The sequence below is a fragment of the Sphingomonas sp. PP-F2F-G114-C0414 genome, assembly GCF_003688595.1.
In the GTDB taxonomy this organism is placed as follows: domain Bacteria; phylum Pseudomonadota; class Alphaproteobacteria; order Sphingomonadales; family Sphingomonadaceae; genus Sphingomonas.
The window spans coordinates 115,344-230,686 of record NZ_RCWT01000010.1 but is presented as its reverse complement, the minus strand read 5'-3'; the positions used below and the strand labels follow the sequence as shown (position 1 = coordinate 230,686).

Genomic DNA, 115,343 nt, shown 5'->3' with positions numbered 1-115,343 from the left:
GCAATCAGTTTTTCGGAGAAACCCGCATGCGATCCCCGCTCCAGATCCTGCTGTCCTCGGCCGTCCTGCTACCCTCGTCCCTGCTTGCCGTGGCACCCGTTTCGGCGCAGGCGAGCGATCCGGCACAAGCGCCGGTCAAGGCGCTCGATGACGGCCTGCTCGGCATCATGAAGAGCGGCAAGCCGGCAGCCGCCCGCGCCGCTGCGATCGGCCCGGTCATCGATCGCAGCTTCGACCTGCCGTTAATGACTCGGCTTTCGGTCGGCGCAGGCTGGACCACGACCAGCGCAGCGGATCAGAGCGCGCTCGTCGCAGCCTTCCGCCGCATGACGGTCGCGCAATATGCCAAGAACTTCGACAGCTGGTCCGGGCAGGCCTTCACGATAGATCCCAAGGTCGACACGCGCGGTGGCGACCGCCTTGTCCGCACGACGCTGTCGAGCAAGTCCGGTAGCCCGACCGCCTTGTCCTATCGCCTGCGCCAGAGCGGCGGCAGCTGGAAGATCATCGACGTCTTCTACCGCAATTCGATCAGCCAGCTTGCGACGCGCCGTGCCGATTTCGCCAGCGTCCTTCAGAGTGGCGGCGCCAAGGCGCTGGTGACCCATCTCGACGAGCTCGCGGCGAAGAGCGCCAGGTGAGCGCAGCGATCGCGGCGCTGCTGCTGGCCGCGGTCTCGCAGGCCGCGCCCCTCCCCCAACCTGTGCCTCCGCCCGCGCAGGTTGGCGAAGCGCCTGCCGCTTCGCCCCCAGCGGCCGCACCACGTGCCCGTCCCCGCCATGCGCGCGGGGATTCGCTCGAACATTTCAATCGTCGCATGTTCGCTACGCAGCAGGGCTTCGATCGGCGGTTCTTTCGTCCCGCGGCGATGGGATACAAGCATGTCGTGCCCAAACCGGTGCGATCGGGTATCCGCAACGTCTTCAGCAACCTGGGCGAGCCGATCGTCTTCCTGAACTATCTGCTCCAGCTGAAGCCCGGCAAGGCCGCCGAGACGTTGGGCCGCTTCATGTTCAATTCGACGCTCGGGATCGGCGGGCTGGTTGATGTCGCTAAGCTGCCGGCGATCAAGCTGCCACACCGGCCCAACGGGTTCGGCAATACGCTGGCACTCTACGGGGTGAAGCCGGGGCCCTATATATTCCTGCCGTTCGTCGGGCCGTCGACATTGCGCGATCTGGTCGGCGGGCAGGCGGACGGACTGGTGCTGCCGCTGGCGGTCGGATCGCCGTTCGACCGGCTCGAATACCAGGCGCCGCGCGCTGTCCTGACCGGACTGGACACGCGGGCGGAGGCGGACGACGATCTGCGTGCGTTGTTCGCCGGTGCGGTCGATCCGTATGCGACGCTGCGATCGGTGTATCTGCAAAACCGGGTAGCCGAGATCCAGCGCTTGCGGGGAACCAGGGCGAAGGCAGCCGGTGGCGAACTGGACGACCCGCCGGCAGATCCGGCGAGTGGCGCTACGGTACCGGCGTCGGATGCTCCCGAACTTTCCGACCCATTGGCCGATCCTGCGGCAATTTCTTTGCCGACGGCGACGCCAGCGCCATCGGAACTTGAATCTGCTCCAGAGCTTGCTGATCCGCTGACCGACCCAGTCGCGTCTCAGGCGAATCCCCGAACACCGAACCTGCCCTCAACGCCATTACCCTGACCTCCGTCAGGATTACGGAGTCTTGGAATCCTCCCCCTTGCGGGGCGGGCCCAGCAACGCGGGTTCAAAGATCAACGCGCAGACGAGCGTCCAGGCGAGCGAGATCATCAGAATCTTGCCCATGCTGGCGGTGCCCGGATGGTGCGACAGCCACAGGCTGCCGAACGCGGTGCCGGTGGCGAGCGCGCTGAACACGATCGCGCGCGCAAGGCTCGATTGCAGCAGATCGGTCGCGCCGCCGCGCCATGCCATCACGAAATAGATGTGAAACGCGACACCGACGCCGAACAGCAACGGGAAGGCGATGATGTTGGCGAAGTTGATCGGCTGGCCGATCACGACGCAGGTGCCGAGCGTCAGGAAGATCGACAGCACCACTGGTGCCAGCGTGAACGCCACCTCCTTCGCATCGCGCAGCACCGCGAACAGCAGCAGGCTGACCAGCACGAGGGCGATCACGCCGGCTTGCACGAACGCGCCGGCGATCGTGAACGCGGCCGCCTGGGTCGCGACCGGCAGCCCCGATGCGTTGGGAGCGATCGCGGTCACCGCCGTGCGAAACCGCTCCATCACGCGGTTGTCGTTGGCATTGCCGGACGGGAACACCGAGACCCGGTACTGGCCGGTCGGGGCCTGCCAGTCGCGGACCAGCGCCGGTGGGAGCGTCGCGCGCGTCACGCCCTGTGCCTGCAACGCCGCACGCGCCTGATCGAGCATGACCGCGAGCGGTTGCGACAGCATGTCGTCCACCCGGTTGCGTGCCGTGGGCTGCGCGGCGGCGAGCCGATCGAACGCATCGGCCAGCCCCGAACGATCGCCAGCCTGGCGCAGCTTGGCGGTCACGGCCCGTAGCGCGGCGGCGCGCGTGGCATCATCGGTGCGGGGGGCGACATCGAACGGGTTGAGCGTGAGGTCGAGCAGGACGTTGGCATCGCCGATCGCCGCCAGCTTCACCGGCTGGTCGGCGGGTACGAAGCTGTCGATCGAGATGACCTGCTTCACTTCGGGAAGGCGGCTCAGCTGCCGGGTCAGTGCGACCACGCGGGAATGATCCGGGGCGAGGATATCGATCGTGTTGGGCGTCCGCGTCGGATCTCGCGTCAGATCGGCGAGCGTGCGCATCGCCGGACCGTTCGGATCGCGCAGATGGAGCGGATTGAAGTCGAAGGTGACGAATGGCACCAGCGCGATGCTGGCCAGCATCGCCACGCCGAACGCCCATAATACCGTCCGCCGCCGCGTTTCGAGCGCGCGGTCGATCGGTGCAGCCCAGGCGAACCCGACCTCGCGGGTCGGCGCTCCCGGCCGCAGGAGCAGCACCAGCGCGGGGAGCAACGTCACGCTGAACGCCAGCGCGATCACCATGCCAAGCCCGGCGATCACGCCCAGCTCGGCGACCCCGATATACGCAGTCGGCAGGAACGCACCGAAACCGAGGAAGACCGCGCCGGCCGCGAGCAGCAATGGCGCGCCGAGCGCGGTCGCCGCGCCGCGCAGAGCGTCCGCAGGGCTGGCACCGTCGACCCGCTCGGCGTTGAACCGCACGCAAAGCTGTATCCCGAAGTCGACGCCGAGACCGACGAACAGCGGGATGAACGCGACCGAGATCAGGTTCAGGCGACCGACCACCGCCATCCCGACCGCGGTGGTGACGACCAGACCGACGACGATCGTCGCGACGATCGCGGCGACCAGCCGAACCGAACGGGTCGCGAGCCAGAGCGTCACCAGCATCGCCGCCAGCATCACCAGCCCGACGACGCCGATATTCTCCTCCAGCGTCGCGAACTCCTCGTCCGCCAGCGGTACCTCGCCGGTCAGGCGGACGTCGACACCGTGCGCTGCATCGAGCCGCAATGCGCCGGAGGCTGCGGCGACGGCACGGGCGGCCTCCTTGCCGGGGGTCAGAGAGCCGTAGTCGAGCACCGGCCTGACCAGGATCAGCCGACGGGTCGGTGCGGCGAGCGCTGAACTGCCGTCCGCGAACAGCGTCTGCCAGGAGAAGAACGCCGGCTTGCCCGCGAGGACGCGATCGGTCGCCTGCGCGAGCGCGCGCATCGGCGGATCGATCTGCGCCAGCGTCGCCGAGCCGGCCGCCACCCCGTCGAGCATCGTCGACAACGCGCCTGCGACACCGTGCAGCGACGGATCTGCAGCAAGCGGCCCAAGCATCGGTTGCGCCGCGATCAGCGCCGCGGTCGCCTTGCGGACATCGTTGGGGGAGCCGAACAAAAGGCCTTCGCGCGCAAAGAAGTCGCCGCCATCGGGTCGGCGCACCAACTGGAAATGTCGCGGGTCCGCCGCCAGCTTCGCCGACAGCCGGGCCGCGCCATCCTCGGCGAGTTCGGGCGTCCGGCCATCGACGACGATCAGCATCGCGTCGCGCAACTGCGGGAACGCGTCCTTCATCGCGCGCTCCTGACGCCGCCAGTCGACATCGGGCGAGATCAGCGCGCCGGTATCCGTCGTCATCGTGAAGTGCGTGGCGGTGAACAGCAGCGCGAGCAACGCGATGAGCAGGCCGAGCGCGGTCGTCAGCCAGGGCCGGCGGATACTGATCGACACGAGGCGCGGGACCAGCATCCGCAGGGTCGAGGATATCGTCACGTCAGAGGAAGTACCGCAGCTTCAGCGCGATCGTCTGCGCGCGGCCATCGAACGCGAAGACGGCAGCGGCCCATTTCGGCGGCGCCATCCGGATCGGCGCATCGTTCGAGAAGCCGACGCCTTCCTTGGGGATGCCGAACAGCGCCCGGTCGACCTTGCCGTTGGCGTTCGCGTCGTGGAACGCCTGCACCGCGTAAGTGCCGGCAGGGAGGCCGCGGACCGTCACGATCGTCATACCCGCCTGCGCCGGTGCCACCCCCGACCACGGGCAATCCTCCTTGAGGAACTTCGCCTGCGGGCAGACGTCGACATGCACGCGCCCCTTGGCGTTGCGGACATTGCTGACGTGCACCGTCAGGACTCCCTCCGGTGGCGGAGCAGCGCCTACCAGCAGGATAAGCAATGCAAACGCAGCGACACGCTTCACGCGGACACGCCCGCAGCAGCGATATCATGCCTGAGGGCTTTCAGCACGGTGTCGACCAACGCTGTCGCGTCGAGCCCGGCCTGTGCATATTGGCGTTCCGGCTTGTCCTGGTCCTGGAAGACATCGGGCAGACGCAGCGTGCGCACGGTCACACCGCCGTCCAGCAACCCCTCGTCAGACGCCATCGTCAGGACGTGCGCGCCGAAACCACCGACCGAATTCTCCTCGATCGTCACCGCGACTTCGTGCGTGGTGAGTAGCTTGCGGATCAGATCGACGTCGAGCGGCTTGGCGAAGCGCAGATCCGCTACCGTCGTGCTTAACCCCTTGGCTTCGAGAACCTCGGCGGCCTTGAGCGCTTCCTCGAGACGCGTGCCGAGCGACAGGATCGCGATCTTCTTGCCCTCCCGCACGACGCGGCCCTTGCCGATCTCCAGCAGCTCGGGAGTCTCCGGCAGCGCGACGCCGGTGCCGTTGCCGCGCGGATAGCGCACAGCGATCGGGCCGGTGTCGTACTGCGCCGCGGTGTGGGTCATGTGGACGAGTTCGGCTTCGTCCGCCGCCGCCATCACGACGAAGTTCGGCAGCGTCGCGAGGTAGGTGACGTCGAACGAGCCTGCGTGAGTCGCGCCATCCGCACCGACGAGACCCGCGCGGTCGATCGCGAAACGCACCGGCAGGTTCTGGATCGCCACATCGTGGACAACCTGATCGTATGCGCGCTGGAGGAACGTCGAGTAGATCGCGCAGAACGGGCGCATCCCCTGCGCGGCGAGACCGGCGGCGAAAGTGACGCCGTGCTGCTCGGCGATGCCGACGTCGAAGAACCGGTCGGGATACGCCTTGGCGAACGCGTCGAGCCCGGTGCCAGACGGCATCGCCGCGGTGATCGCGCAGATCCGCGGGTCCTTCGCGGCCTCGGCGACGAGCTGCGCGCCGAATACGTTCTGGTATTGCGGCGGGCCCGGTGGCGCCTTGGTCTGGACGCCGGAGATCACGTCGAACTTCTGGACGCCGTGGTATTTGTCCGCGGCAGCCTCGGCGGGTGCGTAACCCTTGCCCTTCTTGGTGACGACGTGGACGAGGATCGGGCCCTCCTCCGCATCGCGGACATTCTCGAGCACGGGGATCAGGTGTTCGAGATTATGGCCGTCGATCGGGCCGACATAATAGAAGCCGAGTTCCTCGAACAACGTGCCGCCCATCGTCATGCCGCGGGCGAGTTCATCGGTCTTGCGGATCCCGTCCGCGATCGGCTTTGGCAACCGCTTGGCGAGTTTGCGTGCCAGATCGCGGAACCCCAGGAACTCGCGACTGGACACGATACGGCTGAGATAGGCCGAGAGACCGCCGACCGGTGGCGCGATCGACATGTCGTTGTCATTGAGGATCACGACCAAGCGGTTACCCGCCTGCGCGGCGTTGTTCATCGCCTCGTACGCCATGCCCGCCGACATCGCGCCGTCGCCGATCACGGCGATGCCCTTGCCCGGCGTCCCCGCAATCTTGTTGGCGATAGCAAAGCCCAGCGCCGCCGAGATCGACGTAGACGAATGCGCCGCGCCGAACGGATCGTATTCGCTCTCGCTGCGCTTGGTGAAGCCACTGAGGCCACCGCCCTGGCGCAGCGTGCGGATCCGGTCACGGCGTCCGGTCAGGATCTTGTGCGGGTAGCATTGGTGACCAACATCCCACACCAATCGGTCGCGCGGGGTGTCGAAGACATAGTGGATCGCGGTGGTCAGCTCGACCACACCGAGCCCTGACCCGAGATGCCCGCCGGTGGTGCCGACCGCGGAAATCGTCTCCGTACGCAGTTCGTCGGCGAGCTGGCGGAGCTGGTCCGGATGGAACTTGCGGAGGTCGGTGGGTGTCGAAACGGTATCGAGCAGCGGGGTCGCGGAAGAAGCCATGGTCGGTTCTAATCCACCGGTTTCGCGAATACAAAGCGATGTTTCCGCGATGTCGGCCTTGCATGCGACCGCCGCGCCGTGACATCCGCCTATCTCGCCGATCCGGAGCTGCCGCGTGAGCCACAATACGATCATCCACCGCATCGTTCGGCCTGCAGTCCGGATCGCCGCGCGGACCGCGATCACGCCCAACCAGATCACGACGGTGCGGCTGGTGTCGGGCATCGCCGCCGCCGCGTGTCTTGCGGGCGGGACCTATGGCTGGATGGCGATCGGCGGGGTCGTGTTCGTCGTGTCGATGCTGCTCGATCGCGCCGATGGCGAACTCGCGCGGCAGACCGGACAGATGAGCGTGTGGGGCTATCGCTACGATCTCGCCAGCGACTGCATCGCCAGCGTCGCCACGTTCGTCGGGCTAGGGATAGGGTTGGCCGCCACGCACGGCATGGCCGCGCTCTGGCTCGGTATTCTCGCAGGCGTCGGCATCGGCACGCTGTTCGCCGAACTCAATGTCCTGAACTTCGCCGACGTCCGCGGCTATGAGCTCTCGGCGGGCTTCACCGTCGATCCAGACGACGCGATGATCCTGGTGCCGGTGCTGATCTGGCTCGGCCTAGCTTGGCCGATGACGATCGCCGCGGCGGTCATCACGCCCAGCGCGGCGATCATCCTCGCGCTGCTAGCCCTGCGTCGCCGCGGCTAGCGCGGAGCGCATCGCGGTCACCAACCGATCGAAATCCGCCGGACCGATCGCGCCGATGCAGCCGATCCGGAACGACTCCGCTTTGGTCAGCTTGCCCGGGTAAATCACGAACCCGGCTGCGGCGAGCGCGTCGTAAAAGGTCGTGAAATCGAAGCGATCGGGCGATCGGAACGTGGCGATGATCGGTGCCTGGAACGGTCGATCGAGATAAAGATCGAGGCCCAAGGCATCGGTGCCGCGCAACAGCGTTGCGAGGTTGGCTGTATAGCGCGCAAGCCGGGCGGTGCTGCCACCCTCCGCCTCCAGCCGCCGGAGCGCTTCGACGAGGGCCGCGACGACCTGCACCGGCGGGGTGAAGCGCCACTGGCCATTCGCCTCGAACCCGCGCCACTGTGCGTGAAGATCGAGGCTCATCGACGCACTCTGCCCAGCGCACCCCTCCAACACCGCGCGGTCGATTAGCGCGAAGCCGAGGCCTGGCGTCCCTTCGAGGCACTTGTTGCTGGAAGCGAGGATCGCGGCAACCGGCAGCGTGGACAGGTCGATCGGCAACGCACCGAAGCTCGCCATGGCATCGACGATCAGCAGGCGGCCGGCGTCGGCCACCACCCGAGCGACCTCTTCAAGCGGATTGAGCAGCCCGGTCGTCGTCTCGACATGGACGAGCGCGACGTGCGTGATCGCCGGGTCCGCCGCCAGCCGCGCCGCGACGACCGTCGCGTCGACCGGTTCGTTCTCGTCCCAGCGCAGCGTCTCGACGGCACGCCCCAATCGTGTCGCGATCGCCGCCATACGCTCGCCATACGCGCCGTTGATCAGCACCAGCAGGCGGTCGTCGGCGCCGAGCAACGTGCCGGCCGCCGCCTCCAGCGCATAAGTACCACTGCCCTGGATCGGCACCGCAACATGCGTTTCGCCGCCATTCGCGACGTCGAGCAACCGCCGCCGCAGTTCCGCCGTGAGCGCGATGAACGCCGGATCGCGCGAGCCCCAGTCGTCGAGCATGGCCCGGCGCACGGCGGGATCGGTAGTCAGCGGACCGGGCGTCAACAATAGAGGCGTCACGATAGTCCTTCCTGCGCGCCACCGACCAGCGGTCGCGCTTCCATTCGGTGCCACACGGCCAGCCCCGGCAGGCCCAGGACGAGCTCGCGGATACGGCGGATCAACGATAGCGCGAGTGCCTGCTGCGGAGGGATGCCGAACATCGCGCAGATCAGCAAATATCCCCCCTCCTGCACACCGAGCGCGCCGGGAATGAGGAAGCCGACGCCGCGCACCGCCTGCCCCAGCCCCTCGATCACCAGCGCCTCCCGCAGCGACGCGTGCACCCCGAGGACGTGCAGCCCGGCCCAGGTCTCGATCCCGCCAAGCAGCCACGACAGCAGGTGCCAGCCTGCCGAACGCGACAGTCTGGCGGGGTTCCGGTACAGCGCCAGCACGGCGGCGTTCAGTCCGGTGAGATCGCTTGCCTTGGTCCAGCGGGCAACGCCGCGCTCGATCAGCGCGAACAGGCCGAAGCGCTGCGCAACGACGAACGCCACGGCCATCGCGATGCTCGCCACCGTGACGCCGATCGCCAGCGTCATCGTCTCGCCGCCATGCGGTCCGGCGATCAGCAGCGCGACGCACAGGATCGTGAAGATCGCCTGCGTTGCGCCCTCGACCGACAGATCGACCATCGACGAAGCCAGTGATGGTGCGAGCGGCGGTCCACGTCGCGCCAGCAGCCGTGCGCGTACCAGATCGCCGCCGATCTGCGCCACCGGTAGCAGCGCGTTCACCGACTCGCGGATCCAGCGCAGGACATACAAGCGCGACACGGGCGGGCGCCGGTCGAGCAGTTCCTGCCAGCCGATCGCCGATGCGAACGTCTGTGGCAGGTGGAGCAGCACGACGAGCGCGATCCCCCATCCCGCCTGCCGCAACGCGTCCAGGATTTTCGCGAAATCGTTCGTGGCGATCAACGTGACCGCGAGGATCAGCCCGATGACGACCGCCAGGATCGCGGAGCGCTTCACCGCGCGAGGAACGCCTTGAACCGCCGCGCGACGGCCTCGGGAGTCACGGTCGGGCGGCCGAGCGTCGCCATCGATCCGGGCGCGATGCGGAGGTGGATCATCGACGGACGACCGGCGGTGGCGGCTTCGGCCCATGCCCGTTCGAACCCGTCGAGATCATCGCACGAGGCGGCATAGCCATAGCCGCAGGCGACCGCGACCGCGGCGAAGTCGACCGAGGCCGAAACCGTCGCCTGCCCGCCGGTCGAGTCGTGTACGCCGTTGTCGAGCAGGATGTGGATCAGGTTCGCTGGCGCCTCCGCGCCGATCGTCGCCAGCGTGCCAAGCTTCATCAGCGCCGCACCGTCGCCGTCGATGACGACGACTCGCTTCGCGGTATTAAGCGCGACGCCAAGCGCCATGCCGGCCGCGCCACCCATTGATCCGACCTGATACAGATGCTGCTCGCGGTCCGCGAGCGTGAACAGTTCGCGGCCCGACTTGCCGGTGGTCGCGATCACCGCGGTCGAATCGTCCGTGAGCGCGAGGAACCGTTCGAGCGCCGCGACACGGGTCGGTCGCGCGCCGCGCGTCGCGTAATCCGCAAGTCGTCCTCGCGCAGGCAGATCACGTGGGCGCTGATCGAGCGCGGTATCGGCGACATCGCCTTTTGCCATGACGAACGCGAAAGGCTGAGACGTGGCGTCCATCGCAGTAACCGCCGCGCGCAACGACGGCACGATCGCGGCGTCGACATTCGGGAACGGTCGGTGCTCGATCCCCATCAGGCTCAGCAGGTCGTGCGTGATCTCACCCATCACGACATGCTGCGGTTCGTCGGGTTCACCCGGCCGGCCGCGCCACGTCGTCACCAGCAGGGTCGGAATTCGGAAGGGTGCGTTGAGCGAGGTCAGCGGATTGACCATGTTGCCGAGCCCGGAGTTCTGGCACATCGCCACCGTGCGGCGCCCGGCAAGCCACGCGCCCGCGGCGATCGCGACTGCCTCGCCCTCGCTCGCCGCGCCGACATAGCGAAGCGCGCGATTGGACAGCACGCCGTTGATCAGCGGCGTCAGATAGCTGCACGGTACGCCGGTGTAGAAATCGAACCCGGCGGCCGATGCCTCGGCCATGAAGGCGTCCGCGGTAATCATCAGGTGAAGTTGCGTGCGTCGGCGACGTCGGCGAGCGTGTTGACGTCCATCCAATGGCCCATGAAATACTTGACGCGCACCGGGTGCTTGGCGGCGATCCGGGTAAGCAGCAGCGGCAGGTCGGCGGTTTCGAGCGAGCCCTCGGCGGACAACGCGGCGATCTCCTCGCGCAGCCACGTCGCGCCAGTCGCGCTGAAGCGCGCGAGGCCGACCCATTCGCCACTCGCATCAGCCGCCAGATCGCTGCCCATCCGGATCATGTGCGCGGGCGCATCGTCGAGATAGCCGCCCGAGAAGGGATGATCGGCGAGCACCAGATCGCGTACGCGCGTGTCCTTGCGCTGCGCAGCGTCGACCGCGAGCACCACGTCGGCCTTACTCGAAAGCAGGCTCTCCAGGATGTAGTTGCGGAACAGCACGTCGCCGTACGACACCACCAGCTCGCCGGTCAGCGCCGCGTCCGCCTGCGCCAGCGAATACGCCTCGCCGGTCTCGGCGAAGCGATCGTTGTCGACGGTGCGGATGCCCTTCACCGCCACCGCGTCCTTGGCAAAGCCGCGCACCACCGTCACGTCGCGGATACCACTGTCGGCGAACGTCGCGACCTGGCGAGCGAGCAGCGACTGGCCGCGCACGTCGATCATGCATTTGGGTTTGTCGCGTGTCAGTTCGCCGAGATCGCCGCCCGACGCCGCCAGCACGATCGCGCGCGGACGCGGCGTCTCGGGCAGATAGCGCCGCTCCGCCTCCTCGAGCTCGGCGTTGCCCATCAGGCGGAACACCTCCTTGACCGGGATCACGCGACCCTCGACGTTGCTCAGCGACTGTTCGTCGTGGATCGTCCTCGCGGTCTCGCGCATCGCCGTGATCGACGCGCGCATCAGGTGGTTCGCCCAGATCACCGTCGATATGCCCGCCTCGCGGAACAGGTCGGTCGGCGTCGCATAATAGGTGGTCGGGACGATCACGACCGGCGCGCGGTTACCCCAGCGCCGGCAGAATTCGAAGATCTCGGTCGGCTCGGCCTTCTTCGAATGGATCAGGATCGCATCGGCACCGGCCGCGTGATATGCCTCGGCCCGGCGCAGCGCCTCCTCCATCGGCCGGCTCGATATCAACGCCTCGATCCGCGCGACGATGACGAAATCGTCGCTGGTCTGGCTGTCCTTGCCGGCGGTGATGCGGCCGCAGAATTCCCCGATCTCGGCCAGCGGCTGGTCCTCGCCGATGAACGAATTGGTCTTCGGGAACAGCTTGTCCTCGATGCAGACGCCGGCGATGTTGCGCTCGCCGAGCTTGCGCACCAGCCGCCGGACATTGTTGAAATTGCCGTAGCCGGTGTCGCCGTCGACGAGGATCGGCAGCGTACAGGCGTCCGCCATGTATTCCAGCACGTCGAGCACCTGCGTCCACGACGCCTCATTGCTGTCGCGCAGGCCGAGGCTGGCGGAGATGCTGAGTCCCGACGCCCAGATCCCGCCGAAGCCGGCTTCCTCGGCGATCTTGGCAGACAGGCCGCTATGCGCCTCCATCAGGAAGGCGAGGTCGGGACGTTCGATCACGTCCCGCAACAGCGCGGCGCGCGACGGCGAGGGCGTCTGCGTGATGAGATCGGCGGGGAGGTCGTTCATGAAACGGGACTTTCGATGATCGTTCAGGCAGTGATCGAGCAGGCGTCGCGACCGGCCCGATGTGCTTGGCCGCGGCAAGCCGGCTCGTTATAGACGCCAGGCCATGCAAACAAGCCAACCCCTCGCCGCCGCCGCAGAAACATCGCCGGTCGCCATCCTGCTCGCGGCCGGCGTCGGTCGACGGCTGGGCGAGACGCATGACGGTCCGAAAGTGCTGCTCGATTTCGACGGCCGCTCGCTGCTCGATCGCCATCTGGCGGCGCTGGCGGCGGTGGGCGTCGACGATCTGGTCGTCACGGTCGGCCATGAGGCAGAGACGTTGCGGCACGCGATCGGCGACCGCGCGGGGACGATACTCAACCCCGACTATCGCCAGGGCAGTCTCGTATCGCTCTGGGTGCAGCGCGATCGCTTGCGCGCGGGCCGGCCGGTCCTGCTGATGGACGGCGACGTGCTCTACGACACCCGGATGCTGGCGCGCCTGGTCGCCGCGGCGGGCGAGGCGGTACTGCTTGTCGACCGCGAACTGGAACCGGGCGACGAGCCCGTGAAGGTCTGCTTCCGGGGCGAGACGATGGTCGATTTCCGCAAGCGCCCGGAACATGCGCACGACTGGCACGGCGAATCGGTCGGGTTCTTCAAATTCGGCGCGGCGATGGCGGCAAAGCTTGCCGACGCCTGCGACCGCTATGTCGCGGCCGGTCGCACCGACATTGAGTATGAGGAAGCGATCCGCGACCTGATGCTCGCAGAGCCCGATGCGTTCACTTACGTCGACGTGACCGACCTGCCCTGGACCGAAATCGATTTTCCCGAAGACGTCGCCAAGGCGCGCGACGCGATCCTCCCGCATCTGGCAGGCTGAGATGGCCCTGAACGATCCGCATCCGCTGACGGCAGAAGACTTGGAGCATTTCGCCGAGACCGGCTGGGTTGCCCGTCGCGGGCTGTTCAGCGCCGACGAGGCCGCGGAGATCGCACGCTGGACCGACGAACTCGTCGCCCTGCCCGAAATGCCCGGTCGGCACATGGTCTATTACGAGGACAGCCTGACCACTCCTGGCGAACGGGTGATGCAGCGGATCGAGGACTTTTGTCCCTATCACGCGTCGTTCGATGACCTCGTCCGTCACGGACGGTTGTCCGCCGCGGTCGCGCAGTTGCTCGGCAGCCAAGCGGTCCTGTTCAAGGAAAAGATCAACTTCAAGAAGGCTGGCGGTGCTGGGTTCGAACCGCATCAGGACCAGCAGGCGGGCTGGACGACCTATGCGCCGATGTTCGTCACAGCGCTGGTCGGCATAGACCGCGCGACGCCAGAAAACGGGTGCCTTGAGATGACCAGCGCACCGCGTCTGTCGCAGATGATCGGCGAGGAATGGCAGCCGCTCAGCCCCGAGCAGATGGCTGCGTTCGATCCGATTCCGGTCCCGACCGAGCCCGGCGACGTGCTGTTCTTCGACAGCTACGCTCCGCATGCGTCGAAGCCCAACCTGACCGACGCGCAACGCCGCATCCTGTACCTGACGTACAACGCCGCGTCGGACGGCGATCACCGCCGCCGATATTACGACGACAAGCGCGCCAACTTCCCGCCGGATATCGAACGGTTGCCGGGGTCGAACTACGTTTTTCGCGTGTAGCGATAAAACGACGGTCCGCGTCGATGGCGATCATCGGCGCAGGTAGCGGCGCAGCGCTTCGGGTTCGTCGGTCTGGATTATGCTGATGCCGGCGCGTTGCAGGCGACCCCATACAGCGTCGGGATCGCGCAGGGCGTCGACGTCTCCTCCATAGCCATCGACGAACCCCTCCCAGAGCGTGTTCACCCAGACGCGTTCGTGGGCCGCGCGCGCAGCGGCGACGACGCCGGGCAGAGCGGCAGCGGGCATGCGTGGGAGTTCGATGCCGATCGCACGCCCTCGGCCGGAGGCCTGGCGCGTGACGATCCCGGCAAGATCCGCTCCGGCGGCGTCGCCGCTGGACAGGATCGGCATGAACGGTACGCGGTCGTACGGCGCCATCGCGGCAAGCGGCGCGCTGCCGATACCCGCGGTGGTCTTCACGATCACCCGGTCGGTCGCGCCGGCACGGGCCACCGCCTCGATCACCTCGGCATAGATCGCGTCCTTGATGTCGAGGTTCAGCACGATCCGGTTGCCCGCGTGCGCCAGTATCTCGTCGAGCGTCGGCACCTGCTGATCGGTGAGGCTGGCACGCTTTTCGCCTTCGTCGTCGCGCAAACGGAGCGCCTTGATCTCGGCGAGCGTCAGATGATCGACGGCGCCGGTCCCGTTGGTCGTCCGATCGACCGTCGCATCGTGGATCATCACCAGATAGCCGTCGCGGGTGCGGCGCACGTCGGTCTCCATGATATCGATGCCCATCGCCACGCAGTGATCGAGGCCCTTCAGCGAATTCTCCGGAGCGCTCGGCAAATCGTGCCCGGGTGCCAGATTATGGCACCCGCGATGCGCCGCGATCAGCAGGCGCCCGTTCGGATCGGCCAGCGCGGCATGGATTTCCCGTACGGTGCGCGGCTGCACCGGCGCAGCGGTGGAAACCGCGGGCAGCGCGGCAAGCGTAAGCAGGGCCAGCGCCCCAAGATGCGACCGTGTCATGAAAGACCTTTCCGGGATCAGAATTTGGGCGTGAAACGGAGGCCGAGCCAGAAGGTCGTCGGCACGGAATAGCTGTCCTTGAGCAAATTCTTGTCCGGCCCCGCAAAGCTCGTGAGTCGGCTATGAGTCAGGTTGCTGACCTGCCCGATCACGGCGACGCCGTTCCGCAGCGTATAGTTCGCGGTCAGGTCGACCTGCTCGCGCGGCGCCCAGTACAGGTCCTGCCACGCGATATCGTTGATGATCGTGCGCAGCGCCCTGCCCTGCCGGTTGTAGGCCGCGCGCAGTTCCAGGCCGTGTTTCGCATAGAACACGCTGGCGTTGAGCGTGCTGTCGGGCTGGCCGACGAGCCGGTCGATGCTGCGCGCGACGCCGACGCTGCTCAACACGTCGATCCGGCCGCGGAGCAGCGCCGCGTTCGCGCTGACGCCGAAGCCGCTCAGCAGCGGGTGGATGAACTCGAGCGAATTCAGCACCGCGCTCGCCTCGATCCCCTTGATGCTCGCCTTGCTCGCGTTGGTCGGCCGGGTGACGACCGCGTTGACGTAGTTGACCCCCTCGTAGGTGTAGCCGACCGAGGCGGCGTTGAAGATCTCGTCCTTGATGTCCTTGTAGAACCCCGCGAGCGAGACGATCCCGCCATAGCGGCTCGACAGCGTCCAGTCGGTGGCGAGGTCGAGATTGGTCGACCGCCGCGGCTTGATGTCGGGATTGCCGATCGTGACGTTGACGCCGGTCGCCGCCCCGTTGCCGAGATCGCTCGCATTGACGAAGCCGATCGAACTGCGCGCGGCATAGCTGTCATAGCTGGGTCGGCCGATCGTCTGGCTGGCCGCGGCGCGCAGGTCGATCGCGTGCGTCGCATGCCATGTCGCGATCGCCGAGGGCAGCAGGTAGGTGTAGTTCGACCTGGTCGGCTGATCGACGAAGACGCCGTTGCGTTTGATCCGTCCGACGGTCGACTGGTCCGTGTGATCGAGATGCACGCCCGCCTGCGCGTTGATCGCCGACGAGACGTAGCTGGCGAGCGCATAGCCGCCCGCAATCTTCTCGACGTGGCGGAAATCGTCCTGGTTGTTGTAGTTCGACTGATCCGTGCTGTTGAGGATCGATCCGGGTTGCGCGGTGATGTCGCGAACCGCGGCGGCCGGATCGATCGTCAGCAGGTACAGGCCATTCGAATAGTTCAGCGGCGCGCCGCCGGGGCCGACCGCGGTCGCAAGGCCGATCGGCCGACCGGTCGTGTTGGGCGTCAGATCGATCCGGTCGAGATTGAACTTGGGCCGATCGTCGGTGTAGCTCGCGCCTGCCGCGAACCCGATACCGTCCGCATCGGCGCCCTGATTGAAGCCGTAATCGAGCCTGCCGGTCAGCACCGTGTCGCTGGCGTGCCGTTCGTTGTTCGGCCGGTAATAAAGCAGGCTGTAGTTCGCCAAATTGTTATAGGCGGCCGGATCGACCGCGAACTTCTGATCGAGGCGGCTGGTGTCGTAGGCGAACGCGAAGTTCGACGTCGCGGTCGGCGTGGCCCCGGCGATGCCGGGCGCCGGCCGTGCGACGCCGGTCGCGTATTTGATCATCTGGAACACTTCGTCATAGGTCGCGCGCGACGCGCTGCCCTTGAGCGAGAGCGTCTGGCGATCGCCGGGCTGCCACGTCAGGCCGGTTTGCGCGACGCGCGTCCGCGTGACGATATCGGCATTCTCCCAGCCTACTTCGACGTCGCCGCCGGGATAATTGCCCGAGGTCGCGGTCTGGTTCTGAACGATGCCACGGTTGCGCGGGTCGATCAGGACCTCGTTGCGCTCCATCTTGTCCTTGAAATAATAATAACCGAGCGACGCATAGGCCTGGAGCGTGTCGGTAGGCCGGACCTCGAACTTGCCGGTCAGGCCGTAACGATCGCGCTTGTCCATCACGTACCAGTATTTGTCCTGCTGCGGCACCGCGAAGCCGTTGCCGAGGCCTGCGCCGGTCTGGAGTTGCCCTGCCGCATTGTAGAAGGAATAGTGGATCGTATCTGTCGTCATGTGCGTGTCGGTGTAGCTGCTGAGCGTCTGGTAATTGCCCGACAGGACGACGCCGTACTGGTGGTTCGCGCCAAACGTCGTGCTGACCGTCGCACCGAGCCGCGTGCCGAAATCGGGCTGGTGGCGCGGCAGCCCGATGTCGTTCGCATGGCCGAGCGACGCCTCGGTCGTGACGAACGGCTTGCCGCCGCCTTCGAACGCGCTGCGCGTCACGATGTTGATCGCGCCACCGACCGCGTTCGGATCGAGATCGGCGGTGAAGGTCTTCACGACCTGCAACTGGCTGATCATCGATGCGGGCAGGATGTCGAGACGCACCCCGCGCGAGATCGAGCCAAGCGTTCCGTTGGGCGTGCCGGGCGAGGCGAGCTGCAACCCGTCGATCGTGACGTTGTTGTACGCGGGGCCGAGCCCGCGGATCACCGGCGTCGCGGCCTCGTCGCGCGGATGCTCGTTGTCGGTCGCAGGCAGGACCGACAGACCGGGAATACGCCGCAACGCCTCGACGATGGTCGCGTCCGGCAACGTGCGGACATCGTTCGATCCGATGACGTCGATGATGTTGGTCGCGTTGCGCTTGGCCTCGATCGCGACGTTGTTGGCGCGCCGGATGCCGGTGACGACGATATCCCCGGGCGGCGCGGTCGCGGGTCCGGTCGCCGACGTCCCGGCCGCCGATGTCGTGGTCGCCGATGTCGTGGTAGTCGACTTGGCGTCCGTCTGTTGCGCCGCGACCGGACCGACGATCGCGATCGACGACACGCCGGCGAGTGCCAGCAACCGAAATGAAAACCCAACCATGCGAAGATCCCCGCCCGTCTGGCCGGCATCGACTGCCCGCCCCCAATGACGGCGCGGCTAGGCGGTGGTTGTGGCAGTTTTATTTATTTATCCGGAAATAAATCGCGTCATCGTTCGGCATTCGGGGCGACGAGCTGGTGGATGGGAAGCAGTGCGGCGCCTACCGCCGCCGCCCAACTGCCAAGTCGCGACACATGCATTTTCGGCCGCGGCAAATGGGGGAAGGCGGTCGCCCAGTCGGCGCGTTCCAGCGCTGCACCGAGCGCGTGGAGGATCGGCAACGGCAGCGCGCCCGATACGACGATCGCGCCAGGATCGAGCCACGCGACCCCACTGTCGGCGGCGACCGCAAGCTGCTCTCCAGCCCGCTCGACCCACGCGTCGATCAACGCGGCATGCGTATCCTGATGCATCTCGACCTCGTTCAGCGCGCGGATGTCGGCGCCGGCCGCCTGCAATTCGGCGAGCAGGTCGATCCCCGACGGCCGCTTGGATTTCCCCGGGAACAACCGGCCGATCTCGCCCGCATTGCCGTGCTCGCCGCGCAAGATCGCGCGGTCGACGATGATCCCCCCGCCGACCCCGTGCCCGATGAAGAAGACGATCGCCGAACTGCACGTGCGGATCAGCCCGCTGTCGTAATATTCGGCGAGCGCGGCGAGCGTCCCGTCATTCTCGATCCAGACCGGCAGGCCGAGATAGTCGGCGAACAGCCGTTGCAGGTCGAGGTCGCGCCACCCCTGCAACCAGTCGACCGTCCAGCGCCGCGTCGGATCGCCCGCGAGCGTCGGCCCGGTCGCCGCCACGCCCAGCCCCAGGAAGCGCGACCGCAGCACATTGTGGCTCATGCTCAGCCCGCGCAACCGCCGATCCACCGCCTCGACGAACGCGCGCGGATCGGGGCTGTCGAACGGCTCCAGGTCGCGGACGATCACAGTCCCGGCGAAATCGACCAGCGCGATCTCGAGCCAGCCCGGATGCAGCGTCGCGCCTGCCGCATAGCCGCCGCGGCTCGAGATACCCAGTGGTACGATCGGCCGGCCGCGCCCAGCCCGCTGGTCCTGGACATGCTCCTCAACCAGCCCGAGCGCGATCAACTCACGGCTCAAGCGCGTCACCGCGCCATTATGCATGTCGAGACGGTCGGCAAGGGCAGTGCGCGCGCTGGGGCCACTGATCCGCAGATCCCAGACGATGCGTTTCTGATCTTCGGACAGCAGGATCTCAGGTTTCGGGCGCACGCGATCATCCTGGCGACTGACGAGACGCCCGCCCTAGCCTCCGGTACGCATCGCCGCTCGATTTAATTCGCGCACGCCAATAATATCCAGCGGCGTTAAACACGTAGGCGGCAGCGGGATGCGCCAGAGGTCGGACGACAGCGTCCCATTCGTCTTGCGGGAAATCTTCGGATGGATCGCGACCAAAAAAAGGGCTGCGCACCCTTCCGTATGGGCCCCGGTGCCTTATCGGGGGAACGGCGAACGCCTGATGGCGAGTGTCTCCGCGACGCTCCGGCAAAACGGATGAAAGGATACGGCGTGGATTCCATGCGCAGAGGTACGAATGCTGGCGGAATGCGACGGTATAATGAGCGCCTGATCCTGTCGGCCGTTCGACGGATGAACGGCGCTTCGAAAGCGGAACTCGCGCGCATGACGGGCCTGTCACCTCAAGCCGTCGTCCGCATCGTCGATGAACTGGCCGAGGTCGGGCTGCTGTTCCAGGCGGGCAGGCGCACCGGTGGGATGGGCCAGCCGGCGACGATCTACCGGATCAACGGCAAGCGAGGATATACCGTCGGCGTCGAGGTCGGGCGCGGCGACACCACCATCGTACTGCTGGATTTCGACGGGGAGCGCAAAGCGGTCGGTCGCCATGCCGGCAGCTTTCCCTCGATCGATACCGTGCTCGGACACATTGACGCTTTCATCGACGAACACCTGGCATCGACGGACCTGTTGAGCGCCGAGGCGTTCATGGGCATCGGCATCGCCACGCCTTGGTTTTGGATGCTGTAGGCGCTCTACAATTCCACCCACCCAGCGGGCGGCACGAACGACCTCGAAGGACCTCGTCGCGCGGCAGGATAGGGGTATCGTGATCCCACGCAACACGACGGGCTTCGGCGAGTTGTGGAGCGAGTACCGTCTTGGATACGGCGCATACGGCTGGTTTCGGCGCCGGCCAGTCCTGCGCCTTGTGGTACTTGCGCGACAGCGGCGCGAGCTTCACGTTCCATGACATCGTCCTGCCCAACCCCGGCGGTCACAAGGATTTCCGCGATCCCACCGTGTTCTGGCATGCGCCGACCGAACGCTGGGTCATGACCCTGTCCGAAGAGGGCAAGATCGGAGTCTACACGTCCGCCAACCTCAAGCAGTGGCGCTATGCCAGCGGCTTTGCCTCGACGATCGTCGGCCGCGTCATGGAATGCTCACACCTCTTCAAGCTGCATCTGTACGACGCGAACGGCCAGATGTCGGCAGACAAATGGATATTGCTGGTCGGCGGCAACGGCACCAAACTCGGCTTTACCGTGGGCGCCTATTATTGGGTCGGTGATTTCGATGGGACGAGTTTCATGGCGGATGCCCCGGAGGGACAATGGGTCGACGGCGGTCCGGATTTCTATGCCGCGGTCGTCTGGATCGATCCGGCGGCGGCTGATCCACTTGCCGCGGCGTACGCGATCGCATGGATGAGCAACTGGGATTACGTGAAGAAAATCCCGCTCGCGCACGATTACCGCGGGCAACTCAGCCTTGTTCGCCAGCTACGACTTCAGCGTATCGACGACGTCCCGCGCCTGATCAGCACGCCGCTCGCCGCGCAGGATACGGTCTTTGCCGAAGCCATTACCGGACAGGATCAAACGATCGTCGAAGGATCGGAATATGTCTGGCCGACAGGTGCACAGACCGCAGCGTGTCGTATCGATCTCACGCTCACCCGGGTCGGCCAGATCTGGCCGGCCAAGGTCGTGCTATCGGTTCGAGCCGATAACCGCTTTGCGACCAGATTCATCTTCAGGGCGCATGACAATATCATCTGCCTGGAGCGATCGGATAGCGGCCCCAATCAGCCGGACGGCGATGTATGGCGACAGCCCCGAAGTATCGCGTGCGACTTCACCAAGGGCGCTGTGAAGATCAGCCTGTTCATCGACTCCGGTTCGGTGGAGCTTTTTCTCGCCGACGGAACGGCGACGATGTCCGCGCTCATCACCGCGCCACTCGATGCCACCGAATTGCACCTGAAGAGCGCTGGCGGCAGCGTAACCGTGTCGGACGTCGCGATCAGGCCTTTCGATAAACCCGGCCGATCGAACCCCGTTTTGTCGGCGCTCTAAGGCGATGCTGCCGTACGACCTTCACAGGCGTGAGGTGATCGTCAGTCGCACGTTGCGCGGCGCCCCCGGCGTCGTCCACACATTGGCATACGAACTCGAGATATAATATTTATCGAAGATGTTATCGATATCGACGCGCATCGTCAGGTGCTCCGACACGGCATAGCTCAAATTCGCGCGCGCAATGGTGTAGGCCGGCAGACGATACCCGCTGGCGAACGGATCGCCGGCCCGGCTCCCCGAGTGGCTGATACCGCCACCCACCGACAGCCCGTCGAACTGTTTGACGGCAAACAGTGCCCACGCGTTCTTGGGCACGTTTGACAGGCGCGTGCCGATCAGCGTCCGGTCCACGTCCTGCCGGACGGTCGCGTCGACATAGGTGTATGTGGCCGTGGCGTAGAGATCGTCCGTCACGTTCACCGTGGCTTCCGCTTCTGCGCCCCGCGAGCGCTGGCGCCCGATCTGGCTTTTCACGAACGGGTCGGTCGCGTTCGGATTCAGGACGTTGCGCTTTTCCATGTCGAACACTGCCGCCTGCCCCGTCACCACACCGTGCAGGACCGCGAACTTGGCGCCCACTTCGGTCGAGCGGCTCCGTTCCGCGTCGAACGTGGAAATGCCGTCGGATGGATTGAGCCGCAAGGATTGCCCCCAGCTCGTGTATAGCGACAGGCCCTTGCCGACCTGCCATGACAGAGCGGCCCGCGGCGTCACACCGCGGTCGACCGTATCGAGATCGGCATTGCCGGTCAGCCGATTGCGTACGGTCTGTCGAAAGCTGTTCCAACGCGCGCCCAGCAGCAGCGTGAAGTCGCCCGCGCGGACGATATCCTGCGCATACGCGCTTTCGCTACGGAAGGATTCGGTACGGCTGACGTTGGCCGGCGGTACCGGCAAGGGCTGACCATAGACCGGGTTGAACAGGTCGATAACCAGGATCGGGCGGGTAGTCGTGCCGCGCGCGCGATCGAGCCGAAAGTCCATGAAGTGGCGCACCCTGTCGACGCCGAGACGCAAATCATGGTCCAGGCCCAGGAAGCGCAGCGATCCCGTCAATTCTGCGCGCAGCGTGAGGTCGTCCCACGCGAAATCGTGATAACGGCGGTCGCGCCCGGCAGTGAGTCCGTTCGCCTGGAGTCCGCGAGCGCCGAAATCGACCATGGTGCCGAACCCGCGTAGCGAACCGTCACGCTGGCTGCCGCCGACCTCGAACCCGATACCACTGCCCAGGTCCGCGAAAACCGTCGCCTGTTGCCACAGGATCTTCTGGATGATCGGTCCGTCCGCCGGTTCGCCCAGGAACGTGTCCCGGTCCATCGCCCGCGCATTGCCCGCGATGCCGACCACGCCGCGATCCAGCGTCGCTTCGTTACGCATATACTCGGCCTGGTAGAGGACGCGCAGCGCGTCGGACGCCTGCCATGACACCGAAGGCGCGATCAGGCGGCGCGATCCTTCGACATGGTCCCGGAAGCTGTCATGCTCCTCGCCGACGCCGATCAGCCGGACAGACACCCCCTTGGCGATCGGTCCGCCGACGTCGCCCGTCAGCCTCCCGCTGTCCCAGCTTCCATAACTGGCGCTGGCCGACGCATGAAGGTGATCGAGCGGCGCCTTGGTGACGATATTGATCGATCCGCCAGGCTCGCCCCGGCCCGATAGCGCGGCGCCGGCCCCTTTCAGCACCTCGATCCGCTCGACCGTAGCGGTGTCGATGGGCGCGTTGTAGCCGAGATTGCTGCTGAAGCGGTTGATCATGATATCCGGACCGGCGTTCTCGTCGCCGGCAAACCCGCGGATCGCGTACTTGTCCCATAGTCCGCCGAAATCGTTCTGGCGCGACACCCCTCCGGCAAGATCGAGCACGTCGTCGAGCCGGGTGGTGTTGAGCGCCTCGAGTTCCTTTTGGCCGAACACGCGCACGGATTGCGGGTAGATTCTGATCGGTACGTCGCTGCCCAGGATGCTGGCACTCGCCTTCCGCGCGGTAACGACGATATCGCTTCTGCCACCGCTCGCCACGTCGCGGTCTCCCGCGTCCTGCGCGTATGCCGTCCTGGGTAGGCCCATGCCGATACCCAACGCGATCGTGCTCAGGCTCGCATACGCTACGCTCCGACACGCGCTCCGGCTGTAACTTTGACGCATCGAGGACCCCTTGGTTTCGCCACGGTTCTACGCTGCAGCGATTTCGCCCGCTTATGGCTAATGCGAGTGGATTGCAACAATGTGTCATAGATCGATCGCGTCGCGGACTGATACCTAGATTGGCCTTAGTGAGTTCGGCAGCAGCCAAGCACGGAAACGTAGTCAAGAAGCAAACCGCCTCAGGCAAATTCGCGATCGTCCCAGGCATCGTCCGCATCGGCAAAGAGTAAGGTCACGGGCTGCGATCGGCGTCCGCGGATTTGGCAGTTGAGCGCGTCAAGCGTTGATGTATTGTTTTGGCCTTGCAGATGTATCCAGGGAGGCCAGATGCTCGACCGTCGCCGTTTCGTCGTTTCATCGTCGGCGCTTGCCGTGTCGTTGGCGCAACCCTCTCTGGCAGAACGTCGCGGTCCGACCGGTACAGCGCTCTCGCCCGACATGCCGATCCCGCTCGGACATCTACCCTCGCCGCACGCACCCGCAGACCCGAGCCTGATCGCGCTCAACCATGGCTGGCTGTTCCATGAAGGCGACATCCCCGTCCCCGCCGTGCGTGGCAACGACGAGACCTATGCCGCGACCAAGGCCGGCAACGCGCAGGGCGCCGCCGGTCTGGACTACGACGATTCCGACTGGACCGCCGTGCAGCTTCCGCATGACTGGGCGATCGCGCACCCGGTCGAATCCGATCAGAACGACGCGTTCGGGTATCGCCGTCGCGGCATTGGCTGGTATCGTCGCTACGTCGTTCTGCCGGCGGGCTGGCACGGCCAGTATCTCGAACTCCAGCTCGGCGGCATGGCCAACAACGCCACCGTCTGGTTCAACGGCGTGCCGGTCGCCCACAGCCTGTCCGGCTATGTCCAGCAGACCGTCGATCTCACGCCCTATGCCCGCTTCGGCGACGAACCCAACACCATCGCGATCCGCGTCGACGGGGATGTCATGGAAGGCTGGTGGTATGAGGGCGCCGGACTGTACCGCGATTGCTGGCTGGCGGTGCGACCCGCGCTGCACATCGCGACCGATGGCGTGCATGCCACGCCGCGCGCGCAGGCGGGCGGCAGCTGGCAGATACCGGTGACGGTAACGCTCGCTAACGCCGGTGCCGCGCCGGGTCAGGCGACGGTCGAAGCGGTGCTGCAGGACGCGGACGGTCGCACCCTGGCGCAGTCGAGCGCCACCGCCACCGCGACCCCGCTGGCGACGGCAACCGCTACGATGCTGCTGCCGGTCGCGCGACCAAACCTGTGGTCCCCCGAGACGCCGACGCTTTACACGCTGCACACGCGGCTGGTGCAGGGCGGCAAGACCATCGACAGCCGCCGTACCGAAATCGGTTTCCGCACCGCGGTGTTTGATGCGGCGTCGGGGTTCCACCTCAATGGCGTGCCACTGAAGATCAAGGGCGTTTGCATCCATCAGGACCATGCCGGCGTCGGCGTCGCGGTGCCCGCCGCGCTGATGGAGTGGCGCGTGCGTCGCCTGAAACAGATCGGCGCGAATGCGATCCGTTTCACGCACGGCACCGCCGACGCCGGCATGCTCGATGCGTGCGACCGCCTCGGCATGCTGGTGATGGCCGAGAACCGCCATTTCGATCCCAGTCCCGAGTATCTGGCGCAGCTCGAATGGATGGTCCGGCGGGACCGCAACCGGCCCAGCATCATCCTGTGGTCGGTGCTCAACGAAGAACCGATGCAGGGCAGCGAACAGGGCTATGAGATGGTCCGCCGCCTCGCCGCCGCGGTGAAGGCGCTGGACGATACCCGCCCCGTCACCGCCGCGATGAACGACGGCATGTTCACGCCGCTGAACGGCGCCGATGCGGTCGACGTGGTCGGCTTCAACTACAAGCACGGCTGGTACGATCGCTACCACAAACTCCACCCCGATCGCCCCCTGCTCAGCACGGAAGACACCAGCGCGGTGATGACGCGCGGCGAGTGGACGAGCGACACGGCGCGCAACGTGCTGACGTCCTACGATACCGAAGCGCCCGAATGGGGCCTGACGCATCACGAAAGCTGGCGGATGATCGGCAGCCGCCCGTACATCGCCGCGACCTTCGTCTGGACGGGGTTCGACTATCACGGCGAACCGACCCCGTTGCCCTGGCCGGCGGCATCGAGCTCGTTCGGCATCCTCGACCTGTGCGGGTTCGCCAAGATGGCCTATCATCTGCGGCGCGCGCAGTGGATCGCCGCGGAGCCGGTGATCGCGATCGGTCCGCACTGGAACTGGGCCGGGCGCGAAGGCCAGCCGATCAAGGTGATGGTGCCGACCAATGTCGAGGCGGTCGCGCTGTCGCTCAACGGCAAGCCGATCGGGCGGCAGACGTGCAAACCGTTCGAAATGCTCGAATGGCAGGTGCCGTTCGCACCGGGCACGCTCGAAGCGATCGGCTACAGCGGCGGTCGCGAAGTCGTTCGCGCCAGCGTTACGACCGCGGGCCGGCCTGCCACGCTGCGGCTGACGCCCGATCGCCCGATGATGCTCGGCGACGGTGCCGACGTGCAGCCGATCAGCGTCGACCTGATCGATGCGAGCGGCCTCCACGTGCCGACCGCGAACGACACCGTCACGTTCGCGGTCGAGGGCGGCGAGATCATCGGCGTCGGCAACGGCAATCCCAACGATCACGACCCCGAGCAAGGCAACGCCCGCAAGCTGTTCAACGGTTTCGCGCAGGTGCTGGTGCGTTCTTCGGCAGGCGCGAAGCAACTGGTCCTGACCGCGCGCGTCGCCGGGCTGTCCCCCGCTCGCGCGGCGTTTCCGCTGGTAGCCGCGCAGACCCGCGCCGTCGCGGTGACGCCGTCGGTTCACCATCTCGGTGAGTGGCGGCGCACGCCGTTCGTCGCGCAGGCGCCCGACGCGCGGACGATCTACCCGGCGCAGCAATGGCGCAGCCTGAGCTATGTCCGCACCGGACGGCTCGAGGAGGCGCAGGCCGCGCGCGCCTACACGCTGATCCAGGGTCGCTTCATGCCGCGTCGGCACGTCGCGGTCCGCGGTGGCACGCTGCATTTCGCCGGCGTGATCGGCCGCGCGGAGCTGTGGGTCGACGGCCGACGCGTCGCCACCAAAAGCGACCCGGCAGAAGCAGCGATGGTCGCGCCTCTCCCGGCCGGCGAGCAGGAGCGCGTCGTGACGCTGCTGCTCCAGGCCGACGCGGGCGAGGCGACCGGCCTCAGCCGCAGCGTGGCGGTCTGGTAGGCCGAGCGCGAACCATCCGCGACCACAGTGTCCAACGGATGTATGACATGTGCGGCGGCAAGTGTTACGCCAAGCCTCTATGGCGTTCATCGACCTTCTAGACGTTACGGCCGCGACGAGCAGCGGCCCGCGCTATCTGTGGTTGCAGGGCCTGATCCGCACCGCGATCGAAACCCGACGGCTCGCGGCGGGTACCGCGCTGCCGAGCGAACGGGAACTGTGCGACGAGTTCCAGCTATCGCGCGTGACGATCCGCAAGGCACTGGAGGCGCTGGTCACCGATGGCCTGCTCGAACGGCGGCGGGGTGCCGGCACGTTCGTATCGCGAAGCCCGGGCGCGCAGGACGCCAGCCGCGTCGAGAAGAACTTCTCCGCGCTGTCGTCCTTCTCCGAAGACATGCTGGCACGCGGCCGGCGCCCGTCCAGCGAGTGGATCGATCGGTCCGAAGGGTCGGTGACCCCCGAGGAGGCGCTCGCGCTGGGTCTCTCGCCCGGGTCGCACGTCTTCCGTTTCCAGCGCATCCGCTTCGCAGACGACGAGACGATGGCCGTCGAATATGCCACGGTGCCGAGCTGGGGCCTGAAGCGGCTCGATGATGTCGTGTCCTCGCTGTACGGCGCCCTGGCCGCCAACGGGAACCGCCCCGTACGGGCGCTGCAACGCGTCCGCGCGATCTGCTTTGGCAAAGAGCACGCCGTGCTGCTCGGCATCGAGGAGCGTGACCCGGGGCTGATGATCGAACGGCGCTCCTTCGCCGCCGATGGCCGCGTGATCGAGGTCACGCATTCCTATTATCGTGGCGATGCCTACGACCTCGTCGCAGAACTCCACCACAGCTGACGCTGGCCTGTAGGATCTAGGATCGCATCGGGCACCTCGCCGAAGCGACCCGCCAGCCGCGGGTCAGCCGGCGACCTTGATCCCGCCGATCCACGTCTGCACCGGCTGCAGCGCCGCATCCAGCACGACGAAGTCCGCGCGCAATCCGACCGCCAGCGTGCCGCGGTCCTGCGCCATCCCGAGAAACGCGGCGGGCGACGCGCTCGCCATCCGGCTGACGGTCGGCAGGTCGGCGCCGGTCGCCGCGCACATCGTCCGCACCGCCTGCGCCATGTCGAGATGCGCGCCGGCCAGCGTACCGTCCTCGCCCATGCACACCCCGCCCTCGACCGTCATCCGGCGGCCGTTGAGCAGGAAGAAATCGTCGTTAGAACCGACGCTCGGCATCGCGTCGGTCACCAGCATCAGGCGATCCGCCCCCTTGCTGCGAAACGCGATGTCGAGCGCGGCGGGCGCGACATGCACCCCGTCGGCGATGATGCCGCACCAGATCGCGGCCTCGCTCAAGGCAGCCCCCACCATGCCCGGCGCGCGGTGAAGCAGCGGCGACATCGCGTTGAAGACGTGCGTCACGCCGGTGACCCCGGCAGCAAAGCCCGCCAGCGCCTCGTCGTAGGTCGCGTCGGTATGCCCGGCACTCAGGATGACCCCCGCCGCGGCGAGTTGCGCGATATCCTCGACGGCGACGACTTCCGGCGCGAGCGTCATCATGACGACGCCACGCCGCGGTCGGCACAGAATGTCGATGATCGACCGGTCGAGCGTGCGGATCAGCGCGGGATCGTGGATCCCCTTGCGCGTGCCGTTGATGAACGGCCCTTCGATATGCACGCCGACGATACCGGGCACGCCGGCCGCGATCGCCGCGTCGACCGCGTCCAGCGCCGCCTCGATAGCCTCGGCGGTGTCCGTGATCAGCGTCGGCAGCAATGCGGTGGTGCCGAACCGGGCGTGTGCCGCCGCAATCCGTGCCAGCCCCTCGATCCCGAGCGCGTTGTTGAACAGCACCCCGCCACCGCCGTTCACCTGCGTGTCGATGAACCCCGGAAGCAGCCAGCCGCCCGCCAGATCGATCGCTACGTCACCGCCGGCCAAGTCGTCGCCTGCGACGTCCCCCCCGCCCCCGGCCGGCTCGATCGCGCGCAGGCGGCCGTCCGATATGGTAAGCCGGACGTCGTCGCGTGTTTCTCCGCCGACCAGGATCCGGCCACCGCGAACGTCGATGGTACGGATCACGACCGGCACCCCTGTTGGACGCCGAGTGAACGATAGCGGTCGAACTTACCCGATGCCGCGATCGCGATCGCGCTCGCGGGTCCGTAAGACAGCGCTACCATCGCCAATCTTGTCAGACACGCCGTCGAAGGTCCCTGCCTTGGCGATTTGTCGGAGCATAACCCCTGTTCGCAGCTTCGGTCAGCCATGGGAGCGCTATCGCTGGCGCGTTGAGTATTGCTGAACCTTGGCCGGAGCTGGTTGGCAAAACCTCGATCCAGTCGGCAATACTCGACGCGATGACGCTTGTTCAGCGAGGTATCCGAGCAAAGCAACAGACCTCGCGACAAGGCCGACACAGACTCAACGGCCGGTCTTGCCTTGCAGTATCTTGAGGTGACCAACCTGTCGCTCCCCGAGCGATCAATCGCAAACATCACTACCCCTTAGTCGGCAAGACATACCGCCGCGACAAACCATTCGAGATCGCTGTCACGACCTTCGGCATCGTTTCGCATGGGTCTTATTATGCATGCTTCGAAAGCGGTATCAATGGTATTGCATATGTCTTTCGATGGCGGCGTCAGAAATTGCGGTATTTGCACCGTCCAGATGCGAGAGAGCCATGTTTCCCCGTGACGATCGATTCGATCAGGAGGACAGGAAGTGCCTGGCACCGCGTGCAACGACCTGTCTTCGGGGCGCAAGACCCTGGTATGTTATGTCATTGCGAAGGTGTAGCGCAATTCTGACGCACACCTCTTTCGTCATATCCGATTGGCAACCAACGCTTTTCCGATCCAGCAATACCAATATGCTTCGTCGCCCGTTAAGACGTTATGTTTTTGTACTAGATCGTACTTGACAGGTCACAGGATTATCCGTGAAACTCCGACATAACGCAGGGTTCGGGCTGCACATCGGTTAAAAAACCGGGTGCCGCGCTTCATTGTCGCATCAGAGGGGATTTACATGACGCACGGCAGACGCAACCGCACACAGGGCGCCGGTTCATCCACGAAGGTCTGGCTACTCGCGACGAGTTGCTGTGCAGCGCTTGCCGCGATCACGCCGGTCAGCGCACAGACCGCGCCGCCTGGCGATCCGACGTCGCCGCCTGCTCAGACACCACCCCAGACGCCACCTCAGACTTTGGCCCCAGCGCCTGCGACCCCGTCCGCGACCAGCGGCCAGACCGATAGTGCGGACGGTGCCGAGATCACCGTGACCGGCTTCCGCCAGAGCCTCGCCTCCGCCGCACAGGCCAAGCGCAACGATATCCGCATCTCGGACGGCATCACCGCCGAGGATATCGGCAAGTTCCCGGCGCAGAACGTCACCGAAGCGATCCAGCGTATCGCCGGCGTGCAGATGTCGAACATCAACGGCCGTGGCTCGACGATCAGCATCCGCGGTCTCGGCGCGCAATATGCCCGCACGACGATCAACGGCCAGACCTTCGCCAGCGCCGACTTCAAGGACGGTTTTCGCTACGACATCATCCAGACCGATCTCGCCAGCGCGATCCAAGTCGTCAAGTCGCCGACCGCCGACATGGACACCGGCGGCCTGTCGGGCACGGTCAACATCGATACGGTCAAGCCGCTGGCCTATAAGGGCCCGCGCTTCATCGTCGGCGTGAAGGGCTATAATTCCGAATATCGCGGCAAGAAGATCACGCCGAAGATCAGCGGCGCCTATATCGACAGCTTCGCCGGCGGCACGCTGGGCGTGATGGCGAACGTCAGCTACCAGGAGCTGACGGATCGCGGCGACTATGCCTTCGTCAAGAACTGGTACAATCCCGGCGTCGTCGATCCCAACAACTTCGTGCCCGGCAATTTCCGCCTGCGCCGCATCGATCGCGACACCAAGCAGCTGATGGCCAGCGGTGCGATCCAGTGGAAGCCGCAATCGAACTTCGAGGTCCTGCTGCAAGGCGAATATTCGAAGGACGACACGCGCTACGATACGCAGCAGCTGGTATTCGGTCGCTGGGATCCCAAGGACAGCACGAACCCGAGCACGATCACGGTCCTCGACAGCGCGAACGGCGTGGCCAACAAGATCGCCATCAGCAACTTCGGCGTCGGCAACAACGACCAGCCCGAAACGCGCAACCTCAAGACGCAAGCCTATACCGGCACGGTCAACTGGCAGCCGGGCGACACCTGGAACGTCCACGCCGTCGCGCACTATACCCGGGGCGATGCCGATCTTCGCGAGTTCGCCTCGATCGACGGCGCAAACGTCGCCTCGGGTGGTACGCTCGACATTTCCGACCCGCACAACGTCAAGTTCGCGACCGACCCGGGCGTGTGGAACGGCACGCTGTTCAACCCGGCCAACCGCACCTATTTCGCGTTCGTCGATGGTGCCACGCACATCCAGATGGCCAAGGACGTATCGGGCCAGTTCGACGTCACCAAGGATATCGGCGCGTTCGGCGTCAAGTCGCTGGTGTTCGGCGTGAAATATCATCACGAGAGCTTCCAGACCGACGCCTATCGCCATGACCGCGATGCCGACGTGACGCGGCCGGATCTGTATCCCGAATATGCGTTCATCCCGAACCTGAGTACGACCGGCATTCCCGTCACGAACTTCCTGGACGGCAAGATCGGCATCCCGAACACGTTCCTCGAAACCAATGCGCCGCTCTGGCAGTCGATCCTCGCGTCAAAGGGGATCACCGTCCCGGACGTTCGCGACTGGGCGAACAGCTACCGGGTCGACCGCTACATTCCGGCGGTCTATGCGATGGCCAATCTGGACGCGGTGCTGTTCGGCAAGCCGCTCCGCGGCAATGTCGGCGTTCGCTACGAACACACCCACCAGAACGTCACGTCCAACGTCACCGCCGGTACCGGCAGCGGCTCTCCGCTGCTCGGTACGCAGAACGTGATCCAGGATTACGGCAACGTCCTGCCGAGCGCATCCTTCGCGCTGGATCTGAGCAACCGGCTCGTGGCACGCGTCGCGCTTGCCAAGGTGCTGGTGCGGCCGCTGTTGAACAGCCAGACCCAAATGGCGGATACCTTCGTCACCGACAATACTGGGATCCGTCCCAGCGTGTCCGTGTCGAACGGCGAATCGCGCCTGAAGCCGCTGACCGCAAACCAGGCCGACATCAGCCTTGAATATTACCACGGTCGCGGCAATTCGATCAGCATCGCCGGCTTCTACAAGGCGGTGAAGAATGGCACGTTCACGCAGTTCTACTGCCCGACATCGTTCAACGGCGTGACGTTGAACGGCCAGGTCGGCGGCTGCGCGTCGACCGATGGTACCACGGACTATAATTTCAGCCGCAAGCTGAACGACAACAGCGTCATCCACGTCAAGGGCGTCGAACTCGCCGCCTCCGAAAGCTTCGACGGCTTCCTGCCGCTGCAGGGCTTTGGCGCCACCGGCAACGTCACGGTGGTCAACGCCGACTCCCCCGCGCTCGGGACGGGTTTCAACCTGCGCGACCTGTCGAAACTCACCTGGAACCTGACGCCCTATTGGGAAAACGAGATGTTCAGCGTTCGTCTCTCGGTGAACCATCGCAGTCCGTACAAGCAGGATGCGTCGACCAGCTTCTTCGTCGATGGCGGCCAGATCCACACGGTCCGCGCGCGGACGCAGATGGATCTGGCGCTCGGCTTCACCCCGACGAAGTTCTTGAGCTTCACCGGCGGCATCATCAACCTCAACGACACGCACGAAGACGCGTATCAGACCAACGAGGACACGTTCCAGCTCGCCAGCCGCACCGGCCGGACGTTCTATCTGTCCGCAACCGCACGGTTCTGATCTAAACCCGAACGAAACGAGTCGCCGCCAGCCGTGAAGAGACCAGCCATCCTCGCACTTCCAGGTCTCTTGCTGCTGACGGCGGCCGGCGCCGCCCATGCGCAACCGCGCGCTACCGATCAGGCGCGCGCCGCGCTCAACCGGATTGGGATTTCTGCCCCGGGCATCGCGCTCTCGATCCGGCCGGCCGCCAAGCCCTATTACCGGGTCCGCGTCCGCAGCGGGCGCATGGCGGTGGAGGGATCCTCCGCCATCGCGCTGGTCCACGGCGCGGCGCAGTATCTCCAGCAACAGGGGCGCGTATCGCTCAGCTGGGAGGGACGCCGCATCGCGCCGCTCACCGGCCTTCCCACCGGCGATACCGGGCCGGTCGCCTCCGCCTTCGCGCTGCGCACCTACCTCAACACCTGCACGTTCGGGTACACCACGCCGTGGTGGGCCTGGGGTCGCTGGTCGGACGAGATCGACTGGATGGCGGCACGCGGCATCGACACGCCGCTCGCGATGGAGGGGCAGGAGTTTGTCTGGCGCGCGTTGTGGCGCGACCAAGGCCTCGACGATGCCACCATCGCCAGCGGCCTGTCCGCCGCGCCGTTCCTGCCGTGGCAGCGGATGGGCAACATCGCCGGCTACCGCGCGCCGCTGTCGGACGGGTGGATCGAGAAGAAGCATCAGTTGCAGCTCCGCATTCTCGGCCGGATGCGCGCGCTGGGCATGAAGCCGATCCTGCCGGCGTTCTCGGGCTATGTGCCCAAGGCGTTCGCCGACCGGCACCCCAAGGCGCGGATATACCGGATGCGCGCGTGGGAGGGGTTCCCCGGCACCTATTGGCTCGACCCGTCCGATCCGCTGTTCGCGGTTCTCGCGCGGCGCTTCACGCAGCTTTACACGCAGACCTACGGCGCCGGCGACTATTACCTCGCCGACGCTTTCAACGAAATGGTGCCGCCGATCGCCGAGGACGGCAGCGATGCGAGCGCCGCGCAGTACGGCGACAGCATCGCCAACACCGCCGCGACGCGTGCCGCCGCTTTGCCCGTGGCGGTGCGCGACGCGCGGTTGGCCGCTTACGGCGAGAAGCTGTTCCAGTCCGTCACCGCCGCCGCGCCAAACGCGACCTGGGTGATGCAGGGCTGGCTGTTTGGCGCGGACAAGGCGTTCTGGACGCCCGACGCGATCCGCGCGTTTCTCAGCCGCGTGCCGAACCAGCGGATGCTCGTGCTCGACATCGGCAACGATCGCTACCCCGGCATCTGGAAGACCAGCGGCGCGTTCGACGGCAAGAGCTGGGTCTACGGCTATGTCCACAATTACGGGGGCAGCAACCCGGTCTATGGCGATCTGAACTTCTACCGTAGCGATCTCGCCGCACTGCCCGCCAGCCCGACGCGCGGCAACCTCACCGGGTTCGGCATGTTCCCGGAAGGACTACACAACAATTCGGTCGTCTACACCTACGCCTACGACCTGGCGTGGGGAGAGAACGCGAAACGCCCGGTGAACGACTGGATCGCCGACTACGCGCGTGCCCGCTACGGTGCTGCATCGCCTGCGCTGCTCGCCGGCTGGGGCAAGGTGATGTCCGGGGCCTACGCCACCCGCTATTGGACACCGCGCTGGTGGCGCGAGATGGCGGGCGCGCATCTGCTGTTCAAGCGCCCTGCCCTGGTCGCAGCCGATTACCCTGCAGCGCCCGGCGACGAAGTCGCGCTGCGCGACGGCATCACCGCAATGCTCGCGGCGGCACCAGCACAGCCCGCGCCGCTGCTGACCTACGACCTCGTCGACTTCACCCGGCACTACGCAACGCTGCGGCTCGACGCGAAGCTGCGCGCCGCGGTCGCCGCCTATGCTTCGGGCGATGTCCCGACCGGAGACCGCAATGCCGCCACCGCCGCACGCCTCGCGCACGAGATCGACGCGCTGATCGGCAACCAGCAGGAGACGCTCGGCAGCTGGATCGCGGATGCCCGCGCATACGGCGATACGCCGACGGAAAAGGACGCGTTCGAGGAGCAGGCCAAGGCGGTCGTCACGGTCTGGGGCGGCGCCGGGCACCTCTCCGACTACGCCTCGCGCGCATGGCAGGGCCTGTACGCCGGCTATTACCTGCCCCGCTGGCAGATGTTCCTCGCCGCGCAGCGCACGGCCGCGCTGGCGCACCAGCCGCTCGATACGGCCGCCATCGCCACGAAGATCACCGCGTGGGAACAGGCGTGGCTGAAGGACGGTCGTACCTGGCCGCGCCACCGCCCGACCGATCCGATCGCAGGTGTGCGCCGCCTGCTCGCCGACGCAGGACAGCCATGACCGACACGCTCGCCCCCGACACCCTCGCAATCGCCAACCCGCGGCGCTTCACCGCGCTCGACGTATTCCGCGGACTGACCATCTTCCTGATGATCCTGGTCAACACCGCCGGGCCGGGCGCCCCCGCCTACGCCACGCTGGTCCACGCCAAATGGTTCGGCTTCACGCTCGCCGACGCGATCTTCCCGAGCTTCCTGTTCGCGATGGGCAACGCGATGAGCTTCGCCACGCGCAAACGGATCGATACCGCACCGTACCTCATGCGGCTGTTCAAACGTGGTGCGATCATCTTCGCGCTCGGGTTCCTGATGTACTGGTTCCCGTTCGTGACGCGCACCGACGACGGCTGGGCAGCGATCCCGTTCGCGGTGACGCGCGTACCCGGCGTGCTGCAACGTCTCGCCTTGTGCTACGTCGCCGCGGGGCTGCTGGTGCGCTGGCTCGACGTGCGGGCGATCGTGATTGCCGGCGTTGTGCTGCTGTTCAGCTATTGGGCGATCCTGGTATTCCTGTCCGCGCCGGGCATGGCGTACGACAAGTTCGGCACGGTCGGCACGCAGCTCGACCTGTGGCTGCTGGGCCCCGGGCATCTCTACAAGAAGGACGGCGGCTTCGATCCCGAAGGCCTGCTCGGTACGCTGCCCGCGATCGTCAACGTGCTGGCGGGCTATCTCGCCGGGCTCGCGGTACAGCGCGGCCCTAGTCTGACGCGGACGGTGCGCGCGATGGCGCTGTTCGGCGTCGCGTTCGTGATTGCCGGGCTGGCCTGGTCGCCCTGGTTTCCGCTCGCCAAGAAGCTCTGGACTAGCTCCTACGTGCTGCTGACGATCGGTATCGACTGCATCGCGCTAGCGGGCATCATCGCGCTGATCGAGATCGCCGGCGTCAAACGGGGCACGCGGTTCTTCACGATCCTCGGCCGCAATCCGCTTGCCGTCTACCTGTTCTCCGAGCTGTTCGTGACCGCGATCAACCTGATCCCCATCAGCCCGGATGACGGGGCATACGGGGGACTATACGAATGGGTCGGTATCGCGATCTTCCAGCGCATCGCGCCCGGCGCGTTCGGGTCGCTGCTCTGCGCGGTCGCCTACACGATGCTGTGCTGGGCGGTCGGCTGGTGGATGGACCGCAAGGGCTGGATCCTCAAGGCGTGACCGCCCGCCGACTGAATACACAGGAGTTTCCCGCATGACTGTCAATCGTCGCGACGCACTTGGCATGATGGCAGGCGGCATGATGGCAGGCGGGGGTATCGCCGGGCCGGCGCTGGCTGACGGTTCGCGTGTCGCCTCATCGGCCACCGCGGCACCGTTCACGGCGGACTGGCAGTCGCTCACGCAAGGGTACCGCGCGCCCGATTGGTACCGTGATGCCAAATTCGGGATCTGGGCACACTGGAGCGCGCAGTGCGTGCCCGAGGAAGGCGACTGGTACGCGCGCAACATGTACCTGCAAGGCTCGCGCGCGAACAAGGCGCACGTCGCCAGATATGGTCACCCCGGCGATGTCGGCTATCTCGAGGTGGTCGGCAAATGGCACGCCGAAAAGTGGCAGCCCGAACGGTTGCTCGATCTGTACGTGGCCGCGGGTGCGAAGTATTTCGTCGCGCTCGCCGGGCACCACGACAATGTCGACACCTTCGCCTCGGCGCATCATGACTGGAATACGCTCCGGGTCGGCCCGAAGCGCGACATCATCGGCACGTGGGAGCGGGCCGCACGCGCACGCGGGCTGCGGTTCGGCGTGTCCAACCACGGCGCCCATGCCTGGCACTGGCTGCAGACCGCCTATGGCTATGATCCCGAGGGCCCGCGTGCCGGCCAGCGGTACGACGCAAGCCGGCTGACCACCGCGGACGGACGCGGGACCTGGTGGCAGGGGCTGGACCCGCAGGCGCTCTATACCGGCCGGACGATGCCGCTGCCCGACGGCGTCCGCACCATCGCCGAGGCGGAGGCGATCCATGCGCGTACCGACGAGCTCTGGGTCGAGGATGCGCCTGCCGCCCAGGCCGCGTTCGTGCGAAACTGGGCGCTGCGATGCCGCGACCTGCTCGATCGCTACCGGCCCGACCTGATCTATTTCGACGATTATGGCCTGCCGTTCGGCCAGACCGGGCTGGAGATTGCCGCCCATTTCTACAACGCCAGTCGTGGCTGGTCGGACGGTCGGCTCGAGGCGGTCATCAACGCCAAGATGATGCCTGCCGAACGCCGGATGGGTTTGGTCGAGGACGTCGAACGGGGTGGCAAGGACCATATCGAGACGTATCCGTGGCAGACCGATACCTGCCTCGGCAACTGGCATTACGATCGCGCGCTGTACGAGCGCGACGGGTACAAGAGCGCCGCCACGATCATCCACACGCTATGCGATGTCGTCTCCAAGAACGGCAACCTGTTGCTCAGCGTGCCGATGCGCGGCGATGGCACGATCGACGAAAAGGAGGAGGCGATCCTCACCGAGATCGCCGGCTGGATGCGCCTGAACGGCGCCGCGATCTACGACACGCGGCCGTGGCGCATCCATGCGGAAGGACCGACCAAACCGGCGTCGGGCATGTTCGCCGAAAACGGGCCCAAATCGCCCTACACCGCGCGCGACGTGCGCTATGTCCGCAGCGGCGACGACGTTCACGCGCTGGTGATGGGCTGGCCGGCCGATGGCATCGCCCGCCTGACGCTATTCGCCGCCAACAGCATCATCGGGCGCGGTTCGGTGGCGCGGATCACACTGGCCGGGGACACGACGCCTCTCGCATTTCGCCGGACCGGACAAGCGTTGGAAGTCACGCTGCCGCCCGCGCGCCGCCACGCGATCGGGGTAGCGCTGGTGCTGTCGGGCACCGGCTTGACGGAGGGTTCGCTGGTTTCTCAGCCGACCTGAGGAGAGGAGGACTCTCGTTTAGGTCCCTCCCCCCACTTTATCGAAGCTCGACGACACATGGAACGACTTCGCCCAGCTCCGCACGGCAGCGTCCGACGCTCCGGCTATCGAAACTATACGTCAGCGGTATTTCCCCCGCAGGCGATGGACCGGTAGCGTCGGGAAAGAGAACAACGGAGTCCACGCCATGCCGCTGCACCCCACCGATACGATGGCAGGCGAGACCCTGCCCTCCCCCGGCATCCTCTTCACGCGGATCGAGGTGACCGTAGCCGGGCTGGCGCAGAGCGAAAAGGGTCACGCCCTGTTCAAGGCTTCGGCGGTCGCATCGCGTCCCGATACCGCGGCACTCTACCAGCGCCCGATCTGGCGACATGGACGATGACGCGGCCCTTCTTTGCGAACGTCGTGTCAGGCGCGCTGCTCTGCGTAGCCTCTGCGACCGCAGCAGCGGCGCAGACGACGATACCCGGGGGCGTGAGGCAGACGCCCGCCGTCTATCGGTTCTCGATCGGTGATGTGCAGGTCACGGCGCTCTCCGACGGCAGTGTCCCTATCGACCTGCCCAAGCTGCTGCGAGGCACCTCGCACGCCGAGGTGGACGCGATGCTTGCCCGCAGCTTCATCGCCAATCCGATGGAGGTATCGATCAACGCGTTCCTCGTCGAACTGGGCGATCGCAGGATTCTCGTGGACACGGGTGCAGGCGACCTCTTCGGTCCGGGGAACGGCGGCAGGCTTCCCGAAGCACTTGCGCTGGCCGGGATCGGTCCGGACCAGATCACCGACATCCTGCTCTCGCACATCCACGCGGACCATAGCGGCGGGCTCGTGCGGGACGGGAAGATCATGTTCAAAAATGCCACGGTGCACGTCGGGAAGGCGGACCTCGACTTCTTCCTCGACACGGCCAACGCAGCGAAGACGGGCTATGACATCCACCACTTCGAGCAGGGAACGGCGATGCTGAAACCCTATGTCGATGCGGGCAAGGTTCGCGCATTCGACCGTTCCGGCGAGATTTTCCCAGGCCTTACCGCGGAGCTCCGCCCCGGTCATACGCCGGGCGCTACGTTCTACACGCTGAGCAGCCGCGGCTCGACGCTGGTGTTCATCGGCGACACCATCCACGCCGCCGCCGTCCAGTTTCCCCGGCCGGACGTGACCGTCACCTTCGACCAGAACCAGGCCAAGGCGCGCGCGGTCCGACAACGGGCGTTCGCGGCGTTCGCCGACGACCGGACCCTCGTTGCCGCGCCACACCTCGCCTTTCCGGGCGTGGGGCACATCGCCCGCGACGGCGCCGGCTATCGGTGGTTTCCGATCGACTATGCCAACCGGGCAGCGGCGCCCTCGAACACGGCCCAATAGCGCGCAGGGTCGCCGCGACTGCCAGTCTCCTTCGAGCGTGCCACGACGAACCGTCAGGAATTTCAGATGAGCATCGTCGACCGTTACGATTTCCTTGTCCCCGAGCACGACCGAAGCGAGCTCGCCTTGCTCAGATGGGCGCTCGTGATCGTATTCCTGTGGTTCGGCGCGATGAAGCTCACGGCATATGAAGCCTCGGGTATCGCACCGTTCATCGGCCACAGCCCGATCATGAACTGGCTGGGCGTGTTCGGGACGCAGGGGCAGAGTTACGTCATCGGCGCCGTCGAACTCTTGACCGCCGTCTTTCTAATCCTCGGCGCATTTCGTCCGATCCTCTCGGCACTCGGCGCGCTGATGGCGACCGCGACCTATCTGATCACGCTGACCTTTCTCTTCACCACGCCCGGTGTCGCGGAGCCGGCTGCCGGCGGCTTTCCCGCCATTTCTGCCGTACCGGGACAATTTCTGCTCAAGGACGCGGTCCTGCTGGCGGCGTCCCTGGTGCTGCTGTTTGCCTCGGTCCGAACCAAGAGCGCCCCCCTGCCCGCGTAACATCGATGTTTGCGCGAACGCGCGCGCAAATCCTGCCCGATCAATTCCTCGAATAGTGGCTCGTTCGACGTCCCGCCTCGCGTACGTCACTGTATGGCGACGCCCCCTTCCGCGATGGCCGGCACGGTTGGCGACAGGGTCGCCACCGGTCGGCGCGCATGGTACGCTCGCCTATGGAGATGCACCAGGTACGGTACTTCCTCGCAATGGCGCGGCTGCTCAACTTCACCCGAGCGGCCGAAGAGTCCAACGTGTCTCAGCCGTCGCTGACCCGCGCGATCCAGAAGCTCGAGGACGAGTTCGGCGGAGAATTGTTTCGTCGCGAGCGCAGCCACACCCACCTCACCAGTCTCGGACGTCAGATGTTGCCGCATCTCAGCCGCACGTTCGAGGCGGCACAGGCCACGATGGCCTTCGCCAAGGGCATCGGGAGGGCGGGCGTGGTGCCGCTCGCGCTTGGCGTCGATGCGGCGATCGAGTCCGATACGCTGGACAGGATCCTGGAGGAGCTTGCCGGCTGTCTCCCCGGTTTCGAGCTGTCGCTGTCTAGCGGGGCGCCGGGCGAACTGATCGAAGCGGCGATGAACGGTACGCTGGATCTGGTCGTGATCGAGCTGCCGGACGACGCGCCCGATCGCCTCGATGTCTGGCCGCTGTTCGACCATAGCTATCACATGGTCACGCGCGCCGGCCATCCGCTCGCCGGGGGCGCGATGCCGTCGCTGCTGTCGGTGCGCGATGAGTCCTGGATCGACCATGAGGGCAACGGGTGCGCCCGGCTCAAGACCCTCGCCGCCCCGCATGGCTTCGTACCGATCGTGCGGCATAGCGCCACCGATATGGCGCAGGTGAAGCAACTGGTCATCTCGGGGCTCGGCAGCGCGTTCATTCCGCGGCCTCGCGACGACGAGCGCTTGTGCGCGTTCCAATTTGCCGATGTCGAGGTCAGGCGCGACGTCGTCCTGGGCGCGGTGGCGGGACGTAAGCGCAGCATCGCTGCCGATGCCTTCGTACGCGCCTCACGCGCCCGCAGCTGGGCGGCGGCCGCAGCCTGAGCTGAAATGCCGGGCCATGCCGACGTACCGGGAGACGTACCCTGCCCGAATGGCCTGCCCTTGACGCCCTCGCCCCGCTCAGCCCATCGCCGCAAGGAACGCGACGATGTCCAGCGGTTCGGGCCGCAGTCGAAAGTCGGGATCGACATGCGCGTAACGGATGATGCCGTCTTCGCCGACGACGAACGTTGCCGGGATCGGCAGAAAGCCCCCATCGCTGCCGTAGATAGACGCCAAGTCGAGCCCGATCGCAAGATACCGCCGCTTCACATCCTCGCCCACCGGGAACGCCAACCCGCACGCCAGCGCAGCGCCGTGGTCGACGTCGCAGAGCAACGTCGCGCGTGGTCCGATCATGCCCTGTATGGCGGAAGCTCCTTCGCCGGTCTCGCCGGTCACGACGACCAGACTTGCGCCCACGTCTTCAAGCGCGGACGAAGCAGCGGCCCAGGATTGCAGTTCATGCACGCAGAACGGACACCATAATCCGCGATTGAAGCTGACGACGATCGGCCGTTCACCCTGCAACTGCCGGATCGAACGGTAGCGGCCCGATGCGTCGGGAAGCGAAAGGTCCGGGAACTGCGCGCCCCCGCGAGGCGCCTCTTTCCCTACGCGAAGGCTCTGCAATCGCGCGATGAACTCCTCGTAGACCGACGCAAAGCCCAACTCCGCGACCGCAGCTTCGGCGTCAGAGCAGGACTGCACTCGAATGGTGGTCATGCATGCAGGATAGCGTCGAACCGCACGGATGGCACAGCACCAAATTGCGAGAGCGATATCGGTAGCCGAGGATCGCGCAGCGTTGGCTTCCCCTCGCAGGGTCGAACAGGAACAGCATGCACCTTGCTGTCTATGCTCCGCGCACATAAGATGGTGAATGGACACAGTGCGCGATCGAAACGTCTTCGGGGCGTTCGCCCTCATGATCAGCGACGATATCGTTCGCGCCAGCGCATCGCAGGCGCCGGAAGCGGGCCCCGCCGCATCTGCGCTGGCGTTGCTCGCGCACGAGCCCGGTCTCTCGATCCGCATGCTAGCCGTCGGGGTAGGACTTTCGCATGCGGGGACCGTACGCCTAGTCGATCGTTTGGCAGCCGAACGGCTGATCGAGCGTCGCGAGCATTCGACGGACGGGCGCACGCGTTCGCTCTATCTGACGCCCGCCGGCAGGATCGCAAGCGACGCGGTCCTCGCCTCGCGCGATCAGGTTATTGCCGAAGGGCTGTCGATCCTGACCCCGGAGGATCTGAAAATCCTGTCCGACATCGCCGAACGCGTCTTGCGCGATCGCTTGCAAAACCTTGACCAATCCTACCGCATCTGCCGCCTGTGCTGCTACGAAGGCTGCACGAACTGCCCCATCGATGCCGAATTGCTCGAACGAGGCGTAGACCGCGAGACGAAGGACGACGCGTAGGAGGTTGTCATCGGCTCCGCTCGACGCTGAGCGATCGAACAAGCCCCCGGGCAATTAGCCACCGTGACGCCGCCCCTCCCCATCAGGACGCATGTCGAGCCTCGCTTGCTCGGATTGCGGCACCAGTGACCCGAGCAAGCCGTTCGATGTAGGCGCGATCCGATCGGCCACCCACGACCGCAAGCCGCCAATATAGCGGGGCGGCAATAAGATCGGCCGCCATCTGTCGGTCCACCAGCGGTGACACTTCGCGACGTCCGATCGCCCGATCGATCAGCCCGTCGACCCGCTCGCGTCGCGCGCGCTGGAACGGGCGGATCGCCGCGCCCAGTGCCGGTGTCCGCTCGATCTCGCCGTGGAGGTCGGTCAGGATGCGTCGCACCTTGGGGTGACGCAGCACGCGGCGCAGCGCGAACAGCGCGGCTTCCAGATCCGCTTCCAGCGAGCCGCGTTCCTCGACGTCGGTGATCGTCAGCCCGACCCGCGACAACAGATCGCTGGCCATCGACGCCTTGTCCGGCCAGCGGCGGTAGAGCGCAGCCTTGCCGACGCCCGCGGTCCGCGCCACCCGTTCCAGGCTCAATCCCGCATAGCCCGTCCGGGCCCATTCGTCGAAGAAGACGCGCGTCAGCGCCTCGGTAACGTCGCCGCGCATGATCGCTGCCCCGCTCGGAACGCGAACGGTCTTCCGGGATTCGTCGGAACGGTTGCGTTCCATCGTCAGGTCCTTATATCTTGGTGGAACGCTACCGTTCCGACGTTCTGGAGCTATCGTATGACAGACAGTGTGGAAAGCTTTTCGACGATGCTGCGAAAGGCATTGGGCGATCGCATCGCCGCGGATGCTGCCACGTTTCTCGACATGATGGCCGACGACGGCGTGATGGAATTTCCCTACGCGCCCCCCGGTCTGACGACCCGATTGGAGGGTAAGGCTGCGATCGCACGCCATCTCGACAGCCTGGGCGAGATGATCGCCTTCGATGGCATGGGTGAGCCGACCGTTTACGCTACGACCGACCCCGACGTGACCATCGTGGAGTTCGAAGGCTTCGGGCACGGCGTTTCGACAGGCGAGGCGTACGACCAGCGCTATATATCGGTGATCCGGACGCACGCCGGACGGATCGTCCAATATCGCGATTACTGGAATCCGCTGGTGGTGCTGCGCGCACTTCGCGGTGGCGCCGCCATTGCCTCACTGAAGGAGTGACCGATCATGGTTGACCGGGTCCTGGTCACAGGCGGCACGGGCAAGACGGGCTCGCTGGTCGCACGACAGCTCGCAGCCCGCGGTGTCGAAGCCCGTATCGCGACCCGCAATGCAAACTCGCTGGGACAGGTTCGCTTCGACTGGAGCGATACCGCCTCGCATCGTGCCGCGCTCGACGGGGTGGACGCGGTCTACCTCGTCGCGCCGACCGACCGAACCGATCACCTTCCCGTCATGCGCCCGCTGCTGGAGCAGGCGGTGGAACGCGGCGTGACGCACCTCGTGCTGTTGAGCGCCTCGTCGCTGCCGGAGGGCGGTCCGATGATGGGGGAGGTGCATGCGTGGCTGCACGCCAACGCGCCGCGTTGGGTGGTGCTGCGCCCGAGTTGGTTCATGCAGAACTTCGTCACGCAGCACCTGCCGTCCATCATCCATGAGGGCTGCATCTATTCGGCGACGCAGGATGGGCGCACGCCGTTCATCGACGCCGCCGACATCGCAGCGGTCGCGGTCGAAGCGCTGGTCAATCCGATTTTCAGGTCGGGAGAAAGGATCCTGACCGGTCCCGAAGCGCTCTCTTACGACGAGGTAGCGGATCGGATCGCCGCGGTAGCCCAGCGTCCCGTCCGCCATTGCCGGTTGTCGGTGGACGCGCTTGCACGCCGTTTCACCGGGTTCGGGATTCCCGAGCATTATGCGGATGCACTCGCGCGCATGGATGACGCGATCGCGCAGGGGGCGGAGGACAGGACCACGACCGAGGTCGCGCAGGTGACGGGGCGAAATCCGACCACGCTCACCGATTTTCTCGAGGTTCACAGGAGGGCCTTTCATCAGCCCCCCATCGGCTGACTGTCCAAGACCGCGAGGCCCGATCGCGAGCCCACGCTGACATTATGTGCGTGGCGCATATAGCAATGCCTGCGGACGGTAACTATATGCCTCAAGCATATTTATACCGGCTTCTTACCTACGACACGCTCAGAGGACGAAGAAGCGGTCAGGCTGAGGGGTCGAGGCTATGGAACTCAATCAAGTCCGCTACTTCATCAACTTGGCCGAGACGCTCAATTTCACGACGGCAGCCCGGCTGAGCAGCGTGTCGCAACCCAGTCTGACCCGCGCGATCCATCGCCTGGAGGAGGAACTCGGCGGGAAACTGATCCACCGCGACGGGAAGAACAGCCGCCTCACCGGCCTCGGTCACGACGTCGAGGCCGAGTTCAGGCGCATGGCGGCGGCGGTAAGGAGCGTCCGCGATCATTCCGAGAACTGGGCGATGGGAGGGCACCGCGTATTGGACGTCGGCGTAGCGCCGACCGTCGGACCAAAGGCGTTCTCGGCGTTTTTCGAGAGCGCGCTGGCGGAAGTTCCGTCGGTCGAGATCAAGCTGCACTCGCTGCAGTCGAACGAAGACGCATCGGAGGTGCTGTCGGGAAAATACCACGCCTGCATCCTGCCGCGTGAAACACGAACGGAGTTCAAGCTAAACGTGCATCCGCTGTTCCGCGAACGCTTCGTCCTCGGCTGTTCCGCGAACCATCCCCTAGCTGCCGGTGAGGTCGTGCGCGGCGAAGACCTGGTCAGGTTTCCGTTCGTCGACCGCCTGAAATGCGAGTTTCGCGCCGAGATCCACGATCACTTCGCGCGGCGGGATGTGCTCGTGCAGCCCCGTTTTCGATCCGATCGCGAAGACTGGGTGCAGCGGGTCGTCGCCGACAGCGATGCCATATGCATCCTTCCGGAACGATCGGCCACGGCGCACGGCCTCGTCACGCGTCCGATCGACGGGTTCGTCCTGGAGCGCGAGGTTGTGATCGCGACGGTCTCCGGCTCCACCGCACCAGTCGAAATACGCAAGATCGCGCAAATGGCGGCCCGGTACGCGTGGAATTGAGTCACGGCATGGACAGTATCGGTGGTATGGAAACTATACGCCCGGCGCATTGGATAAATCTAGAAGATACTGCGATACACTGCATGATGACGAATACTATTTTCTGAACGTAGATCCTTCGTTCCTCTTGAAAAGTATTGAGTGATATCATGAAGTTTGAAAGATCGCAGGACGCAGTCGATCGACTGACCCCCGAGCAACGTCGGGTGACACAGCACTCGGGTACCGAACGGCCCTTCACCGGAGAGTATGACGGCAACAAGGAGCCCGGCATCTACGTCGACGTCGTATCGGGCGAGCCGTTGTTCGCTTCGACCGACAAATACGAGTCAGGTTCCGGCTGGCCCAGCTTCACCAAGCCGATCGTCCCCGCAAACGTGAACGAGGTGCGCGACACCACGCACGGGACGGTTCGGACCGAGGTCAGGTCGGTACACGCCGACAGTCATCTCGGCCACGTGTTCCCGGACGGTCCCGCCGACCGTGGTGGCCTGCGCTATTGCATCAACTCGGCGTCGCTTCGCTTCATCCCGCGCGATGAGATGGAGAGCGAAGGCTACGGCGAATATCTCGATCAGGCAGAGGAGGTTTAGCATGCACGAGCGCGCCATTCTCGCAGGCGGATGTTTCTGGGGCATGCAAGATCTGATCCGCAAACGGCCGGGCGTGGTCTCGACCCGTGTCGGCTACACGGGCGGCGATGTTCCGAACGCGACCTATCGCAACCACGGCACGCACGCCGAAGGGATCGAGATCGTCTTCGACCCGGCGGTGACGAGCTACCGGGCCATCCTCGAATTCTTCTTCCAGATCCACGATCCGACGACGAAGGACCGCCAGGGCAATGATCGCGGACTCTCCTATCGATCGGGCATCTATTACGTCGACGACGCGCAGAAGCGCATCGCCGAGGACACGATCGCCGATGTCGATGCCTCCGGACTGTGGGACGGCAAGGTGGTCACCGAGGTCGTGCCGGTGGGCGATTTCTGGGAGGCCGAGCCGGATCACCAGGATTATCTGGAGAAGCGGCCGAACGGCTACACCTGTCACTTCGTTCGTGCCGGCTGGGTGCTCCCACAGCGCCAAAAGGGTGGCGAAGCGCAGCCCACGGCCGCGATCGCGGCGGAATAGACATCACCACCGTGCAGCGTCGGTCTGGTCCGCAATCCTCCATGACCGCAGCATCAGGATCGAAGATCATGACCGACCTCTCGTCCTTCCCGATAACGCAACGCTGGCCGGCATCGCATCCCGATCGCATCCAGCTTTACGCCACGCCCACCCCCAACGGCGTCAAAGTCTCGATCATGCTGGAGGAAACCGGCCTGGCGTACGAGCCGCATTTCATCGACATCTCGAACAACGAGTCAAAGGACCCGGCGTTCGTGGCGTTGAATCCGAACGGCCGTATCCCGGCGATCATCGATCCGTCGGGGCACGACGGTCGACCCCTCGAGCTATGGGAATCCGGGGCGATCCTTCTCTACCTCGCCGAGAAGACGGGCCAACTCCTGCCGAGCGCCCCCGCCGAACGGTATGAATGCCTCGCCTGGGTGTTCTTCCAGATGTCGGCGATCGGGCCGACCTTCGGGCAGCTCGGCTTTTTCCTGCGATTTGGCGGCAAGGATTTCGAGGACAAGCGGCCCCGACAGCGTTTTGTCGACGAGACCAAGCGTCTCCTCGGAATCCTGGATCGCCAGCTGGAGGGCCGTGACTGGATCGTTGACGAGTATTCGATCGCCGACATCGCGACGCTCGGTTGGGTGAATGCGCTGGATGAAGTCTACGCGGCCAGCGCAGCGCTTGGCCTCGACAAGTATTCCAACGTCCAGGGATGGCTCGGACGCGGGCTGGCTCGACCGGCCGTACAGCATGGACTTCATATCCCCGCGAAGCCGGCATGAGCGTAATCGCCGCCTATTATTATCACGAAGGCAAACGGGTCCGGGCGATCGCGCTCGATGAAAGCATCGAGCTGGGCGAAGACCGCACCGGCTTCTGCTGGATCGCGCTCAGTGACCCAACCAATGACGAACTTCAGGCAATCCAGGCGACGTACCATCTTCATCCGCTGGCGATCGACAACGCGATGCATCCGCTGTGCCCGCCCAAGCTCGAAGTCTACAATGACGAACTCTACATCGTCGCGCAGACCGCGGCGCTGGTGGGCGACCGGATCATCTACGGGAAGATGGCGATCTTCACCGGTCACAATCATCTCATCACCGTACGGCACGGCACCGCGGGCGCGCTGGGCAACCTTCGCGCGCAACTCGAGGGATCGACCACCTTGTCCCGAAAGGGTGTCGACTACGTCCTGCACGCCATCCTGCACCGCATCGTCGACCAGTATCTGCCGATCTTCGAGATGATCGAGGACGACGTCCTGGCGATGGAGAGGCGGTCGCTCGACGACTTCCTCGAGCGAGAGGATGTCGTCCGCATCTTCGAACTGAGGTCCGAACTTACGCGGTTTCAGCGCACGCTCGGCGCCATGGGGGAGCTGGTGGGAAAGCTCGTTCGCGGCCATTTCCCCTGCATCAGCGCCGACGTGACACCCTATTTCAGCGACGTCGCGGACCACCTGCACCGCGTCCAGTCGATGGTCGATGGCCTTCTCCACGTCCTGTCCACGGTGTTCGAGGCGAGCAGCCTGCTGGAGGCGCAACGGATGGGCGTGATCACTCGCCAGCTCGCGGCGTGGGCGGCGATACTGGCGGTCCCGACCGCGATCGCCGGCATATACGGCATGAACTTCAAGAACATGCCGGAACTGGACGCGACCTACGGATACTTCATCGTGCTCGGCGTGATCGCGGTGTTCTGCCTGCTGCTGTTCGTGCGCTTCAAGAAGGCCAAGTGGCTATGACGACCCAACTGACCGACGTCCTCGAAGCGGTGCAGGCGTTCGTCGCCAAGGGCTACGACCACGAGTACCGCGTGAAGGACGGCAATATCGTCGATCTCGAACTCGGATCGACCATCGAAGCGTGCACCATTCGCGTCGACGCGGCGTTGCGCCTCGAAAGCGACGAGGATGGCGAGGACGCCTCCAACATCTATGCGATCACCGACCCGGCGACCGGGCACCGCGGCCTGTTGATCGACGCGTTCGACGTGTTCCACGAAATCTGTCCCCGCGACCTGTCCGAGCGGCTCGTCGCGGATCGGGAAACGGTGGCGGCACGCGACCGGGATGCGCCGACCAAGCACGGACTGCGCAAGGTCTACAAGGACGAGTTCCACCGCGATCCCGAGCGCTACGTTCTGCGCGAGGGCTTTCCCGACTTTCCGTCATGTCCGTTCGGTGGCGGTTTCAGCATCCTCGGTTTCGACACCGCCGAGCAGGACTATGTCTGGCTCGTCACGAGCATCATCCGGGATCCCCGGCTGATCCGCGTTCCCTACCAGGGCGAAGACGTCATCAGCGACGAATAGCGACATCGCCGGATGACGAGGCCGCCGAACTATCGAACCACCGTAACGCAAGGACGTCATCATGGACTGGAACAAGGCCCACATCCGAGACACGATGCTCTCGCTGGAGACCGCAGCGCTGCAGAGCGCTCGGGAGAACTATCTGGACTATGTCTTCACCGCTAAGGTCGATCAAAGCGAACCGGTCGAGAACGACGAACTGGCGCAGGCGGAAATCGCCAGCGACCTCGCCGAAGCGCTCGACGACACGCTGCACGATTACGCCGATAAGATCGACAAGCTCAGGATGATCGATTTCGGCCCCAAGTCGACCGTCGAGGAAGGTGCCGTCGTCAAGCTGTCCGGCCGCTACTTCGCGATCGCGGTGTCGACCAGCAGGTTCACCTGTCAGGGTCGAGACGTCATGGGCATTTCCACGATGGCACCGATCTTCGAAGCGATCGAAGGTGCCCGAGCCGGGGAGACCGTGCGGTTCAACGGCCGCGACCTCATCGTGGAAGACGTGGAATAGGGTCCGGCCACCGGCCGACGCGCCAGTGCCGAACGCCGTTCATCTCATCAAGGGCAAGCTCATGACGACACCGTCGTTCTTCATCACCCCCGGCTACGGGACGCGCCTGCACGACGCGCTGCATTACTCGCAGGCGATGCGCATCGGCGACCGCGTGGAAATCTCCGGACAAGGCGGCTGGAACGACGACCTTGTCATGCCGGAGTCGATAGAGGAAGAGATCGCGCAGGCGTTCGAGAACGTGGAACGGACGCTCGCGACGGCCGGGGCAAGCTGGCAGCACGTCGTCCACGTCAATTCCTATCACGTCGGCGGCTTCCCTCCCGTCATCAACGAGACGATGGCCAGGCTATTCCGCCACTATATGCCCAACCGCCCGCCGATCTGGACGCAATTGGGGGTCGAAGCGCTGGGGCTTCCCACCATGCGCATCGAAATTCGCGTGACAGCGATCATAGCGTGATCCGCCTTGGACCTGTGACGCGGCGAACATCTCGAGAAATTTCACGATTTTCATCGAAACACACAGTCTACGGGAGCCCGTCATGTTCGAAGCCGAAGCACGCATCGCCACGATCGATAGCAGCCGTTATTTGACCGCGATCGCCAAGGCGTGGGTGCACACCTATCCGGTTCGCTACGATGCGCTGACCGCGGAGATCGAGCTTCCCGGCGGCCAGCTTATCATGACAGCCGATGGTGACAGCTTGTCGCTCCGGCTTGTGGGCACGGATCTTGGTCCCTTCGATGCCGCAAAGGAGGCCGTGGCCAAGCACGTAGATCGCGTGGCTGAACACGATACCGGCGTGCGTTGCGTCTGGCATCAGATTTCCTGATCGCAAGCGGGCCGGTCGAACCGCCCAAATCTAGCAGTCAGGATGAGCCTTCGCTGCATAAGCTATGCCTGACCCAAGTTCGCAATGAGCGTGTCCGCATCGAGATGGAAATCCGAGAAGACGATACGGCCGCGCTCATCGATAACCGTGAACCAAGGTGTTCCTCTCGTGCGGTAGTCTTCCATGAAGGTCGGAAGCATCTGCCCGGCTGGTGGCTCATCGTGACCGAAAGCGAGGGGAAGGTCATATTTGAGCTGGTTCACGCGCAACATGTCGAATGTGTTCTCGTCCGCGCCTTCGAAGACGGTCTGGATCACCGCAAACCCCACACCCTCGGGGCTCAATGCGCGATGTAATTTTTGTAGCGTCGGAAACCCGTGAAGATGGCAACCGGGGCACCAATGCTGGAAGGCGAACAGGACCTTCGGGCCGGCCCCGACATCCGACAGCGTAAGGGGCGCGATCGCGTTTCCATCCCCGCCAATCCACTCCCGCACCCGCAATTTAGGCGCCTGGCGTCCGGTCATGCTCATCCTATCCTCCGGTTCGAGCCGCAGTTTCTTTGCGGCATGACGGCTGTCACGCCGGTAGCTGGAACCCGATTTTCTCGAGTGCCGCGACGCAGGCATCCTGATCCTGCTGATAGGTGCCGCCCGAGATGCCGATCCCGCCGATCAACTTGCTGTCTACGAGGATCGGATAGCCGCCGCCGACCGCGACCATCCGCGGGCGATAGGCCAGCGGCGCCACTTTGGATCAGCGCATATGCGTGATCGAAAAGACGAACCTGGGCGGGCCGATGCCGAGCGCGGCAATCTGTGGCGCGAGCGACTGTAAATGGTCGACGATCGCCAGCTCCAGTTTGCGGCGGCCTAAAATATCGGTCAGTCAAATCTTCGCACCGTCTGACCACGCAGGGATCTCCATTTTGCCATCACGGACTATATATTCAGGGTTCGTGAATTAAAAATAGCGGCCGCGCATCGTTTCAATAGCTTGCACGGGCAGTCACACCCCCAGATTTGAATAGTACGGACTACTTTTGGCGCCTGCCGTGCTATCGTATTTTAATACCTCGACCTCAAATCAACTAGACTTTCTTGAAATACCTTTGCGAATCTATAGAAACTATAGCGATAGTGCATTGGAAAACACGATCGGCATACCGCTATGGATAGCGTATGATAAAGCGAGCGCATCGAAGTGCGTTAGATTATTCCGACGGATGATCCGGTCTTTCGGACTTCGGCCAATCGGTCTGTTCGGCAGCCACGCGAGCAAGGATCTTACACGGGGTTCCGGAATGAAGCCGCCGATCGTCTTTCGTCATGAGCAAAGGAATTCGCATGGTCACCAGAGGATTCACCGGTCGCGGCTTGGATGGCGACAAGGCCAGCCGGATTCCGCCGGGTCAGCACCTCGTCGAGGATTTCCCCATCCTGTCAGCCGGGCCCACGCCGCACGTTGAACCTGCCGACTGGAAATTCACCGTCAAGATCGGTCCGAAGCCCGTCAAAGTCTGGAATTGGAGCGAATTCAATGCCCTGCCGAAGACCAAGGTGACGCGAGACATCCACTGCGTCACCTCGTGGTCGAAGCTCGATACCGCCTGGGAGGGCGTCCTCATCGAAGACATCCTCGCCGACGCAGGGCTCGATCCACCCACCGATTTCGTGTTGGCGCACTGCTACGATAGATATTCGACCAACGTCCCGCTGGCGGACCTTCTCTCCGGGAAGGCGATGGTCGCCCTCAACTACGCAGGCGAGCCGCTACCGCGCGATCACGGAGGGCCGGCGCGGCTCCTGGTCCCGCATCTCTATTTCTGGAAGTCCGCCAAGTGGGTGAATGCGCTGCAATTCACCACGCGCGACGAGCCCGGTTTTTGGGAGGGGCATGGCTACCACATCTACGGCGATCCGTGGCGCGAGCAGCGATACACCAATGATTGAGCGCGGCGCGCAAACCGTGGCGTGGCAGTCGTGCGTGATCGAGGCGATCGTCCAGCAGACCCCGAGTATCAAGAGCATCTTCCTGCGGGCGAGCAAACCGTTCGCGCCCATCGCGGGGCAGCACGTCGACGTCCGGCTGACCGCGCCCGATGGCTATCGTGCGATGCGCAGCTACTCGATCGCATCGACGGCGGCCTCCTCCCCGATCATCGAGCTCGCGATCGAGCGCCTGCCGGACGGCGAGGTGTCGTCATACTTTCACGACGTCGCGACGATCGGCGACGCCATCGAGCTACGTGGTCCGCTCGGCGGCCATTTCCTGTGGCCAGACCCTGCCGCGGATGCTGTGCTGTTGATCGGCGCAGGTTCCGGCGTGGTGCCGTTGATGGCCATGATCCGACAGCGCCGCACACAGACTCCGGCGGTACCGACGGCACTGCTCCTATCCGCGCGGACCGCCGAAGACGTGCTCTTTTCGGAAGAGCTCCATGCCACCGAGATCGGCGACGCGGCATTCGTCCTGGCGCTGGCGATCACGCGCGAAGGCCCGCGCCGTGCCTCGGACTTCGGGCGACGGATCGACGGCGCGATGGTCCAGGACGTCGTGGCCAGGCTTCACCGAAAACCCACGCACGTCTTCGTCTGCGGGTCCAACGGCTTCGTCAACATCGCGACGGAGGGCGCGCTGCTGGCCGGTCTCGATGCCGCCATGATCAAGACCGAACGCTACGGTGGAGCATGACCTGGGCAAGCTGTTCAACGGCCTGCGCCACATCGAGAAGAGGCTTAGCCCAACCACCGGGCCGCCGCTTCGCCGCTACTATCCGGGCTCGCGTTGAACGCAATCGGGGTTTGCGGCGCCCCTTGCCGAACGGCATCGATGACCTGTTCGAACGCGGCGACACGCTTGGTCGTCATACGGACGCCAGCGCCGATCACGATGCAATCGAACGTCTCACGCGCGAGACACTCCGCAATGTCGTGACGCAAGCTTCCATCCGCGCGGATCGGAAGATGCACGGCTTCCCAACCTCGATCCCGCATCGATTGTGCGTCTCGTCCGATACCTTCCGCCACACGGGCTTCCGTCAGGCCGGGCGGAATGGCCGGATCGGTGAAATCGACTGCGTCAGGCGCATACCCAATGACCAACACGCGAACCATCTGCCTCTCCTTCGCGACCTTCATTTATCAAGCATAGTCCCACGTCTTACGCGATACGATCCCCACCCGGAATGCACACCCGTAAACCTGCTATATGCGCGGTTCGGGCAGCTCAGGGGTACGCAGGATACTGCCGCCCCCACCTTCGCGATTTCGGTTTAACCCCGCAATGCCGCCGTTTTACTGATGTATCGCTATCACCGTGCTGATCCGCACTGCGATCTTCAGCACGCATATGCGACCATCATTCCTTCCAAGCACGACGTTAACGACTACCGCAGTGCAACATTGCAATTGAGCATCGCCCGCAAGCCTCTCAAATGCTCGAGTTGAAGCACATCTATAAAACGACAGATGTTCTGCCCCATCCTCGCGTCAGGTTAGGCCGTAATTGAGGCATCACACCTTTCCCAAACTTACCTATACGGCACAACAACAGTCTCTATTATATCACAACTAGCGGATATAGAGGCTTCATCCAAAGAATACCGTATTCGATTTGCTAGAGCCCCTCGGAACAGGACCGACTAAATCACTAAAATTGCACGTGATAGTGCAACGGATCCGGTTATTTCATGCAAAATAAGTAAAGCCTCTACCGTTGACACCACCTCTCCAAATGGTAGCCCTATCATATGCGGCAACGACCGTGTGCACTCCGGCCTGAACAGGGCGGCCGGGAATAGGGGAGGGTTTATGATCAAGTTTCCGCGCGCGCTCGCGCATTCGGTATCTACTATCGCCGTCGTGGCGGGCATGGCGGCTTCGAGCGCTGCCGGCGCGCAGACAGCCACCGCTCCGGCGGACCAGAGTGCCCAGACCACCAACGCGCAGCAGACTGGCACGCAGACGGTGCCCGACGCGGCGCCCGCGGCTGGCACGCTCGAAGACGGCACGACCGACGAGATCGTCGTCACCGGCATCCGCGCCAGCCTCGACCGCGCGATCGGCATCAAGCGCAATTCCGCGGGCGTCGTCGACGCCATCTCCGCCGAGGATATCGGCAAGTTCCCCGATACCAACCTGGCGGAATCGCTGCAGCGGATCACCGGCGTGTCGATCACCCGCGCCAACGGCGAAGGCTCGCAGGTCGCGGTCCGCGGGTTCAGCGGCGGCTTCAACCTCGTGACGCTGAACGGTCGTCAGCTCGCGTCGACCAGCATCGATACCAGCACCGGCAACGCTTTCGCGGTCGGCACCGGCCGCTCGTTCGATTTCCAGAATCTGGCGTCCGAAGGCGTCGCCACGCTGGAGGTCTACAAGACCGGTCGTGCCAACATCCCGTCGGGCGGCATCGGCGCGGCGATCAACGTCGTCACCCGCCGGCCGCTGGACGCGCGCGAGGACGGCTTCTCGGGGTCGATCGGCGCCAAGGCGCTGTACGACAGCTCGGTCGAGAAGGCCGAGGCCAATCTCAAGAGGGTCACGCCTGAACTTTCGGGGCTCATCAACTGGAAGAATCCCAACGAGACCTTCGGTATCAATCTGTTCGGCAGCTATCAGCTGCGTGAATCGGCGTCGGTCCAGTCCAATCCGAACTATTGGAACATCGTTCCGCTTGATAATTTCCTCAATACCTCAACGTACATAACGCCGACGACCAACATCACGAACCGTCCCACGACGCCGTACGTGCAGATCCCGAACGACAGCCGCTATCAGTTCTCGGAGAACCGTCGCGAGCGCCTCAACGGCCAGGCCAACATCCAGTTCAAGCCGACCGACCGGTTGGAGATCACCGTCGACGGCCTGTATGCCCGCAACAAGCTGAGCGACGAGCGCAGCGAGCAGACCAACTGGTTCCAGCGTCCGTTCAGCGACATCACGTTCGATGACAACAAGCAGATGCAGTCCGCGATCATCCTGGCGGAGGCCAAGCAGGCCGACAAGGGGTATGAGCAGCAGCGGTTCGCGACCAAAACCGAGCTCTATTCGGTCGGCGGCAACCTGAAGTGGAACTTCACCGACGTGCTGTCGCTGAAGCTCGACGCGAACCACTCGAAGTCGACGACCAATCCGGACAATGCGAACGGTACGTCGGCGACGACGATATCGATCGGCGCACCGGTGCGCGCAACGCATAAGGTCGATTTCTCCAACGGCTTCCCGCAGCAGTCGGAAACGCTCAACGATTGCAACGCGACCAACGGCGGCCGCGGCGGCAATTGCAACAACCTGCTCGACAGCGGCGATCTCGGCACACAGATCGCGCGCGAGATCTTCTCGAAGCAGGAGTCGAGGATCAACCAGTTCAACGGAGAATTGGGCTGGGACCTGGGCAACGAGAGCCGTTTCGTGCTCGGCACCAACTATGTCGATGCCAAGATCCACTCGACGAGTTCCAACACGCAGCAACTTCTCGGCGACTGGGGCATCACGGATACCGGTATCGTCGACAGGCTCGCGGGCGACCTCGTCAGCACCTATTGCCTGACGTGCAAGTTCGACAAGTACAATCCAAACTCGACCGGCTCGGCGCTGGTAGCGTTCCGGGGGGATGCGGTCGATCTGCTCAACGTCTTCTCGCCATATTATCAGAATGTCCCGGGGCGTGAACGGGTGCTGATCGGGTCGTCGGACAACACCGTTGGGGAGAAGACCTGGGCGGTTTATGGTCAGATGGCGTGGCACGGTGAGATCGGCGGGCGCCGTGCCAATGCCCTGATCGGCGCACGCTACGAACGGACCCGGGTCAATTCGCTGGCGCTCCAGACGATCCCGAGCGCGTTGGAATGGCAGTCGGATAACGACTTCGCCGTCCTCGGCGGTGCGGCTGGCGGCGCGGTCAACGTCAAGTCGAAGTACGACAATCTGCTGCCGTCGCTCGACTTCAATATCGAGGTGGTCGACAATCTGATCGCGCGCACGTCGTTCAGCCGAACACTCGCCCGCGCGGATTATGGCAGCCTGTTCGCTTCCGTGACGGCCAACGCCCCTACCCGTCCAACCGCGCTGGGTTCTGGGTCGGCGCCGGCCAACCGGCAGAATCCGGCGCTGTTGCCGCTTGTTTCGGACAATTTCGATGTTTCGGTCGAATGGTACTACAAGCCGACCAGCTTCATCTCGGCCGGCTTCTTCAACAAGAACGTACGCAACTTCGTCGGCAATACGGTGACCAACGGCAACCTGTTCGGCTTGCGCGATCCGGGTTCGGGTGCGCCGGGCTCGCGGTCTGGCACGGCGCTGGACTATCTCCGGTCGAACAATATCGCCACGACCGACGAAAACCTGTTCGCCTACACTGCGCTGCTGCAGCAGGCTGCCGGCAACAAGGCGGCGGCGACGGCGGCGTTCCAGAACGGCTTCGACGCCGCCACGGGCAAATTCCGTGGCACGTTCTACAACGATCTCGCCCTCGCGGTTAATCTCGTCGGCGATGCCGCCGATCCGCTCGTCAACTTCGCGATCAGCGAGCCGATCAACAATAAAGAAGCCAACATTCACGGGTTCGAAGTCGCCTGGACCAACTTCTTCGGCCGGTCCGGCTTCGGTTTCGCGGTCTCATACACCAAGGTCAGCGGTGACGTGAATGTGGATCCCTACGGCGACCCGAACGTCAACATCTTCGCGCTCACCGGGCTTGGCGACAGCGCCAACCTGACGGCGATCTACGACAAGGGCGGCATATCGGCCCGCGTCTCGTACAATTGGCGCGACAAGTATCTTGCGGCCACGAACCAGGGCGACAATCGCAACCCGCTGTTTACGGCGGCATTCGGTACGCTCGATGGCAGCATAAGCTACGACGTCACGAAGACCTTCTCGGTGTCGCTCGAAGCCGTCAATCTGACCAGCGAACCGTTCCGGCAATATGCCCGTACCGAGACGAACCTGGTCTATGTCCAGGAACTCAAGCCGCGCTTCTATCTCGGCGCGCGCTACCGGTTCTGAGGAAAACGGGAGTGGATCTGGGTCCACTCCCGCACCAATATGAAAAGGCCGCCGCCAACCCGTGCGGTGGCCTTTTCCTTTGTCCGTCGCCATCGCGCTGATAGACCTGACGCAACAACAGGACGGAGCGGATGAACCCCGTACAGATCAACAATATCGACCATGCCGATTTGCGCATCAGCCCGCGGGCGGGCACCGCATTCGGAGATGCCACCAATCAAACGCTGATATTCCCCGCCGAGTTCGAGGAGGTGCAGCGCGAATTCGCCATCATATTCCGCCGCCGCGACGAAGGATTGCAGGCCTATGCCCTGCTGGGGCTCGACCGCGACGAGAACCTGTTCCTGTCCGGCGACTATTGGACCAGCCGTTATGTGCCCGCCAATCATCAGCGCGGCCCCTTCTCGATCGGGGTGGTCAGGCCTTCCGGTGACGACGTCGGCGAGCCGATGCTGCACGTCGATCTCGACGACCCACGGGTCGGCGATGATGCCGGCCTGCCGCTGTTCCTCGAACATGGCGGCAGCACGCCGTATCTCGATCATATCACCGGCGTGCTGCGCCTGCTGTACGAGGGTATCGAGACCGCGCCGGCTGCCTATGCCGCGCTCGACGAGGCTGGCCTTCTCACGTCGGTAACGCTCACCGTCGATGTCAGCGAAGAGCGTCGCTATACCATACCCGACGTGCTGGTCGTCGACATCGAACATCTGGCGGCCCTGACGGGAGAACCGCTCGAACGACTGCATCGATCGGGCGTGCTGCGTCTCGCCATCCTCGCCGTCGCGTCGCTCGGCAACATCCAGCAGTTGATCGCCCGCAAGCAACCGCTGCTGAGCCAGATCGGGTGAGCGTGGCAGGTATCAGGCGTCGCACGCGTGTGATCGAAGCGGCGAGCGCGGCCAGCGTGCCCGTTGCCGATCTGATCGCCGACGGCCGCCCGGTGATCCTGCGCGGGATCGCGCGCGATCTGCCGCTGGTCGCCGTCGGGCTGGATGGCGCTGAGCCGGCGATGACGTGGCTCAAGCAGTTCGACGGCGGTCGTCCCGTCACCGCGTATCTGGGCGATCCCGCGATCGGCGGCCGCTTCGGCTATTCGGACGATTGCACCGGGCTGAACTTCAGACGGGAGAGCGGGTCGCTTTCCGGCTATCTCGATCAGATCCTCGCCAGCCTCGACGACGCGGATGCGCCCGCCATCTATATCGGTTCGACCGACATCGATCTGTATCTGCCCGGCCTTCGTGGCCACGCGGCGTTGCCGTTCGGCGATCCGCAACTCGTCGAGACCCCACCCCTCGTCAGCATCTGGATCGGCAATCGTACCACCGCCGCGACGCATTACGACATGTCGAACAATCTGGCGTGCTGCATGGTCGGCCGACGGCGCTTCACGCTGTTCCCGCCGGAGCAGGTCGCCAACCTTTATCCCGGGCCGTTGGAGCCGACGCCGGCCGGACAGGTGGTCAGCATGGTCGATCTGCGCGCACCCGATCTCGACCGGTATCCACGCTTTGCCGAGGCGCTGGCGCAGGCCGAGGTCGCCGAACTCGAGCCCGGCGATGTGCTGCTCTACCCGGCGTTGTGGTGGCACAATGTCGAGGCGCTGGACGCGTTCAACGTGATGATCAACTATTGGTGGAACGCGGTGCCGCGGTTCATGGATACGCCGATGAACACGCTGCTCCACGGCCTGTTGTCGCTGCGCGACCGGCCCGATCACGAGAAGCAGGCGTGGCGCGCGATGTTCGATCACTATGTCTTCGGCCCCGCGGACCGGGCTCGGGCGCACCTGCCCGAGCAGGCACAAGGCGAACTGGCACCGCTCGATACGCTGTCGGCGCGGCGGCTGCGCGCAAAAATCCTCCAGCGCATCAACCGATAGGAACCGATCATGGTCGAGCAGCGCATCAGGAAAGTGGTCATCGCCGGCGGAGGCACCGCAGGCTGGCTCGCCGCCGCCGCCTTGACGCGGCAATTGGGCCAGTTGCTCGACATCACGCTGGTCGAATCCGAGGAGATCGGCACCATCGGCGTCGGCGAAGCGACGATCCCGACGATGCGGGCGTTCCACACGATCCTCGGACTGGACGAGCGCGAATTCATGCGGGCGACGCAAGCGACGTTCAAGCTCGGCATCTCGTTCGAGAACTGGGCGCGCGACGGCGATCGCTACATCCATTCGTTCGGCGACATCGGCAAATCGACTTGGATGGGCGAGTTCCACCATTTCTGGCTTGCCGCCAAAGCCGCCGGCGATCCGAGCGAGATCGGCGACTATTGTCTCGAGCTTCAGGCGGCAAAGGCGGAGCGGTTCGCGCTCCCCTCCGAGGGCCAGATCAACTACGCCTATCATCTTGACGCCGGCCTTTATGCGCGCTTCCTGCGTGCGCGCAGCGAGGCGAACGGGCTGAAACGGATCGAGGGACGGATCGCCAGCGTCGATCGCGATGGCGAGACGGGCTTCATCCGCGCGCTCGTCCTCGATTCGGGCGAGCGGGTCGAGGGCGACCTGTTCCTCGACTGCACCGGCTTTCGCGGGCTGCTGATCGAGGGCACTTACGGCGCAGGGTACGAGGACTGGTCGCACTGGCTGCCCACGAACAGCGCGCTGGCCGTGCAGTCTGCCGCGACCGGCCCGGCGCACCCGTACACGCGCGCGATCGCGCATGACGCGGGCTGGCGCTGGCGCATTCCGCTGCAGCACCGCGTCGGCAACGGGCTGGTCTATGCGAGCGATCATCTGTCCGACGACGAGGCGCATGCCCGGCTGCTCGGCGCGATCGGCGGGGCACCGCTGACCCCACCACGGCTGATCCGCTTCCGCACCGGTCGCCGGCGACAGGTATGGATAGGGAACTGCGTCGCGCTCAGCCTCGCCAGCGGGTTCGTCGAGCCGCTTGAATCGACCAGCATCCATCTGGTCATGACCGGCCTCATGCGGCTGATGCAGACCTTCCCGTTCGGCGGGATCGCACCCTCACTGGTAACGCGGTTCAACGATCAGGCGCAGGCCGAGCTGGAACGCGTCCGCGACTTCATCATCCTCCATTATCACCTCAACGAACGCCCCGAGCCGTTCTGGGCGGCGCGCCGGGACATGCCCATCCCGGACACGCTCGTAGAGCGCATCGCGCTGTTCACCGAAGGCGCGCAGGCGTATCAGGGCGGCGAGGATCTGTTCCGCGTCGCCAGCTGGGTGCAGGTGATGCTCGGCCAGCGTCTCACGCCACGCGATCACCACCGGCTCGGCAGCATCATGGGCGGCCCGCAACTCGCCAGCGTGTTGACCAACATCCGCAGCACCATCGCGGACGCGGTCGCGGGTATGCCCACGCACCAGCAGTTCCTGGATCGCTACCTCGCGACACCGACCGCCGCTGCGTCCGGCATCCGATAGGTCAACGCGAACCGCGGGTAGATCATATCACGCGACGGCCTCGCCCGTTACGCGGCGGCAGTGTTTGCGACCATAGACCCTGACCTCGTCCTATCGGCGACCAGCCTGATAAATGTCCCGAGCGGGTGATCCAGCTCAACGCGATCAATTTTAACGACAACTGGGTCGACGGATTGCACAGTTCCCGACCTCCCGGCGATGCCGCGCAAAGCGACCGCTCTGCTCAAGAACGAAGCAAAGGGCATCTTCTGCAGGTTGAAGGCGCATCGATCGACAAGCAGAACCATCTCGCCAACCCGTGTGGCCAAATCGGCGGGACGGTTGATCTCGACGAAGCGGTGCAGGTTGCGCTGGAAGATGACGTCTGCGACCATCGCCGAGTCATCGCGAGCCGTGCAAGGCGAGGCCGGCTGCCAGCATCGAGCAGAGACGATCGGGCGAAGATACCGACAAACTGTTCCACGAGAATGCAGAGCGGTAAGCCGCGCCGTCGGACCAGATGCGCTGCGCGACGATCATCATTTCCTCAGGGGTGGGCGCCCGACCCTCGCCCATGCAATCGATCACGGCATCCACGAACAAGGGACTGGTCGATCGTGACATGCTGACACACCTCATTTGGGCTGAGCTCTGACATAAGGGCCGCAAGCTTCACGGACATGGCCTTCGACCTGTTACGCGCCAGACGGAACACTCCACGAGCCGGACGGCACGAACGGGGTATCCCCCCGAACCGCATAAGCGTATGCTGCGGCATCGCCATCACCCTTGCCGCGAGCACGGTGACGATAGAGAGCTGGGACCAGCTTCCGCCCGCAGCGCCGAGTGCCTGCCATGCCGAACGTTCAAGATTACGATCTCGAGTATAGCAAGAAGCGCGAACAAGCCGAGCGGCAGGCGTCGGCCCTGGCGAAGGACCTGTGCTCCAAAGCCGTCCATCGATCCTTGGCAATACTGTATGGCGATCGCGTTATTTCTGCCCGGCGCGCGATCAATGAGCGCGGCTTGAACCCATAGCGTCTGCGACGGAGCGCGGTTCAGTTTAGCTCGACTGTCGCCGTCGCAGCGATGGGCCGTTCAGAACCGCAACGGGAGTTTTCCGGCGCGTCCCGTCATCGCCGCATGAGACTAGTTTCCCGATTTTGCGAAGGGACAGGTCCGCGACCTCTATGTCCGCTGGCGCTCCAAGAGGTCGGCCGACCCTATGACGTGATCTACCTGGACTAGGGCGAGCAAGAACATGCGCCGCACCGGCGGCGACAGCCTTTCGGTCAGATCCTAGGCTATGACGAATGCGACTGCTGCTCCTCGAATCCGGCGCGATCGTCTATCATATCGCCAACACGCACGGTCATACTCTGCTGCCCGCCGATCCGCGGCGGCTCGGGCGCACGTGGTCGAATGGACAGGGGACGGTTGCGCCAGCATTCGCATGCTCTCGGGCGCATGCGATCAGAACGCGATCATCACCTTGCCGATATGGCCGGCAGCGGCAAAGTAGCGGAGGGCGTCCGGTGCGTCGTCGAAGGCGAAGGTCCGGTCGACGACCGTCGTCATGCCGTCCGCTACCATCGCGTCGAGCAGATCGACGAACATCGCGCGGCTGCCATTGGCGATGCCGCGGATCGTTACGTTCTTGATGATCAGCGACAGATAGTCCGGGATCGCCGGCCCCTCGCCTGGCGACACCCCAACGACGATGATCCGCGCGTTGGCCGCGGCCGCTGCGATCGAGTGGCCCAGCGTATCGACGCCGCCGGTTTCGATCACGATATCGGCGCCCTTGCCATCCGTCTTCGCGATTACTTCGGCCGCCCAATCGGGCGACGTGCGGTAGTTGATCGTGATGTCCGCGCCGAGCGCGCGCGCCGTCTCGAGTTTCGCATCGTGGGACGAGGTGATCGCGACCCGCGCGCCGCGTGCCTTGGCGATCTTCAGCGCAGCAAGCGAGACGCTGCCGGTGCCGAGACACAGGACGGTGTCGCCAGCCTGCACGTGACAGATCTCGACCAGCGCGTTCCAGGCCGTCAGCGCTGCGGACGCAAGCCCGGCGACATCCACGTCGGCCAGTGCATCGGGCACACGGATCAGGGCGGCCGCGGGCAGGACGATGCGCTCGGCCAGCCAGCCGTCATGCGTGATGCCGATATCGTGCGCGAAGACGTCCGATCGGAACGCGCCATCGATCCAGCTTGCGAAATGGCCGCAGACGACGCGGTCGCCGATTGCGACTTCGGTCACGCCCTCCCCGATCGCGACGACCTCGCCGACGCCTTCGGACATCGGGATACGGGTCTCGGGCTGGCGGGGACCATAGGTGCCGCACAACAGTTGCACGTCGCGGCTGATCAGCCCGACGAGACGCGGTGCGACCAGCGCTTCGCCGGGGCCGGCGACGGGCTCGGGGCGGGTCGTCGCGACGAGGGCGTCGATGCCGTCCTGCGCGCCGATTTGATAGGCTTTCATCGAAATCTCCTGAGTTAGGCGCACGATCGGCGCATCAATCGAATGCCCGTGGACCGGACTTAAAGGCGTGACGACGCGCGCGCGATGCGATCACTAGCGCCAGCAGCGTCGGCCCCAGCACGGCCCATGCGAGCGAACCGGCGCCGAGATGGTCGAGCATCACGCCGCCGATGATCCCGCCCGCGGCGATCGCGCCGTTCCACGTCGTCGTCAGAATCGCGTTCGCCAGATCGACGCCCTCCCCCGCGGCATCGGCCAGCGCGGTCTGGAGCTGCGTCGCGGCGCCGCCGAACGACAAACCCCATAGGATCGTCGCCGCGATCGTCACAACGGGGCTGGCCGCAAACAAACCGAACGCGAGCGATACCGCCGCGAATACCGTCAGGCTGACGAGCACGAGTGGCCGCAACGCTCGATCGATCAACACGCCCGTCACCCAGATTCCGACCAACGCGGCAACGCCGAACCCCAACAGCAGCAGGTCGAGCCTGGCCTGCACGCCCGACAGCGCGGCGACCGGCGCGATGTAGGTATAGAGGATGTTGTGCGCAGTGATCCACGCGAACAGCGTGACGAGCACGGTGCGGACGCCGGGCGTGCGAAACACCCGCGCGATCGACAGCCGCTGTTCCGCCGGCTGTCCGGGGAAATCCGGAACCTGCCACAGCACCCAGCCGATCAGGATCAGAGTCGTGATCGACATCAGCCCGAACGCCATGCGCCAGCCGAGCGTGGTGCCCAGCATTGCCCCCAGCGGAACGCCGATCGACAGCGCCAGCGGCGTACCGACCATCGCGATCGCCAACGCCCTGCCGCGCAACGGCGCGACGACCATCCGCCGCGCATAGCCTGCGATGATCCCCCAGCCGAGCCCCGCCGCGACCCCGCCCATGAACCGCGCGACCAGCGTCAGCGCATAGGAGGTCGACACCGCGGTCACGCAGTTGAAGATCAGGAACCCGACAATCGCGACCAGCAGCGTCGGCTTGCGACGCCAGCCTTGCGTGTACAGCGTCAGCGGGATCGCCGCGAGCAGCGATCCGACTGCATAAACCGTCACCGTCTGCCCCGCGAGTGACTCCGATACGTCCAGCCCCGCGGCGATGTGCGGCAACAGGCCCGCGGGCAGCGTCTCGGTCAGGATCGCAGTGAAGCCGGTCATTGCCAGCGCCAGCAAGGCTGAGATCGGCAGCGTGTCGCTAGCGCCGACGTCGGTCGGAATAGGGTTTGGACGCACGCAATACTCACTTCTGGATCGACTGGTCCAGTGCAGTTGACGACCGAACGCAGCTTGTCAACGAATAATGGATCGATTAATCCACAACGTCAGGAGCGGAGACTTATGGCACGGAGCGGGAGACCGCGTGGTTTCGACCGGGATGCGGCGCTGGACAGCGCGATGCACCTGTTCTGGGAGCACGGGTATGAAGGCGCATCGCTGCTGACGCTGCGCCATGCGATGGGCGACATTTCGTCGGCGAGTTTCTACGCGGCGTTCGGCTCGAAGGAAGCGCTGTATCGTGAAACGCTGGCACGATATCTGGCCCGGCATGGCAGCATCGTCGACGCGCTCGACGACGAACGACTGCCGCCGCGCGTGCGGCTCGAACAGGCTTTGTTGGGCTCGGTCGCGGTGCAGACCGATCTCGCGCATCCGCAGGGCTGCATGGTCACGCTGTCGGCAACGATCTCGTCAGAGCTGAGCGCACAAATCCGGGCGCTGACCCGATCCGAACGCGACGTGACGCGAAACGCGCTGCACCGGTGCATCAGTGCCGGCGTGGGCGCGGGTGATCTCGGCCCAGCCACGGATGTCGCAGGGTTGGTCGCACTGTACGATGGTCTATTGCTGGGCATTTCGATCCAAGCTCGAGATGAGGTGCCAGCGAGCGCGATCCGGGCCGGGATCAAGCACGCGATGGCAGCTTGGCGGGATTGACACGACGGCCTGTACAATGGATTTCGTTGGCCGCAGAAGTCATATCTGACCCTGAAGGTTGAACGCTCGGATGATCCTGCGGTCAGGGATAAGCCACAAGCCGATGACGGCACAGTATAGCGCGATCGCGGCCCAGCGGCTCGCGAACGCTAGCGGCACCGCTATGGCGTAGAGCGCGATACTACCCCAGCCTTTCCAGTCCGAGCCGATCGCTCGCGCAACGGCCGACTGTTTGCCGTTGCAGGCGATGATCGCGCGCTCGGTGAGCGAATATCCGATTGCCGCCAGTCCGAGCACGATCCCGTAGGCGGCTGTGGCCCCTGCTGCGAACTGAGTTTCGTCGAGCCAGCGGATCACGAACGGCACCAGACTGAGCCAGAACAGCAGGAACAGATTGGCCCACAACACACGCCCATCGATCCGTTCGACGACCGAGAACATGTGGTGATGGTTGTTCCAGTACAGCCCGACGTTCACGAAACTCAGCGCGTAGGCGAGCAGAATGGGCGCGCTTCCGGCGAGCGCGCGTAAATCGCCGCTTTCGGGCACCTTGAGTTCGAGCACCATGATCGTGATGATGATAGCGATGACGCCATCGGTGAACGCGGCGATCCGCTCCGGTCCCATGCGACGCTCGGTCATAGGCACTCCCTGTTCCACCTCCGCAAGCGGTATCAGGTCGTCGCGGACGATCACAGCGACGCGGGTGTGCCGCGATCGCAATATGTCGGCCCTGCGCAAAATACGTCAGAATTTGCCAAGAACCTTGCGGGGCCGCCGGGCATGGCAGGTGTGGAAGCCTGTCTCGGGAGCTAGACGCTATGAAACACTGGATCGCCGTTTTGGCTGCCGCCACCGCGATGCTCGCGCCGTTGGCCGGCGCACACGCGCAACCAGCGGGCCAGCGCCCGACCATCGTCCTCGTCCACGGCGCGTTCGCGGAGTCCGGATCGTGGAACGGCGTCATCGCGCTGCTTCGACGCGACGGCTATACCGTCATCGCCGCGTCGAATCCGTTGCGCGGTGTAGCGAGCGACGCGGCGTCGGTTGCGGGCGTCGTCAATGCTGTGAAGAGCCCAGTCGTACTCGTTGGCCACTCGTATGGCGGACCGGTCATCGGCGAAGCGGCTGCGCATGCGTCGAACGTCAAGGCACTCGTATATGTCGCCGCCTTCGCAGCAGACATCGGCGAGAGCGCCTTCGCACTGACCGGCAAGTTCCCCGGCGCCACGCTCGGCGCGGCGCTCTCGCCGCCCGTCGTGCTGCCCGATGGCACCAAGGATCTGTACATCGAGCAGGACAAGTTCGCGAAACAGTTCGCCGCGGATGTTCCGGCAGCGTCGGCCGCGCTGATGGCGGCGACGCAGCGCCCGGTCGCCGAGGCTGCACTCAACGAGCGCGCGCTCACGGCATCGTGGAAGACGATCCCGTCCTGGTTCATCTACGGCAGCGCCGACCTGAACATTCCGCCCGCCGCGCATGCCTTCATGGCAAAGCGCGCGGCCGCAAAGAAGTCGGTCGTGGTTCCAGGCGCGTCGCACCTCGTGATGACGTCCAACCCGAAGGCCGTCGCCGCGCTGATCGAAGCCGCAGCGACCGCGCCATAAGCTCGCGAACCGGCGGCATCGTTATGCCGCGACCAGAGGACATGCCCATGCCGGAAACCCTTCGCGAGTTGTCGAGACGCTCGGTCGTCATCGCCTCCGCATCCGCGGTCGCGGCGACCCTTCTGCCGACGATGACCTTTGCCTCTCCCCTTCCCCTTCAACCGAACGGAGTTCCGAGAATGAGCAGCGGATTCATCAAGACCAAGGACGGCACCGACATCTTCTACAAAGACTGGGGTCCGAAGGATGCGCAGCCGATCGTGTTCCATCACGGCTGGCCGCTATCGTCGGATGACTGGGACACGCAGATGCTGTTCTTTCTTGCCGAGGGCTACCGCGTCGTCGCGCATGATCGCCGTGGACACGGCCGGTCGTCGCAGGTCGATACCGGCAATGACATGGATCATTACGCCGCCGATGCCTCCGCGGTGGTCGAGCATCTCGACCTGAAGCGCACGGTGCATATCGGTCACTCGACCGGCGGCGGCGAAGTCGCGCGCTATGTCGCGAAGTTCGGCCAGCCGCAGGGCCGCGTCGCCAAGGTCGTGTTGGTCAGCTCGGTGCCGCCAATGATGCTCAAGACCGCGAGCAATCCCGGCGGCCTGCCGATGTCGGTGTTCGACGGCCTGCGCAAGGCGCTCGCCGACAACCGCGCGCAATTCTACATCGATCTCGCGTCGGGGCCGTTCTACGGCTTCAACCGACCGACCGAAAAGCTGTCGCAGGGGGTGGTCGACAATTGGTGGCGCCAGAGCATGATGGGCGGCGCGCTCGCGCATTACGAGGGGATCAAGGCGTTCTCCGAAACTGACCAGACCGCGGATCTGAAGGCGATCACCGTCCCGACGCTCGTGCTGCAGGGCGACGACGACCAGATCGTGCCGTTCGCCAATGCCGCCGTGCTTCAGGCCAAACTGCTCAAGAACGCGACACTCAAGATCTACAAGGGCTTTCCGCATGGGATGCTGACGACGCATGCCGACGTCATCAACCCGGATCTGCTCGCGTTCGTGAAGGGCTGAGCTACGACGTGATCGGCGGGAGGGTGACGATCGTCGCCTTCCCGCTCATCGATAGGCGATCCGCGCCGGGATCGTTACGCTGATCTCGGTACCGGACTTGGCGTCGGACTTGGCGTCGGACTTGGGGTCGGGCCGGATTGTAAGCGTTCCACCCATTGCGACGGCACGTTCGCGCATGCCGATCAGGCCGTAATGGCCGGGTCTATGCCCTCTTTCGCGGACATCCGACGGAAGGCCGCGACCGTCGTCCGTTACGGTGATGACGAGCTTGTCGGAACCCGATCGGATGGCGACGCCGATGCGATCCGCCCCGGCATGACGCACCGCGTTGGCGAGCGCTTCGCCGACGATCTGCGCGATCTCGTCGGCGACCGGTGCACAGACCGGTCGCTGGACGCCCTCGACGTCCAGGTCCCAGGTCAGCGGGGGCGCCACGATGTCCTCGGTGATCGCGGTCAGCAATGCAGGCAGCACCACCGGTTCCATATTATCGCGCAGGAACCGGACCCGGTCCCGGCCGTCGAGCAACACGTCGTCGGCCCGCTCCAGCACGCCCTCGAGGCTGGTCCGCGCACGGTCGCCACGCGGCAGCAGTTCGACCACCGACTGGAAGCGCAGCATCAGCCCTTGAAACCCCTGCAGCAGCGTGTCGTGAAGCTCGCGGGCAATGCGCTCGCGCTCCGCCAACTGGACCTCGAACCGGCGACGCGTGCGGTCGGCGATCGCGCGGACCCGCCGCCGATACAGCAGCCACCCCAGTATCAGGATGGCGGCGAAGCAGAGCGCAACGAACGCGTAGGTCTGGTAGAAACGCGGCGCGATCGTGAACGCGAGCACCGCGCCGTCGCGGTTCCAGACGCCGTCGTTGTTGGCGGCGATCACCCGGAAGCGATATGTGCCGGGGCCGAGATTGGTATACAGCGCTTCACGGGCTTCACCGGCGTCGACCCAGTCGCGATCGATCCCCTCGATCCGGTACCGGAAGCGGTTCGCGGTCGCGTTGGTCAGGCTCAGCGCGGTGTAACGGATCCTGACATGATTGGTGCCGGCGGGAAACACGACCGCCCGCGTTCCAGGCGTCTGCTCGGCGCCACCGGAATCGAGCGAACGGATCTGCACGGTCGGCGGCAAACGGTTGCGCGACACGTGGCGTGGGTCGATCATCGCCAGCCCCTTGTTGGTCGCGAACCACAATCGCCCCGCTGCGTCCTCGGCGATATCGTTCGCGTCGACCATGTTCGAGCGCGCGCGGAAATCCTCCTGATACCCGAAGCGTTCGAAGGGGAGCGGCGTGCCGGGGTGAGCGAACGCCGCATCCAGCGCAACGGTCGCCATCCGGACGATCCCCGTCGTGCCGATCACCCACGTCGATCCGTCCGCGGTCTGGATCAGGCCGGTCAGCCCGACGAGGAACGGGTATGAACGATCGGTCAGCGATGCCAGTCGGCGACCGTCATAGCGGGCCAGTCCCTGGTCGCCGACAATCAGCAGGCCGTGGCGGCTCGGCACCATCGTCCGGGTGGAGCCGACGACGTGATCCTCGCGGCGCCACAGCCGGGTCTCGGTGCCGTCCTTGAGCCGCGCAAACCCCTTGAAGACACGTGCGAACACGACTCCGCCTGCGCCATCGCTGCGGATACGGGGTACGGAGGAGCCAGCCGTGCCCGCCGCGCCGCCGACCGACTGGAGACTGTCGCCGACGACACGGTAGACCCGGTCCGCGCCCGTCCAGAACTGGCCGTTGGTATCCAGCGCGCAGGTCATCGATATCGGACCGCGAATGGGCGTGGCCTTGCCGAGGTTACCCGGTCGATCGATGTCGAGCAGCCATTTGCCGCGCATGCTGACGACCAGCACGCGGCGACTGTCCCCGCACAGCACGCCGATATCCGCCACCCGGAAGATCAGCACGGGTTTGCCGTCCCGGGCGATTCGGTACACGCCGGACAGCCCCGCGACGAACACAGGCCCGCCGCCGGTCGGTCCGACGAATCCCGATACGAGGGCCTCGGTCGTCTCCGGCTGGACGATATTGCTCGGCGAGAAGCGGTCGAGCCCGGACTCGGTACCAACCCAGATATTGCCCTCGCGGTCCTCCAGCATCGACAGCGTCAGCGATGCCGTCAGCCCCTGCTTCTCGATGAACATCTGGATCGGATCGCGGTTTTCGGGACGATCGAGCGATCCGGCCGGCAGCCGTCCCAGCCCGGTGTCCTGCCCCAGCAGCCAGAGATTGCCATCACGGTCGAACACCGGCTTGGGGAAGACGAACGGCGTCGTGACAGGTCCCGATCGAAACGCGCTGCCCTCGCCCGTCACCGGCCGGATCCGGTCGCCATTCCATTGCCAAAGGCGACCGCCCGGACTTTCGGCAAGCGCGGTGTAGGTGTCGCTCGGGATCCCGGCGTCGATGAACCGCGTGCCGCCGGGTTTGAGAAGCAACATCCGGGGACGCGCGGACACATAGATGCCCCCGGACGTACTCAGGATATCGCCGATCGCGGTGTTCGGTACGCCCTGCCGAGCCCCGAACCGGGACCAGCGCCCATGCGACAATCGGCTGAGGACCAGCCTGCCCTTCGATTCCACCGCGAACCAGATCGCGCCGTCGCGCCCCTCGACGATCCGGTTGACGCCGCCGATGGGGGGCGACGGGTTGGCGACTTTGAGGATACCGCCGCGGAACACCGCGACACCGCCAAAGTTATAGCCGACCCAGATGTCTCCGTTGCGGGCAGCCAGCAACGCGGTGATCTGCGGCGAGCGATAGGGATCCTCGTCGACGGGAACGATCCGCTCGAAAACGAGTCCGTCGAACCGGTAGAGGCCGGTTGCGGTGCCGAGCCAGAGATAGCCGTCCCGGCCTTGAGCGATCGCGCGGATGTTGCCGGGTGCACCGTCGCCCAGTGTCCAGCGGGAATGGCGCAGTTGGGCGATCGTCCGCGTGGGATCGAGTGCCAATGCGCCAGTCGTCAGCGTCAAAAGGCCGGCGACCCCCACGATAAGGCGGGTGAATGCCCAGGGCCCTGTCATGCGCAGATACCGAGATCGTGCAGATAATATGACAATGTCCAACCCAGCGACGATAATCTACGTTACGTTTACGAAACAACCTAATGCAAGATTTTGCACAATACACCAACGTCAATGTCGAATATTGCGCCGGCGAACGTCATGATTATCCAAATTCTATCAGCCCGGTCCACGATCCTTGCGTATCACGATGCTATGCGATGGGAGAGGTCCCGGATCGGACCAACAGGAGAACAGGATGCCGCCGATGGATGGCCGTGCGGACGATGCGGTGACGATCGGGACATTGCGGCGCGTTCGCATCGATGTCGCGCCGCGCGATGCGGTGAGTGCGGAGGTGGCGGTGGCGATCGCCGGCGTATTCTCTTACGAGATCGGACGGAACAAGCCCGGCGGTGGCTTGGGCAACCTCGACGCGGCACTTGGCGGCGCGATCACGCGTCTGCGCGCCGACGGTATATTCCGTGCCGAGCGAGGCGAGGTCCTGACTCTGTCCGCGCCGGCGCGACCGATCCATGCGGCCACCGTCCTCGCGATCGGTCTCGGCAACCCGGCGGCTTGGACGCCAGCCGTGATGCGTCAGGCGGTCGCGACGGCAGCGCGCGAAACGATCCGCCTCGACGCCGAGTCCGCTGCCTTCGCGCCAAGCCTCCTCGACAGCGGCCTCCACCCCGACGGTCTTGCTGGAACACCGGAGGCGATGCTGGCGGGGCTGTTCGATGCGCTCCCCGACGATCGACACGCGGCTCGACCTGGGACATTGTCGCGTTGGCTGTTCTGTGTCGGAGCGGCACGGTTCGAAGCGGTGGCGGAGGTCTTCCGCGACTCCTTCGACCGGTTGGCCGTGTGCTGATGACTCGGCGGCTTGCCACGTCCATCGGACACGGCGCAGGGTTTCCGCTTCACAGTTCCCAACCTCGTGAGTTCGCCGTGTCGTCATCGCCACAGATCCGCATCATGATCGTCGACGATCATCCTTTCCTTCGCGAGGGGGTAAGAGCCGTGATCGAAACGCAACCGGATCTCGCGCTCGTCGCGGAGGCCGAGTCCGGCGAACAGGCGCTCGCGCTGTATCCGACGCATCTGCCCGACATCGTCCTGATGGACCTGCAGATGCCGGGAATCGGCGGCGTCGACACGATCGCTGCGATGCGCAGCCACTGGCCGCAGGCGCGTATCATCGTGCTGACGACCTACTCCGGCGATGCGCAGGCGTTGCGGGCGCTGCGCGCCGGGGCTGCCGGTTATCTACTCAAGAGCACGCTCCGCAAGGAACTGCTCGATACGATCCGCTCGGTCCATGCCGGCGGCAAACATCTAAACGCACAAGTGGCGTCGAGCATCGCCTTCCACGTGATCGAGGACGCACTGACCGAGCGCGAGATCGGCGTGTTGTCGCTCGCCGCGTCGGGCAATTCCAACAAGCAGATCGCGGTAAGGCTGGCCGTCACGGAGGAAACCGTGAAGGGCCATATGAAGCTGATCTTCGCGAAACTCGGTGCCTCGGACCGCACGCACGCGGTTACGATCGCGGCCAAGCGTGGGATCATCGAACTCTGATCCAGGGCTCTACCGCGCCCCACTAAAGAGGGGGCGATCGCCACCCCGGCCGGGGCGCAGCCGATCGATACACATCCGTTATGGTTCTCCGCACAGGTTGTGAGGGAGAACAGACGATGCTGCACACTGCCCCAACGATCACGCACCTGCCTCACGGGTTCGCGCCGTCCGTGGCCGCGAGCTTGCTGGCAAACGCGGTCAGCGCGCTCGATCACAATCCGCACGTCGCACGGCATTACCTCGAGCGGCTCGCGGCGATGTTCGTCGAGGACGATCCGCAGCCGATCCGGAAGTCGGTCAAGGGCGGACTCGCCGCATGGCAGTTGCGCGGCGTCGTCCAGCATATCGAGCAGTGGCTGGGATCGACGGTCGGTCTCGATGCGCTGGCCGAAGTGGCACGACTCAGCACGGGGCATTTCTGTCGCGCCTTCAAGGTGACGACAGGCGAAACCCCGCACGCGTTCCTGATCCGTCAGCGCGTACGTCGCGCGCAGACGCTGATGCTGCGGACCGACGAGACGCTCAGCCAGATCGCCTATGCCTGCGGGCTGACCGATCAGGCGCATCTGACCCGGCTGTTCCGCCGCGTGGTGGGCGTGACCCCGCTCGTCTGGCGACGGACCTGGCAACGCTCGCACGCGGATGTTCAGCGAGATCACCGAACCGGAGACCGATCATGTCCGACCTGATGCTCGTCAACGCGAACGTGAGGCCGGGCGGCTGGCGTGCAGATATACTGGCACACCGCCAAGCCGACCTGCCTCGTGCTAGCAACCGTGCCCGAAATCGTGTCCACCTTACGCCGGACAAGGCGGACGCATTCGTAAAAATCTGAAACGGTTTTGCGAACGACAAGGCGGCGGACGCCGCGAGGAAGCGTTGCCTACGCTATGCCGCCAAGCGCGCGGCGAGGAAATCGACGAACACGCGGACGCGGGCGGGCATGTTGATGCCGCCGACGAAGACCGCGTGGATGAGTTCGACGTCGCCAGGGTTGAGGTCCTCGAAAAGGGGGACCAGCCGGCCCGCGGCGATATCGTCGGCGACGCTGAACGTGCCGACACGCGCGATCCCGACCCCGGCGACGGCGAGCTGGGCGACCGTCTCGCCGTTATTGGCCTCGATATTGCCCTTTACCGACAGCGCGATGTCGTGGCCGTCGCGCCGGAACGGCCAGACCGGCTCGATCCGGCGGAAATTGAAATTGAAGCAGTTATGATCGCGCAGGTCTTCGGGCGTGGGCGGCATGCCGCAGCGGGCAAGATAGGCGGGTGACGCGACGATCACGCGGCCGCTTTCGCCCAGCTTGCGCGCGGTGAGCAGGCTGTCCGCCAACGGGCCGAACCGGATCGCGACGTCCGCCTGCCCCGCGGCGACATCGACGATCGAATCGCTCAGCGCGAAATCGAGCACGATGTGCGGATAGCGACGGACGAATTCGCCGAGCAGCGGGACGACGCACAAGCGCCCGTGCGACAGCGCCGCGCTGACCCGCAACCGACCACGGGGCGCGCCCTGGTCGGCGATCTGCTGTTCGGCGTCGTCGAGATCGGCAAGAATCCGGCGCGCGCTCTGGAAATAAGCCTGTCCCTCCGCGGTCGGCGTCAGCGCGCGGGTCGAGCGCAAGAGCAGCCTGACGCCGAGCCGTGCCTCGATCCGATCGACCGACCGCGCAACCGCGGACGGCGTCAGCCCCAGCACGCGGCCCGCACCCGAAAAACTGCCCGCGCGCATCACCGCGGCAAAGACCTCCAGCGATCGGGCGCGATCGGCTCCCACGCCCATCGCAGTGTCGGCCTTTGCGTCCATATCACAGATCCTTCGCCGCGCCGGCAGCTAATCAAAGCGAGCGCGACCGGCCATCCATGCGTCTACAGCGCAATCGGGAACACGCACATGGATTATCGGCAATTGGGATCATCGGGGCTTCGCGTGCCCGTGCTCAGTTTTGGCACCGGGACGTTCGGCGGCACCGGTCCGCTGTTTGGCGCATGGGGCCGCAGCGACGAGACCGAGGCGCGGCGGTTGGTCGACGTCTGCCTCGATGCGGGCGTAACGTTGTTCGACACCGCCGATGTCTATTCAAACGGCGCATCGGAAACCGTGCTCGGCGCTGCAATCAAGGGGCGGCGCGAGCAGGTACTGATCTCGACCAAGACCGGGCTGCCGATGGGCGACGGACCGCAGGACTGGGGGGCGTCACGCGCGCGTCTCGTCCGCGCGGTCGAGGACTCGCTGCAACGGCTCGGCACGGATCATGTCGATCTGCTCCAGCTTCATGCGTTCGATGCGTCCACCCCGACCGAGGAACTGATGGGAACGCTCGATACGCTGATCGCCGCGGGCAAGGTCCGCTATGCCGGGGTGTCCAACTATCCGGGGTGGCAGGTGGCGAAGGCGCAGGGGATTGCAGACCGGCACGGCTGGCCGCGCCTCGTGGCGCATCAAGTCTATTATTCGCTGATCGGCCGCGCTTACGAGGCCGATTTGATGCCGATGGGCGCCGACCAAGGCGTCGGTGCGCTGGTGTGGAGCCCGCTTGGCTGGGGTCGACTGACCGGCAGGATCGGGCGAGACCGGCCGATCCCCGCGGGCAGCCGCCTCCATGACACGGAGCAGTTCGCGCCGCCGGTCGAGGCCGAGCATCTCTACCGCGTGATCGACGCGTTGGAGGCGATCGCCGCGGACACGGGCAAGACCGTGCCGCAGGTCGCGATCAACTGGCTGTTGCGTCGCCCGACCGTCGCGTCGGTGATCATCGGTGCGCGCAACGAAGCGCAGTTGCGCGACAATCTCGGCGCGGTCGGCTGGACCTTGTCGGTCGATCACGTGGCCGCGCTCGACGCGGCGAGCGATGTGCTGCCGCCCTACCCGCATACCCCGTACCGCCAGCAGGAGGGTTTCGCCCGCCTGAACCCGGCGCTGGTCTGAGGATCACGTGATGAAATTCAATCCCGCCGTGCTGGCCCTGTCCGTCGGTGCATTCGGCATCGGCGTGACCGAATTTGCGCCGATGGGCCTGCTGCCCGTCATCGCCCATGATCTCGGCGTGTCGATCCCGACCGCCGGGTTGCTGATCAGCGCCTACGCACTGGGGGTGGTGATCGGTGCGCCGCTGATGACGCTGACGACCGGGCGGGTGCCGCGGCGGACATTGCTGATCGTGCTTGCCGGCATCTTCACCGCGGGCAACCTGCTGGCGGCGGTGTCGACCGGCTACGGCATGTTGATGGTCGCGCGGATCCTGACCTCGCTCAACCACGGTGCGTTTTTCGGAGTCGGCTCGATCGTCGCGGCCAGCCTGGTGCCGGCGGACCGGCGCGCCGGCGCGGTCGCGGCGATGTTCATGGGGCTGACGATCGCCAATGTCGTCGGCGTGCCGCTCGCGACGTGGGCGGGCGAGCATCTCGGCTGGCGCGCATCGTTCTGGGGCATTGCCGCGCTCGGCGTCGCGACGATGGCGGCGTTGCGCCTGACCCTGCCGCGCTTGTCGGCACCGGCGGGTAGCGACGCTAGAGCCGAACTGCGGGTGCTGGCCCGAGGCCCGGTGCTCGGCGCGCTCGGCCTGACAGTGGTGGGTGCAAGCGCGATGTTCACCGTCTTCACCTATATCACGCCGATCCTGCGCGAGGCGACGCATGCCTCGCTTGGCTTCGTCACGGCAATGCTCGTGACGTACGGCGTCGGGCTTACGGTTGGCAACTGGCTCGGCGGGCGGTTCGCCGATCGCTCGGTCGATCGGACGCTGATCGTGACGCTTGCCTCGCTGGCGGTGATCCTGGTCGCGTTCGCGGTGTTCATGCCGCTGAAGGCACCCGCCGCGATCCTGATCTTCCTGTGGGGCATCGCGAGCTTCGCGCTGGTCCCGCCGCTCCAGATCCGCGTCATGCACGCGGCGGCGGATGCGCCGAACCTCGCCTCGGCGATGAACATCGGCGCGTTCAATCTCGGCAATGCGATCGGTGCGGCGCTGGGCGGCGGCGTGATCGCGGCAGGGCTGGGGTTCCCCGCGGTCGCGTTGGCCGGGGCGGGGTCGGCGGCGCTGGGGCTCGTCGCCGTGATCGTCAGCGTTCGCTTGCAATCGCGGACGCGTCCCGCGGCACTTGGCCGGCCTTGTCCCAAAACTGCCGCCACCGCCGAAACGATCGTCGTCGATCAGGGTAGCGCGGGATGGGCCCTATCTGGGTGGTCTGGTTCGGCAGGGAGATCTCGATCTCGTCGATGTAGCACCAGCCCCAGCCCTCGGGGGGATCATAGCCCTCGATGATCGGGTGCTGCGTCGCGTGGAAATGCGCGGTGGCATGGCGGTGTGGCGAATCGTCACAGCAACCGACGTGACCACAGTCGCGACACAGACGAAGATGCACCCACGGGCTTCCGATGGCGAGGCATTCCTCACACCCGCGGGCGCTGGGCGTGACGGCCCGGATCGTTCCCGTATGCTCGCAACGCTCGGCCATCAGGTTTCTCCCTTGCTGCGTTCGGCGAGCTTGGTGTGGATTTGCCCGACGACGGCAGCACCCTCGCCGACGGCGGCGGCAACCCGCTTGGTCGAGCCCGCACGCACGTCGCCGATGGCGAACACGCTCGACATGCTCGTTTCCAACGGCAGGCCACTGCCACCGGTCACGACGAAACCCTTGTCATCCGTAGCGACGCATCCGTGCAGCCATCCGGCATTGGGATCAGCACCGATGAACAGGAACAGGTGCCGCATGGCACACCGGCTGATCGATCCGTCCGTTCGGTTGCGAAAGCGCGCGGCAGACAAACCGTGCGCTGCATCGCCTTCCAGACCGATGATCTCGACGCCGACATGGAGCGTCACATTGGCGAGCGCGGCGATCCGATCGACCAGATAGCGCGACATGGTCTCGACGATCGGCCGACGGACGATCAGGTGAAGGTGAGATACGCGGGCGGCGAGAAACACCACCGCCTGTCCCGCCGAGTTCCCGCCGCCGACGAGCGCCACCTCCTCGCCCGCGCAGAGCTTCGCCTCGATCGGGGAGGCCCAATAGGAAATGCCCTGGCCCTCGAACATCGCCAGATCGGGGATATCGGGACGGCGGTAGCGCGCACCCGACGCGATGATAACGGTCCGCGATCGGACGCGCCGATCACCCGACAGTTCGAGCGTCAGCGGATCGCGCCCGGCAGGGTCGGCGGCGCATTCGAGGCGCAGCGTCTCGAGCGGGATCACCATCTCCGCGCCAAACTTCAACGCCTGGTTGAACGCCCGCCCGGCCAGCGCCTGACCCGAGATGCCGGCGGGAAAGCCGAGATAATTCTCGATCCGGGCGGAGGCGCCGGCCTGCCCGCCCATCGCCCGCTCGTCCACCACGAGGACCGACAGTCCTTCGGACGCGGCGTAGACCGCCGCCGCCAATCCTGCAGGACCGGCGCCGACGATCGCAACGTCATACACCGTCGCGGGGTCGAGGTCGGGGATCATGCCAAGGCAGGTCGCCACCTCTGCATTGGACGGGCGCTTGAGGATGGTGCCATTCGGGCACACCATCAGCGGCAGTTCACCTGGTAGCACCCCGGTTCGTTCGACCAAGGCGCGCCCTTCCTCATCGGCAGAGGCATCGAGCACGAGGTTCGGGTAGCCGCTACGCGTCAGAAACCCCTGGATACGGACGATGTCGGCGCTACCTGATACACCGATCAGGATCGAACCTGCGCCGCCCTCCTCGATCAGTCCGACCCTTCGCAGGATCAGCGCGCGCATGACGACTTCGCCAACGTCCGCCGAACCGACCATCAAGGCGCGCAGATGCGCCGCATCGAACGGTAGCGCCGTGCAGCCTTCGGCGCCTGCACGACCCGCTGCGATCGAAGGCCTGCCCGAAAGCTGGCTTACTTCACCCGTCAGCTGGCCTGGACCATGTGTCGTGATCGGCGCCTCGTGGCTCAACCCGTCGCGGCGGACGACATCGATCGCGCCGGCGAGTATCAGCCATGCGGGGGCGCCGAGTTCTCCGATCGCGTAGACAGGTTCGTCTGCGGCGAAGGTCTGCGCCGGACCACTGGCGAACCTCTTCGCGGTCTCGAGCTGCGCGGTGTCGAGCGTCGGAAACATCTGCTGCCGGCGATCGTCGACGACGCTCATGGCATGGCCTCTGGTGGCTGGAGATCGAGCAGCACCGTCGGGATCAGTTCGGACACCGTCGGGTGGATCTGCACCGCCCAGCGCAGCGCCGAGATCGGCTGGTCGGCGCTCATCATGTCGAGGATGCCGTGGATCGCCTCGTCGCCTCCGGTGCCGAGAATTGCCGCACCGAGGATGCGCTGGGTCTGCGCATCGGCGACGACCTTCATGAAACCCTTGGTCTCGCCCTTCTCCACCGCCCGGCCGACCCGCGTCATCGCCCGCTTCGAGACGAGCACTTTCCGGCCGGAGGCGATCGCCTGCGCCTGCGTCATGCCGACGCGGCCGAGGGGTGGATCGATATAGAGCGCGTAGCCCGGGATACGCTGGGATACGCGGCGATCGTCGCCATCCAGCAGGTTTGCCGCGACGATCTCGAAATCATTATACGCGGTATGCGTGAAGGCGCCGCGACCGTTGCAGTCGCCCAGTGCCCAGATACCCGCGACGTTGGTCTCCAGTCGATCGTCGACCGTGATGAAGCCGCGCGCGTCGGTCGCGACGCCGGCGTGTTCCAGACCGAGATCGTCGGTGTTGGGACGACGCCCGATCGCCAGCAGGACGTGGCTGCCGACGACCGAAGGCTCACCCGTTTTGCACGACACGGACACCGCGACGCCCTCTGCATGGCGGGAGAGCCCGATACAGTCCGCCCCCGTGCGGACCGCGATACCTTCGTTTTCGAGGAGGGCACGGATCGCGTCGGACACGTCGATATCCTCATGCGAGACCAATCGATCGCCACGCTCGACGATCGTCACTTGGGCGCCGAAACGGCGGTACATCTGCGCGAATTCGAGCCCGACATAGCTGCCGCCGACAACGACGAGATGCGGCGGGACCGCGTCGAGCGCGACCATGTCGGTATTGTCGAGATGGGGCACATCGCCAACACCCGGCATCGCCGGGACGTCCGCGCGCCCGCCGACGTTGAGGAAGATGCGAGGCGCGGTGATCGCCTCTTCGCCAACCATCATCGTCTTGCCGCCGGTAAACCGCGCGTGGCCGCGCAGGAACGTCAGCCGCTCCATCGACGAGAGCCATCGTTCGTTGCCACCGCGTGCGTCCTCGACGACGCGTGCCGCCCGCGCCGCAACGGCGGGCATGTCGACCTCGACGATGCCTGTCCGTATCCCGAAATCCGCGCCCCCCGGCGGGCGAGGTGCGCTGCATACGCGCTGGCGACGAGTGTCTTGGTGGGCATGCAGCCGGTATTGACGCAGGTTCCGCCAACCAGATGTCGCTCGATCAGGGCGACATGCCAGCCCTTCGCAGTAAGCCGTCCGGCAAGCGGTGGCCCAGCCTGCCCTGCCCCGACGATGATCGCATCGAAACTGCGCATCAGACGAGCGCCACCGCCAGCAGCGCGCCGCCGATCGCGATAACGTCCTCGATCAGCGCTGCCGGGCGATCGCTGCCGAACGAGGCTGCGAGGCGGGCGCGAACCGCCGCGCCTCCGAGCGTACCGATGACCGCTCCGATCACGCCGAGGATCGCTGCGATGACGACCGCGCCGGTCGCCATCCCGAGTGCCGCGCCCGCTACGCCGCCGGTGACGAGCCGCGCGCCGAACTGCACGGGGGCCTTGCGGCTGGGCGTCGACGGAAGCTGATCGGTGATGAGTTCACCGATCGCGAGCAACGTGATCACCGGGGCCGTGAAGCGCCAGCCGAGAATTGCGAGCCAGCTGCCGTCGAGATCGAGAATCCTAAGCTTGGCTGCCCATGCGACGGCGGCAAGCGGCATCATCGCCCGCAATCCCGCCACTATTCCGATTACCAAGGCCGCGAGCATCATGAGACGTCTCCCTCGGCACCGCGCATCCCGGCGGCCCATAGTACCACGACCGTAACGATTTTCCGGCCGCGACGCCATCGCCGATCCACCGCGGTCATGTCGGGCGACACCGCCGGCAGACGACGCTTTCAGACGGGACCCACACCACGATCTCCGCAGACCGTTTGCAGCGCCGAAAATTCACCCGTCCGTGCAAAACGCCTTCAGTGACGCCACAACTCGTAGATGTTGAGAACGACCTCGAACGCGATCAACCCGATCACGGCAAGCTCTAGACGCAACGAGCGCTTGTCCTGCACCAGGTCGAGCAGCCACTCGGCAGCGTCGCCGATGACTTCGAGCTTGCGTTCCATTGCACGCGCACGGTCGCCCAGTTCGAACTCGGCTTCGAGGCGCCCATAAAGCCGGTCGAGTTCGGGGTGATCCCAGAGCAGGTCCGGCTTCTCCATGATCTGCGCACGGCCGACCACGCGATGTTGCGCCGCGAGAACGTCGCCGATGCTCTGCATGACCCGCCGGATCGGCATGACCGCGCGTCCATGGATCCGCAATTCGTTGATGAGCGGTTCGACGCGATCGAAGGCTTCCGCGATTCGGCCTTCGTCGCGCGCGAGGACGACGCTTCGGGCGACCACGGTGGCGGTCAGCAACAGCCGTTCACGCGACGCCTCTTTCAGCCGGATGTGCCCGTCGGCACTCACGGACTCCTCGCGGTCTGCACAGATTTCTATCCAGGCGGTTTCCGTTTCCGGCGTAGCGAGAGGCTCGATGATGTGGTCGGAAAGATGGTCGATAAGTCGACGCTCGGTCTCGGCCGATGCCCCGATCAACACGAGAACGCCGTAGCGGAAGACGAATGCGGCCCCAACGCCTGAGAGGTCCAGGGTTTCGGGTTCGACAAAGTCTCGCAGATTGCGGGTATCGACCCGCGTACCGAGCAGAAGCGCTCGCACGTCGCCCCTGCTTGGTTCGCCCGGCAACGCGGCGCCAAGCACTTCCCTGATCCCGACGCTTACCGTTCGCAGGGATCCACCATCAACCATGTCGCGTCACAATCATGGCACCAGCCTTACCCGTCCGAAGACGACCCGCCAATAACCGCTAAAAACAGCGACGGAGTCGCCATATTAATGGCTTGAGACAATCCCCCCACCGCCGAGGATGCGGCGATGATCCAGTCGGGTTGGAGGCCGTGCTCGTGCAACGCTTCGTAGATGACCGCTTCGAAGGCCGAGCGCGTTGCCGCCGGTGAGGACGAGCACGGCATCGAAGTCGCGCGCCCCCCGTGCATTCGGCGTCTGGCGTTACCGGCTGGTATCCTTCGGCCAGCTCAGTGCAACCGCGATCCCGGCTCCGACGACACCGAGCAACAGAACGGCGGGGTGGAGTTTCTGCGCCTGCAATACCGTACTCGATTTGCGTGCGTGGACGTCCTGGCTGCCGCGCAATGCATCGACGCGCGGGGCGTAGAGGTTGTCGCGCCGCGCCGGGTCGCCGGGATCTTCGGGCTTCTGCTGCGCGACGCTGCCGACCAGTTCCATGATCTTGTCGCTCAACCGTGGCGCGGCGCGCGAGAGCAGCGAGGACAGCAGCCCCCCGCCCCCCGCATACAGCGTCCGCCGCGGCGTCTCGCAGGCGAACAGCACCGCGTCGGCGACGACCGAGGGCGCGTAAAGCGGCGGCGGCAGGCGCGGCGGCTGGTCCATGAAGTTGCGCGCATGCTCGGGGAACGGCGTGTCGATCGCGCCGGGTTTGATCAGCGTCACCGAGATGCCGGCCCCCTCCTGCTCCAGTTCCATACGCAGCGTATCGGTCAGCGCCTGCACCGCATGCTTGGTCGCGCAATACGGCCCCTGCTCGACGATCGCGCGATCGCTGAGGATGGAGCCGACATTGATGATAGCCCCGCCGCGGCCGCGCATATGCCGCGCGGCGGCCAGCGATCCATGCAGTACGCCGAAATAATTGACGTCGAACACGCGCCGGTGATCTGCGACCGGCACCTGGTCCAGTGTGCCATAGGTGCCTGTGCCGGCATTGTTGACCCAGCTGTCGAACCCACCGAACGCCTCGACCGCGACGGCGGCGACCAGCTCGACCGCCGCCATGTCGCTGACGTCCGCGACGCAGATCGCGATACGTCCGCCGTCAGCCGACAGGCGATCGCGGAGTGCCTCCAGTGCCGCTTCGTTACGCGCAGTCGCGACGACCGCGGCACCGCGGCGCACGGCTTCCTCGACGATCGCGAGACCGTTCCCGCTGGTTGCGCCTGTGACGACGATGACCTGATCGTGCAGGGGTTTAAGTGTGAGGCTCATGTCGATCAGCGTCCCAGCGGCGAGGTTGCATAGCCGGCGAGCAAGGCCGCTACGTCGTCGTAGATCGCGATCGCGCCTGCTGCGTGCAGTTGCTCGTCCTTGAACTTGCCCGAACGAACCGCGACCGCGGCGATCCCGCACTTGGCCGCTGCCTCGATGTCATAGGGCGTGTCGCCGACCACGATCACCTCGGTGCGGTCGATCCCCGACAGCTTCTCAAGCGCGGTCGCGAAGATGTCCGGCGCGGGCTTGGTCTTCTCGACGTCATCACTGCTCGTCGTCGCGGCGATCAGGTCGCGGGCGTCGAGCAGGTCTATGTAATGGTCGAGTTCTGCTTCGGAGGCCGACGAGGCCAGGACGACGCGTTGCCCCAGGCCATGCGCGTGTGCCAGCAGGGCGTGCGCCTGCGCGAACGGCTTGGCAGTCTCCAGGTACTTCGCCTTGAAGATCGCGCCGTGCGTGTCGCCGAGCTTTTCCTGCTGCTCCTCGTCCGCATCGGGCAACAGCGTCGGCACGAGCATGTCCGTCCCCTTCCCGATCTGGTCGTGGATCACCTGGCGGTCGAACGACGCGCCGACGGTCGCGAACGCCTCCTCCCAGGCGAGGACGTGCATGTCGTTGGTGGCGACCAGCGTACCGTCGATATCGAAGAGAACGGCTTTGATTTGCATAGGTCATCCCAAATCTGGTTTGTGCACCCGCCTGCCGGAACGCCGCAGCCCGATTGCAGGCGTGGCGGTCGAACGACTTCGACAGAGTGCGATAGCGTCCTAACGGCTGACGCTCCGAATTGACCCACGCTTCGGCGAACTTGGCGACGCGATCTCCGATCAGGATGACCATCCAAAGCATCCATATCGCAGCCGCAACGACATCGCGTAACAATCAGTCTCGCCAAGTCGTTACGATGTATGAGATTTTCGCCTTATCAACACGACTTGATTTAGGAAGATCAATACTGATACCAATCAATATAAAATATAAATGGCGGATATTGGCGTGACGCAGGAACGATGACGCCACGTTGATCGCTATACGCCCCAGGATACGCTCACGCTGACGGCAACGACGCATACGCGTGGAGGCCGGACCTTAGTGGCGACAGTGCATAGTGTTGATGATGATCGGGCGGCATTTGCGCTAACCCCGAGTCATGTCTGACGCGATGCCATGTCGTGCGTGAGAGAAATACTGTAATTCTATCACGGAGACTTTCTGATGCGCGCACTGGTTTGGCATGGAAAAGGCGACGTACGCGTCGATACTGTTGCAGATCCCGAGATCAAGCATCCGCGCGATGCGATCATCAAGGTTTCGGCCTGCGCGATCTGCGGGTCCGATCTTCATCTGCTCGATGGATACCAGCCGACGATGCAGGCGGGCGACATTCTCGGCCACGAGAACATGGGCGTCGTCGTCGCGCTCGGCTCCGAAGTCACCAATTTGAAGATCGGCGACCGCGTCGTGGTGCCATTCACGATCAGCTGCGGTGATTGCTTCTTTTGTCGCAAGGGGCTGTTCTCCGCGTGCGAGCGGACCAATCCGAACTCCGAGATGGCGATCAAGGCGATGGGCCATTCGCCCGCGGGCCTGTTCGGGTTCAGCCACATGCTGGGCGGCTATTGCGGCGGCCAGGCCGAGTATCTGCGCGTGCCGATGGCCGATATCGGCCCGATCAAGGTGCCCGACAGCGTCACCGACGAACAGGCGCTGTTCCTCTCCGACATCTTCCCGACCGGCTACATGGCCGCCGAGAATGCGCAGATCGAGCCGGGCGACACCGTGGCGATCTGGGGCTGTGGTCCGGTCGGCCAGTTCGCGATCCGCTCGGCGCTGATGCTGGGCGCGGGCCGCGTGATCGCGATCGACGAGGTGGCCGAGCGTCTGGCGATGGCCGAGGCCGGTGGCGCGGAGACGATCAACTTCGCCGAAGTCGACAGCGTCTATGACGAGCTTCAGTTCCGTACCAAGGGCCGCGGCCCCGACAGCTGCATCGACGCGGTCGGCGCCGAGGCGTCCGGTCATGGCGCGATGGATGCGGTGATCGACAAGGTGAAGGCGGCGACTTTCCTCGCTACCGACCGTGTACACGTGTTGCGCGAGGCGATCATGAGCTGCCGGATGGGCGGCACGGTGTCGATCCCCGGCGTCTATGTCGGGATGGGCGACAAGATCCCGATCGGCGCGATGATGAACAAGGGGCTGACGATCAAGACCGGTCAGACGCACGTCCAAGCCTATACCAAGCCGCTGCTCGCCCGGATCGAGGCAGGCGATATCGACCCGAGCTTCGTCGTCACGCACCCGGCCAGCCTCGAGGATGCGCCCGAAATGTACCAGAAGTTCCGCGACAAGCAGGACGGCGTCATCAAGGTCGTCCTCCGGCCGTAACCCCGTCCCGAGCCGGTCCGCTCCCGTCGAGCGGAACGGCGCGGTTCGTTTTGATCCGCTACATTCAGAAGGACGTACCGATGAGTGACAAGGTTCATACCCCCGTTCCCGGCAACTCTGCGAGCAAGGGCGCACCAGACGGCGTCTCAGACTCGCCGCGCGGCAACGATGACGTTCACGGCCGCAGCGAAGGCGGCGAAAGTGGCGGCGGGTCCTATCCTAACCCGCACGCCGGCAAGACCGAGACGAACACCGGTTTCATGGCGCACGGCGGCCAGACCGAAATCGCCTATCACGGCGGCGGCCAGGCCGGTAAGGACGGCGGCAGCGCGGCGAACGGCGTGGCTGGCTCGGGAGGCGGTGACGGTACGACGATCGCCGCAGACCCTGATGCTGACCGCGAACCACATGCGATTGCTGCCGAAGGTCGCACGATCGAGGTCGTAGAGACCTCGGGCATCGCCGAGGCCGAAGCCAATGGCAAGATCGGTACCGACGCCGACTACGAGGACGAGCAGAAGCAGCCAGGCGCCGGCTGAGGTTTCCACGCTTCGATCCGCATTTCCCGAATTTCAGAACCAGCCGCCGCGCATTCCGCTCGGCGACATGACGAGGATGATCCCATGTCTGCACCCGAAGATCTCCAGGAAATCTACACCGACGAGCTGAAGGATCTGTGGTCCGCGAACGACCAGATGAAGAAGGTCCTGAAGAAGATCACGTCGAAGGCGAGCGACGCGTCGCTGAAGGAGATGCTGACCAAGTCGCAGGCGGATATCGAGAAACACACCGACCTGCTCAAGGATCTGATCGCGTCGAACGACGAGAAGGTCTCGAAGGAGCATTGCAAGGGCATGGAAGGCCTCGTCGCCGAAGCCACCAAGCATGTCCTCGAGGAAGGCCCGGAGAAGGGTCCGCTGCTCGATGTGATGATCATCGCGCAGTATCAGCGGATGACGCATTACGGGATCGCCGGGTTCGGCACGGCGACGGCGTACGCCAAGGCGCTCGGTCTCAAGGACGACCACAAGAAGCTGAGTGCCGCCACCAAGGATATCTATGGTGGCGACGAATATATGACGAAGCTCGCCGAGACGACCGTCAACATCGACGCAGAAGACGAATGAGATGCTCGCCCGCCGGCACCAACCCGGCGGGCGATGACCCAACGCAGACGATGAAAGCGACGACGATGACGACCTACCCTTTAAGCGAACCGGCTACGATCTATGCCGCCGAACCATCTGGCGATGCGACGTCGGAAGCGGTCGGACAAGGAACGCTGGAAGAGTGCGTGGATATTGTCGCCGATCTTTCCGCGGACGAGCAAAAATCGGTCATCATCCAGATGGATGACATCGACCTCAAGTTCGGCCCCGAGGAAATCAGCGAACTTTTACGGTTTCTGCGGGAGGAGACCCCAGGCCTTTCGAACACAGAGATAGCCGAGGTGAAGAGCGCCGATCTGTAAGGTGCAGATGGGTGTTGCGATGCCGGGCGATGAATTGCTATCGGCGGCGGCCAGCAAGGACAGTGGCTGACCGTCACCTCTCATCACCCGACCAATTCGGCGGTTGCCTGACCCCGGTCTTCGTATTCGCCAAACGATCGGCGGTGAGGCAGGCGCCTATCCCTCCTTCCTCTCTCGAAAGCGAACTCATGGCCGTGGCTCCCGACGAACGCTCGGCCGTGCTCGAACGAACCCGCGCCCTCAAGATGGCGCGGTCGGTCCACGCCTATGTCCGTGGAAACACGGCGCAGTTCTATCAATGGCTTGCGGAATCTCCCGTCGCTGCCGGTATTCCGGAAGGTCCGGCGGTCTGGATTTGCGGCGACTGTCATCTTGGCAATCTCGGACCGGTGGCCGATGCCGATCATCGCGTCGACATCCAGATACGCGATCTCGACCAGACCGTCATCGCCAATCCTGCCTACGACCTCATCCGCCTTGGCCTGTCGCTTGAAACCGCGGCACGGAGTTCGGATCTGCCGGGTGTCACGACAGCGCGGATGATCGAGGCGATGGTCGACGGGTATTGCCGGGCGCTGACCCCGACCGTCGATGACGATCCGCGCGAACCCGACGTCGTCCGATCGGTAAGGCGCGAGGCGATCGGTAGACGGTGGCGCCATCTGGCGAAGGACCGTCTCGAGGACGTCGAGCCTAACATTCCGCACAACAAACGCTTCTGGAAGCTTTCGCGCGCGGAGAAGAGCGAGATCGTGGCGCTGTTCGGCAAGGACTCGGTTCGCGCGCGATGCATGGAGCTGGCCGGTGTGGCGGGCGACGGGAAACTTCGGGTGCTCGACGCCGCCTATTGGCGGAAGGGGTGCAGTTCGCTCGGGCACCTTCGTTTCGCGGTGCTGATCGGCATCTCGCACGGCAAGGCAAAGGATGAACGGCTGGCGCTGGTCGATATCAAGGAGGCCGTGGCCTCCGTCGTACCGGTAACGAGCGAGACGACGATGCCGCGCGACGCGGGCGAGCGCGTGCTCGCCGGGGCAACCGCGCTGTCGCCGAACCTGGGCCAGCGAATGGTCGCGGCACACCTGATGGGCAAGCCCGTCTTCCTGCGCGAACTGGCGCCGCAGGACCTCAAGATCGAGGTCGAACAATTCAGTCGCAAGGAAGCGGTCGCCGCCGCGTCCTATCTGTCGTTCGTCGTGGGCCAGGCGCACGCCCGACAACTCAGCGACGACGCCAGACTGGCATGGCGCGACACACTGACCGCCCGCGATGACAAACTCGATGCACCGTCATGGCTATGGCAAGCCATCGTCGCGATGGCCGGAGCACATGAAGTGGGCTATCTTGAACACTGCCGCCGCTTCGGCGCGCATGGGTGAGGTCTTCCGCCATTCACTCGTGACATAGCGGGATTGTGACGCAGTCGGGCCGGTGATGCGCTTACCCCATCATCCGCCCACGCAGGTTGAACAGGATCACCAACGTCCCCGATACCATCAGCGCGATGATCAGCGCGGAGAACAGGATCAGTTGAAGGTCGTGGCGCGAGGATCGCTTGAGACTGATGTGGAGGAAACAGCGGAACTGCACCGCCATCTGGACGAGCCCCAGCGCCAACACGATGCCGAAGATCGCGCGCGCACCGAACGACGGCCAGCGGACCATCGCAAAAGCGGCCACCGTCAGACCGAGCGACAGGCCGTAGCCGATCGCATAGGTTCTGAGTTCGCGGGTCCGGTCGCTCATCCGATGTTCCCTTGCAGATAGACGACCGAGAAGATCGCGATCCAGACGATGTCCAGCAGGTGCCAGAACAGGCCCAGTCGCAACAGGTTGATCCTCACCCGCGCATCGAGGCCGTAGGCGCAGACCTGGCCGACCATCACGACCAGCCAGAAGCACGCGACCGCGACGTGGAGTCCGTGCAGCCCGACCAGCGCGAAGAACGACGACAGGAAGCCGCTGCGCATCGGATAGGCGCCGTGCGCGAACATCGTCGCGAAGTCGTTCGCCTCGAGCGCGAGGAAGACGAGGCCGAGACCCAGCGTCGCACCGAGCCAGCCGAACAGCACGCGGCGCGGTTCGTCGTACTTCATCGCGATCGTCGCGCGGCCGAACGTCGCGCTGCTCGTCAGCAACAGCAGCGTCTCGACGAACGCGGGCAGCAGCTTGAATTCGGAGGCGGGTGTCGGGCCGCCGACGGTGCTCGCGATCATCGTGCCATAGGTGGCGAACAGCAGCGCGAAGATCACCGCGTCGCTCATCAGGAATATCCAGAAGCCGAAGATCGCGTTCTCCGCCTGGTCCTGCGTCAGCGCGCCGGTGTCGCCGAGGTTGAGGCCGGCATGCGCCAGTTCGGGTTCGCTCACGCCACGATCTCCGCAAGGCCACGATTGACCGCGGCGGTCTCCAGTTGCCGCGGAATCCCGGGCGTCGCCCGGACGCGCGTCAGCCAGGCCTCATGCTCGCGCGCGACCTCCGCAGCGGGAATGGTCCGATGCTGGTCGCGACCGAAGCTGCGTAGCACGACCGCCGCGACGATCACCTGCAGCGCGACGATGGTCAGCCCCCAGATCTCCCAAATCAGGCCGAACGCGGCGACTGCGGCTGTGAGCCCGATCACGACGCTGGTCGCGCTGCCCTTCGGCACGACGATGTCCTCGTAAGCCGGTGGTGAGGCGTACGGGTCCGGTTGGCCCTCGTCATGCTTGTGATCGTAGAACGGGTTGCGTCCGTCGATCAGTGGCAGCACCGCGAAATTATATTCGGGCGGCGGGGCGCTGACCGACCATTCGAGCCCTCGGCCGTCCCACGGGTCGCCCGCTTCGACCTGCGTCTTGGCACGGTCGCGGATGCTCACCCACAGCTGGATGCCGAGCGACGTCAGCGCCGCCAGCAGGACGAACGCGCCGACGCCGGCGACGTACAGCCACGGCCGGAACGACGGTTCGAAGATCGCCTGCGTCCGCCGCGCCATTCCGCTCGCGCCGAGCACGTACAGCGGGAAGAAGGCGAGGTAGAAGCCCACCACCCAGCATGTGAACGCGATCCGCCCCCAGCGTTCGTCGAGGCGGAACCCGAACGCCTTGGGGAACCAGTAATGATAGCCCGCGAGCATCCCGTAGAGGAGGCCCGGGATCAGCATGTTATGGAAATGCGCGACCAGGAACAGCGTGTTGTGGACGAGGTAATCGAGTGGCGGCATCGCCAGGATGATGCCGGTGAAGCCGCCGAGCACGAACGTCATCATGAACGCTAGCGCATAGAGCATCGGCACGGTGAAGCGCACTTCGCCGCGAAACATCGTCCAGATCCAGTCGTAGATCTTCACGCCGGTCGGCACGCCGATCGTCATCGTCGCGATCCCGAACGCCGCGTTGACGTTGGCCGACTGCCCCATCGTGAAGAAATGATGGACCCACACGGTGAAGCTTAGCACCGCGATCGCCATCGTCGCGATCACCAGCGAGGTGTAGCCGTACAGGTCCTTGGTGGAGAAGGTCGACACGACCTCCGAATACACGCCGAACGCGGGCAGGATCAGGATGTAGACCTCGGGATGACCGAACAGCCAGAACATGTTGGCATAGTTCATCATGTTGCCGCCGAGGTCGTTGGTGAAGAAATGGAACCCCAGATAGCGATCGAGCGCGAGCAGCAGCGTGGCGACGGTCAGCGGCGGCATCGCGAAGATCATCAGGATCGACGTGCACAGGCTGGTCCACGAAAACATCTGCATCCGCATGAACCGCATCCCCGGCGCGCGCAGCTTGTAGACGGTGCAGGCGATGTTGATCCCCGCCATCGTCGAGCCGATCGACCCCAATGTCACCGCCCATATCCAATAGTCGACCCCGACGCCGGGGCTGAACGTGCGCTCGGTATAGGGTGGGTAGCCGCTCCATCCACCGGTCGAGAATTCGCCGACGACGAGGCTCGCCATCATCAGCCCCGCGGCGCCGATCGTCAGCCACAGCGCGATCGAATTGGCCCAGGGAAACGCCATGTCGCGCGCGCCGATCTGGAGCGGCAGGACATAGTTGATCATCCCCGTCAGGAACGGCATCGCCATGAAGAAGATCATGATCGAGCCATGCGTCGAGAACAGCTGTCCGAAATGATCGGGCGACAGGAAGCCGGGGTTCTCGATCGCCACCGCCTGCTGCATCCGCATCAGCACCGCCTCGACCAGCGCGCGCGACAGCATCACGAACGCGACGACGATATACATGATGCCGATCTTCTTGTGGTCGAGGCTGGTGAGCCACTCGGTCCACAGATAGCGCCACTTGCCATAGCGCGTCAGCAACGCCGCGACGACGATCGCACCGACCACCACCAGCGCGCCCGCGAACGCGCCGATGATCTCGCTGATCGTCGGATTCTCCCATGCCCGCACGAACGGCAGGTCCTGCCAGCCGAACCGGCCGAGCACCGCGGGCCAGAGGGGAACGGAAACGGTCATCGAACGGCTTTCAGCGGAGAATGGGTCATGCCGCCGGTAGCGGCGACGACGTGCTCGAACAGGTTCGGCGTGACGTGGGCGAACTCGACGGGGTGCGTGATGGTCGACCGCGCGGACAGTCGCCGCCACGCCTGCGCATCGAGCGTGCGTTTGCCGCTTCGTGCAGCCGCCGCCCAGCGATCATAGTTGGCCGACGACACCGCAACGACGTCGAACTTCTGATGCTGGAAGCCGGCGCCGTTATACTGCGTGTTCTCGCCGCGGAACCGTCCCGGCCGGTGCGCCTGGATGTTCAGCTCGGTCGTCATCCCGCCCATCGCATAGATCTGCCCGGCGAGTTGCGGAATCAGCATCGACTGCATCACCGTGCCGCTGGTCAGCTTGATATGTACCGGGCGCCCGGCGGGAATGGTGAGCCGATCGACTGCCGCTACGCCGAGATCGGGATAGACGAACACCCATTTCCAATCGAGCGCAATCCCCTGCACCTCGACCGGCGCCGCGCCCGGCAACCGCCGATACGGATCGTCGATCTGCGTCCAGTGCCACAGCAGTATAGCCAGCCCGACGACGATCCCCGCCGGCGGGATCCATATCAGCGCCTCGACCCACCACGAGAAATTCCACTTCGGGCGGTACGCATCGCTGCGGTTCGACAACCGGTAATGCCACGCGAACAGCGGCGTCAGCAGCAGCACCGGTCCGGCGACGAACAGCAGGACGATCGACACGGTGACGAACAGGTCTCGCTCATGCCCCGCCACAGGCCCCTGCGGATTGAGGAACCCGTGCGACAACGCCGTGCAGCCGCCCAAGCAGGCCAGCAGGACCGGGAGTGAGACCAGATACCGCCTTTTCCCTTTCACTCGTCCGAACTCCTGAGCATCTCGCCGCCCTCGCGCCAACATGATCGCGCAGCCCATCGCCGTAGCAGCGACCGGCGGTCGCGTCCTTCTCTTAAAGCCTCTCCACGGCAAAGTTGCAGGCCGCCGCCAACTAGTTGTTTGACTTCGATTAAGTTGGATGAATCTAAGGCCGTATTCGCGGAACGATCCGCCGAGGCTCCTGTTGAGGTTTCAACCATAAACAGGGTAAATAATCATGACGTTGAAGCTTCTGGTTGCGGCCGCGCTGATCGGGACATCCGGTGCGGCGATCGCGCAATCCACCACGTCCACCAACGCACCGCCGCCGCCCACTCCGCCCCGCATCGCGACGCAACCACCAGTGGCGGCGTCGGATATGCAAGCGGTCCTCGATCAGTTGCCGATGCTCGGTGCCAAACCGATCGAGACGCTGACTCCGGTCAAGGCACGGATCCAGCCATCGGCCGCCGATGCGGCGCATGCGGTGATGCGCCAGAAGGGCCTCTCGACCGCGCCCGATCCGGCGGTCACGACGCAGGACCTGCCCTATGGCAGCGATCCGATGCAGTTCGCGCGCATCTACAAACCCGCTGCCGCGACCGGCGCGCCGATGCCGGTCGTCGTCTATTATCACGGTGGCGGCTGGGTGATCGCCGACGTCAACACGTACGACGCCGCGCCGCGCCTGCTCGCCAAGCAGTTGAATGCGATCGTCGTGTCAGTCGAATACCGCCATGCCCCGGAATTCAAGTTCCCGGCGCAACATGACGACGCCTTCGCCGCGTATCGCTGGGTCCTGCAGAACGCGCAGTCCTGGGGTGGCGATACCAGCAAGATCGCGCTCGCCGGCGAAAGCGCGGGCGGCAATCTCGCGGTCGCTACGGCGATCTATGCGCGCGATAACAATTTGACCAAGCCGGTGCATACTCTGTCGGTTTATCCGATCGCGAACAGCAGCATGGACCTGCCGTCGCGCAAGGATTCGACGAACGCCAAGCCGCTCAACACCGCGATGCTGAAGTGGTTCGGCAATTACTACACGTCGTCGATGGCGGACATGCAGGATCCGCGGCTGAACCTGGTCGGCGCGAACCTGCGCGGCCTGCCGACGACGACGATCGTCAATGCGCAGATCGATCCGTTGCGCTCGGACGGCGAGACGTTGGCGGCGGCGATGAAGTCGGCGGGCGACAAGGTCGAACAGCGCACCTTCCCCGGCGTCACGCACGAAATGTTCGGCATGGGGGCGGTCGTCCGCGGTGCCTACGACGCCAACCAATACGCAATCGCCCGTCTCAAGGCCGCGTTCGGCATCCGCAACTAATCCACCATAAAGGACAATTCCCATGAAGACTTTGATGATATCCGCAGCATTCGGCGCAGCGATCCTTGCTACCCCTGCGATGGCGCAGGTCATGACCCCGAGCGAATACGTCATGACGGCGGGCGCAAGCGATCTGTACGAGATCACGTCGAGCAAAATGGTGATCGAGACGACGCAGAACCCAGCGTTGCGCGACTTTGCGCAGACGATGGTGACGCAACACACCAAGAGCACCGCCGACGTGAAGGCCGCCGCGATGAAGTCGCGCGTCAAGGTCGCGCCACCCAAGCTCACGCCGCTCCAGCAGGAACTCGTCACCGAACTCCGCGCCGAGAAGGGCACCGCGCGCGACGCGGCCTATGTCGCGCAGCAGAAGGCGGCGCATGGCCAGGCGCTCGCCGTGCAGAAGGCGTACGCGACGGAAGGCACCGCGCCTGCGCTTAAGACCACGGCCGCGGCGATCGTACCGGTCGTCGAGCATCACATCATGATGCTGAAGGCGATGTAAGCGGGGGTAATCAGAGCAAACGAGCCACCCTCACGCGCCAGATCACAGGACAGGATGAACCGACATGACGGATGAGAAAACCGTTCATACCGACGACGCTCCGCCAACGACGTGGAAGAAAGGCGATGCCCTTGTGGAGTTGGGCATTCCCGACAAAAAGGGTGGCTCGATCGTTGCGCGCGCCGTGACGATCAACCGGCCGGTCGGCGAAGTCTTCGCGTATTTCCGCGACTTCGCCAATCTGCCGACGTTCATGGAGAACGTCGAACGGATCGATATTCTGAGCGACACGCGGTCACATTGGGTGGTGAAGGCGCCGGCCGGCAAGACCGTCGAATGGGATGCGGTCGTCACCGAAGAGACGCAGGACAGCGTCATCGCCTGGGCGTCGGAACCCGGTGCCGATGTCGCGAACAGCGGCCGGGTCGAGTTCCGCGATGCCGGCGCGCGCGGCACGGTCGTCACGGCGACCATCGCCTATGATCCGCCGGGCGGCGTGATCGGCAAGCTGATCGCAAAGATGTTCCAGCGCGAACCCGCGATCCAGGCACGCCGCGACCTGCGTCGTTTCAAGCAATTGATGGAAACCGGCGAGATCGCGACCGCCGCGATGAACCGCAAGCAGCATGAAGAGGAACTCGCCTGATGCGCGCTTTGGCATGGCACGGTAAGCACGACGTTCGCGTCGATACCGTCGACGATCCCGAGATCGTCAACCCGCGCGATTGCATCATCAAGGTCACCGCGACCGCGATCTGCGGCTCCGACCTGCATCTGTACGACGGTTATATCCCGACGATGCAGGCCGGCGACATCCTCGGCCACGAATTCATGGGCGAAGTCGTCGAGGTCGGCGCCAAGTCGACGTTGAAGAAGGGGCAGAAGGTCGTCGTGCCGTTCACGATCGCGTGCGGCAGCTGCTATCATTGCGGCAAGCATCAATATTCGGCGTGCGACAACGGCCTGCCCGCCGACAACCAGGACATTGCACAGGAGCTGTACGGTCAGCCGATGTCGGGTTTGTTCGGCTACAGCCACATGACCGGCGGCTATGCGGGCGGCCAGGCGGAATATGTCCGCGTGCCGTTCAGCGACGTCGGGCCGATCATCATCCCCGACGGTGTCGAGGATGAGAAGGTGCTGTTCCTATCCGACATCCTGCCAACCGGCTGGATGGCGGCGGAGAATGCGCAGATCGAGCCGGGCGACACCGTCGCGGTCTGGGGCTGCGGCCCGGTCGGGCTGTTCGCGGTGCAGTCGGCGTTCCTGATGGGCGCCGAGCGCGTCATCGCGATCGACCATTTCCCGCATCGTCTCGAATTGGCGAAGAAGTTCGGCGCGGAGACGATTAACTACGAGGAAAGCGCGGTCTACGAAGCGCTGATGGTGATGACCGGCGGGATCGGTCCCGATGCGGTGATCGACAGCGTCGGGCTCGAGGCACACGGCTTATTCGTCGACAACGTGATCGACCAGACCAAGGCGTCGACCTTCCTCGGTACCGATCGTGCGCATTCGATCCGCCAGGCGATCATCGCGTGTCGCAAGGGCGGGCGCGTGTCGATGCCGGCGGTCTATGGCGGGTTTATCGACAAGTTCCCGCTCGGTGCGCTGATGGAAAAGGGGCTGACGCTCAAGACCGGCCAGACGCACGTCCAGCACTACATGCCCGCGCTGCTCAACGCGATCATGGAGGGCAAGATCGACACGACCTTCCTGATCTCGCACCGGATGGACTTGGAGGACGCGCCCAAGGGCTACGACATGTTCAAGAACAACCAGAACGAAGTGACCAAGGTCGTGCTCAAGCCCGGCTTCAACTGACTTTGCGCCCCTCCCTGAAAGGGAGGGGCTGGGGGTGGGGTGGCTTGCGATAAAATCGCAGCCCCCGCCCCGAACCGACCCACCCCTGCCCCCCCTTCCAGAGTGGGGTGAAGAAGGAACACGACATGGCCGATAAATTCGCGATCATCACCGGGGCCTCGACGGGCATCGGTTTCGAACTCGCCACGCTCGCGGCGAAGGACGGCTACGACATCCTCGTCGTCGCCAACGAAGCGCTGATCCAGTCCGCTGCCGCCGATTTCAAGCAGTTCGGCACCGATGTCGCCGCGGTCGAGGCGGACCTGTCGACGATCGAGGGCGTTGATGCGCTTCTCGCCGCGACCAACGGGCGGAAGGTCGATGTGTTGTGCGCGAATGCCGGACACGGTCTAGGCCACGGTTTTCTCGACCAGAAGGTCGACGACTGGCGCAACGTGATCGACACCAACATCACGGGCACGCTGTACCTCGTCCAGAAGGTGCTCCCAGCGATGGTCGCGCGTAACGACGGCAAGGTGCTCGTGACCGGGTCGGTCGCAGGCTACATCCCCGGCGCGTTCCAGGCGGTCTACAACGGCTCGAAGGCGTTTATCGACAGCTTCACCGAGGCACTGCGCAACGAGATCAAGGACGCGGAAGGCGTCACGCTGACGACGCTGATGCCGGGGCCGGTCGACACCGAATTCTTCGATCGCGCCGACATGAATGATACATCGGTGGGCACGGATCCGAACAAGCGCGATCCGGCCGACGTCGCCAAGGACGGCTGGGCTGCGCTGATGAGCGGGAAGGCGTCGGTCTTCTCGGGCTTCATGACGAAGGTCCAGGGCGTGCTCGCCAACGTCATCCCGGGCTCGGTGCTCGCCGAACAACATCGGAAGATGGCCGAGCCCGGCAGCGCGAAGGACTGATCGGCGGGCTGCCAGACGGTCTTGCAATGCTCGGGTGCCCAGCCTCGATAGGATTGGGCACCCCATCGATGAGGGGGAAATTACAGATGGCGGCACCGTTGACGGCCCGGCGATCGGTCGTCGTCATCAGCGATTGGGTCGATGGCCCGCATCCCGAGCACGACCGCCCGCCATCCTCCCTGCTGCCGGCACACGCAGCCGCCCCAGTCAGTCAACCGTGGACCGGCGATCTTGCCCCCGCGGAGGTGATGGGCGGATATCTGGAGCGGCTACCACTTGCTTTGGTCGCCGCCGGCATCGTCGATCAGGCTGAAATATGGCATCATTGGCGCGGCGAGGACGAGCCTCCATTCCGCAGGGACAACGCGGTTCTGGCGCGCCGCGCATTCCGGATCGACGACGAGCATGCCCCCTTTGCCTCGTCGCAGATGAATGCGTTCGTCGAAGCGTTCGGCGCGCCGCATATCCTCGTCGTGTTCGGCTTGGGTGTCGCGCCCGATCTGCTCGAACTCTGCGCGAACAGCATAATTCTCTACAATTCGATCGACGCGCCGTCGCTGCGCGTGCCGCCGGAAGTTAGCGAGCATTTCGATCTCGTCATTACCGGCGCACAGTGGCAGTCGGACGAAGTCGAGGCCCGCCACCCCGGTATGCGCACCGCGATCCTGCCGGTCGGTCCCGAATTCGCCGCGGTCGACCAGTTCCATCCGCTCGGCACGCCAAAGGATGTCGACCTGATCTATGTCGCCGCCGCGCAACCGTACAAGCGCCACGACATCCTGTTCGATGCGCTCGCGCAACTCCCGCGCGACATCCGCGCACTTTGCGTGTTCGGATACGGCGAGGATGCCGACGCACTCCGCCACCGCGCGCAAGAGCAGAACCTCGCGATCGAGTTCGTCGGACCGCCGGGCGTGCCTATCGAAGAGGTCAACCGCCTGATGAACCGCGCAAGGTTCGGCGTCGTCTGCGGCGTCGACGACGGCGCGCCCGCGATCCTCACCGAATACATGCTCGCCGGCCTGCCCGTACTCGCCAATGCGGAATTACGCTGCGGATTGCAGTTCATCCTGCCCGAGACCGGCATGACGGCTTCGACGAACGGGTTTGCCGATGCAATTCTTACAATGCGCGAAACCTACGAAGAATTCCGGCCCCGCCAGGCCGTGTTGGAACGTTGGACGTGGCAGCATAGCATTGTGCATTTGAGGGCAATTATCCAGCAAATACATGATGCAAAGCAATGACATTTACATAGTCAGGTTTGAGGTGTGGGCTTAGGTTCGATCGACAACGCGGATAACCGCGGATTTGCGGATTGGAAGAGCGTGCACGGTACCGGACCTATTCTCACGCCCTCGAAGTCCGACGATGCCGCCCCGCCGCCGCTGATCTGCTTCTCGCACCTGCGCTGGGATTTCGTCACGCAGCGCCCGCAGCATCTGATGAAGCGGTTTGCGCAAGCCCAGAGCGTGTTCGTCTGGGAGGAACACATCCCCTGCGATCATCCGCTGCCGTTCTTAGAACACCATCCCTTCCCCGCCGACAACGTGATCGCGCTACGCCCACGCCTGCCGCATTGGTGGAATGCCGAGCAGGTCGAAGTGGGCTTGCGGCAACTCCTCGACATGCTTGTCGCGACGAGCATTCGGGCCAAGCCGGTGCTGTGGTTCTACACGCCGATGATGCTGCCCTTCGCCGAGCATCTCGACGCCGCCGCAGTCGTCTACGACTGTATGGACGAACTGTCCGCGTTCCGCTTCGCCGACCCCGCCTTGCTCGACCGCGAAGCGCGGTTGCTCGCACGCGCCGACCTCGTCTTCACCGGCGGCTACAGCCTCTACGAGGCCAAGCGCGGCCGTCACCGCGACGTCCACGCCTTTCCCTCCGCCGTCGACGTCGCGCACTTCGCCCAAGCACGCTCTGGCAATATCGAACCGGAAGACCAGCGCCACATCCCCGGTCCGAAGCTCGGTTTCTTTGGAGTCATCGACGAACGCATCGACATCGCCTTGCTCGACGCGGTTGCCGCTGAGCGGCCCGACTGGTCGTTCATCATGATCGGTCCGGTCGTGAAGATCGACCCCGCGCACCTGCCGCGCCGCGCCAACGTCCACCGGCTCGGCGGACGCGGCTATACCGAACTCCCCGCCTATCTCTCCGGCTGGGACGTCGCGTTGATGCCGTTCGCGATCAACGCCGCGACGCGCTTCATCAGCCCGACCAAGACCCCTGAATATCTCGCCGGCGGCCTGCCCGTCGTCTCGACGCCGATCGTCGACGTGATCCGCCACTATGGCGACGCAGCAGCTGTGACGATCGCGTCCGACGCAACCGCGTTCGTCGCTGCGTGCGAGTCCGCGCTCGCGCTTCCCCGCAAAGGCGCATGGCGCGACGAAGCCGACCGCCTGCTCGCCACGCAATCCTGGGACCGCACGCAAACCGCCATGGCCACCGAGATCGACCGCATCCTTCGCGCCAAACGCACCTTCCGCCCCGCGCCGAAACGCGAACGCTACGACACGCTGATCGTCGGCGCAGGGTTCGCCGGCGCGGTCCTCGCCGAACGCCTGGCCAGCGACAGCGGCCAGCGCGTACTCGTCGTCGACCGCCGCCCGCACATCGGCGGCAACGCGTATGACGAGCATGACGCGGCCGGCGTGCTGATCCATCGCTATGGCCCGCACATCTTCCACACCAACTCCGCCGACGTGTTCGACTATCTGTCGCGCTTCACCGCATGGCGCCCGTACGAACACCGCGTCCTCGCCAGCGTCGACGACAAGCTCGTGCCGATGCCGATCAACCGCACGACACTCAACGACCTCTACGGCCTGTCGCTCAAAGACGACGCAGAAGCCGCCGCCTTCCTCGCCAGCCGCGCGGAATCGGTCGAGGACATCCGCACCTCCGAGGACGTCGTCGTCGCCGCGGTCGGCCGCGATCTCTACGAGACGTTCTTTCGCGGCTACACTCGGAAGCAATGGGGCCTCGACCCGTCCGAACTCGACCGCGCCGTCACCGCACGCGTGCCCACGCGCACCTCGACCGACGACCGCTATTTCACTGATAAATTCCAGGCGATGCCGGCGAACGGCTACACCCGGATGTTCGAGGCGATGCTCGACCACCCCGGCATCACGCTCGATCTCGGCGTGGAATATCGCGACGTGATCGACCGCATCGACGTCGACCACATCGTCTTCACCGGCCCGATCGACGAGTATTTCGACTTCCGCTTCGGCAAGCTGCCCTATCGCAGCCTCCAGTTCCGCCACGAGACCCACGACGTCGCGCAGTTCCAGCCGGTCGCGGTCGTCAACTATCCCGACGAAACCGTGCCGCAGACGCGCATCACCGAATACAAGCACCTGACGGGCCAGCTCCACGCGAAGACCAGCATCAGCTACGAATTCCCGAGCGCGGAAGGCGACCCCTATTACCCGATCCCCCGCCCCGAAAACCAGGCGCTGTTCAAACGCTACGAGGCGCTCGCCGATGCTGAGGAAGGCGTAACCTTCGTCGGCCGGCTCGCGACGTATCGCTACTACAATATGGACCAGGTCGTGGGGCAAGCACTTGCGACGTACCGCCGCATGGTCGCGAAGTCCGCGGTCCTCGAAACCCCCGTGATGGCCGCCGAATGACCCGCATCTGCCTGCTGACCGACAGCCTCGCCCCGTCCGGCGTCGGCGCGCACATGATGACGCTCGCCGGAGGATTGGGCGGAGACGAGATCGTCGTCGCCGCGCGGCCCGGCACCGGTTTACTCGAACGCGCCGCCGCCAAGGGTTATGCGGTGAAAGCGCTCGACGACGATGCAGGCCTCGCGCGCTGGCTCGACCGCGCCGCGCCCGACATCGTCCACGTCCATGCCGGCATCGGCTGGGAAGGCCACGCCGCCGTTCGCGCCGCGCACGCCGCCGGCGTTCCGGTTATCCGCACCGAACACCTCCCCTACCTCCTCACCGACCCCGCGCAGCGCGACGAGCACCGCGACACCTCGGCCGCGCTCGCACGCCTGATCTGCGTCTCGGATGCAGTCGGCAATAGTCACCGCGCAGCCGGCGTCGACCCAGCACTCGTTGCAACGATCCACAACGGCGTCGGCGCACACAAACCCTCGCGCTCGCGCGACGCCCTCCGCAGCGAATGGGGCGTCGGCAATGCCCCCGTCCTGCTGATGGTCGCGCGCTTTGCAGAGCAAAAAGGCCACGCGCTCCTGCTCGACGCGCTACCTGCAATTCGCGCTGCGCACCCGGACGTGATCGTGCTGCTCGCCGGCGAAGGTTCCCTCCTCACCCAGACCGCGCGCGCGATCGCTGCCAAGGGCCTCGCCGGCACGGTCCGCATGCTCGGGACTCGCAGCGACGTCGCCGACCTGATGACGCTCGCCGACTTGCTGGTTCTCCCCTCCGCGTTCGAAGGCCTGCCGCTGGTCGCGCTCGAGGCGATGGCCGCCGGCCTCCCCGTCGTCGCCACCGTCGCACCCGGCAATGCCGAAGCGATCGAGGACGGCGTCACCGGTCGCCTGACCGCCGCAGACCCGGCCAGTTTCGCCGATGCGGTCGTCACGTTGCTCGCTGACCGCGGCACCCTGAAAACGATGGCCAGCGCCGCGATCGAGCGCCAGCAGGACCTATTCTCGGCCGATCGCATGATCGCCGACACGCGCGCGGTCTATACCGCGGTGCAAGATCAAAACACAAAGGGAGACGGCGTGGAGCGGACACGGATGGGGTTCATCGGCGCAGGCGGCATCGCCAACCGCCATTTCGGCGTGTTGGAGCAGTTCGACGACGTCGCGATCGTCGCGGTCGCCGACGTCGACATGGCGCGCGCGACCGAAGCCGCCGCCCGTTTCGGCGCCCGCGCGTTCGACGATGCCTCCGCAATGTTGGCCACAGTCGAACTCGACGCGCTCTACATCTGCGTGCCCCCGTTCGCGCACGGCGAACCCGAACGCCTGGCGATCGAGCACAAGCTCCCGTTCTTCGTCGAGAAGCCGGTCGCGCTCGACCTCGGCACCGCGGAGGATGTTGCCGCCGCAGTCGACCGGCTCGGCCTCGTCACCGCAGTCGGCTATCACTGGCGCTATCTCGACACAGTCGACGAGGTAAAGGCGCTGCTGTCGGCGACCCCCGCACGCCTCCTCTCCGGCTATTGGCTGGACTCCACGCCGCCGCCACGCTGGTGGTGGACGAAGGACGCATCGGGCGGCCAGATGCTCGAACAGACGACGCATCTCGTCGATCTCGCGCGCTATCTCGTCGGCGACGTCGTCCGCGTCTACGGCCAGTCGGGCCACATCGACCGCGCCGCCTTCCCCGGTCTCGACGTCGCGACGACCAGCACCGCGATGCTCACCTTCGCCAGCGGCGCGATCGCCAACTTCGCGTCCACGTGCCTGCTCAACTGGAATCACCGCGTCGGTCTGCACCTGTTCGGCGAAGGCCTCGCGATCGAACTGACCGACCGCGACGTCATGATCGACATCGGCCGCGGTCGCCCGGTCCGCGGCACCGGCAGCGATCCGGTAGTGCTGGAGGATCGCGACTTCATCGACGCGGTCCGCGGGGGCGAAAACCGCATCCGCTGTCCCTACCCCGCCGCGCTGGAAACGCTCCGCCTCGCGCTGGCGATCGAGCGCTCCGCCGTCGAAGGCCGCGCGATCGACGTCCGTGAGCGCGAGGTGGCCCATGTCTGAGTGGCGCCACGTCCGCTCGCTCGGCGTCGAACGCCCCGGCCAGGCCTATTTCTTCGGCTATGACGAAGCACCTCCGGGCGACGGCCAGATCCGCCTCGACCTGCTCTACACCGGGTTCTCAGCCGGCACCGAACTCACCTTCGTCAAGAACAGCAACCCGTATCTCCACTCGCGCTGGGACGCAGACCGCGGCGTGTTCGTCCCCGGCGAACCGAGCGCGCACTATCCGGTGCCGTTCCTCGGCTACATGGAATGCGCGCGCGTCAGCGACAGCCGGGTCGACGATTTCACCAACGGCGACGTCGTGGGCACCGTCTTCGGCCACAAGACCGGCCACACCGCGGACCCGTTCAACGACCTGCTGACCAAGCTCCCGCCCGAGCTCGATCCGATCCTCGGCATCTATATCGGCCAGATGGGTCCGATCGCCGCCAACGGCATTCTCCACGCGGACGCCGAACTGCTAGGCCCCAATGTCGTCAACCTCGGCGACGGCATCCGCGGCCGTCCCGCTTTGGTGATCGGCGCAGGCATCGTCGGTATGCTGACGGCCCTGTTCGCACAGGCCGCCGGCGCGAGCGAAGTCGTGATCGCCGATCCCTCGCCCTTCCGCCGACTGCGCGCCGAATGCCTCGGCATCACCGCGATGACCGAGGACCAGGCCTGGGCGTACGCCAAGGCACGCTGGCTCCACGGCGGCGACGATCGCGGCGCGGACGTCGTGTTCCAGACCCGTGCCGACGCCGCCAGCCTGCACGCCGCGATGCGCGCGCTGAGACCGCAGGGCACGGTGATCGACCTCGCTTTCTACCAGGGCGGTGCGGATCGGCTCCGGCTTGGCGAGGAGTTCCACCACAACGGCCTCTCCTTACGCTGCGCGCAGATCAACCGCGTCCCCCGCGGGCTCGGCTTCCAATGGGACCGCCGCCGCCTCGCGAACGAGACGGTGAAGCTGCTGCTCGCCCGCGGCCCCGAGATCCGCGCGCAGTTCATCACGCATGTCGTGCCCTATGACGACGCCCCCGCCTTCATCGCAAAGCTGGTCGGCGAGCGGCCCGAATTCCTCCAGATCGTGTTCAAGGTCGGCGATTGAGCACCGCACTCACTGCCGACGCCCGACCGATCCGCATCCTGTTCGTCTTCGCCTGGCTCGTCGTCGGCGGGGAAGAGACGGAAGTGCGCCTGCTTGCCCAGGCGCTTGATCCGACCCGCTACCGGATCGAGGTCGTCGCCTGCTTCCGAAAAGACGGCATGCCCGAGCAGACGCACGCGCGACTGGAAGCGATCGGCGTGCCCGTCGACCGCACGCCCTACGCGCTCGGCTTCGACGAGACCGTCGCCTACCTCGCGAGCAAGCTGCCTGCGTACGACGTCGTCGTCTCGTGCCAGAACGTCGCGGACATCTATCCCGCGCTCGAACGCATGTACCTCCGCCCGCCACTGATCGAGCATGGCGGCCTCGTCTCCGAAGCGCTCGCCGGCCCCAAGCATTTCACCGTGCGCTATGTCGGCGTCTGCGCCTCGATCCGCGATGCCGCCGCCAGCCGCATGCCCGGCCGCGAACACCACGCGATCGAGATTCCGTCGATGGTCGACACGCGCGCCTTCGACCCCGCCCGACGCGCCCCCGTGCGCGCGACACTCGGCATCGCCGAAGACGTGCCCCTCATCGGCTGGCTAGGCCGGCTCGACCCGAAGAAGCGCGTCGAGGATTTCATCGAAGCCGCCGCACTCGTCCACGCCCGCCACCCTCGCGCCCGCTTCGTTGTAATCGGCGGACCGGACGCCTTCATCCCCGAATACGCCGCCGCCCTCCGCAACCGAGCGCACGCCCTCGGCCTCGACACCGCCCTGACCTTCCTCGGCGACCGCGACGACGTGCCGGACCTGCTCGCCGCGCTCGACGTCTTCGTCTGGCTCTCGCGCGGCGAAGGCATGCCGCACGTCATCGCCGAAGCCGGCGCCGCACGCCTCCCCGTCATAGCAACGCGAGACAACGGCTCCGAACAACAGATCGTCGACGGGATCAGCGGCCTGTTCGTCCCCCACGAAGACCCGCCCTCAGTTGCCGCCGCCATCACCAAACTGCTCGAAGACCCGGCACTACGAACCCGCCTCGGCACCGCCCTCCGCGCCAAGGTCGACAGCGAGTACGCCGTCGCCGCCGTCGTCCCCCGCTGGGAAGCCCTGGTCGCCGAAGTCCTGTCCGACCGACCGACCGTCCCTTGCCCGACCGGCCTCTTCAGAAGCTTCCTTCAAGGCGGGTTCGAATCCTCCACGCACCGCCGCGCGCACGACCGCAAGCGCGTCGACGTCATCGCCGCCAGCCACCACGACATTCTCGCCGCGCATGATTACAGCGAACTCGTAAAGCTCGGCATCCTGACCGTCCGCGACGGCCTACGCTGGCATCTGATCGAACGCGAGCCTGGCCGCTACGACTGGTCCAGTCTCGACCGCCAGCTAGACGCCGCCAAGGCGATCGGCACCGAAGTCATCTGGGACCTGCTTCATTACGGCTGGCCCGACGACATCGACATCTGGACGCCCGCCTTCGTCACGCGCTTTGCGGCCTTCGCCGCCGCCGCCGCGCGCCATATCGGCCCGGCCGCACCCGGCGAGACCCGCTTCTACGCACCCGTCAACGAAATCTCGTTCTTCGCCTGGGGCGGCGGCGACGCAGCCTATCTCAACCCGTTCGCGCGAGGCCGCGGCTACGAACTCAAGGTCCAACTCGCGCGTGCCTCGATCGCCGCGATGGACGCGATCCTCGCGGTCGACCCCGCCGCAAGGTTCGTCCACGCCGACCCGGTCATCAACGTCATCACCGACCCCGCCCGCCCCCACGACGCCCCCGCCGCCGAAGGCCACCGCCTCGCGCAATACCAGGCGTGGGACATGATCGCCGGGAAAGCATGGCCGCAGATCGGCGGCCGCGCGCCATTGCTCGATATCGTCGGCGTCAATTTCTACCACAACAACCAGTGGATCCACGGCGGCCCGCCGCTAGCGTACGACCACCCCCTCAGCCGCCCGCTCCACGCGATCCTAGCCGACGCCTACGCGCGCTATGGCCGCCCGATCTTCATCGCCGAAACCGGCATCGAAGGCAGCGCCCGCCCCGCCTGGCTCCGCATGATCCTGCGCGAGGTGAAGATCGCCCAATCGCTCGGCGTGCCGGTAGAGGGCGTGTGCCTCTACCCGATCCTCGACCATCCCGGCTGGGACGACGACCGCTACTGCCCCAACGGCCTGCTCGCCTGTTCGCTGCTCGTGAGCGAGCGTATCGCACATGCCGCCCTGGCGGACGTCATTCGGACTTGGCCACTCGAGATACCGTCGAGAGAGTATCTGGACGACAGCACGTCCGTTCACGGAAGGACAGACTGTCAGCATGCCACCTGATATCAATCAGCAGCAAAGAGTCGAATGTAATGTGACAGACCTACTGTCGGTTCCCCCGCCAGCGGTTACGTCGTCGGCTGGAACGATGTTGGGGAGGGAAACCGGCACCGTTACCGTCGAATTCAAGCGTTGCGACCATACCGCCGACCAAGTCGCCGAACTTGGAAAAGGCAATGTCCTGCGTGTCTCGCAAGCCGCGATCGACGCGAGAAAGCCGGGCGCATGATCGCCGTCGGACGACAGGCGACAGCCTTATGCGCTCCACCTCGACGGCGACCGGGCACGCATTCCGTGCAAACCGACGCACCGCCATTGCCTATCGTCACAGTAGGAATATCCTCGCTATCATCACGTCCGATCCCGAGTCGGAGCACCCGGCAAATGGCTCGCGGCCGTGATATCCTTGTGGAGCGCTGCTATGACACTGTTGTATCCGGCTTCGATCGATCCCCAACACGCCGTGATCGTCACGGTCAAGGGCGATGCTCCCAAGGCCTTGTCGGTGCCGGCGGTGGAATTGGATCTGGCGAAATTCCAGGCCGGGCGCTGGGCGTTACAGCTCGATGCGGTGTTCGCGCGCCGCCGCCAGCCGGCCGTCATCCTCGCCCAAGGGGTCGCCTGCCTTGCCGTAGCGTGGTGGGCGCAATTGTCGCCGCGAAGCTATCTGCACTCGGTCCAGGGCGCGCTGTTCCTGTCGCCGCTGAACATCGGCTTCGGCCAGGAGGCTATTGCGGCGGCGGCGCGGCAAGGGCCTTCGACGCGCCTACCCTTCCCGTCGGTCGTCGCCAGCGTATCCTATCCGTTCATCGACAGGCTGCTGGCCGTCGCCGACGGCTGGGGCAGCCACGTCATCGAGACCAGCGCGGAGCCGGCAGCGTATCCCAGCAATCGACAGGCGGTGCACACCGAGGCCACCGCGCGCCTCCTCGATCTTCTACCGTTGCTGCAAGGCGTCGCCTCGGACGATCGCCAGAGTTCGATCGGCGAGCTCCCTGCCGATATCCTCCCGCGGTAGGGACGGATGTCAGCGTAACGCGAACCCCAGATCGCGAAGCACGCCCCGCAGGATATCACGCCCTGCCATCGCGTCTGCGCCACGCGTCCGGTCTCCCGCGAGGTCGGTCCAGTCGCGTTGCGGCATGCCCTGGTCGCGCTGGAACGCACGCAGCGCGATATTATACGCTGCCGCCGCTTCGTCCTGTCGCGATGTCCACCGATAGGTCTCGTGAAACAGGACAGAGGCTTGCGGCAGTCTTGGTTTGACCGCGGCGTGACGCAACGGATCGGGCTTGCCGACCACGAGGCCGAACAGGGGGAAGACCCGTGGTGGCAGGCCGAGCTCCGCGGCAACCGCCGACGGCTGATTGCGAATACCGCCGATGTAGACCGAGCCCAGGCCGAGCGATTCCAGTGCCACCACCGCATTCTGCGCGGCGAGCGCGGTGTCGACCGTTCCGAGCACGAAGCTTTCCAGATAGTCGAGCGCTTGCGGCTGCGTGCCCCGCGCTCGCCCGATCTGCGTCAGTCGGTCGAAATCGATCAGCCAGACCAGCAGCAACGGCGCATCGACGATATGCTGCTGATTGCCCGCCAGAGCCGCAAGGCGTGCCTTGCGGGCGGGATCCTGGACCGCGACGACGCTCCAGACCTGAAGGTTGGACGATGACGGTGCCGACTGCGCCGCTGCGACCAGCGTCTCGATGACACCCGGATCGAGTGGCTCGGGCAGATATGCGCGGACGGACCGATGATCGAGCAACGTCCGGAGCGTTGCGTTGTCCGCGATCGCCACCGGAGCATCCTCGTCGCGATACCGGGTGCGGAACGCTTCGTCCAAGCTCATGCGTGTGCACCGATCGCCTCGGGCGATACCGCGGTCCGCGCCCGCGACTTCAAGCCATTTTCCGGCCGCCGCAGACCAAGGTTCTCGCGTAACGTCCGCCCTTCATACTCCGCGCGAAACAACCCGCGGCGCTGCAGGATCGGCACGACCTGATCGACGAAATCGGTGAGGCCCGTCGGCAGGATCGGCGGCATGATGTTGAACCCGTCCGCCGCGCCCTGCTCGAACCATTTTTGGATGACGTCGGCGATCTGCTCGGGTGTGCCGACGCTGGTGAGGTGCCCTCGCGCCGTGGACACCTGCCGGTATAGCTGCCGGAGCGTCGGTCGGTCGCGTTCGATCAGGTCGGACACGAGTTTCAGCCGGCTCTTGCTGCCGTTGGTATCGTTCGGCAGCGGCGGTGCGATATCGTCGAGCGCATAGCCCGACAGGTCGATCCCCTGATAATGGCGGCGCAATATGCCCCATGCAATCGACGGATGGACGAGCGACTGCAACGCCTCGTAGCGCGTCGCGGCTTCGGCTTCGGTGCCGCCGAGAACCGTGAATATCCCCGGCATGACCAGCAGATCCTCCGCCCGCCTCCCATATCGCGGCAGGCGCGCCTTGATGTCCGCATAGAACTCCTGCGCGTCGCCCAGGATCAGATTGGCGGTAAAGATCACTTCGGCGGTCCGGGCCGCAAGTTCGCGACCCGGTTCGGATGCCCCCGCCTGGACGATGACAGGATAGCCTTGCGGCGAGCGTGCGATGTTCAGCGGCCCGCGGACCTGAAAATGCTCGCCTTCATGCGCAAGCAGGTGGAATTTGTCGGTGTCGAGGTACACGCCGGCATCGCGGTCGCGGACGAACGCGTCGTCCTCATAGCTGTCCCACAGCCCCTTCACGACATCGATATATTCTTCGGCACGGTCGTAGCGGCGGGCGTGTTCGAGGTGCGCCGGCTTGCTGAAATTGGCCGAGACGTCGGCGCCGGTGGTGACGACGTTCCACCCCGCCCGGCCGCCCGAAATCCAGTCGAGCGACGCGAACTTTCGCGCCGTCGTGTACGGATCCTCGTACGTGGTGGTCGATGTCGCGACGAAGCCGATCCGCTCGGTGACCTGCGACAGCGCCGACCAAAGCGTGATCGGCTCGAAATGCGCGGCCTTGGCATTCTGTTTGAAGGTGGCCTCGTCGGTGAAGTCCGCATAGCCGCCCGGACTGTCGGCGACGAAGACCATGTCGAACTTGCCGCGCTCGGCAGTCTGCACGACCTGTTTATAGTGCTCCAGATTGTGGCCCGCATCAGCCTGCGCATCGGGGTGGAGCCATGCCGAGACGTGATGGCCCGTCGCCTGGAGGAACGCGCCGAGACGTAGCTTGCGATCGTGATTGCTCATGCGCTCATCCTTTGCCGGGTGGAATATTGGGTAAGGCCATCGGTCTCGACGCCGAGCAGCGCGAGCAGGTCGTGCTGGAGCGTGGCGAACCGGTCACGCCGGGCCGCGGTATCTGTCGGCAATGCGACGCGGATGTCCGCAACGATGCGCCCCGCGTCGAGCACTACGACCCGGTGGGCGAGTTCGATCGCCTCGTCGACGTCGTGCGTGACAAGCAGCACGGCGGGGTTGTGCGCCGCCGACAGCCGCCGCAACAGGACGTGCATCCGGATGCGGGTCAGCGCATCGAGCGCACCGAACGGTTCGTCGGCCAACAGAAGTTCGGGACGCCGGACCAGCGATCGCGCAAGTGCAACGCGCTGCTGTTCGCCGCCCGATAATTCATAGGGCCAGGATCGTTCCCGCCCCGTCAGCTCGACTTCGGCAAGCGCCTCGCGTCCCCTGTCCCGCGAATCCTTGCCGTCGAGACCGAGCACGACATTGTCCAGCACCCGCTTCCACGGCAGCAGCCGCGCATCCTGGAACACGACCGACAGACGATCCGGAACGACGATCTCGCCCGCACCATTCGCCTCGTGGTCGAGACCGGCAAGCGCGCGCAGCAGCGTGCTCTTGCCCGAACCGCTGCGCCCGAGCAGCGCGACGAATTCACCGCGCGCGATATCGAGATCGACGCCGTCGAGCACACCCTTCTGCGTGAAGCGGCGCGTCAGGTTGCGGATGCGCACGACGCTCATGCGCCGAGCGTCCGGCGCCAGGTCAACGCGCGGCGCTGGATCACGCGCACCACGGCATCCGATCCCAATCCCAGGATCGCGTAGACGACGAGGCCGACCAGCATCACGTCGGTCTGCGCATAATTACGGGCCAGCGTGATCATGTAGCCGATGCCGCTGGTCGCGTTGAGTTGCTCGACGACGACGAGCGCAAGCCACGCCGCGGTGACGCCGAACCGAAGCCCCAGCAGCATGCCGGGCAGCGCGCCCGGGAGGACGACGTGCCGGATGAACGTCGACCGCCGAAGGCCAAGGGTTTCGGCGAGTTCCACCTGTTTCAGATCGATCGCGCGCAACGCGCTGTGCGTATGGATGTAGATCGGCGCGAACACGGTGACGGCGATCACGGTGACCTTCATCGCCTCGCCAACGCCGAACCACAGGATCATGAACGGGATCAGCGCGAGGACGGGAATGCCGCGCTTGAGCTGAACCAGACCGTCGATGACATACCCGCCCAGCAGACTGAGCCCCGAGACGAGTGCCAGCACCACGCCAACGACCGTGCCAAACGCCAGCCCTTGTGCCGCGCGCCATGCCGACACAGCCAAATTGGTCTGCAGCCGACCGTCGCGCACGAGTTCGATGCCCGCCGTGAGCGCCGTCCACGGCGCGGGCAGGATGCGGGTGTCGAGAAAACCGGTGATCGAGAAGACCGACCAGTATAGCAGCAGGAGCAGCGGCCCGAGCAGCCACCCCCAGGCGAGCGGCGTATCGAGCCCCAGGCGGCGGGTACGCTCGCGATGATCGCGCGCCACCGCCGAGGTATCGTCGACGGCATCCAGCTTGAAGGTCGATACGGAAGCAACGGTGCCGAGATACGCGGTGGTCATTGCAGCATGGGGAAAAGGGGCGTTCATGACGACTCCTATGGGCCGGAGGAGGCAGCGGCTTCGGCAGCAAAGCCGTCTGCCGCGATGGTTTCGAAGCGGGGATCGAACAACGTCCGCGCATCGAAGCGGGGCTTGCCCATCTGCGGCGCCAGCAGGTCGATCGCACCCTGCTGATACGCGATCGGTTCGGCCCAGCGGCGGGGGATCACGACCTCCCCCTGCGCCGCGAGAATGAGCTTCGCATCGGCGAGCGAAAGCCCTTGTTGTGCGACATAATAGCCGCGGGCGAGTGCATCGGGATGCGCCTGCTGCCAGGCCTGCGCACGCCCCCACCAATAGACGAAACGCTTCAGCGCAGCCGCCTTTCCAGGATCACGCAGGCTATCCAGCGGTACATAGGCCAGCACGGCATCGTCCCGAAAATCCGGATGCGGCAGTGTCCTGGCCCCGTCCCGCGCGAACTTGCGGAGATAGCGATCGGCGACGATCCCGCTGCCGATCGGTGCGACATCGACCAGATTGCTTGCAAGCGCGCTGGTGTAGACGTCGCCGCCGATGCTCGACGGCAGTTCGACCAACGTGACATCGGCCTTGGTCAACCCGAGCGCCTTGAGCGTCTGCAGAACGATCTGGCCTTGCACCTGGCTGGGACTGAACGCGATCCTTTTGCCGCGCAGGTCGTCAAGGCTGCGGATGCCGGCCTTCGGTGCGATGGCGAGGACGAAAGCCGGGTGCCGCGCAGGATCGCGACGCTCGCGGAACGCCACGATCCTGACCGGCAGACCTACCCAGGTGGCGTGAAGCGGTGGCACGTTCGCACCAAGCCCGACATCCAGCGCCTTTGCGTGGAATGCCTCGGTCACATCGGGACCGCCGGTGATCTGCGCCCATTTCAGCGTGAAGGGGAGCTTGTCCTCCCAACCGAGATGCTCGAACACCCACTGCGTCACGGGATCGCCGACCACCAGCACGGTCTCCTTCGTCACCGAGTCCGGCAGCGGCGCGGTTTCGGGCAATCCTCCTGCCACGGCTGCCGATCGACGATTGGGGGCAAACGCGAACAGCAACGCGATCGTGACCGCGACGAACGCGGCCAGCGCGATAAAGCCCCAGGGCTTGCTCCTGGCCGCGCGCGGCATCAGCCGAGCACGTTGAACAATTCGCCTTCCAGCGGCTGCGACACGAACCCGTCTGGTCCCCGCGTCAGATCGCCGGCGACCGTGATCCGTCGAACCGCGCGTGGCAGATCAAAATGCGAATAATCGATCGGTCCAGCATGTGCGACGGCCTGGTTGTCCCACACCACCAGCGACTTCGGTTTCCAGTGGAACCGCACCTGATATTCGGGCCGCGTCGCCTCGTAGAACAGCAGGTCGAGCAGCGCCTTGCTCTCGGGTTCCTTCAGTCCGACGATATGGCTGATCGTCCCCGGATTGAGGAACAGCAGCTTCTCGCTCGTTTCCGGGTGAACGCGGACGAGCGGGTGCAGCGCGGCAAAGGGCCCGGCGGATCGTCCGTCGCGCCGCGGCTTGGCATCGGCGCCATCATAGCCGCTGGTCCGGTGTACGGCCTGAAGTCCATCGATCAGCGTGCGGATCGGTGCGGACAAGCCTTCATAAGCGGCGACCAGATTGGTGAACAACGTGTCGCCGCCGAACGGGGGTATCTCGACGCCTTGCAGGATCGAATACCGGTTCGGATTGGCGACGAAGGTGATGTCGATATGCCAACCCTTATAGTCCCGCGGCGGTTCGCGGCCTGGCGGAGCCACATCGTTGCGATTGCGCCGTGCGCGATATTCCTCGACGCTGCGTTCCCAGATCTCCGGATGATCCTCCAGCCCTTCCGAGATCGGATGCGCCGGCGTCAGAGGCCCGAATGCGCGGCCGAACGCCTTCAACTGGTCGTTGTCGATGTCCTGATCGCGGAAGAACACGACCCGCCAGTCGTGCAACGCCTTCTGGATATCGGCCGCGACATCGGCATTGATCGGCTGGCGAAGGTCGACGCCCGAAATCTCCGCGCCGATCGTCGGCGTTACGGGCGTGACGCCGATGTGCCGGTAACTGAAGCGATCGGCGACGTGGTCGGGGCGAAGTGCAGCAACGCTGCTCATGAAACTCTCCAATCGATTAAACCGAGCTGGTGGATCAGCCCGGCGGCTCAGGCGGGGACGGGTTCTGGCGGCACGAGCTTCAGGCTCTCCGCCGGATAGCGCGCGCCGGCGGTCGCTCCCCGGGGGAAGGCCTCTTCGAGCGCGTCGATCGACTGGTCGTCGAGCACCAGACCGTTTGCGGCCCAGTTCGATTCCAGGTGTTCGACGTGGCGCGTACCCGGGATCGGCACGACATCCTTCGACAACACCCATGCCAGGCTGACCTGTGCGATGCTGGCACCGAGCCGCTTGGCGACCTGTTCGATCGTCGTGCGGCGTTGCGCGTTTGCGGCGACCGCCTCGGGCTGGAACCGGGGATGCAGATGACGCCGGTCGGCGGGATCGGACACTTCGGCACCGGCCAAGAAGCCGCGCCCAAGCGGACTATAAGCGACGAAACCGATGCCGAGTTCGCGAACGGTCGGCAGGATCTCGACCTCGACATCGCGCGTCCACAGTGAATACTCGCTCTGTAACGCGGTCAGCGGGTATGTCGCATGCGCGCGGCGGATGCCGTCGGCGGTCGCCTCGGAAACGCCGACCGCGCCGATCTTGCCCGCGTCGACAAGTCGCCCGAGTTCGCCGATCGACTCCTCGATAGCGATCAGCGGGTCGACGCGGTGCAGATAATAAAGATCGATACGCTCGACGCCGAGCCGCTTGAGACTGGCCTCGACCGCATCGCGCGGATGCACCGGTTCGACGTCGGCACCGCCACCTTGCGGACGATGAACGAATTTGCTGGCGAGAATCACGTCGCCGCGGCGCGACCGGACCGCCTCGCCGACCAGCCGTTCGTTATGGCCTTCGCCGTAGCCGGTCGCGGTATCGAACAGCGTGATGCCCAGGTCGATCGCCCGGTGGATCGTGGCGGTCGAGGCCGCATCGTCCGCCTGGCCGTACGTGTTAGACAGCCCCATCGCTCCAAAGCCCTGACGGCTGACGACGAGTTTTCCGAGATTGGGCATGGGCACCTCCTGAGACGCAATTGCTCGTGAACTGTCCGAAGGGTGCGCTTCGGGCTGCTTTCGCGGAACGTAGAAAAGCTTTGCTGGGCGGTAGAATCCATACTCCGTCGATAGGATATTGAAATTCGCGTCTCCTGGGTGCGCGCGACCCCGGTTCTAAAACTCGGATGGCCCGCATCTTGCGACTTCTAAAGGAGTGATCAATTCACAAACGAACGGCCATCTGCGACCAGCGGCCTGCCATTGTTCGTAGAAAAACTATGCCGCGACCGCTCCGAAATTGGGCCAAATCCCATTGACGGGATATGAGTTTGACTGGACCGTTGGGGTGTCGATCGATGGACGGCGGGGACGCATGGCTGGCCCGCCCGAAGCCATCCGGCGACATCGTCATTTCACAGAATTGGGGCAGCGAGAATGGCATCATCCTCTCGGCGTATTGCGTTTCGGTCGTCGGCCATCGGGTTGCTCATGGCGGCGCAACCGGCGTTCGCCTGGGACGAACCGAAAAAGGATGCCGTGGCGGCGACCCCGCCAGAACCAACGGACGACATCCTCGTCACGGCGCGTCGCCAGGCGGAACGCGCGCAGGACGTTCCCATCGCATTGTCGGTACTGACCGGGGCCGCGCTCGAACGCACCGGCAGCTATACGCTGACCGATGTCCAATCTCAGACCCCCAGCCTCACCGCGTTCAACTCGAACCCGCGCAACAGCTCGATCGGCATCCGCGGGATCGGCGTGTCTTCGGCCTCCGACGGGCTGGATACGTCGGTCGGCGTCTATATCGACAACGTCTATCTCGGGCGCCCCGGCATGGCGTTGGCGGATCTGATCGACGTCGATCGCGTCGAGGTGTTGCGGGGGCCGCAAGGTACGTTGTTCGGACGCAACAACTCGGCCGGCGTGCTCAACATCACGACCCGCAAACCCGAATTCACGTTCGGCGGCACCGCCGAAGTTTCGCTCGGCACCTATGGTTACAATCAGGAGCGGATCAGCGTGACCGGCCCGGTTATCGACGGCCTGCTCGCGTTCCGAGTCACCGGATTCAACACCCACCGCAACGGCGTACTCGACAACATCAAGACCGGGATCGATGCCAACAGCGTCGGGCGCAGCGGCGGCCGGGTCCAGTTGCTCGCCACCCCGGCGAGCAACCTGACGATCCGCCTGTCGGGTGATTATTCACAGGAAGACGACACGTGCTGCGTCAGCGCCACGAAGCTCGCGCTGCCAGCTTCACTCAGCGCAACGACAAGCCGGACGCTCCGCGCGCTCGCGTCGCTTGGCTATGTGCCGCAACGCAGTCTCGACTTCACGCAGAACAATTCGCCGCAGAACATGAAGACCGACCAGAAAGGGGTGTCGCTGCAGGCCGACTTGGATCTCGGCTTTGCGACCGCGACATCGATTTCCGCCTGGCGCTATTGGCATTTCAATCCCTTGCAGGACAGCGATGGCACGCCGCTCGACGTCATTCAGGTCAACGTCGCGCAGACCAAGGACGATCAATATTCACAGGAATTCAGGCTCGCGTCGCGGCCGGGGCGGTTCAACTGGCAGGTGGGCGCCTACCTGTTTCACCAGCGGCTGAAGGATCACTTCATCCTCAACCAGTTCGGTACCGATGCGAGCGCGTTCTACACGACTTATCTGCGCCTCGCCAATCCGGCTGCGGCAGCCGTGGTGATCGCGCCGGGATCGCAATATCTCGACGATGTCGATACCAGTGTCGATAGTGTCGCCGCGTTCGGCCAGGCGAACTTCGATATCACGGAGCGGCTGACGGTCACGGGCGGCATCCGCTATACGCGCGACAAGCGCTCCGGGGTGTCGGACACCTCGATCGTCGGCACGCCCTACGCGGCGACGTCGATCCCCTTTCACTACGACGTGTCGGTCAAGGACGACAATGTCTCCTACCTCGCGAGCGCATCGTACAAGCTTGCCGACGACGTGCTGGCCTATGCCTCGTATTCGACCGGGTATAAGGGATCGGGCCTGAACCTGAACTCCGCGGTGTCCGCGGGGACTCCGCTGGTCCTGTCGCCCGAGAAGGTGAAGAATTGGGAACTCGGTTTGAAGAGCCAGTTCTTCGATCGTCGTGTCACGATCAATCTCAGCGCGTTCTCGACCGACCTGTCCGGCCTGCAGGCGAACATCGTGCCGACGAACGGCAACCGCTCGTATCTGGCAAACGTCGGCGACGTTCGGTCTCGCGGTATCGAGTTCGACGCCTCGCTTCGCGTCACCGACACGTTGACCCTCAGCGGCAACGGATCCTACAACGACGCGGTCTATAAGCGCTACGCAAACGCGCCCTGCCCTGTCGGCGTGAGCGGCGTCTGCGACCTGACCGGCCGACCGCTGTTCCAGGCGCCCCGATGGATCGGCAACGGCACCGTCGATTACCATGTCGATCTGGGAAACGGCACGCGCCCCTACGCGCTCGCGCAGATCAGCTATCGCTCGGGCGTTTTCGGTACCGCCGATGCCGGATCCTATAGCCGGATCGAAGCTTACGCGCTGGCCAATTTCCGGATTGGCGCGGTGCTCGGCAACGGACGCTACGACCTCTCCGCCTGGATCAACAACGCGT

The 115,343-nt window shown here is 65.1% G+C and carries 101 protein-coding genes and 3 pseudogenes (1 of these 104 only partly in view); 62 read left to right on the top strand and 42 right to left on the bottom strand.

Annotated features, from left to right (window positions below):
- The first annotated feature begins 26 nt into the window (after nt 1–26).
- Nucleotides 27–641 (top strand): ABC transporter substrate-binding protein, encoded by a 615-nt coding sequence (locus C8J47_RS06140; protein WP_121884910.1) that lies wholly within the window; start codon nt 27–29, stop codon nt 639–641.
- Nucleotides 638–1,657 carry a VacJ family lipoprotein gene (locus C8J47_RS06135; protein ID WP_259467395.1) on the top strand — a complete coding sequence of 340 codons (1,020 nt, stop codon included), beginning with the start codon at nt 638–640 and terminating at the stop codon, nt 1,655–1,657. The genes C8J47_RS06140 and C8J47_RS06135 overlap by 4 nt, the downstream gene beginning before the upstream one ends.
- Nucleotides 1,658–1,669: 12 nt before the next feature.
- Here C8J47_RS06135 and C8J47_RS06130 read toward each other — a convergent pair whose 3' ends face one another.
- Genes C8J47_RS06130 through dxs form a run of 3 tightly spaced genes read right to left on the bottom strand, consistent with a single transcriptional unit; the run spans nt 1,670 to nt 6,604 of the window.
- The gene (locus C8J47_RS06130) at nt 1,670–4,240 is read right to left on the bottom strand and encodes an MMPL family transporter (RefSeq protein ID WP_121885355.1); all 2,571 of its coding nucleotides are present in this window, start codon (nt 4,238–4,240) and stop codon (nt 1,670–1,672) included.
- Nucleotides 4,241–4,265: 25 nt separating this feature from the next.
- The gene (locus C8J47_RS06125) at nt 4,266–4,691 is read right to left on the bottom strand and encodes a DUF2141 domain-containing protein (protein ID WP_121884909.1); all 426 of its coding nucleotides are present in this window, start codon (nt 4,689–4,691) and stop codon (nt 4,266–4,268) included.
- Nucleotides 4,688–6,604, bottom strand: coding sequence for a 1-deoxy-D-xylulose-5-phosphate synthase (gene dxs / locus C8J47_RS06120; RefSeq protein ID WP_121885354.1), 1,917 nt, complete (start codon nt 6,602–6,604; stop codon nt 4,688–4,690). Before dxs ends, C8J47_RS06125 begins: the two co-directional genes overlap by 4 nt.
- 115 nt (nt 6,605–6,719) lie before the next feature.
- On the opposite strand from dxs, the gene C8J47_RS06115 reads away from it, so the two are divergent.
- Complete coding sequence (locus C8J47_RS06115; protein WP_121884908.1) at nt 6,720–7,307, top strand: CDP-alcohol phosphatidyltransferase family protein; 588 nt, start codon at nt 6,720–6,722, stop codon at nt 7,305–7,307.
- Here the strand turns inward: C8J47_RS06115 and C8J47_RS06110 are convergent.
- Genes C8J47_RS06110 through aepX form a run of 4 tightly spaced genes read right to left on the bottom strand, consistent with a single transcriptional unit; the run spans nt 7,284 to nt 12,092 of the window.
- Nucleotides 7,284–8,372: a 2-aminoethylphosphonate--pyruvate transaminase gene (locus C8J47_RS06110; protein ID WP_220683349.1), complete on the bottom strand. Its 1,089-nt coding sequence runs from the start codon at nt 8,370–8,372 to the stop codon at nt 7,284–7,286. The two genes, C8J47_RS06115 and C8J47_RS06110, sit on opposite strands and share 24 nt — an antisense overlap.
- Nucleotides 8,369–9,328 (bottom strand): lysylphosphatidylglycerol synthase domain-containing protein, encoded by a 960-nt coding sequence (locus C8J47_RS06105; protein ID WP_121884907.1) that lies wholly within the window; start codon nt 9,326–9,328, stop codon nt 8,369–8,371. Before C8J47_RS06105 ends, C8J47_RS06110 begins: the two co-directional genes overlap by 4 nt.
- Nucleotides 9,325–10,461, bottom strand: a complete 1,137-nt coding sequence (gene aepY / locus C8J47_RS06100; RefSeq protein WP_121884906.1) for a phosphonopyruvate decarboxylase — start codon at nt 10,459–10,461, stop codon at nt 9,325–9,327. Before aepY ends, C8J47_RS06105 begins: the two co-directional genes overlap by 4 nt.
- On the bottom strand, nt 10,461–12,092 hold the full coding sequence (gene aepX / locus C8J47_RS06095) for a phosphoenolpyruvate mutase (RefSeq protein ID WP_121884905.1): 1,632 nt from the start codon (nt 12,090–12,092) through the stop codon (nt 10,461–10,463). Before aepX ends, aepY begins: the two co-directional genes overlap by 1 nt.
- Nucleotides 12,093–12,195: 103 nt before the next feature.
- On the opposite strand from aepX, the gene C8J47_RS06090 reads away from it, so the two are divergent.
- A complete protein-coding gene (locus tag C8J47_RS06090) occupies nt 12,196–12,957 on the top strand; it encodes an NTP transferase domain-containing protein (protein ID WP_121884904.1) in 762 nt (253 codons plus the stop codon).
- A 1-nt stretch (nt 12,958) separates the two neighbouring features.
- Nucleotides 12,959–13,732: a phytanoyl-CoA dioxygenase family protein gene (locus tag C8J47_RS06085; RefSeq protein WP_121884903.1), complete on the top strand. Its 774-nt coding sequence runs from the start codon at nt 12,959–12,961 to the stop codon at nt 13,730–13,732.
- 30 nt (nt 13,733–13,762) lie between these two features.
- Here C8J47_RS06085 and C8J47_RS06080 read toward each other — a convergent pair whose 3' ends face one another.
- The 3 genes from C8J47_RS06080 to C8J47_RS06070 all read right to left on the bottom strand — a co-directional run bounded on the left by C8J47_RS06080 (nt 13,763) and on the right by C8J47_RS06070 (nt 18,782).
- Nucleotides 13,763–14,710: a glycerophosphodiester phosphodiesterase family protein gene (locus C8J47_RS06080; protein ID WP_121884902.1), complete on the bottom strand. Its 948-nt coding sequence runs from the start codon at nt 14,708–14,710 to the stop codon at nt 13,763–13,765.
- A gap of 17 nt (nt 14,711–14,727) precedes the next feature.
- Entirely contained in the window at nt 14,728–17,541 is a 2,814-nt protein-coding gene (locus C8J47_RS06075; protein WP_121884901.1) for a TonB-dependent receptor, read from the bottom strand.
- 107 nt (nt 17,542–17,648) lie between these two features.
- Complete coding sequence (locus tag C8J47_RS06070; RefSeq protein WP_121884900.1) at nt 17,649–18,782, bottom strand: ROK family transcriptional regulator; 1,134 nt, start codon at nt 18,780–18,782, stop codon at nt 17,649–17,651.
- Between the two features lie 171 nt (nt 18,783–18,953).
- On the opposite strand from C8J47_RS06070, the gene C8J47_RS06065 reads away from it, so the two are divergent.
- Complete coding sequence (locus C8J47_RS06065; RefSeq protein WP_310886118.1) at nt 18,954–19,562, top strand: helix-turn-helix domain-containing protein; 609 nt, start codon at nt 18,954–18,956, stop codon at nt 19,560–19,562.
- 131 nt (nt 19,563–19,693) lie between these two features.
- The gene (locus tag C8J47_RS06060) at nt 19,694–20,893 is read left to right on the top strand and encodes a glycoside hydrolase family 32 protein (protein WP_121884898.1); all 1,200 of its coding nucleotides are present in this window, start codon (nt 19,694–19,696) and stop codon (nt 20,891–20,893) included.
- Nucleotides 20,894–20,914: 21 nt separating this feature from the next.
- Here C8J47_RS06060 and C8J47_RS06055 read toward each other — a convergent pair whose 3' ends face one another.
- Entirely contained in the window at nt 20,915–22,966 is a 2,052-nt protein-coding gene (locus C8J47_RS06055) for a TonB-dependent siderophore receptor (protein WP_121884897.1), read from the bottom strand.
- 405 nt (nt 22,967–23,371) lie between these two features.
- On the opposite strand from C8J47_RS06055, the gene galA reads away from it, so the two are divergent.
- Both galA and C8J47_RS06045 read left to right on the top strand, forming a co-directional pair.
- Nucleotides 23,372–26,260 (top strand): beta-galactosidase GalA, encoded by a 2,889-nt coding sequence (gene galA, locus C8J47_RS06050; protein WP_121884896.1) that lies wholly within the window; start codon nt 23,372–23,374, stop codon nt 26,258–26,260.
- 79 nt (nt 26,261–26,339) lie between these two features.
- On the top strand, nt 26,340–27,101 hold the full coding sequence (locus tag C8J47_RS06045) for a GntR family transcriptional regulator (protein ID WP_056049608.1): 762 nt from the start codon (nt 26,340–26,342) through the stop codon (nt 27,099–27,101).
- Nucleotides 27,102–27,164: 63 nt separating this feature from the next.
- Here C8J47_RS06045 and nagA read toward each other — a convergent pair whose 3' ends face one another.
- On the bottom strand, nt 27,165–28,334 hold the full coding sequence (gene nagA / locus C8J47_RS06040; RefSeq protein WP_404969264.1) for an N-acetylglucosamine-6-phosphate deacetylase: 1,170 nt from the start codon (nt 28,332–28,334) through the stop codon (nt 27,165–27,167).
- A gap of 954 nt (nt 28,335–29,288) precedes the next feature.
- On the opposite strand from nagA, the gene C8J47_RS06035 reads away from it, so the two are divergent.
- The 8 genes from C8J47_RS06035 (at nt 29,289) to C8J47_RS06005 (ending at nt 40,294) form a co-directional block, all read left to right on the top strand.
- Entirely contained in the window at nt 29,289–32,114 is a 2,826-nt protein-coding gene (locus C8J47_RS06035) for a TonB-dependent receptor (RefSeq protein WP_121884895.1), read from the top strand.
- A gap of 33 nt (nt 32,115–32,147) precedes the next feature.
- Complete coding sequence (locus C8J47_RS06030; RefSeq protein WP_121884894.1) at nt 32,148–34,424, top strand: alpha-N-acetylglucosaminidase; 2,277 nt, start codon at nt 32,148–32,150, stop codon at nt 34,422–34,424.
- The gene (locus C8J47_RS06025) at nt 34,421–35,581 is read left to right on the top strand and encodes an acyltransferase family protein (protein WP_121884893.1); all 1,161 of its coding nucleotides are present in this window, start codon (nt 34,421–34,423) and stop codon (nt 35,579–35,581) included. The genes C8J47_RS06030 and C8J47_RS06025 overlap by 4 nt, the downstream gene beginning before the upstream one ends.
- Before the next feature lie 34 nt (nt 35,582–35,615).
- Complete coding sequence (locus tag C8J47_RS06020) at nt 35,616–37,313, top strand: alpha-L-fucosidase (protein WP_121884892.1); 1,698 nt, start codon at nt 35,616–35,618, stop codon at nt 37,311–37,313.
- Between the two features lie 187 nt (nt 37,314–37,500).
- Nucleotides 37,501–37,698, top strand: a complete 198-nt coding sequence (locus C8J47_RS18870) for a hypothetical protein (RefSeq protein WP_147454292.1) — start codon at nt 37,501–37,503, stop codon at nt 37,696–37,698.
- Between the two features lie 92 nt (nt 37,699–37,790).
- Nucleotides 37,791–38,684, top strand: a complete 894-nt coding sequence (locus tag C8J47_RS06015) for an MBL fold metallo-hydrolase (RefSeq protein ID WP_259467393.1) — start codon at nt 37,791–37,793, stop codon at nt 38,682–38,684.
- A gap of 66 nt (nt 38,685–38,750) precedes the next feature.
- On the top strand, nt 38,751–39,239 hold the full coding sequence (locus tag C8J47_RS06010) for a YkgB family protein (RefSeq protein ID WP_121884890.1): 489 nt from the start codon (nt 38,751–38,753) through the stop codon (nt 39,237–39,239).
- Nucleotides 39,240–39,397: 158 nt separating this feature from the next.
- A complete protein-coding gene (locus tag C8J47_RS06005; protein ID WP_121884889.1) occupies nt 39,398–40,294 on the top strand; it encodes a LysR family transcriptional regulator in 897 nt (298 codons plus the stop codon).
- Nucleotides 40,295–40,372: 78 nt separating this feature from the next.
- Here the strand turns inward: C8J47_RS06005 and C8J47_RS06000 are convergent, their stop codons facing one another.
- A complete protein-coding gene (locus C8J47_RS06000; RefSeq protein WP_183129034.1) occupies nt 40,373–41,017 on the bottom strand; it encodes a peroxiredoxin-like family protein in 645 nt (214 codons plus the stop codon).
- A 202-nt stretch (nt 41,018–41,219) separates the two neighbouring features.
- Between C8J47_RS06000 and C8J47_RS05995 the strand changes: the two genes are divergently transcribed.
- Nucleotides 41,220–41,714: a MarR family winged helix-turn-helix transcriptional regulator gene (locus C8J47_RS05995; protein WP_121884887.1), complete on the top strand. Its 495-nt coding sequence runs from the start codon at nt 41,220–41,222 to the stop codon at nt 41,712–41,714.
- An 82-nt stretch (nt 41,715–41,796) separates the two neighbouring features.
- Here the strand turns inward: C8J47_RS05995 and C8J47_RS05990 are convergent, their stop codons facing one another.
- Nucleotides 41,797–42,432, bottom strand: coding sequence for a TetR/AcrR family transcriptional regulator (locus tag C8J47_RS05990; RefSeq protein WP_121884886.1), 636 nt, complete (start codon nt 42,430–42,432; stop codon nt 41,797–41,799).
- A 57-nt stretch (nt 42,433–42,489) separates the two neighbouring features.
- Here C8J47_RS05990 and C8J47_RS05985 point away from each other — a divergent pair, with 57 nt between their 5' ends.
- From C8J47_RS05985 to C8J47_RS05935, 11 genes are all read left to right on the top strand, one after another.
- Nucleotides 42,490–42,927, top strand: coding sequence for a nuclear transport factor 2 family protein (locus C8J47_RS05985; protein WP_121884885.1), 438 nt, complete (start codon nt 42,490–42,492; stop codon nt 42,925–42,927).
- 6 nt (nt 42,928–42,933) lie between these two features.
- The gene (locus C8J47_RS05980) at nt 42,934–43,779 is read left to right on the top strand and encodes an NAD(P)H-binding protein (protein WP_121884884.1); all 846 of its coding nucleotides are present in this window, start codon (nt 42,934–42,936) and stop codon (nt 43,777–43,779) included.
- Between the two features lie 202 nt (nt 43,780–43,981).
- The gene (locus tag C8J47_RS05975) at nt 43,982–44,824 is read left to right on the top strand and encodes a LysR family transcriptional regulator (protein WP_310886117.1); all 843 of its coding nucleotides are present in this window, start codon (nt 43,982–43,984) and stop codon (nt 44,822–44,824) included.
- 149 nt (nt 44,825–44,973) lie between these two features.
- Nucleotides 44,974–45,417 (top strand): peptide-methionine (R)-S-oxide reductase MsrB, encoded by a 444-nt coding sequence (gene msrB / locus C8J47_RS05970; protein ID WP_121884882.1) that lies wholly within the window; start codon nt 44,974–44,976, stop codon nt 45,415–45,417.
- A 1-nt stretch (nt 45,418) separates the two neighbouring features.
- On the top strand, nt 45,419–45,958 hold the full coding sequence (gene msrA / locus C8J47_RS05965; protein WP_121884881.1) for a peptide-methionine (S)-S-oxide reductase MsrA: 540 nt from the start codon (nt 45,419–45,421) through the stop codon (nt 45,956–45,958).
- 68 nt (nt 45,959–46,026) lie between these two features.
- Nucleotides 46,027–46,731 (top strand): glutathione S-transferase N-terminal domain-containing protein, encoded by a 705-nt coding sequence (locus tag C8J47_RS05960; RefSeq protein WP_121884880.1) that lies wholly within the window; start codon nt 46,027–46,029, stop codon nt 46,729–46,731.
- Nucleotides 46,728–47,696, top strand: coding sequence for a magnesium and cobalt transport protein CorA (locus C8J47_RS05955; RefSeq protein WP_121884879.1), 969 nt, complete (start codon nt 46,728–46,730; stop codon nt 47,694–47,696). Before C8J47_RS05960 ends, C8J47_RS05955 begins: the two co-directional genes overlap by 4 nt.
- On the top strand, nt 47,693–48,265 hold the full coding sequence (locus tag C8J47_RS05950; protein ID WP_121884878.1) for a hypothetical protein: 573 nt from the start codon (nt 47,693–47,695) through the stop codon (nt 48,263–48,265). The genes C8J47_RS05955 and C8J47_RS05950 overlap by 4 nt, the downstream gene beginning before the upstream one ends.
- A gap of 61 nt (nt 48,266–48,326) precedes the next feature.
- Nucleotides 48,327–48,776: a hypothetical protein gene (locus tag C8J47_RS05945; RefSeq protein WP_121884877.1), complete on the top strand. Its 450-nt coding sequence runs from the start codon at nt 48,327–48,329 to the stop codon at nt 48,774–48,776.
- A 25-nt stretch (nt 48,777–48,801) separates the two neighbouring features.
- Nucleotides 48,802–49,239 carry a RidA family protein gene (locus C8J47_RS05940; protein WP_259467392.1) on the top strand — a complete coding sequence of 146 codons (438 nt, stop codon included), beginning with the start codon at nt 48,802–48,804 and terminating at the stop codon, nt 49,237–49,239.
- Between the two features lie 82 nt (nt 49,240–49,321).
- Nucleotides 49,322–49,612, top strand: a complete 291-nt coding sequence (locus C8J47_RS05935) for a DUF2218 domain-containing protein (protein WP_121884876.1) — start codon at nt 49,322–49,324, stop codon at nt 49,610–49,612.
- Between the two features lie 62 nt (nt 49,613–49,674).
- On the opposite strand, the gene C8J47_RS05930 is transcribed toward C8J47_RS05935, so the two are convergent.
- Nucleotides 49,675–50,145, bottom strand: coding sequence for a redoxin domain-containing protein (locus C8J47_RS05930; RefSeq protein ID WP_121884875.1), 471 nt, complete (start codon nt 50,143–50,145; stop codon nt 49,675–49,677).
- A 46-nt stretch (nt 50,146–50,191) separates the two neighbouring features.
- A pseudogene (locus tag C8J47_RS05925) lies at nt 50,192–50,365 on the bottom strand (heme-binding protein); the annotation flags it as partial.
- Nucleotides 50,366–50,958: 593 nt separating this feature from the next.
- Here C8J47_RS05925 and C8J47_RS05920 point away from each other — a divergent pair.
- Together C8J47_RS05920 and C8J47_RS05915 are read left to right on the top strand one after the other, a co-directional pair.
- A complete protein-coding gene (locus C8J47_RS05920; protein ID WP_121884874.1) occupies nt 50,959–51,564 on the top strand; it encodes a sulfite oxidase-like oxidoreductase in 606 nt (201 codons plus the stop codon).
- The gene (locus C8J47_RS05915) at nt 51,557–52,306 is read left to right on the top strand and encodes a ferredoxin reductase (RefSeq protein WP_121884873.1); all 750 of its coding nucleotides are present in this window, start codon (nt 51,557–51,559) and stop codon (nt 52,304–52,306) included. The genes C8J47_RS05920 and C8J47_RS05915 overlap by 8 nt, the downstream gene beginning before the upstream one ends.
- Before the next feature lie 44 nt (nt 52,307–52,350).
- Here the strand turns inward: C8J47_RS05915 and C8J47_RS05910 are convergent, their stop codons facing one another.
- Nucleotides 52,351–52,752 carry a hypothetical protein gene (locus C8J47_RS05910; protein WP_121884872.1) on the bottom strand — a complete coding sequence of 134 codons (402 nt, stop codon included), beginning with the start codon at nt 52,750–52,752 and terminating at the stop codon, nt 52,351–52,353.
- A 672-nt stretch (nt 52,753–53,424) separates the two neighbouring features.
- On the opposite strand from C8J47_RS05910, the gene C8J47_RS05905 reads away from it, so the two are divergent.
- From C8J47_RS05905 to C8J47_RS19470, 5 genes and pseudogenes are all read left to right on the top strand, one after another.
- Nucleotides 53,425–56,619 (top strand): TonB-dependent receptor, encoded by a 3,195-nt coding sequence (locus C8J47_RS05905; protein ID WP_121884871.1) that lies wholly within the window; start codon nt 53,425–53,427, stop codon nt 56,617–56,619.
- Between the two features lie 131 nt (nt 56,620–56,750).
- Nucleotides 56,751–57,470 (top strand): SapC family protein, encoded by a 720-nt coding sequence (locus C8J47_RS05900; RefSeq protein ID WP_121884870.1) that lies wholly within the window; start codon nt 56,751–56,753, stop codon nt 57,468–57,470.
- A 2-nt stretch (nt 57,471–57,472) separates the two neighbouring features.
- On the top strand, nt 57,473–58,504 hold the full coding sequence (locus C8J47_RS05895; RefSeq protein ID WP_121884869.1) for a cupin-like domain-containing protein: 1,032 nt from the start codon (nt 57,473–57,475) through the stop codon (nt 58,502–58,504).
- A gap of 9 nt (nt 58,505–58,513) precedes the next feature.
- Entirely contained in the window at nt 58,514–60,019 is a 1,506-nt protein-coding gene (locus tag C8J47_RS05890) for a tryptophan halogenase family protein (RefSeq protein ID WP_121884868.1), read from the top strand.
- Nucleotides 60,020–60,144: 125 nt separating this feature from the next.
- Nucleotides 60,145–60,315 (top strand): annotated as a pseudogene (locus C8J47_RS19470) (hypothetical protein); the annotation flags it as partial.
- A gap of 85 nt (nt 60,316–60,400) precedes the next feature.
- Here C8J47_RS19470 and C8J47_RS05880 read toward each other — a convergent pair.
- The 3 genes from C8J47_RS05880 to C8J47_RS05870 all read right to left on the bottom strand — a co-directional run bounded on the left by C8J47_RS05880 (nt 60,401) and on the right by C8J47_RS05870 (nt 63,722).
- Entirely contained in the window at nt 60,401–60,595 is a 195-nt protein-coding gene (locus C8J47_RS05880) for a hypothetical protein (protein ID WP_259467451.1), read from the bottom strand.
- An 876-nt stretch (nt 60,596–61,471) separates the two neighbouring features.
- Complete coding sequence (locus tag C8J47_RS05875) at nt 61,472–62,485, bottom strand: NAD(P)-dependent alcohol dehydrogenase (protein ID WP_121884866.1); 1,014 nt, start codon at nt 62,483–62,485, stop codon at nt 61,472–61,474.
- Between the two features lie 34 nt (nt 62,486–62,519).
- Nucleotides 62,520–63,722 (bottom strand): MFS transporter, encoded by a 1,203-nt coding sequence (locus C8J47_RS05870; protein WP_259467387.1) that lies wholly within the window; start codon nt 63,720–63,722, stop codon nt 62,520–62,522.
- A gap of 36 nt (nt 63,723–63,758) precedes the next feature.
- Here C8J47_RS05870 and C8J47_RS05865 point away from each other — a divergent pair, with 36 nt between their 5' ends.
- Nucleotides 63,759–64,424: a TetR/AcrR family transcriptional regulator gene (locus C8J47_RS05865; RefSeq protein ID WP_259467386.1), complete on the top strand. Its 666-nt coding sequence runs from the start codon at nt 63,759–63,761 to the stop codon at nt 64,422–64,424.
- A gap of 39 nt (nt 64,425–64,463) precedes the next feature.
- Here C8J47_RS05865 and C8J47_RS05860 read toward each other — a convergent pair whose 3' ends face one another.
- A complete protein-coding gene (locus tag C8J47_RS05860) occupies nt 64,464–65,066 on the bottom strand; it encodes a TMEM175 family protein (RefSeq protein WP_259467385.1) in 603 nt (200 codons plus the stop codon).
- Between the two features lie 179 nt (nt 65,067–65,245).
- On the opposite strand from C8J47_RS05860, the gene C8J47_RS05855 reads away from it, so the two are divergent.
- Nucleotides 65,246–66,031, top strand: a complete 786-nt coding sequence (locus C8J47_RS05855; RefSeq protein WP_121884863.1) for an alpha/beta fold hydrolase — start codon at nt 65,246–65,248, stop codon at nt 66,029–66,031.
- A gap of 179 nt (nt 66,032–66,210) precedes the next feature.
- A complete protein-coding gene (locus C8J47_RS05850; RefSeq protein WP_220683347.1) occupies nt 66,211–67,053 on the top strand; it encodes an alpha/beta fold hydrolase in 843 nt (280 codons plus the stop codon).
- Between the two features lie 45 nt (nt 67,054–67,098).
- On the opposite strand, the gene C8J47_RS05845 is transcribed toward C8J47_RS05850, so the two are convergent.
- Nucleotides 67,099–70,086: a sensor histidine kinase gene (locus C8J47_RS05845; RefSeq protein ID WP_121884861.1), complete on the bottom strand. Its 2,988-nt coding sequence runs from the start codon at nt 70,084–70,086 to the stop codon at nt 67,099–67,101.
- A 238-nt stretch (nt 70,087–70,324) separates the two neighbouring features.
- Between C8J47_RS05845 and C8J47_RS05840 the strand changes: the two genes are divergently transcribed.
- From C8J47_RS05840 to C8J47_RS05830, 3 genes are all read left to right on the top strand, one after another.
- The gene (locus C8J47_RS05840; RefSeq protein WP_183129033.1) at nt 70,325–70,939 is read left to right on the top strand and encodes a M17 family peptidase N-terminal domain-containing protein; all 615 of its coding nucleotides are present in this window, start codon (nt 70,325–70,327) and stop codon (nt 70,937–70,939) included.
- Nucleotides 70,939–71,646 (top strand): response regulator transcription factor, encoded by a 708-nt coding sequence (locus C8J47_RS05835; protein ID WP_121885349.1) that lies wholly within the window; start codon nt 70,939–70,941, stop codon nt 71,644–71,646. The genes C8J47_RS05840 and C8J47_RS05835 overlap by 1 nt, the downstream gene beginning before the upstream one ends.
- A gap of 116 nt (nt 71,647–71,762) precedes the next feature.
- Entirely contained in the window at nt 71,763–72,335 is a 573-nt protein-coding gene (locus C8J47_RS05830) for a helix-turn-helix domain-containing protein (protein WP_183129032.1), read from the top strand.
- 199 nt (nt 72,336–72,534) lie between these two features.
- Here the strand turns inward: C8J47_RS05830 and C8J47_RS05825 are convergent, their stop codons facing one another.
- Nucleotides 72,535–73,455 carry a LysR family transcriptional regulator gene (locus C8J47_RS05825; RefSeq protein WP_121884858.1) on the bottom strand — a complete coding sequence of 307 codons (921 nt, stop codon included), beginning with the start codon at nt 73,453–73,455 and terminating at the stop codon, nt 72,535–72,537.
- A gap of 87 nt (nt 73,456–73,542) precedes the next feature.
- Here C8J47_RS05825 and C8J47_RS05820 point away from each other — a divergent pair, with 87 nt between their 5' ends.
- Both C8J47_RS05820 and C8J47_RS05815 read left to right on the top strand, forming a co-directional pair.
- Nucleotides 73,543–74,577, top strand: coding sequence for an aldo/keto reductase (locus tag C8J47_RS05820; protein WP_121884857.1), 1,035 nt, complete (start codon nt 73,543–73,545; stop codon nt 74,575–74,577).
- A 10-nt stretch (nt 74,578–74,587) separates the two neighbouring features.
- Nucleotides 74,588–75,913 carry an MFS transporter gene (locus C8J47_RS05815; RefSeq protein WP_220683346.1) on the top strand — a complete coding sequence of 442 codons (1,326 nt, stop codon included), beginning with the start codon at nt 74,588–74,590 and terminating at the stop codon, nt 75,911–75,913.
- On the opposite strand, the pseudogene C8J47_RS19465 reads toward C8J47_RS05815, so the two are convergent.
- From C8J47_RS19465 to C8J47_RS05775, 8 genes and pseudogenes are all read right to left on the bottom strand, one after another.
- Nucleotides 75,903–76,106, bottom strand: a pseudogene (locus C8J47_RS19465) (UBP-type zinc finger domain-containing protein); the annotation flags it as partial. The gene C8J47_RS05815 and the pseudogene C8J47_RS19465 sit on opposite strands and share 11 nt — an antisense overlap.
- The gene (locus C8J47_RS05805; protein WP_121884855.1) at nt 76,106–77,761 is read right to left on the bottom strand and encodes an FAD-dependent oxidoreductase; all 1,656 of its coding nucleotides are present in this window, start codon (nt 77,759–77,761) and stop codon (nt 76,106–76,108) included. The pseudogene C8J47_RS19465 and the gene C8J47_RS05805, both read right to left, overlap by 1 nt.
- Nucleotides 77,758–78,906 (bottom strand): FAD-containing oxidoreductase, encoded by a 1,149-nt coding sequence (locus C8J47_RS05800; protein WP_259467384.1) that lies wholly within the window; start codon nt 78,904–78,906, stop codon nt 77,758–77,760. Before C8J47_RS05800 ends, C8J47_RS05805 begins: the two co-directional genes overlap by 4 nt.
- On the bottom strand, nt 78,819–79,142 hold the full coding sequence (locus tag C8J47_RS19460) for an FAD-dependent oxidoreductase (protein WP_259467383.1): 324 nt from the start codon (nt 79,140–79,142) through the stop codon (nt 78,819–78,821). Before C8J47_RS19460 ends, C8J47_RS05800 begins: the two co-directional genes overlap by 88 nt.
- Nucleotides 79,142–79,597 (bottom strand): DUF4126 family protein, encoded by a 456-nt coding sequence (locus tag C8J47_RS05795; RefSeq protein ID WP_121884854.1) that lies wholly within the window; start codon nt 79,595–79,597, stop codon nt 79,142–79,144. Before C8J47_RS05795 ends, C8J47_RS19460 begins: the two co-directional genes overlap by 1 nt.
- A gap of 203 nt (nt 79,598–79,800) precedes the next feature.
- Nucleotides 79,801–80,592, bottom strand: coding sequence for an RMD1 family protein (locus C8J47_RS05790; RefSeq protein WP_259467382.1), 792 nt, complete (start codon nt 80,590–80,592; stop codon nt 79,801–79,803).
- A gap of 309 nt (nt 80,593–80,901) precedes the next feature.
- Nucleotides 80,902–81,915, bottom strand: coding sequence for an SDR family oxidoreductase (locus tag C8J47_RS05780; protein WP_121884851.1), 1,014 nt, complete (start codon nt 81,913–81,915; stop codon nt 80,902–80,904).
- Nucleotides 81,916–81,920: 5 nt separating this feature from the next.
- Complete coding sequence (locus tag C8J47_RS05775) at nt 81,921–82,586, bottom strand: HAD family hydrolase (RefSeq protein WP_121884850.1); 666 nt, start codon at nt 82,584–82,586, stop codon at nt 81,921–81,923.
- 547 nt (nt 82,587–83,133) lie between these two features.
- On the opposite strand from C8J47_RS05775, the gene C8J47_RS05770 reads away from it, so the two are divergent.
- From C8J47_RS05770 to C8J47_RS05750, 5 genes are all read left to right on the top strand, one after another.
- A complete protein-coding gene (locus tag C8J47_RS05770; RefSeq protein ID WP_121884849.1) occupies nt 83,134–84,306 on the top strand; it encodes a zinc-dependent alcohol dehydrogenase in 1,173 nt (390 codons plus the stop codon).
- 80 nt (nt 84,307–84,386) lie between these two features.
- The gene (locus C8J47_RS19145; protein WP_183129031.1) at nt 84,387–84,845 is read left to right on the top strand and encodes a hypothetical protein; all 459 of its coding nucleotides are present in this window, start codon (nt 84,387–84,389) and stop codon (nt 84,843–84,845) included.
- An 84-nt stretch (nt 84,846–84,929) separates the two neighbouring features.
- The gene (locus C8J47_RS05760; protein ID WP_121884848.1) at nt 84,930–85,433 is read left to right on the top strand and encodes a ferritin-like domain-containing protein; all 504 of its coding nucleotides are present in this window, start codon (nt 84,930–84,932) and stop codon (nt 85,431–85,433) included.
- Nucleotides 85,434–85,483: 50 nt separating this feature from the next.
- Entirely contained in the window at nt 85,484–85,777 is a 294-nt protein-coding gene (locus tag C8J47_RS05755) for a hypothetical protein (RefSeq protein WP_147454290.1), read from the top strand.
- Nucleotides 85,778–85,965: 188 nt separating this feature from the next.
- Nucleotides 85,966–87,153, top strand: coding sequence for a DUF2252 family protein (locus tag C8J47_RS05750; RefSeq protein ID WP_121884846.1), 1,188 nt, complete (start codon nt 85,966–85,968; stop codon nt 87,151–87,153).
- A 61-nt stretch (nt 87,154–87,214) separates the two neighbouring features.
- Here C8J47_RS05750 and C8J47_RS05745 read toward each other — a convergent pair whose 3' ends face one another.
- The 4 genes from C8J47_RS05745 to C8J47_RS05730 are packed head-to-tail and all read right to left on the bottom strand — an operon-like array spanning nt 87,215 to nt 91,105.
- On the bottom strand, nt 87,215–87,520 hold the full coding sequence (locus tag C8J47_RS05745) for a cytochrome o ubiquinol/quinol oxidase subunit IV (protein WP_121884845.1): 306 nt from the start codon (nt 87,518–87,520) through the stop codon (nt 87,215–87,217).
- Nucleotides 87,517–88,143, bottom strand: coding sequence for a cytochrome c oxidase subunit 3 (locus C8J47_RS05740; RefSeq protein WP_121884844.1), 627 nt, complete (start codon nt 88,141–88,143; stop codon nt 87,517–87,519). Before C8J47_RS05740 ends, C8J47_RS05745 begins: the two co-directional genes overlap by 4 nt.
- A complete protein-coding gene (locus C8J47_RS05735) occupies nt 88,140–90,239 on the bottom strand; it encodes a cbb3-type cytochrome c oxidase subunit I (protein ID WP_121884843.1) in 2,100 nt (699 codons plus the stop codon). The genes C8J47_RS05740 and C8J47_RS05735 overlap by 4 nt, the downstream gene beginning before the upstream one ends.
- On the bottom strand, nt 90,236–91,105 hold the full coding sequence (locus C8J47_RS05730) for a ubiquinol oxidase subunit II (RefSeq protein WP_121884842.1): 870 nt from the start codon (nt 91,103–91,105) through the stop codon (nt 90,236–90,238). Before C8J47_RS05730 ends, C8J47_RS05735 begins: the two co-directional genes overlap by 4 nt.
- 235 nt (nt 91,106–91,340) lie before the next feature.
- Here C8J47_RS05730 and C8J47_RS05725 point away from each other — a divergent pair, with 235 nt between their 5' ends.
- The 12 genes from C8J47_RS05725 (at nt 91,341) to C8J47_RS05680 (ending at nt 105,799) form a co-directional block, all read left to right on the top strand.
- Nucleotides 91,341–92,429, top strand: a complete 1,089-nt coding sequence (locus C8J47_RS05725; protein ID WP_121884841.1) for an alpha/beta hydrolase — start codon at nt 91,341–91,343, stop codon at nt 92,427–92,429.
- Nucleotides 92,430–92,451: 22 nt separating this feature from the next.
- Entirely contained in the window at nt 92,452–92,937 is a 486-nt protein-coding gene (locus C8J47_RS05720) for a DUF4142 domain-containing protein (protein WP_259467381.1), read from the top strand.
- 64 nt (nt 92,938–93,001) lie between these two features.
- Complete coding sequence (locus tag C8J47_RS05715) at nt 93,002–93,583, top strand: SRPBCC family protein (protein ID WP_121884840.1); 582 nt, start codon at nt 93,002–93,004, stop codon at nt 93,581–93,583.
- Complete coding sequence (locus C8J47_RS05710) at nt 93,583–94,761, top strand: zinc-dependent alcohol dehydrogenase (protein WP_121884839.1); 1,179 nt, start codon at nt 93,583–93,585, stop codon at nt 94,759–94,761. The genes C8J47_RS05715 and C8J47_RS05710 overlap by 1 nt, the downstream gene beginning before the upstream one ends.
- A gap of 125 nt (nt 94,762–94,886) precedes the next feature.
- A complete protein-coding gene (locus tag C8J47_RS05705; RefSeq protein WP_121885347.1) occupies nt 94,887–95,672 on the top strand; it encodes an SDR family oxidoreductase in 786 nt (261 codons plus the stop codon).
- Between the two features lie 86 nt (nt 95,673–95,758).
- Nucleotides 95,759–96,919 (top strand): glycosyltransferase family 4 protein, encoded by a 1,161-nt coding sequence (locus tag C8J47_RS05700; protein WP_259467379.1) that lies wholly within the window; start codon nt 95,759–95,761, stop codon nt 96,917–96,919.
- Nucleotides 96,920–97,117: 198 nt separating this feature from the next.
- The gene (gene glf / locus C8J47_RS05695) at nt 97,118–99,319 is read left to right on the top strand and encodes a UDP-galactopyranose mutase (RefSeq protein ID WP_121885345.1); all 2,202 of its coding nucleotides are present in this window, start codon (nt 97,118–97,120) and stop codon (nt 99,317–99,319) included.
- Nucleotides 99,316–101,379, top strand: coding sequence for a glycosyltransferase (locus C8J47_RS19340; protein WP_220683345.1), 2,064 nt, complete (start codon nt 99,316–99,318; stop codon nt 101,377–101,379). The genes glf and C8J47_RS19340 overlap by 4 nt, the downstream gene beginning before the upstream one ends.
- A complete protein-coding gene (locus C8J47_RS19335; RefSeq protein WP_220683344.1) occupies nt 101,372–102,472 on the top strand; it encodes a zinc-binding alcohol dehydrogenase in 1,101 nt (366 codons plus the stop codon). Before C8J47_RS19340 ends, C8J47_RS19335 begins: the two co-directional genes overlap by 8 nt.
- Nucleotides 102,469–104,784, top strand: a complete 2,316-nt coding sequence (locus C8J47_RS05685; RefSeq protein WP_121884838.1) for a glycosyltransferase family 4 protein — start codon at nt 102,469–102,471, stop codon at nt 104,782–104,784. Before C8J47_RS19335 ends, C8J47_RS05685 begins: the two co-directional genes overlap by 4 nt.
- Nucleotides 104,774–105,010, top strand: a complete 237-nt coding sequence (locus C8J47_RS18865) for a hypothetical protein (protein WP_147454289.1) — start codon at nt 104,774–104,776, stop codon at nt 105,008–105,010. Before C8J47_RS05685 ends, C8J47_RS18865 begins: the two co-directional genes overlap by 11 nt.
- Nucleotides 105,011–105,202: 192 nt before the next feature.
- Complete coding sequence (locus C8J47_RS05680; protein WP_121884837.1) at nt 105,203–105,799, top strand: alpha/beta hydrolase; 597 nt, start codon at nt 105,203–105,205, stop codon at nt 105,797–105,799.
- Nucleotides 105,800–105,808: 9 nt separating this feature from the next.
- Here the strand turns inward: C8J47_RS05680 and C8J47_RS05675 are convergent, their stop codons facing one another.
- The 7 genes from C8J47_RS05675 to C8J47_RS05645 are packed head-to-tail and all read right to left on the bottom strand — an operon-like array spanning nt 105,809 to nt 112,741.
- Complete coding sequence (locus tag C8J47_RS05675) at nt 105,809–106,627, bottom strand: NADPH-dependent oxidoreductase (protein ID WP_121884836.1); 819 nt, start codon at nt 106,625–106,627, stop codon at nt 105,809–105,811.
- Nucleotides 106,624–108,009, bottom strand: coding sequence for an LLM class flavin-dependent oxidoreductase (locus C8J47_RS05670; RefSeq protein ID WP_121884835.1), 1,386 nt, complete (start codon nt 108,007–108,009; stop codon nt 106,624–106,626). The genes C8J47_RS05675 and C8J47_RS05670 overlap by 4 nt, the downstream gene beginning before the upstream one ends.
- Complete coding sequence (locus C8J47_RS05665; RefSeq protein WP_121884834.1) at nt 108,006–108,746, bottom strand: ABC transporter ATP-binding protein; 741 nt, start codon at nt 108,744–108,746, stop codon at nt 108,006–108,008. The genes C8J47_RS05670 and C8J47_RS05665 overlap by 4 nt, the downstream gene beginning before the upstream one ends.
- Complete coding sequence (locus tag C8J47_RS05660; RefSeq protein ID WP_259467377.1) at nt 108,743–109,645, bottom strand: ABC transporter permease; 903 nt, start codon at nt 109,643–109,645, stop codon at nt 108,743–108,745. Before C8J47_RS05660 ends, C8J47_RS05665 begins: the two co-directional genes overlap by 4 nt.
- An 8-nt stretch (nt 109,646–109,653) precedes the next feature.
- Nucleotides 109,654–110,757: an ABC transporter substrate-binding protein gene (locus C8J47_RS05655; RefSeq protein ID WP_121884832.1), complete on the bottom strand. Its 1,104-nt coding sequence runs from the start codon at nt 110,755–110,757 to the stop codon at nt 109,654–109,656.
- Nucleotides 110,757–111,734 (bottom strand): TauD/TfdA family dioxygenase, encoded by a 978-nt coding sequence (locus C8J47_RS05650; protein WP_121884831.1) that lies wholly within the window; start codon nt 111,732–111,734, stop codon nt 110,757–110,759. The genes C8J47_RS05655 and C8J47_RS05650 overlap by 1 nt, the downstream gene beginning before the upstream one ends.
- 47 nt (nt 111,735–111,781) lie before the next feature.
- Entirely contained in the window at nt 111,782–112,741 is a 960-nt protein-coding gene (locus C8J47_RS05645; protein WP_121884830.1) for an aldo/keto reductase, read from the bottom strand.
- A 471-nt stretch (nt 112,742–113,212) separates the two neighbouring features.
- Here C8J47_RS05645 and C8J47_RS05640 point away from each other — a divergent pair, with 471 nt between their 5' ends.
- On the top strand, nt 113,213–115,343 hold the 5' portion of the coding sequence (locus C8J47_RS05640) for a TonB-dependent receptor (RefSeq protein ID WP_183129030.1). It continues 122 nt past the right edge of the window; only the first 2,131 of its 2,253 coding nucleotides appear in the window; its start codon is at nt 113,213–113,215; the stop codon falls past the right edge of the window.

What these genes read in the sequence shown, in the direction of transcription:
- C8J47_RS05755 (WP_147454290.1), top strand. Translation starts at nt 85,484, where the DNA reads ATGAAAGCGACGACGATGACGACCTACCCTTTAAGCGAACCGGCTACG.
- C8J47_RS05720 (WP_259467381.1), top strand. Translation starts at nt 92,452, where the DNA reads ATGAAGACTTTGATGATATCCGCAGCATTCGGCGCAGCGATCCTTGCT.
- C8J47_RS05875 (WP_121884866.1), bottom strand. Translation starts at nt 62,485, where the DNA reads ATGAAAGCCTATCAAATCGGCGCGCAGGACGGCATCGACGCCCTCGTC.
- C8J47_RS06065 (WP_310886118.1), top strand. Translation starts at nt 18,954, where the DNA reads ATGGATCGCGACCAAAAAAAGGGCTGCGCACCCTTCCGTATGGGCCCC.
- glf (WP_121885345.1), top strand. Translation starts at nt 97,118, where the DNA reads ATGAAGCGGTTTGCGCAAGCCCAGAGCGTGTTCGTCTGGGAGGAACAC.
- C8J47_RS19340 (WP_220683345.1), top strand. Translation starts at nt 99,316, where the DNA reads ATGACCCGCATCTGCCTGCTGACCGACAGCCTCGCCCCGTCCGGCGTC.
- C8J47_RS05710 (WP_121884839.1), top strand. Translation starts at nt 93,583, where the DNA reads ATGCGCGCTTTGGCATGGCACGGTAAGCACGACGTTCGCGTCGATACC.
- C8J47_RS05645 (WP_121884830.1), bottom strand. Translation starts at nt 112,741, where the DNA reads ATGCCCAATCTCGGAAAACTCGTCGTCAGCCGTCAGGGCTTTGGAGCG.
- C8J47_RS05840 (WP_183129033.1), top strand. Translation starts at nt 70,325, where the DNA reads ATGCCGCCGATGGATGGCCGTGCGGACGATGCGGTGACGATCGGGACA.
- C8J47_RS06140 (WP_121884910.1), top strand. Translation starts at nt 27, where the DNA reads ATGCGATCCCCGCTCCAGATCCTGCTGTCCTCGGCCGTCCTGCTACCC.
- C8J47_RS05745 (WP_121884845.1), bottom strand. Translation starts at nt 87,520, where the DNA reads ATGAGCGACCGGACCCGCGAACTCAGAACCTATGCGATCGGCTACGGC.
- C8J47_RS05820 (WP_121884857.1), top strand. Translation starts at nt 73,543, where the DNA reads ATGGATTATCGGCAATTGGGATCATCGGGGCTTCGCGTGCCCGTGCTC.
- C8J47_RS05935 (WP_121884876.1), top strand. Translation starts at nt 49,322, where the DNA reads ATGTTCGAAGCCGAAGCACGCATCGCCACGATCGATAGCAGCCGTTAT.
- C8J47_RS06000 (WP_183129034.1), bottom strand. Translation starts at nt 41,017, where the DNA reads ATGACCACCATTCGAGTGCAGTCCTGCTCTGACGCCGAAGCTGCGGTC.
- C8J47_RS05900 (WP_121884870.1), top strand. Translation starts at nt 56,751, where the DNA reads ATGAACCCCGTACAGATCAACAATATCGACCATGCCGATTTGCGCATC.
- C8J47_RS06025 (WP_121884893.1), top strand. Translation starts at nt 34,421, where the DNA reads ATGACCGACACGCTCGCCCCCGACACCCTCGCAATCGCCAACCCGCGG.
- C8J47_RS05890 (WP_121884868.1), top strand. Translation starts at nt 58,514, where the DNA reads ATGGTCGAGCAGCGCATCAGGAAAGTGGTCATCGCCGGCGGAGGCACC.
- C8J47_RS05960 (WP_121884880.1), top strand. Translation starts at nt 46,027, where the DNA reads ATGACCGACCTCTCGTCCTTCCCGATAACGCAACGCTGGCCGGCATCG.
- C8J47_RS05835 (WP_121885349.1), top strand. Translation starts at nt 70,939, where the DNA reads ATGACTCGGCGGCTTGCCACGTCCATCGGACACGGCGCAGGGTTTCCG.
- C8J47_RS18870 (WP_147454292.1), top strand. Translation starts at nt 37,501, where the DNA reads ATGCCGCTGCACCCCACCGATACGATGGCAGGCGAGACCCTGCCCTCC.
- msrA (WP_121884881.1), top strand. Translation starts at nt 45,419, where the DNA reads ATGCACGAGCGCGCCATTCTCGCAGGCGGATGTTTCTGGGGCATGCAA.
- C8J47_RS05750 (WP_121884846.1), top strand. Translation starts at nt 85,966, where the DNA reads ATGGCCGTGGCTCCCGACGAACGCTCGGCCGTGCTCGAACGAACCCGC.
- C8J47_RS05735 (WP_121884843.1), bottom strand. Translation starts at nt 90,239, where the DNA reads ATGACCGTTTCCGTTCCCCTCTGGCCCGCGGTGCTCGGCCGGTTCGGC.
- C8J47_RS05930 (WP_121884875.1), bottom strand. Translation starts at nt 50,145, where the DNA reads ATGAGCATGACCGGACGCCAGGCGCCTAAATTGCGGGTGCGGGAGTGG.
- C8J47_RS05905 (WP_121884871.1), top strand. Translation starts at nt 53,425, where the DNA reads ATGATCAAGTTTCCGCGCGCGCTCGCGCATTCGGTATCTACTATCGCC.
- C8J47_RS05815 (WP_220683346.1), top strand. Translation starts at nt 74,588, where the DNA reads ATGAAATTCAATCCCGCCGTGCTGGCCCTGTCCGTCGGTGCATTCGGC.
- C8J47_RS19460 (WP_259467383.1), bottom strand. Translation starts at nt 79,142, where the DNA reads ATGCGCAGTTTCGATGCGATCATCGTCGGGGCAGGGCAGGCTGGGCCA.
- C8J47_RS05850 (WP_220683347.1), top strand. Translation starts at nt 66,211, where the DNA reads ATGAGCAGCGGATTCATCAAGACCAAGGACGGCACCGACATCTTCTAC.
- C8J47_RS05655 (WP_121884832.1), bottom strand. Translation starts at nt 110,757, where the DNA reads ATGCCGCGCGCGGCCAGGAGCAAGCCCTGGGGCTTTATCGCGCTGGCC.
- aepY (WP_121884906.1), bottom strand. Translation starts at nt 10,461, where the DNA reads ATGATTACCGCGGACGCCTTCATGGCCGAGGCATCGGCCGCCGGGTTC.
- C8J47_RS19145 (WP_183129031.1), top strand. Translation starts at nt 84,387, where the DNA reads ATGAGTGACAAGGTTCATACCCCCGTTCCCGGCAACTCTGCGAGCAAG.
- C8J47_RS05665 (WP_121884834.1), bottom strand. Translation starts at nt 108,746, where the DNA reads ATGAGCGTCGTGCGCATCCGCAACCTGACGCGCCGCTTCACGCAGAAG.
- C8J47_RS05915 (WP_121884873.1), top strand. Translation starts at nt 51,557, where the DNA reads ATGATTGAGCGCGGCGCGCAAACCGTGGCGTGGCAGTCGTGCGTGATC.
- C8J47_RS05700 (WP_259467379.1), top strand. Translation starts at nt 95,759, where the DNA reads ATGGCGGCACCGTTGACGGCCCGGCGATCGGTCGTCGTCATCAGCGAT.
- C8J47_RS05825 (WP_121884858.1), bottom strand. Translation starts at nt 73,455, where the DNA reads ATGGACGCAAAGGCCGACACTGCGATGGGCGTGGGAGCCGATCGCGCC.
- C8J47_RS05985 (WP_121884885.1), top strand. Translation starts at nt 42,490, where the DNA reads ATGACAGACAGTGTGGAAAGCTTTTCGACGATGCTGCGAAAGGCATTG.
- C8J47_RS05945 (WP_121884877.1), top strand. Translation starts at nt 48,327, where the DNA reads ATGGACTGGAACAAGGCCCACATCCGAGACACGATGCTCTCGCTGGAG.
- C8J47_RS06005 (WP_121884889.1), top strand. Translation starts at nt 39,398, where the DNA reads ATGGTACGCTCGCCTATGGAGATGCACCAGGTACGGTACTTCCTCGCA.
- C8J47_RS06010 (WP_121884890.1), top strand. Translation starts at nt 38,751, where the DNA reads ATGAGCATCGTCGACCGTTACGATTTCCTTGTCCCCGAGCACGACCGA.
- C8J47_RS06090 (WP_121884904.1), top strand. Translation starts at nt 12,196, where the DNA reads ATGCAAACAAGCCAACCCCTCGCCGCCGCCGCAGAAACATCGCCGGTC.
- C8J47_RS05990 (WP_121884886.1), bottom strand. Translation starts at nt 42,432, where the DNA reads ATGGAACGCAACCGTTCCGACGAATCCCGGAAGACCGTTCGCGTTCCG.
- C8J47_RS05650 (WP_121884831.1), bottom strand. Translation starts at nt 111,734, where the DNA reads ATGAGCAGCGTTGCTGCACTTCGCCCCGACCACGTCGCCGATCGCTTC.
- C8J47_RS19335 (WP_220683344.1), top strand. Translation starts at nt 101,372, where the DNA reads ATGTCTGAGTGGCGCCACGTCCGCTCGCTCGGCGTCGAACGCCCCGGC.
- C8J47_RS06035 (WP_121884895.1), top strand. Translation starts at nt 29,289, where the DNA reads ATGACGCACGGCAGACGCAACCGCACACAGGGCGCCGGTTCATCCACG.
- C8J47_RS05770 (WP_121884849.1), top strand. Translation starts at nt 83,134, where the DNA reads ATGCGCGCACTGGTTTGGCATGGAAAAGGCGACGTACGCGTCGATACT.
- C8J47_RS05830 (WP_183129032.1), top strand. Translation starts at nt 71,763, where the DNA reads ATGCTGCACACTGCCCCAACGATCACGCACCTGCCTCACGGGTTCGCG.
- C8J47_RS05980 (WP_121884884.1), top strand. Translation starts at nt 42,934, where the DNA reads ATGGTTGACCGGGTCCTGGTCACAGGCGGCACGGGCAAGACGGGCTCG.
- C8J47_RS06055 (WP_121884897.1), bottom strand. Translation starts at nt 22,966, where the DNA reads ATGGGCCTACCCAGGACGGCATACGCGCAGGACGCGGGAGACCGCGAC.
- C8J47_RS06075 (WP_121884901.1), bottom strand. Translation starts at nt 17,541, where the DNA reads ATGGTTGGGTTTTCATTTCGGTTGCTGGCACTCGCCGGCGTGTCGTCG.
- galA (WP_121884896.1), top strand. Translation starts at nt 23,372, where the DNA reads ATGCTCGACCGTCGCCGTTTCGTCGTTTCATCGTCGGCGCTTGCCGTG.
- C8J47_RS05670 (WP_121884835.1), bottom strand. Translation starts at nt 108,009, where the DNA reads ATGAGCAATCACGATCGCAAGCTACGTCTCGGCGCGTTCCTCCAGGCG.
- C8J47_RS05860 (WP_259467385.1), bottom strand. Translation starts at nt 65,066, where the DNA reads ATGACCGAGCGTCGCATGGGACCGGAGCGGATCGCCGCGTTCACCGAT.
- C8J47_RS06085 (WP_121884903.1), top strand. Translation starts at nt 12,959, where the DNA reads ATGGCCCTGAACGATCCGCATCCGCTGACGGCAGAAGACTTGGAGCAT.
- C8J47_RS05805 (WP_121884855.1), bottom strand. Translation starts at nt 77,761, where the DNA reads ATGAGCGTCGTCGACGATCGCCGGCAGCAGATGTTTCCGACGCTCGAC.
- C8J47_RS05760 (WP_121884848.1), top strand. Translation starts at nt 84,930, where the DNA reads ATGTCTGCACCCGAAGATCTCCAGGAAATCTACACCGACGAGCTGAAG.
- C8J47_RS05715 (WP_121884840.1), top strand. Translation starts at nt 93,002, where the DNA reads ATGACGGATGAGAAAACCGTTCATACCGACGACGCTCCGCCAACGACG.
- C8J47_RS05680 (WP_121884837.1), top strand. Translation starts at nt 105,203, where the DNA reads ATGACACTGTTGTATCCGGCTTCGATCGATCCCCAACACGCCGTGATC.
- C8J47_RS05950 (WP_121884878.1), top strand. Translation starts at nt 47,693, where the DNA reads ATGACGACCCAACTGACCGACGTCCTCGAAGCGGTGCAGGCGTTCGTC.
- C8J47_RS05705 (WP_121885347.1), top strand. Translation starts at nt 94,887, where the DNA reads ATGGCCGATAAATTCGCGATCATCACCGGGGCCTCGACGGGCATCGGT.
- C8J47_RS05845 (WP_121884861.1), bottom strand. Translation starts at nt 70,086, where the DNA reads ATGACAGGGCCCTGGGCATTCACCCGCCTTATCGTGGGGGTCGCCGGC.
- dxs (WP_121885354.1), bottom strand. Translation starts at nt 6,604, where the DNA reads ATGGCTTCTTCCGCGACCCCGCTGCTCGATACCGTTTCGACACCCACC.
- C8J47_RS06020 (WP_121884892.1), top strand. Translation starts at nt 35,616, where the DNA reads ATGACTGTCAATCGTCGCGACGCACTTGGCATGATGGCAGGCGGCATG.
- C8J47_RS06130 (WP_121885355.1), bottom strand. Translation starts at nt 4,240, where the DNA reads ATGCTGGTCCCGCGCCTCGTGTCGATCAGTATCCGCCGGCCCTGGCTG.
- C8J47_RS05800 (WP_259467384.1), bottom strand. Translation starts at nt 78,906, where the DNA reads ATGCCCGCCGTTGCGGCGCGGGCGGCACGCGTCGTCGAGGACGCACGC.
- C8J47_RS05855 (WP_121884863.1), top strand. Translation starts at nt 65,246, where the DNA reads ATGAAACACTGGATCGCCGTTTTGGCTGCCGCCACCGCGATGCTCGCG.
- C8J47_RS05725 (WP_121884841.1), top strand. Translation starts at nt 91,341, where the DNA reads ATGACGTTGAAGCTTCTGGTTGCGGCCGCGCTGATCGGGACATCCGGT.
- C8J47_RS06045 (WP_056049608.1), top strand. Translation starts at nt 26,340, where the DNA reads ATGGCGTTCATCGACCTTCTAGACGTTACGGCCGCGACGAGCAGCGGC.
- C8J47_RS05995 (WP_121884887.1), top strand. Translation starts at nt 41,220, where the DNA reads ATGATCAGCGACGATATCGTTCGCGCCAGCGCATCGCAGGCGCCGGAA.
- C8J47_RS05660 (WP_259467377.1), bottom strand. Translation starts at nt 109,645, where the DNA reads ATGAACGCCCCTTTTCCCCATGCTGCAATGACCACCGCGTATCTCGGC.
- C8J47_RS18865 (WP_147454289.1), top strand. Translation starts at nt 104,774, where the DNA reads ATGCCACCTGATATCAATCAGCAGCAAAGAGTCGAATGTAATGTGACA.
- aepX (WP_121884905.1), bottom strand. Translation starts at nt 12,092, where the DNA reads ATGAACGACCTCCCCGCCGATCTCATCACGCAGACGCCCTCGCCGTCG.
- C8J47_RS05795 (WP_121884854.1), bottom strand. Translation starts at nt 79,597, where the DNA reads ATGATGCTCGCGGCCTTGGTAATCGGAATAGTGGCGGGATTGCGGGCG.
- C8J47_RS05955 (WP_121884879.1), top strand. Translation starts at nt 46,728, where the DNA reads ATGAGCGTAATCGCCGCCTATTATTATCACGAAGGCAAACGGGTCCGG.
- C8J47_RS05775 (WP_121884850.1), bottom strand. Translation starts at nt 82,586, where the DNA reads ATGCAAATCAAAGCCGTTCTCTTCGATATCGACGGTACGCTGGTCGCC.
- C8J47_RS05780 (WP_121884851.1), bottom strand. Translation starts at nt 81,915, where the DNA reads ATGAGCCTCACACTTAAACCCCTGCACGATCAGGTCATCGTCGTCACA.
- C8J47_RS05910 (WP_121884872.1), bottom strand. Translation starts at nt 52,752, where the DNA reads ATGAAGGTCGCGAAGGAGAGGCAGATGGTTCGCGTGTTGGTCATTGGG.
- C8J47_RS05675 (WP_121884836.1), bottom strand. Translation starts at nt 106,627, where the DNA reads ATGAGCTTGGACGAAGCGTTCCGCACCCGGTATCGCGACGAGGATGCT.
- C8J47_RS05920 (WP_121884874.1), top strand. Translation starts at nt 50,959, where the DNA reads ATGGTCACCAGAGGATTCACCGGTCGCGGCTTGGATGGCGACAAGGCC.
- msrB (WP_121884882.1), top strand. Translation starts at nt 44,974, where the DNA reads ATGAAGTTTGAAAGATCGCAGGACGCAGTCGATCGACTGACCCCCGAG.
- C8J47_RS06080 (WP_121884902.1), bottom strand. Translation starts at nt 14,710, where the DNA reads ATGACACGGTCGCATCTTGGGGCGCTGGCCCTGCTTACGCTTGCCGCG.